Origin of the sequence: Streptomyces sp. NPDC085460, assembly GCF_044541975.1 — a bacterium.
GTDB lineage: Bacteria > Actinomycetota > Actinomycetes > Streptomycetales > Streptomycetaceae > Streptomyces.
In genome coordinates this window covers 417,368-531,502 of the sequence record NZ_JBITTO010000006.1, presented here as the reverse complement: position 1 = coordinate 531,502, position 114,135 = coordinate 417,368, and the positions used below count along the sequence as shown (strand labels likewise).

The following is a 114,135-nucleotide window of genomic DNA, read 5'->3' as shown; positions in this document are numbered from 1 at the left end:
CGGCTCCGCCCGTGGGCTCGTTGGTCAGGGGGCTGATGTTCGCGTCGCCCGGCTTGCCGATGCCACGGTTGATGTGGGCGTTGGGGCGGATGACGCCGTGACCGGCCTTCGTGCTGACCGTACCCGGCTTCCAGTCGGCGCCACGGCCCGCAGACTCGAACATGGCGCGGAGGACCTGGCTGCCGGTCCAGTCGGGGTGCACGGACCAGATGAGGGCGGCGGAGGCGGAGGCGAGGGCGGCGGAAAAACTGGTGCCGTCGCTCACGCAGTACTTGGTGAGGCTCTTGTCGCAGTATCCGGGAATCTGGCTGCCCGGTGCTGCGAGGTCGATGTAGTCACCATGCTGCGAGTAGTCGGCCACGACACCGCCCTGAGTGGTCGCCCCGACGGCGACCACCTCGGGGTAGCTGGCCGGGTACTGCTTCTTGTTGCCCTTGAGCGCGCCATTGCCCGACGCAGCGAAGATCAACTTGCCCTTCTTGTGGGCGTACTGGACCGATTCCAGTTCCTCTTCGCTGTAGTAGTCGCTGCCGAAGGCCACGTTGATGATCTTTGCGTCACTGTCAGCAGCAGCCTTGATCGCCTCCGACATGTCGAAGGCATTGACGGTCTGCTCGTTCTGCAGCTCGGTGTTGCTGACCCGATAAGGAATCACCTTGGCATCCGGTGCGAGCCCCCTGAGGCCGCCCTGCGCCCCGGAGCCGACGATGATCTCGGCAATGGTCGTCCCATGGCCGTCATAGTCGTCCGTCTCATCACCCTTCGCCTCGGCGGCGTCCCAGCCCTTGAGCACCTTGCCCTTGAGCGAGGGGGTGTCCGGATCGACGCCGGTGTCGATGACGGCGACCGTCATGCCCGCACCGGTCGACTTCTTCCAGATGTCCTCGGCGCCCATGGCGTCCAGGTACCACTGCTGCGACCGTGCGTCGGCAGCAACCGCCGTCGGAGCGACCCCGACGAGCGCCGTCGTCAGCACCACGGTCGCCGTGGTGCCGAGCAGCGCTCGGCGGAGCCTGCCGCCCTCGATCATTCCTGCCGTCATCCTGACTTCCGAGCCTTCCGCGTGGTTAGTCGATCACCGGCGGCACGGCGCCGCGCCGGCGGTTGTTCCAGGTCTCTTCGTCTTCCGTCAGGTAGTCGGGGCGCGCAGAGCCTTCACGCTCCTGCTCCTCACGGCCCGGACGCTGGGTGCCACGGCCCCCCACGCCGCGGGGTGTCCCGACCACTCCGTTGGAGCTGGGGGTGCCGCGTCCGGCCGGACGCGGCGTCGCCTTGGTGTTGTTGGCGCCGACCACGCCGGACTGGCTGGGGCGTGCCCCCGCCGTACGGCCGCCGGCCGCGCCCTCGCTGCCGACGACGGTGCCCCTCGGGATCCGCGATCCGGTGCTTCCGCCGGTGGCGCGCTGCTGCGTGCCGCCCATGATGGGGTTGGCCCTGCCGGTGGGAGTACGGCCGGTGGCAGGCTGTCCGGGACGCCCGGTCTGCGGCGTGGCGCGCCCCGTCTGACCTGACTGGGCGGTGGCCGGCGGACCGCCGGCACGTCCCATGGGACCGGTGTTGCGACCGGTCGCCGGGGAGTTCGTCGGCCCACCAGGACGGCCCACGGCCGGCGAGTTCGTCGGGCCGCTCTGGCGGCCCGTCATCGGGGAGGTCGGGGGGTTGCCCGTACGGCCCAGCGTCTGAGGGCCCTTCGGTCCCCCGGAGCGACCGACGGCCGGCTGGGACGTCGGTCCGACCGTACGGCTGGTGCCGGTCCGGCCGGTGGCCGGACGAGGTCCGCCCGGGTTCGCGGTGATCTTGGGCCCGCCGGTGCGCGGCGGGGTGCCGAGCGTCAGCGGCGGAGGCATCCCGGGCCCGGTCGGGGGCGGGGTGTTGGTGGGCGCGGTCGGGGTGGGCGGGGTGTTCGGGAGCGTCGGCGGCGGAAGCGTCTTGACCGTGTCGATCTGGACCCTCGTGTCGTCCGACGGCTTCTCCCGGATCGGGTCGGAGCCGTCGAGCTGGTCCCCGGTGCGGGGCATCGTCTGCGTGGTGCGGTCCTCGACGGTACTGATGTGTCCCGAAGACTCCCTCGACAGGCCGTCACGGGCAGAGCCCGAGCCAGACGTTCCGGATTCCCCGGTCCCGAAATAGTCCCTGGTCGGCCTCGGCACCGCCGCCTTGTACGCCTCCGGCGGCTTCGGCATCTCCTGGCCGCGCAGCGTGCTCTGCGACACCGCGTAGAACGACGCCAGGCGGTTCATCTGGTTGATGGCCTCCTGGCGGTCCTTCTCCGCCGCGACGGCCTTCTGGTAGTCCTCGTTCTTCTCGACCTTCTCGACCTCGGTGAAGTCCGTGGGCTTCTTCTGGACGAGGCGGTTGTCGCGCGGCGGCCGGGCGTTGCGGACCGAGGTCAGGCCGGTGCTGGCCACCTTCATCTGGGAGCCGACCGCGTTGGCGACCTTGCCGATGTCCCAGGCGTACGTCACGACCTCGGAGCCGTACCGCTGGAACTCGACGGCCGCCTCGCCCTTCCAGTCGACGCCGGCGACGAAACTGTTCAGCTCCTTGGCGGCGGCGTTGAGGGACTTGGTGGCGTTCTCCAGGGCTTCGCCGGCCTGCTCCAGGTCGGAGGGGTTGGCGCTTTCGAGGAGGTCGAGCATGTCGTTGAGCCGGGCGCCCTCGAAGGAGGTGGAGCCGAAGATGCTGCCCTTGGGGCCGAGGCCGAAGGGGAGGATCTCGTCGAGCTTCTCCAGGACGTTCGTCGTCGCGTAGACCGACTGGATGTCCGCGGTGTCCTTCGCCTGCTCCTGCTCCTGGGGCGTCAGCGCCGGCTGCTGGGGCGTGCTCGGGTTCGGGTTCTTCTCGTCACTCATCGGTCATCACCTCATGTCCTGCGCGACAGTGCCGGAGTCCTGGCTCGCCGCCCCGGGCTGGTCCGGCTGCTTGCTCTTCTCCTGCGCCTCGCGCTGGATCGCGTCGGCGCGCTCCTCGCTGAGGCGCGAGCGGATCTCGTGGAAGCGTCGCCGCTGCTCGTCCTCCACGTTGGCGTAGCCGACGTCGGCCGCGTGGACGCCGATCTGGAGGAGTTCGATCTGGCCGCTGAGGGACTTCGACAGGGCGACGAGCGAGGAGTGGACCCGCTCGTACTCCGTGAAGAAGCCGTCCGCCTCGGTGAAGGCCATGCCGGTGCCGAGCGAGTTGCGCGTCATGCGGTTCCGGCCCAGGTTGGCGGCGCCTCCGGCGCCGCCCTCCAGGTCCGAGATCACCCCGTCGACCTTGTCCCGGAACTTCTTCAGCTCGCCGACGCCGAGCTCAAGGTTACTTGCCACAGTCGCCCCCGCCCCCGTCACCCGTTACCTCGAACACGAGCCAATCCTCCCCGTTTGCTCCTGCTGTCCTGCATTGCGATCGTGGCGACTCGCCATCCACCGATCACGTGCGCACCACTTTAGTGATTGCGACTGACAGGCCCAAGTCTCTTGTTCGTCACGAGACTTCTACAGTTCGTTTGTCATGTTCGACGCTATCAGGCGTGTGCGTGTGCAATGATCACCGGCCCGCCGCCGCGACCGTTCGCCGCCGCTTGCGGTGGTCGCGCAGCGCGACCGCCGTGCCGGCGATCGCCGCGACCAGGACGCCGCCGCTGACGACCACGTAGGTGGCCAGGCGGGCGGCGCGCTGTTCGGGGGTCTCGCCGAGGTGGAGGGCGGCCGGGGTCGGGGCCTCGGCGCGGGTGACGCCCTCGTGGGCGACGGGCTTCTCGATGGGCTTGTCGTCCTCGGTCAGGGCCTTGACCGGGTCGACCACGCCCCAGCCGACGAGGCGGTCGTGGCCGGCGACGGAGCGTTCGGCGGTCTGCTGGATCTGGGCGACGATCTGCTCCTGGGTCCAGTCCATGTGCTCGCTCTTGATCAGCGCGGCGAGGCCGGCGACGTACGGCGCGGAGAAGCTGGTGCCGTTGTCGGCGCAGTGGCCGCCGAGGGGGACCGTGGAGACCATGTCGACGCCGGGGGCGGCGATGCCGACGAAGTCGCCGGACTGGGAGAACGCGGCGCGTTCGTTGTTGCGGTCGGAGGCGGCGACGGCGAGGACGCCCTCGTAGGACGCCGGGTAGGTGGACTTCACGTTGCCGCCCAGGCCGTCGTTGCCCGCCGAGGCGACGACCACGATGTCCTGCTCCAGGGCCGCCCGGACGGCCTGTTCGAGCACCGGGGTGGGCTTGACCGCGTTCGCCGTGTCCTGCGAGATGTTGATCACGTGCGCCTTCTTGGCGATGGCGTGGCGGATCGCCGCGGCGAGGGTCGTCGTGGTGCCGTTGCCGTCGGCGTCGTTCTGCTGGATGGGGATGATCGTGGCGTCCGGGGCCAGGCCGACGAAGCCGGTGCCCTTGGCGGGGCGGGCGGCGATGATGCCGGCCACCTTGGTGCCGTGGCCGACGGTGTCGGTGGTGCCGTTCTCCTTGCCGCGCTTCAGCTTGTAGCCGTTGGCGTCCTTGGCGTCCTTCGGGATCAGGTTGATCCCGGCCTTGGCGTCGACGGCCTTGGCCAGCTGGGGGTTGCGGACGTCGACGCCGGTGTCGATGACGGCGACGCGGACGTTCTTGCCGGTGGACTGCGCCCAGAGCTCGTCGAGCTGGACGCGCTGAAGGGACCAGGGCCGGCCCTCGTACTTCTTGTTCGGGAAGTTGCACTGGCCGCCGTCGTCCGCCGCCGCCGTGGAGGCGGTGGAGAGCGGCAGGCCGAGGGTGCAGAGGACCGTCGTCGCGAGCACGGCCAGCGGGCGCCGGGTCCGGCGCGGGGGCGTCCTCATGAGCCCTGCGGCTGGCGGGCGCCGCCGGTGGAGAGGCGGGGGCCGGTGGGCAGGAAGGTGGACCACTCGGCGGGGATGGGCAGCGGCTCGATGCTCTTGTAGCCGAGGCGGTTCTGCGCCTGCTGCGCCTCCGCCTGCCGGGCCTGCTGCTCCTCCTCGGAGCCGGACCTGCCGATGCCGGAGTCGTCGGTGGCGAGGTCGCCGTTGGACTGCATCGCGTACCGCAGGCCGGTGTCGGTGACGAGGAAGAGGAAGCCGGTCGAGGTCGTGGAGCCCTTGAACTGGCGGAAGAGCTGGCCGGAGCCGGGGGTGACGTACGCGCTGCTGGAGCCGGTCGGCAGGGTCGCGGGGAAGTCCTCGCCCGCCCAGGTGCTCAGGGTGGTGGCGCCGTTGTCCTCGTTCACCGCGCGGAGCACGTTGCAGACGGTGTTGCGGTCGCCCTCGCCGGTGCCCGCCTCGTTGACGGGTACGGGGACGGCCTCGGGCCACTTCTTGTCCTGGCCGAAGGCCCCGCCCGGCTGGAAGGCGCCGCCGCTGACCTTGGTGGCCTGGCCGGCCTGGCCGAGGTCGACGAGCTGGCGGCTGTTGAGCAGCAGCTTCGCGGTGAAGTCGGTGACGGGTGCGACGCGGTCCTGGAGCACGACGTACATCTGCTTCCTGGTGCCGTCGGTCGCGGAGAGCACCATGCCGACCTTGCCGACCTCGGGCGGCAGGCCGCTCACGCCGGCCGTGGCGCCCGGCTGCCCGGGGATCCGGGGGAAGGAGATGGTGTCGCCCTTGTGGAGGGTGTTCAGCCACGCCTCGGAGACACGCTGGGCGGCGCGGCCCTGGCCGACGAGCTGGCGCAGCAGCAGTTCGTCCTTCTCGACCTGGTACGCGGTCCCCAGGGCGTCGACCACGTACCGGGTGCGGTCCGGGCCCTCGACGTACAGGAGCTCGCCGCCGGTCAGGCGCTCGGGGCCGTCGGTCTTGGCCTCCTCGCGGGCGGCGAGGACGAAGGCGGCCTTCTGGATCGCGCGGCCGCCCTCGCCGGGGCGCTCGCAGACGGCCCAGCGCTTGGCGGCGCCGGCCTGCTCGGGGACGGGGAGGCGGTCGGGGGCGTAGGGGATGCCGAGGGTCGCGCCGTGCGGGATCTTGCCGCTGTCGAGGACGGACTCCGCGACGGTGATGATCTTCTCCTTGTCGGGGTCGAGCAGGAGCTTCGCCGACGACATGTTGAGGACCGGGTGGAGCTGCACCTTGTCGCCGGTCTTGAGGACCACGTACCGGGTGGTCGACTTGTCGGCGATGATGACGGCCTGCCCGGGCTTGTCCCAGTCCTTGGGGGCGACGGGCTTGAACATGCCCCAGGCCCCGAAGACGGCGAGGATCACCACGCCGACGATGGCGCCCGGCACCACCGCGCGCAGCGGACGCGGCGCGCCCTCCTCGGAACCCGTCGAGTTCGGCTGCACGAACTGCGCGACCAATCTCCGCTTCGCGAAGGTGTAGGCGTTCAGTTCGTCCCGTCGTGATGCCATCTGATGTGTCGTCCCTCTCCCCGCCGGCCGACCAGGTTGCCACACTCGGCGGGTCCTTCCGCCGGCCCGCCGCCCCCTACTATGCCTGGCGGCACCCGTGTCTCACCGCTCAGGTAGGGTGATCGCCCGGTCAACGCCCAAGGGAATTCGGCTATTACGGACACGAGGGGGCAACGCGGCGATGGGTACGGCGACGCGTGCGCGCGACGGGCGGCGGACCAGCGGCCGGGCGCCGCAATCTTCCCGACGGCAACGCAGCAACGATCGCGCCGGGGCTCCCGCTCCGGGCGCTCCGCGGGCCGTCCCCGCGACGACGACGCTCCGGCCGCTCTCGCGCACCGGACGGATCGGCCCGGTGCAGCTCCGTCAGCTGGTGCTGGCCGAGTCGGCACTGGCCCTGGTGGCCGTCGGCTTCGTGCTGGGCGGCCTCTGGCTGGTCCCGACGTGCGTCGCCGCCGGTGTCCTCGTGCTCCTCGCGGTGATACGCCGCCGCGGCCAGGCCGTGCAGGACTGGATGGGCACCGCGCTCTCGCTGCGCTCCCGCCGGCGGGACACCGCGCCCTCCGCGCCCGACGCGGACCCGTCCCTCGCCCCGGTGACGGAGAGCGTGCGGGGCTTCGGCGCGCAGCCGTACGTCGACCGGAACCACCGCACCGTCGGCATGCTCGGCGACGGCTCCTTCCTGACCGCCGTGCTGCGCGTCGAGGCGAGCGGCTCGGCGCTGCGGCCGGTCTTCGGCGCCCGCGCCTTCCCGCTGACCCTGCTGGGTGACGCGCTGGAGGTTGACGACATCGTGGTGGAGTCGGTGCAGCTGGTGCAGCAGGTCCGCCCCGCTCCGGCGCCGCACCTCCCCCAGCAGTCGGTGGCCCGGCTCTCGTACACGCCGCTCCAGGAGCGGACCGGAGCGCCGGCGCTGCGGCTGACCTGGGTGGCGGTGAAGCTGGATCCGGAGCGCTGCCGGGAGGCGGTCGCGGCGCGCGGCGGCGGCCTGGAGGGCGCCCAGCGCTGTCTGGTGCGGATCGCCGACCACCTGGCGAGCAGGATCACCGGCGCCGGTTTCCAGGCGGTCGTCCTGGACCAGGAAGAAGTCAACTCGGCCATCGCGACGGCGGCCTGCACCAGCCCGCACGCGGCGGCGCGGGCGGGCCGGGCCGATGCCGCGCCGCAGCGGCGGACCGCCGAGACCTCCCGGGTCTGGCGCTGCGACGACCGCTGGCACACCACGTACGCGGTCGGGCGCTGGCCCGAGCTCGGCCGGGGCGCGGCGCCGCTGCCGCGGCTGGTCTCGCTGCTGACGTCGGTGCCCGCGTACGCGACGACGTTCAGTCTCACCGTCCGGCGCGGGACGCGTCAGGGCGCGATGGAGGTCGGCGGCCACGTCCGGGTCACCGGCGGCTCCGACAACGAACTGGTGCGGGTGCGCAGGACGCTGGAGCAGGCGGCGCGCACCGCGAAGGTCGGCCTGCTGCGGCTGGACCGCGAGCAGCTGCCGGGCGTGCTGGCGACGATGCCTCTGGGAGGTACCCGATGAGGGGACGCGGTGGAGCCGCGGTGAAGGGGCTGCGCGGGCTGATCGGCCCGCGGCACGCGGGGCACACCGTCCCGTCGGCCGAACTCGGCGCGCTCTCCCTCCCGGTGGGCGACGACGGCGTGGTCATCGGCGAGGACGCGGAGGGGCGTGCGCAGCTGGTGGGCTTCCACCGCTCGACGCCGTACGACGTCCTGCTGATCGGCGGCCTGTGGACGGCGCAGGTGCTGGCGCTGCGCGCCGCCGCCACCGGGTCCCGGGTCGTCGTGGAGACCGGCCGTCCGCACGCGTGGGTGGGACTCGCGCAGGCGGCGGGCGCGGGTCTGGAGTGCATCACCCTCCACGAGGTGGGCCGGGTCCCGCCGCTGGGCGCGACCGTCGGCAGCCCGGCCGTGGTGGTGCGGGACTGCGGCATGCGGCCGCCGCGCGGGCGGGTCGTCTCCTCGCCGTGGCAGTCGGTGCTGACCCTGCTGCCGTACCTCAGCCCGGTCGCCCCGCGCCTGATGCGCTCGGCGACGCTCGTCGGCGTCCAGCGGGTCTCGCCGCAGGAGGCCCAGCAGACCGGCCGGATCCTGGGCCTCACGCGGACCGAGGTGGACGCGCTGCCGACGCTCGCGGACGGCGTGACGCTGTGGTGCGCCGGCGGCGACCGGCACTGGGTCGTCACCCACGCGACCGACGCGGAGTCGGGCCTGCTCGGCACCGCCCGCCGGATGGACTGAGGGCCCGGGCCCGAGCCCCTGCCGGGTGCCGTCTCGCCCGAAGCGGCCCCTGCCGGGGGCCGGTTTCCCTAGTATTTCTCCTGGTGGCACGGGGCGGGCCCAACTGCCCGGCGCCACGGGACACATGGTCCGCCGACAGGCCGTGAGCGAAAGGAACTCCCATGGGGAGCGCGCAGGAGAAGGACGAGTTGTACGCCCTCGACATCTCGGGCGTCGAGTGGATCGGCGCCCCCGGCACGAGCCCGGACGAGGAGCGGGTCGAGATCGCGCATCTGCCGGGCGGTGCCGTCGCCATGCGTTCCTCGCTGGACCACGGCACCGTGCTGCGGTACACGGAGGCGGAGTGGACGGCGTTCGTGCTCGGCGCGCGGGACGGCGAGTTCGACCTGCGCTGAGTTCGGCCCTCTGAGGTTCGGTCTTCGCCGAGTTCGGCCCGCGCCGTTCGGTGTGGACCGGCGGTCGCGCGCCCTCAGCGGGGTGCGGGGCCGCCGGTCCGTCGCGTCACCCGTTCGGGCCACGGTCGGGGCGGGTGGGGCGGCGGGTGACATCCCGGACGCAGGCGAGCAAGGTCGCAGGGATTCCTCCGCGTTGCTCCTTCTTGTACGGATTCGCCCCACACGCTTCCTCACGCTCCGCCGCTCCCGCGTCACCCGGGCCGCGGTCCCGCCCCGGGGGAGGGACGCCGGGAGAGGACGGGCCTGCCGCGGTGACGTCGCCGACGTTTAGGGTGGGTGAGGGCGCGGCGGAGGATCCCTCGGAGGGTCCGCCGGGCCCGAGGGGAGAGAGCCGGCCCGATCGGCAGTGAACGGTGGCCCCGACGCACGACGGCACAAGGGTGCTCGACCACACCAGGAGGCAAAGTGAACGGCGATCGCGACGACATCCGCGGGGGCTGGAACGTGCCCGCCGACGAGTCCGACGCGGATCCCGCCGAGATGACGGGTGAGTTCACCATCGACTACACCCCGCCGGCCTGGTACACGCAGAGCGCGCAGGGCGGTCCGGGGGACGCCGGTGTCACTCCCCCGCCGCCGACGGGTGCGCCGGTCCCGGTGCCCGGGGTGCCGCCGAGCGGCTTCCAGCAGCCCGGCTGGTCGCCCGCCCCGCCGCCCGCGCAGGGCCAGACCGCCGGGCAGGCGCCCGGTGGGGCGCCCGGTGGGGTGCCCGGTCAGACCGCCGGCCAGATGCCCGGGCAGGTCCCGGGTCAGCAGCCCCCCGCTCCCGGGCCGTACGGAGGGTACGGCCCCGGGGCCGGCGCTCCCGGTACGCCCGCCGCGCCGCCGGCCTACCCGGCGCCCGCGCCCGCTCCCGTACCGGCTCCCGCCCCGGTCCCCGCTCCCGCTCCCGCCGCTCCCTTCGGCGGCGGCGAGGTGGAGAGCGGCGCCACCATGCGCTTCAACCCCGCCCAGCTGCGCCAGGACGCCTCCGCGCAGCCGGCTCCCGCGCCGGCGGACGGCCCCCTGCCGGGCTCCCCCGAGGCCGCGGGCCTGGCCCGCGCCGACGTCCCCCCGACCCCCGCCCCGGACCAGCCGGGCCCGGAGCCGGTGGCGCCCGAGGCGGCCGTCCCCGACCCCCGTACGGACTCCGACGCTCCGGCCCCGGAGGTGGCGACGGCGACGGACGCCGGCCCCGTGAACGACACCGACGGGAACGACGCCGACAGGCCGGACACGGTCGAGGCCGGCACGGACGCCGACGCGGACACCGGCACCGAGTTCGCCGCCGAGGCCGTCTCCGAGGCCGACGGCGACACCGGCAGCGCTGCCGACAGCGGCGACGACGTCGACAACACCGTCGACGCCCACGCCGAGCCCGTCGCACAGGACGAGACCGTCGCACAGGACGAACCCGTCGCGCAGAACGAGGCCCCCGCCGACGCCGTCCCCGCCGCGCTTCCCCCCGCCGCCCCGCTGCCCGCCGAGGGCGCCCCCGCGGACGCGAGCGCCGGTGCCGGTGCCGGTGCCCCGGCGGGCTTCCCCGGAGCGCCGGGAGCGCCCGTCGCCGGCGGCGCGCTGCCGCCGCTGCCGCCGAACTTCCCGCCCGCCTCCCCCGACGCCCCGCAGGCCGGGCAGTCCCCCCAGGCCCCGCAGCCCGCGCCGCAGTGGCCCGGGCAGCCGGTGGCCGGCGCTCCCGGCGGCGCACCGCCGCAGGGCGGATACGGGTACCCGCAGGGTCCGGGCGCGCCCGGTCTGCCTCCGCAGGCTCCCGCTCCCGTGCCGGCGCCCGGTGCGCCCGCCGGGTACGGCTACCCTCAGCCGCCCGCCGCCGCCCAGGCCGGGTACGGCTACCCGCACCCCGGCCAGCAGCCGCCGCAGACTCCGCAGGCTCCGGAGCAGACGCCCGGCGCGCCCGCCGGGTACGGCCTCCCGCCGCAGGCGCAGGGAGGGTACGGCTACCCGCAGGCCCCCGGCGCGCCCGGCGAGGCGCCGCCGCAGGGCCCGGAGGGGTACGGCTACCCGCCGGGCGCCGTCGACCCGCGCACCGGGGCGGCCTGGCCGCAGTCGGTCACGCACGACCAGCGCGAGCGTTCGGTGCCGGGCGCCCCGCTCGGCTACACGGCGGCCGTCGAGCTCTCCTCCGACCGGCTGCTGCGCAACAACAAGCAGAAGGCGAAGTCCAGCCGGAACCCGGGCGCGGCCTCGCGGTTCAAGCTGGGCGGCAAGAAGGAGGAGCAGGAGCGGCAGCGCAAGCTGGAGCTGATCCGCACGCCCGTGCTCTCCTGCTACCGGATCGCGGTCATCTCCCTCAAGGGCGGTGTCGGCAAGACCACGACGACCACCGCGCTGGGCGCGACCCTGGCCACCGAGCGGCAGGACAAGATCCTGGCGATCGACGCCAACCCGGACGCCGGCACGCTCGGCCGCCGGGTGCGGCGCGAGACCGGGGCGACCATCCGCGACCTGGTGCAGGCGATCCCGTACCTCAACTCGTACATGGACATCCGCCGGTTCACCTCGCAGGCGCCGTCCGGCCTGGAGATCATCGCCAACGACGTGGACCCTGCCGTCTCGACGACCTTCAACGACGAGGACTACCGGCGGGCCATCGACGTGCTCGGCAAGCAGTACCCGGTGATCCTCACCGACTCGGGCACGGGTCTGCTGTACAGCGCCATGCGCGGGGTGCTCGACCTGGCCGACCAGCTGATCATCATCTCCACGCCGTCCGTGGACGGCGCCTCCAGCGCCTCGACGACGCTGGACTGGCTGTCGGCGCACGGGTACGCGGATCTGGTGCAGCGCTCGATCACGGTGATCTCCGGCGTCCGCGAGACCGGCAAGATGATCAAGGTCGAGGACATCGTGCAGCACTTCCGCACCCGCTGCCGGGGCGTGATCGTGGTGCCGTTCGACGAGCACCTGGCGGCCGGTGCCGAGGTCGACCTCGACATGATGCGGCCCAAGACCCGGGAGGCGTACTTCGACCTCTCGGCGATGGTGGCCGAGGACTTCGCGCGGGCGCAGCAGGCGCAGGGCCTGTGGACCGGCGACGGCCAGGGCGGCCTGCCGCCGCACATGGCCCCGCCGATGCCGGGCCAGTACGCCCCGGGCCAGCCGATGCCCGGCCAGCCCATGCCCGGCCAGCCCGTCCCGGGTCAGCCGATGCCGGGTCAGCCGTACGCCACCGCCCCCGGGGAGCCGATGCCGGGTCAGGCCGGGTATCCCGGCCAGCCCGGTCAGCCCGCCCCCGGGCAGCCGTACGGCGCTCCGCCCGCGCCCGGCCAGCCGTACGGCGCGCAGCCGGCGCCGGGGCCGTACGCCCCCGCTCCGCCGGCTCCGGGCCAGCCCTACCCGCCGCAGGGTCAGGCGCAGCCGTACGCCCAGCCGGGTCAGCCGTACCCGGGCGGGCCCGCTCAGCCGTACGCCGCCGCGCCCGGGGACGCGATGCCGGGTCAGCCGTACGCCGCAGCGCCCGGGGAGCCGATGCCGGGTCAAGCCGGGTATCCCGGACAGCCGTACGGGCAGCAGCCCTATCCGCCGGCGGCGGCTTCCGGCCAGCCGGGGCAGCCGGGGCAGCCCGCGCAGCCGTACGGACAGCCGCCCGTCGCGGAGCAGCCGTTCGGGCAGCCGCTGCCTCCGCAGGCCCCGCCGCAGGCACCCCCGCAGGCGCCGCCAGCCCCTCAGCAGTAGGGCGTCACAGGAGTAGACCAATGAGGCTCCGTACCGGTTCACCGGTACGGAGCCTTCTTGCGTTCCCGCAGCCCACACGGGGTTTGAGTCATCGTTGACGACGGCAGACCACCGCTGATACATCTTCGCTTCACTTGACGTCAGCCCAAGATCCACGACTCCACGACAGATCCCCCGACGCGAGGTCACGTCCCATGGTCATGGTCACGAAGGTTCCCTCCCGCCCACTCCCCCGCCGGTCCGGCCGGCCCCGCGGGACCGCCCGGCTGCTGCTCGCCGCCGGTCTCGCCGCCACCTCGCTCGCGGCCCTCCCCGCCACCACCGCCGCCGCCGAGGACGAGAAGTCCGGCGGTACGACGCTCACGGTGGCCGTCTCGCAGAGCATCGACTCGCTGAGCCCGTTCCTGGCCCAGAAGCTCACCTCGACCAGCATCCACCGGCTGGCGTACGAGTACCTGACCAACTACGACCCGAAGGACGCGAGGACCGTCCCGGCCTTCGCGACGGAATGGTCCTCCTCGGCGGACAAGCTGACGTGGACGTACAAGATCCGCGAGAACTCCACCTGGTCCGACGGGAAGCCCGCCACCGCCGAGGACGCGGCCTGGACCTTCAACAAGATGATGACCGACCCGAACGCGGCCACCGCCAACGGCAGCTTCACGGCCAACTTCGCCCAGGTCACCGCGCCCGACGCGACCACGCTCGTCATCCGGCTCAAGAAGCCGCAGGCGACGATGACCGCGCTGGACGTGCCGATCGTGCCGAAGCACGTGTGGGAGAAGGTCGGCGACTTCTCGAAGTTCAACAACGACCAGCAGTTCCCGATCGTCGGGAACGGCCCCTTCGTCATCACCGACTTCAAGGTCGACCAGTACATCAAGCTGAAGCCGAACAAGACGTTCTGGCGGGGCGCCCCCAAGTTCGACGAGCTGGTCTTCAAGTACTACAAGGACGGCGACGCGGCCGTCGCCGCCCTCCAGAAGGGCGAGGTGTCCTTCGTCCCCAACCTGACGCCCGCCCAGGCGGCGGCGCTGAAGACCCAGCAGAACGTCAAGGTCAACGACGCTCCGGGCCGCCGTTTCTACGCGCTCGCCACCAACCCGGGAGCCCGCGCGCAGGACGGAAAGACCTTCGGCAACGGCCACCCGGCCCTCCTCGACCCGGCCGTCCGCAGGGCACTCTTCCTCTCCGTCGACCGCGCGACCCTCGTCGACAAGGTCTTCCAGGGGCACGCCGTCGAGGGCGAGGGGTACATCCCGCCCCGCTTCGGCTCGTACTTCTGGAAGCCGGAGGGCACGCAGAAGCGGGGCTACGACCCGGCCGCCGCCGCGAAGGCCCTCGACGACGCCGGGTACAGGAAGAACGGCGACGGGAAGCGGCTCGGCAAGGACGGCAAGCCGCTGAACTTCCGGATCCTCTGCCACGCCACCGACCCCAACGACAAGGCGGTCGGCAAGTACCTCCAGGAGTGGTGGGGCGCGCTCGGCATCGGTCTGACCGTCGCATGCCTGGACAGCGTCTCCGACCCGTGGGTCAAGGGCGACTACGACCTCGCCTTCGACGGCTGGTCGGTCAACCCCGACCCGGACTACGTCCTCTCCATCCACACCTGCGGCACCCTCCCGGCCACCCCGAAGGACACCGGCGCCACCGACAACTTCATCTGCGACAAGGAGTTCGACACGCTCTACGCGCAGCAGGCGGTGGAGTACGACACCGCCAAGCGGGCGGACCTGGTGAAGCGGATGCAGTCCCGGCTGTACGACACGGGGTACATGAACATCATGGCCTATCCCAACGCCCTGGAGGCGTACCGCACCGACCAGATCGCCTCGATCACCACCATGCCCGAGGCCGCCGGCAACCTGTGGGGGCAGGACGGCTACTGGAGCTGGTGGTCGGCCGTGCCGGCGGCCTCGGCCTCCGGCGGCGAGGGCTCCGGCTCCTCGGCGAACATCTGGCTGGTCCTCGGCCCGGCGGCGCTCGTCCTCGTCGCCGTGGGCGTCTGGACCGCCCGCCGCCGGCGCGCCACCGCCGACGACCGCGAGTAGCGATGACGACGGCAAGCACCCCCGCCGGCGTGGCGCGGGCCGAGGAGGCCCGCGCCACGGACGGCGCGTCCCGCACCGGCGTCGCCTCCGGCTATCTCCGCCACGCGGCGGGGAAGCTGGGCGGCGCGCTCGTCTCCCTCTTCGCCGTGCTGGTCACCAGCTTCTTCCTCTTCCGGATCATCCCCGGTGACCCGGTGAAGGCGATGACCCACGGCATCCCCACCTCGGCCGAACAACTCGCCACCCTCCGCCGCCAGTTCGGTCTCGATCTGCCGCTGTGGCAGCAGTTCGCCGACTACTGCGCCAAGGCGCTCGGCGGCGACCTCGGCACCTCCTTCCAGTTCCGCGCCCCGGTCGGCGAGCTGATCGCGGCGAAGCTGCCCGCGACACTGCTGCTCACCGGCGTCGCCGTGGTGCTCTACTCGGCCCTCGGGCTCTGGCTCGGCACCCGCTCGGCGTGGCGGCACGGCCGCCTCGGCGACCGGGTGAACACCGGGATCGCGCTCACCCTGTGGTCGGTGCCCTCGTTCTGGCTCGGCCTGCTGCTGATCATCGTCTTCTCGGTGGGCATGGGCCCGATCCCGGGACTCTTCCCCACCGGCGGCATGGAGTCGGGCACGGGCGAGACCGGCTTCGCGTACGTCCTCGACGTCGCCCACCACCTCGTGCTGCCGGTGGTGACCCTGGTCGCGGTCGGCTACGCGCAGACGCTCCTGGTGATGCGGTCCTCGCTCCTCGACGAGATGGGCAACGACTACCTGACCACCGCCCGGGCCAAGGGCCTCAAGGACGACGACGTGCGGCGCCGGCACGCGGTGCCGAACGCGCTGCTCCCGACCGTGACCATGGTCTTCATCAACCTGGGCCATGTGGCGGCCGGTTCGATCCTGGTGGAGACGGTCTTCTCCTGGCCGGGCCTCGGCGGCCTCTTCTACCAGGCGCTCAGCGTGCCCGATCTCCCGCTCGTCCAGGGCCTGTTCGTCGTCTTCGCCGGAGCGATGATCCTGATGAACCTCCTCGCCGACCTGCTCTATCCGCTGCTCGACCCCCGGGTGGGCCGATGACCTCTCTCGCATGGGAGCGCCGCAAGGGCTCCGCGGCGCGCTTCTGGAAGGCGTACCGGACCCACCGGGCGGGTCTGTACGGGCTCGCGGGGCTCGCCCTGATCGCGCTGCTCGCGCTCACCGCGCCGCTGGTCGTCGGCGCCGACGTGCAGTCGGTGACGAACGCGCCCGGTACGGCCCTGGAGTCGCCGAGCGCGGAGTTCCCGCTCGGGACGGACCAGTTCGGGCGGTCGCTGCTCGGGCTGCTGATCTGGGGCGCCCGGATCTCGCTGCTCGTGGGGCTGCTCGCGGCGGCCCTCTCGGTCGCGATCGGCACGCTCGTCGGGATCCTCGCCGGCCACTACGGCGGCTGGCTCTCCACCGTCGTCATGCGGATCACCGACTGGTTCCTGGTGATGCCGGCGCTGGTCCTGGCGATCGTGCTGGCGACCGTGATGTCCCGGTCGATGTGGACGGTGGTGCTCGCCATCGGCGTCACCTCCTGGCCGACGACCGCGCGGCTCGTACGGGCGCAGACGATCGCCGTCGAGTCCCGCCCGTACATCGAGCGGGCCACCGCGCTCGGCGGCGGCCACCGCCACGTCATGGCCCGGCACGTGCTCCCCAACGTGATGCCGCTGGTGCTCGCGCAGACCACGCTCGGCATCTCGACCGCGATCCTCACCGAGGCCACCCTCGCCTTCCTGGGCCTCGGCGACCCGACGGTGGTGTCGTGGGGCGGGATGCTCCAGGACGCCCGCGAGGCCGGCGCGGTCTCCTCCGGGCACTGGTGGTACCTGGCCCCGCCCGGCATCGCGATCGCGCTGGTCGCGCTCGCCTTCACGCTCTGCGGCCGGGCCGTCGAGTCCGTGCTCAACCCGAGGCTGGGGGTGGGGCGTTGAGCCTCCTGGAGATCAGGGACCTCAGGGTCACGTACGGATCGGGGGCGAGCGCCGTGCCCGCCGTGCGCGGGGTGGACCTCACCCTGGAGGCCGGGTCGAAGCTGGGCGTGGCCGGCGAGTCCGGCTGCGGGAAGTCGACGCTGGCGCTCGCCCTGCTGCGGCTGCTGCCCGCGACCGCCCGCCTGGAGGGGCAGATCCTCCTCGACGGGGAGGACGTCCTCGCCATGAAGTGGGGGCGGCTGCGGGCGGTCCGCTGGGCGGGCGCCTCGATCGTCTTCCAGGGCGCGATGCACTCGCTGAACGCGGTGCGCAGGATCGGCGACCAGATCGCCGAGCCGCTCCTGGTGCACCGGCGGGCCACCCCGGCGCAGGCCCGCAAGCGGGTCGCCGGCCTCCTCGAACAGGTCGGGCTGCCGGCCGCCCGGGCCGCCGGCTATCCGCACGAGCTCTCCGGCGGCCAGCGGCAGCGCGTGATGATCGCCATGGCGCTCGCCTGCGAGCCCCGGCTGATCGTCGCCGACGAGCCGACCACCGCCCTCGACGTGATGATCCAGGCGCAGATCCTGCGCCTGATCGAACGGCTGGTCGCCGAGGAGTCCATCGGCCTGATGATGATCAGCCACGACCTGGCGGTGCTCGCCGACACCTGCGACCGGCTCGCCGTCATGTACGCGGGCCGGATCGTCGAGGAGGGCCCGGCCCGCGAGGTGTACGCGTCGGCCGCCCACCCCTACGGGCGGGCGCTGTCCTCGGCCTTCCCCCGGATCGGGGACCCGGCCTCGCGGCGGGCGCCCCGCGGCCTCCCCGGCGACCCGCCGGACCCGGCGGCGCTGCCGCCCGGCTGCGCCTTCCACCCGCGCTGCCCGGTGGCGGTCGCGGAGTGCTCCGAGGACGACCAGGAACTACGGACCGCGGGCGACGGGCGGCGGGCCGCCTGCGTCCATGTGGGGAGTGATCGCGGATGACCTTGCTCACGGCCGGCGGGGTGCACGTCACCTTCCCGGGACGGCGGGGCGCTCCGCCCGCCCGTGCCGTCGACGGGGTGGACCTGGAGATCGGCGCGGGCGAGATCGTGGCCCTGGTCGGCGAGTCCGGCTGCGGCAAGACGACGCTGGCCCGCACGCTCCTCGGCCTGGTGAAGCCCGGGGCCGGCACGGTCTCCTTCGCCGGGGAACCCCTCGCGTACACCTCCCGGGCGCTCAAGGCGTACCGCCGGCGCGCCCAGCTCGTCCTCCAGGACCCGAGCGGCTCCCTCAACCCCCGGCACACCGTGTACGAGGCGGTCGCCGAGGGGCTGCGGATCCACGGCGTCCACCGGAGCGGGGCGGACGAGCGGGCGGCGGTCGCCCAGGCGCTGTCGCGGGCCGGACTGCGCCCGCCGGAGCGCTTCTTCCTGCGCTACCCGCACGAGCTGTCCGGCGGGCAGCGGCAGCGGGTGGTGATCGCGGGGGCGCTCGTCCTGGAGCCCGAACTCATCGTCGCGGACGAGCCGGTGGCCTCCCTGGACGCGTCGGTACGCGGCGAGATCCTGGCGCTGCTGCTCCGGCTCCGCGACGAACTCGGGCTCTCCGCCCTGGTGGTGACGCACGACCTGGGCCTCGCCTGGAACATCGCGGACCGGGTCGCGGTGATGTACCTGGGCCGGGTGGTGGAGACCGGCCCGGTCGAGTCGGTGCTGACGGCGCCCCGGCATCCGTACACCCGCGCGCTGCTCTCGGTGCTCCCGGAGTCGCAGGAACCGCCGGTGGTGCTGACCGGCGAGCCGCCGGACCCGGCCCGGATCCCCGGCGGCTGCCGCTTCCACGCCCGCTGCCACGTCCTGGCCTCCGGCGAGGCGGCCCCCTTCGCCGAGCGCTGCCGCACGGAGTCCCTGCCGGTGCTCCGCGCGGGCGTCGGGGAGCGGGGGGTGGCCTGCCACTGGGCGGCGGCACGGGAGGAGTGAGCTCCCCCCCCCGGGGGGTGAGCTCCCCGGGGAGGGTCAGGCCCCCGCGGCGTCGTACTCGGCCGTCAGGGCCCGGCACTTCTCGACGTCGGCGGCCATCGCCACCAGCAGGTCGTCGAGGGTGTCGAACTTGAGCATGCCGCGCACATAGGCGAGGAAGTCGACGGTGACGTGGAGTCCGTACAGGTCGAGGCCCTCGCGGTCGATCGCGTACGCCTCCACCGTCCGCTCCGTGCCGTCGAACTGCGGGTTGGTGCCGACGGAGATCGCCGCCGGCATCCGCTCGCCGTCCGCGGTCAGCCAGCCGGCGTAGACGCCGTCGGCGGGGATCGCGGTGTGCGGCAGGGTCTCCACGTTGGCCGTGGGGAAGCCCAGCTCGCGGCCGCGCTGCGCGCCGCGCACCACGATGCCCTCGACGCGGTGCGGCCGGCCGAGGATCTCGGCGGCGCCGGTCATGTCGCCCTCGGCGACGAGCCGTCGGGTGAGGGTGGAGGAGAAGGGCTGGCCGCCGCCGGCGGCGCCGCTCACGTAGAGGTCGATCACCTCGACCTCGTAGTCGTAGGTGGCGCCCAGCTCGGTGAGGAAGCCGACGTTCCCCGCGGCCCGGTGGCCGAAGCGGAAGTTGGGGCCCTCGATGACGGCCCGCGCGTGCAGCTTGTCGACGAGCACCTTGACGATGAAGTCGGCCGGCGACAGCTGCGAGAACTCGGCGGTGAACGGCAGCACGAGCACCGCGTCCACGCCGAGTTCGGCCATCAGCTCGGCGCGCCGGTGGTGCGGGGCGAGCAGCGGCGGGTGGCTGCCGGGGCGCACCACCTCGGAGGGGTGCGGGTCGAAGGTCACCACGACGGCGGGGACGCCGAGCTCGCGGGCGCGCTCGACGGCCCGCCCGATGATCAGCTGGTGTCCGCGGTGCACACCGTCGTAGGAGCCGATGGTGACGACGCTGCGCCCCCAGTCCTGGGGGATGTCCTCCAAGCCACGCCAGCGCTGCACTGTGACCGCTCCTCGTCCGCCTGTTCGCCCTGTACGCCCATTACGCAGGTCTAAGACTGCCATGCCCGGGCCCGACGGTTCGCATCGGCATGGGGAGTGCCTGATGTTCGCCGCGCGGGCGGGGCCTGTGCCAGCAGCGCGGCGAAGGCGGGGTGGTCGGCGGCGAGCGCGGCGAGCAGCCGGTCGCGGTGGACCGCGCCGGCCGGGTCGCGGGCGTAGAGGGAGCTGGTACGGGCCAGCAGGGCGCGGTTGCGCGGGAGCGAGCGGCGGGCGGCGCCCTCGGCCGCGGCGGTAAGCAGCGCGTCCGGCACCGTGCGTTCGCCCGGCTCGGTCGCGTAGGTCTCGTGGTCGATGAGGACGTCGAGGAGCTCGGCGCGCAGATGGCGGGAGGCGCCGGTGCCGGGGGCGGCGAGGACGGGCGCGAGGGCGCGCCGGACGGCGGCGGGCCGGCCGTGGATCAAGCCCACGACCAGCGGGAAGAGCACGGCCCGCGCGGTCGGCCCCTCCTCGAACCGCAGGTCCACGTAGGCGGCGGCGTGCCGGGCGCCCCCGGGGTGGTGGGTGACGTACGCGCGGACGAGGGCGGCGATCCGACGGGTGAGGGCGGGCGTGTCGACGGCGGCGAGGGCGCGCAGCACGGCCCCGGCGTCCTGGCCGGCGCCGAGCCGGTCGCGGAGGGCGTCGAGGACGGCGTCGGGGTGGTCGGGCAGCGCCGGGACGAGCGCGTCGGCGGGCACCCGGGGGTCGGCCAGGGCGCGGGCCAGATACGGGTCCCGGGTGTGCGGATCGCGGACGAGGATGCCCAGCGCCGCCGCGTGCAGCGGCCGGTCGCCGGGCCGGGCGAGCAGCGCGCGGGCCGCGTACCGCAGCAGTTCGCGGTCCTCGCCCTCCTGGCCGCGTGCGGCGAGAAGGGTGCCGTACGCGGCGGCGGCGAGCCGTCGCTCGGGCCGGAGGTCGTCGTGGGCCCACCGGTCGACGGCGCGGCACAGCGCGGACGGCTCGTCGTCGACGAGCGCCCCGAGCAGCCCCTCGGCGAGCGGGTGCGCGGTGCCGGCGAGCGCCTCGCACAGGTCGTCCACGGCGCGCGCCCGGTGGGTGTGGAGCAGTTCCTGGGCGACGGCGGCGACGGTGGTGTACGGGCGTGCGGGCAGGGGGCGCTCGTCGGTGAACCAGCGGCAGAGCAGGGGCTGCGTCGCGCGGGGTTCCGCGGCGAGGAGTCCGCCGACGGCGTCGAGGTAGCCGGGGTCGCCGGTGACCAGCCGTCGCAGCAGGTCGAGCCGGTCCTCCTCCCCGACGGCCGCGTCCCGCCACCAGTCCGGGCCGAAGGCCGCGCCGAGCCCGCCGGCCGCGTCGGGGCCTTCGCCGATCCGGTCGGCGAGCCGGCGCAGCACGGGCAGGTACGGGCGGGGGTCGCCGACGCCGGCGAGGGCGCGGGTCAGCAGGGCGCTCCCCCACCAGACGGCGTCGTCGGGCGTCTGCGGGCCGGCGTCCGCGAGGAAGTCGACGAGCCCGGTCAGCCGGGGTGCCAGGGCGGCGGGGCCGCCCTCCCGGTGGGCGAGCAGCAGCGCCTGCGCCACCGTCCCGACCCGGTGCCGGGGCACGGCGAGCGGCGCGCTGCCGGGCTCGGCCTCGCGGTCCCCGGGGTCCGCCGCTGCGGGGTCGGGGTCCGCCGCTGCGGGGTCGGGGGGCCGGTGGGCGTGCACGAGGGTGTGGAGGGCGGTGTCGAGGTCCAGGTGGGCGGCCTGGAGCCAGTCGGCGAGCTCCTCGTGGGCGAAGCGGTAGCCGGCTCCGGCGGGGGCGAGGAGACCCTCGGTGAGGACCGCGGGGGCCCAGCCGTCGCGCCACGGGAAGAGCTCCTCGAAGGAGGCCCGGTCGAGGAGGCCGTGGCCGGGGCCGAGGCAGCGCCGGGCGGCCTCGTGGACCTGGCCGGTGACGCGGGCGGCGAGCCGGCGGACGGCGGAGCCGCCGGGCAGCGGGCGGGTGTCGGCGGCGATCCGCACCGCGATCCGCAGGCACACCAGGTCCAGGTGGGCGGTGAAGATCTCGGCCCGCCCGGGGCGCCCGGGCACGTCTCCGGGGAGCGCGGCCCGCACCTCGGCGAGCAGCCGCAGGGCGAGCGGGTGCCGGGCGTCGGCCTCGGCGAGGTCGTCGTCCCCGAGCCCGTACCCCTGGCGTACGGCCCTGGCCTCGGCCTCGGTGAGGTCGCCGAGCGGCAGGACGGCGGGCGCGCCGCTCCACAGGGCGGCGGTCTCCCCGGCGTACTCGGGGCGGCAGGCGAGGACGAGCCGGGCTCCGTGCTCGCGCAGCCAGCGCTCGGTGGCCGCGGTCCAGTCGGCGGGCCGCCCGCCGAGCCTCGGGGGCAGCTCCTCGGGCCCGTCGAGGACGACGAGGAGCGGCCGCCGGGCCTCCCGGGCGAGCCGGGCGGCCCGTTCCGCGGTGACGGCGTCGCCGGCGGCCCCCGAGGCGGCGGCGATCCGCGCCGCCCGGTGCAGGACCCGCCCGACGGCGTCCGCGACCGAGGCGTCCTCCTCCTCCAGATCGGCGCCCCGCAGGCGTACGGTCGGGGCGGCGCCGCGCGCCCGCTCCTCGCAGACGGCGCCGAGCAGGGTCGTCCGCCCGCTGCCGGGCTCGCCGACGACCGCGAGGACCGGTCCCGCGGGCACCCGGGCGGCGGCGAAGCCGGTCAGGGTGGCGAGGGCGGCCGGGCGGGCGACCGGGGGCGGCCAGGGGGACGGGTCGCGGTCCGGCAGCGCCGTCGGGGCGGTGAGTTCGAGGACGGCGGCGAGGTTGAGGTCGGGGCCGTACGCGGGGACGGTCGCCGCGTTGCGGCGGAGCAGGTCGCCGAGGGGGCCGTCCGGGCGGAGGGGCACGGCGTGCCCGGCGGCGCGCGGGTCGCCCTGGAGGGCGGTGCCGACGACGCCGAGGACGGTGCCGGTGACGCAGTCGAGGACGGGTCCGCCCGCGGCCGGGCCGCCGAGCCGGAGCGCCTCGGCGCCCTCGGTGCCGATGGCGAGTTCGAGGGCGTCGGAGAGGACGTGGAAGCGGTCGGTGGCGGTGTACGTGACGGCGGCGGGGCCGAGGACGCGGGCCTCGCGCCAGCCGTGCGCCGCGATCCGGACGTAGGTGCCGGGTTCGACGGCCGGACGGGTGGCGAGCGGCAGCGGGCGCACGCCGAGGCCCTCGGTGCGGATCAGGGCGAGCCCCCGCTCGGGGAGGGGGGTGACGGCGTCGGCCTCGGCGAGCCAGGTGCGCTCGCCGGGTGCGTGCACGACGACGCGGGTGAGCCCGTCGACGGCCTCGTGGCTGGTGACGAGGGTGCCCTCGTGGTCGGCGAGGAATCCGGTGCCGCGCGGCCGGCCCGCCAGATCGCAGATGCGCACCAGCCCCACCGGCTCCGCCAGGTCCCCGCGTCCCATGGTGTGGAGGGTAGGTCGAGGCGCCCGCCGGTCGGCGCGGATCGGCGAACGCGCCCCCTCGCACTCCCCGGGTTCGCTCCGAGCGCTTCCCCGATGGGGTGAAGAAACACGGAAGGGCGGGCGCGCCGCGCGCACCCGCCCTCCTGATCCGGCCGGTTCAGCCGAAGACGGCCAGGCTCTTCGCCTTGCCGCGCTGGTCCTCGACCAGCGCGAGCAGCTTCCCGCCGGGCCCGAAGACCGCGACCGGTCCCTTGGGGTACGCCGGCATCTCCAGCCGGACCCCGTTGAGCAGCAGCCGGGCCCGCTTCTCGTCGACGTCCCAGCGCGGGAACGCCGCCGCGGCGGCGTCGGCGACCGGCATCACGGTCAGCTCCTCCTGGAGCTGGTCGAGCGTGCGGGCGCTGTCCAGCTTGTACGGGCCGACCCGGGTGCGCCGCAGCGCGGTGAGGTGGCCGCCGACGCCGAGCCCGGCGCCGAGGTCCCGGGCCAGCGCCCGGATGTACGTACCGGAGGAGCAGACCACCGAGACGACCAGGTCGACGACGGGCGTGCCGTCCTCGGCGGTCGCCTCGCGCACGTCGTACACCCGGAAGGAGGAGACGGTCACCGGTCGGGCCGGGATCTCGAACTCCTCGCCGCCGCGCACGCGCGCGTAGGACCGCTTGCCGTCGATCTTGATCGCGGAGACCTTCGACGGCACCTGCATGATGGCGCCGGTCAGCTCCGCGACCCCGGCGTCGATCTGCTCGCGGGTGACCTTCGACGCGTCGACCGACGCCGTGATCTCGCCCTCGGCGTCGTCCGTGATCGTGGTCTGGCCCAGGCGGATGGTGCCCAGGTACTCCTTCTCGGTCAGCGCGAGGTGACCGAGAAGCTTGGTGGCCCGCTCCACGCCGAGGACGAGGACGCCCGTGGCCATGGGGTCGAGCGTGCCGGCGTGGCCGACGCGGCGGGTCCTGGCGATCCCGCGCATCTTGGCCACGACGTCGTGCGAAGTGAAGCCCGACGGCTTGTCCACGATGACCAGGCCGTCGGGCGTCGGGGTTGCGTTGCTCATTCGGCGGCTTCGTCCTCGCCCGGCTTCTTGTACGGGTCGGCTTCGCCCGCGAAGGCGGCGCCCGAGGACGCCTCCCGCACCTGGGCGTCGGAGGCCCGCGCCTTGTCGAGGAGGTCCTCGATGGTCCGGGCGTTCTCCGGGAGGGCGTCGGCCACGAAGGCCAGGGTGGGGGTGAACTTGGTCCCCGCCGCCCGGCCGACGGCCGAGCGGAGGATGCCCTTGGCGCTCTCCAGGCCCGCCGCGGCGCTCGCCCGGTCCTCGTCGTCGCCGTAGACCGTGTAGAAGACCGTGGCCTCCCGCAGGTCACCGGTGACGCGGGTGTCCGTGATGGTCACGTGCGTACCCAGGCGCGGGTCCTTGATGCCGCGCTGCAGCTTCTCGGCGACCACCTCCCGGATGAGGTCCGCCAGCTTCTTCGCCCGCGCGTTGTCGGCCACTGGTCCGTCTCCTTCTTTGCCTTGCTCATTCAGTCTTCATCAGTGTGGAGCCTTCGGCGCACCGAGAGCAGCTCCACCTCCGGCCGCGCGGCGACCAGCCGCTCGCAGCGGTCCAGGACGCCGTTCAGGTGCCCCAGGTCGCCCGAGACCATGGCGACGCCGATCTCGGCCCGCCGGTGGAGGTTCTGGCCGCTCACCTCCGCCACGCTCACCGAGAACTTCCGCTGGAGCTCGGCGACGATCGGCTTCACGAGGGAGCGTTTCTCCTTGAGCGAATGGACGTCGCCGAGGAGCAGGTCGAAGGACAGAGTCCCCACATACATGTATGTCCGGATGTCCCGCCGGTTCGGGGTCAGTGGCCCCGCCGGCCAATTGGGCGGGGACACCGAAACCGTACACGGAACGGCCGGGGCCGATCGACGGAATATCCTCCGCCGACCGGCCCCGGCACTTCACCGCGTGTTACGCGCGCGGCTTCTCGCGCATCTCGTACGTCGCGATGACGTCGTCGATCTTGATGTCGTTGAAGTTTCCGAGGTTGATACCACCCTCGAAGCCCTCGCGGATCTCGGTGACGTCGTCCTTGAAGCGGCGCAGACCCTCGATGTTGAGGTTCTCGGCGATGACCTTGCCGTCGCGGATGAGGCGCGCCTTGGTGTTGCGCTTGACCTCGCCGGAGCGGATGAGGACACCGGCGATGTTGCCGAGCTTGGAGGAGCGGAAGACCTCGCGGATCTCCGCGGTGCCGAGCTCGACCTCCTCGTACTCCGGCTTGAGCAGACCCTTGAGGGCCGCCTCGATCTCCTCGATCGCCTGGTAGATGACCGAGTAGTACCGGACGTCCACGCCCTCGCGCTCGGCCATCTGCTGCGCACGCCCGGCGGCGCGCACGTTGAAGCCGATCACGATGGCGTCGGAGCCCATCGCCAGGTCGATGTCCGACTCGGTGACGGCACCCACGCCGCGGTGCAGGACGCGGATGTCGACCTCCTCGCCGACGTCCAGCTGGAGCAGGGAGGACTCGAGGGCCTCGACGGAACCAGAGGCGTCACCCTTGATGATCAGGTTCAGCTGCTGGATCTCGCCGGCCTTGAGCACCTTGTCCAGGTCCTCGAGCGAGACACGGCGGACGCGCTTGGCGAAGGCCGCGTTGCGCTCGCGGGCGGCACGCTTCTCGGCGATCTGGCGGGCGGTGCGGTCCTCGTCGACGACGAGGAAGTTGTCACCGGCACCCGGGACGTTGGTGAGACCCAGGACGAGGACGGGGGTCGACGGGGTCGCCTCCTCCACGTTGTTGCCCTTGTCGTCGAGCATGGCCCGGACACGGCCGTACGCGTCGCCGGCGACGATGGTGTCGCCGATGCGCAGCGTTCCGCGCTGGACCAGGACCGTCGAGACCGCACCGCGACCGCGGTCGAGGTGGGACTCGATCGCGATGCCCTGCGCGTCCTGGTCCGGGTTGGCCCGGAGGTCGAGCGAGGCGTCGGCGGTGAGGACGACGGCCTCCAGCAGGGAGTCGATGTGCAGACCCTGCTTGGCGGAGATGTCGACGAACATCGTGTCGCCGCCGTACTCCTCGGCCACGAGACCGAACTCGGTCAGCTGACCGCGGACCTTGACCGGGTCGGCACCCTCGACGTCGATCTTGTTGACCGCGACGACGATCGGGACGCCGGCGGCCTTGGCGTGGTTGAGCGCCTCGATCGTCTGCGGCATGACGCCGTCGTTGGCCGCGACCACGAGGATCGCGATGTCGGTCGACTTCGCACCACGGGCACGCATGGCGGTGAACGCCTCGTGACCCGGGGTGTCGATGAAGGTGATGCGACGCTCTTCGCCGTTGACCTCGGTACCGACCTGGTAGGCACCGATGTGCTGGGTGATGCCACCGGCCTCGCCCGCGACCACGTTGGTCTTGCGGATCGCGTCGAGAAGGCGGGTCTTACCGTGGTCGACGTGACCCATGACGGTCACGACCGGCGGACGGGAGACCAGGGCCTCTTCGCCGCCCTCGTCCTCGCCGAACTCGATGTCGAAGGACTCGAGCAGCTCGCGGTCCTCCTCCTCCGGGCTGACGACCTGGACGACGTAGTTCATCTCCTCGGCCAGCATGACGAGCGTGTCGTCGGAGACGGACTGCGTGGCGGTGACCATCTCGCCGAGGTTCATCATGACCGCGACGAGCGACGCCGGGTTGGCGCCGATCTTCTCCGCGAAGTCGGTGAGGGACGCACCGCGCGACAGGCGAATGGTCTCGCCGTTGCCGCGAGGCAGCATCACGCCGCCCACGGACGGGGCCTGCATGGCCTCGTACTCCTGGCGCCTCTGCCGCTTCGACTTGCGACCGCGACGCGCGGGACCGCCGGGACGACCGAAGGCGCCCTGCGTGCCACCACGGCCACCCGGGCCGCCGGGACGGCCGCCGAAGCCGCCGGGACGACCGCCGAAGCCGCCGCCACCGCCGCCGGGACCACCCGGACGACCGCCGCCGCCACCACCGGGACCGCCGGGACGGCCGGCGAAGCCGCCGCCACCGCCGCCGGGACCGGCCGGACGACCGGCGAAGCCGGGACGACCGCCGCCGCCGCCGGGACCGCCCGGACGACCGCCGGGGCCACCGGGGCCACGACCGCCGGGGCCGGGACGCGGGCCGGCAGCGGGACGCTGCGGCATCATGCCCGGGTTCGGACGGTTACCGCCGGGCGCGCCGCCCGGACGGGGAGCCTGCGGACGCGGCATGCCACCGGGAGTGGGACGCGCGCCGCCCTGACCCTGCGGACGCGGGGCGCCGCCGGGGCCGCCCTGCGGGCGCGGGGCGCCCGGAACGGCACCGGGGCCGCCGGGACGCGGGGCACCGCCGCCGGGACGGGGCGCCTGCGGGCGCGCCATGCCGGTGGAGCCGCCGGACGTGAAGGGGTTGTTGCCCGGACGCGGGCCGGCCGGACGCGGGGCGCCCGGACGCGGGGCCTGCTGGCCGGGACGGGGGGCCTGCTGACCCGGGCGCGGCGCGGCCTGACCCGGACGGCCACCGGCCGGACGCGGGCCGGGGGCGGCACCACCGGGACGCTGACCACCGGCGGCGGGAGCCGCCGGAGGCGCCGTGAACTCCGGGTTGGTCGGAGCCGGGGCGGCGGGGGCCGGCTTGGGAGCCGGGGCCGCGGGCTTCGGACCCGGGGTCGGACGCGGGCCGGGGGCGGCCGGCGTCACGGGCTTCTCGGCCGCCGCGGGCTTGGGCGCCGGGGTGGGCGCTCCAGGCTTCGGGGCGGCGGGACGGGCGGTCTGCGCCGGGGACGGCGCCGGGCCACCCGGCTTGGGGGCGGGCGCCGCCTTGCGGGGCGCGCCGGGCTTGGCAGCGGTCTTGCCGGCGGAACCGCCGGGACCCTGCAAAGCGTCAGTCAACTTGCGCACGACCGGCGCCTCGATCGTCGAGGACGCCGAACGGACGAATTCACCGAGTTCCTGGAGCTTGGCCATGACGACCTTGCTCTCCACACCGAACTCCTTGGCGAGTTCGTATACCCGGACCTTAGCCACTTCGCTCCTTTATAGGTCCGGTTACCGCCGGACCGTCGCTACTTCATGGGCGTACTCATCGCGTACTCATCGAGTGCTCATCGCAATCTCGACCTACTTCCGACTCGCGAGGTACCTGACCGCACGGTGTTCCGTGCCGTACTTCCTGTTCACTGCGGTGCCGCCTGCGCGGCCTGCTCGATGTGTTCCCGCAGAGCCGCCGTGTCGAGCGGACCCGGGACCTTGAAGGTCCTCGGGAACGCCCGGCGGCGGATCGCCAGGTCGAGACAGTGCAAGGCGGGGTGCACGTACGCACCCCGGCCGGGCAGCGTACCGCGATGATCGGGGACGCACTCGTCCTTATTCACCACGATCCGCAGCAGATCGCTCTTGGCCGCTCGCTCCCGGCATCCCACACAGGTTCGCTCAGGGCACGCGCGGGCATGCGTCCGGCCAGACACGATTAAGTCTACCTCCCCGTACCGACCTCACCCGTTTGGGGCAAAAATCGAACAGCTGTTGGCCAAAAACGGTCTCCGACGTGCGGCGGAGCCGCTCAGCCCTCCTCGGCCGGGGCCTCGGTGTCCGGCCGGATGTCGATGCGCCAGCCGGTGAGGCGCGCGGCCAGACGGGCGTTCTGCCCCTCCTTGCCGATGGCCAGCGAGAGCTGGTAGTCGGGGACCGTCACCCGGGCGGACCGGGCGGCGGCGTCGACGACCTCGACCTTGGAGACCCGGGCCGGGGAGAGGGCGTTCGCCACCATCTCCGCCGGGTCGTCCGACCAGTCGACGATGTCGATCTTCTCGCCGAGCAGCTCCGCCATCACGTTCCGGACGCGGCTGCCCATGGGGCCGATGCAGGCGCCCTTGGCGTTCAGGCCCGAACGGGTGGATCGGACCGCGATCTTGGTGCGGTGACCGGCCTCACGGGCGATCGCCGAGATCTCGACCGAACCGTCGGCGATCTCCGGCACCTCCAGGGCGAAGAGCTTCTTCACCAGATTGGGGTGGGTGCGCGAGAGGGTGACGGACGGGCCGCGGACACCCTTGGCGACGCGGACGACGTACGTGCGCAGCCGCAGGCCGTGCGTGTAGTCCTCGCCGGGCACCTGCTCCTGCACCGGAAGGATGGCCTCCAGCTTGTCGTCCAGCTTGACGAGGACGTTCTTGGGGTCCTTGCCCTGCTGCACCACGCCGGCGACGACATCGCCCTCGCGGCGGGCGTACTCGCCGAAGGTCACGTCGTTCTCGGCGTCGCGCAGCCGCTGCTGGATGACCTGGCGGGCGGTGCTCGCCGCGATGCGGCCGAAGTCCGACGGGGTGTCGTCGAACTCCTTGGGCTCCTGCCCCTCCTCCAGGTCGGCCGGGTCCTCCTCGGCCCACACCGTCACGTGACCGGTGTGCCGGTCCAGCTCCACGCGCGCGTGGCGGCGGGCGGACGGGGTGCGGTGGTACGCGATGAGGAGGGCCGACTCGATCGCCTCGACCAGCATCTCGAAGGAGATTTCCTTCTCCTGTGCCAAGCCCTTCAGGAGCTTCACGTCGATGTCCACGGCTACGCCTCCTCTTCCTTCTTGTCCTTGCGGTTGAACTCGATCTCGACACGCGCCTTGGCGATCTCGGCGAACTCCACGCGGCGGGCGGTGGCCTTGCGGCCCTTCACGCCCGGGACCTCGGTGTCGAGGCCGTCCTCGTCCACGGCCAGGATGCGGGTGACCAGGTCCCCGCCCTCGGTGAGCTGGAGCTTCACGAGGCGGCCGGTGGCCCGGACGTAGTGGCGGTGCTCGGAGAGCGGACGGTCGGCACCCGGGGAGCTGACCTCCAGGACGTACTCGCCGTCGCCCATGGCGTCGGTCTCGTCCAGCTTCGCGGAGATCGCGCGGCTCAGCTCGGCACAGGTGTCCAGCTCGACACCCTCGTCCGAGTCGACGACGATCCTCAGCAGTCCGCGGCGGCCGGCCCGGGACACCTCGATCTCCTCCAGATCCAGGTTCTCCGCGTGGACGAGCGGCTCAATGAGTCCGCGCAGCCTGTCGCTCTGGGTGGTGCTCATCCGGGTGACTCCTCGGCCGCGTGTGCTGTTGTGGGTACGTCGCTCGTCGCTGCTTGTCGCTGCGTGTCGGATCAAGGGTATCCGGTCCCGGAGGGTGTTGCCGTCCACCGCGGGGGCCCCGCGGGTACGCTCGCCTGCGGTGATCTTCGACGGGCGGCCGGGAGGGGTCCGGAATGCTGAGGGAGAGAGCGTGACGACGACAGGCAGACGCGCCGTGCTCGTGGCGGGGGCCTCGGCCGCCGCGGCGGCCCTGACGGGCTGCACCTCCGACGCCGGGGGACCGCGCCGCCCCAGCGCCGCGGAGCGGGCGGCGGCCCGCGAGGCCGAACGGGTGGCCCGCGCCGAGGCGGCCCTCCGCCGCCGCGCGGTGAGCGCCTCACGAACCCTGCTGGAACGTTACGACGCCACCCTCGCCGCCCATCCCGCGCTCCACGCGCGCGTGGCCCCCCTGCGTACCTCCGCCGCGGCCCACGCGAAGGCCCTCGGCGAGGGCGGACCCGCTCCGTCGGCCACCCCGACGCCGTCCGCCACCGCCACCGCTCCCGGCGCGGGCGCGGGCGCCTCCACGGCCACCGCCACCCCCCGGCCGGTGCCGGCCTCCCCGGAGGCCGCGCTGCGGGAGCTGGCCGCCGCCGCGCGGACCGCCTCCGACGCGCACACCGCCGAGCTGCTCGCGGCCCCGCCCGAGTACGCCCGGCTGCTCGCCTCCGTGGCCGCCGCCGGCGCCGCCCACGCCTACCTCCTCACCGAAGGAGCCCGCGCATGAGCGCCCTCCCCGCCGCCCAGGCCGCCCTCGCCGCCGAGCACGCGGCGGTCTACGGCTACGGGGTCGTCGGCGGCCGGGTCGCCGACGACCGGCGGGCCGAGGCGACCGCCGCCTACGAGGCCCACCGGGCCCGCCGGGACGCGCTGCGCCGCACCGTCCGCGACCTCGGCGGTACGCCGGCCGCCGCGGCCGCCGCGTACGAGCTGCCGTTCCGGGTGGCCGATCCGGCCGGCGCGGTGCGGCTCGCGGCCGTCCTGGAGGACCGGGTCGCCGGGGTCTACTCCGACCTGGTGCGGGCCGCCGAGGGGTCGCTGCGGCGGGAGGCGGCGGCGGCGCTGCGGGAGGCGGCGGTCCGCGCGGTGCGGTGGCGCGGCAGCGACGTAACCTTTCCTGGGCTCGCCGAGCGGGTGTGAGTCCGGCCCCCACCAGCCCTGATCACCCCGCCCCAGCAGAAGGAACAAGGCACGCATGGGTTTCGAAGCACCCCGGCGACTGGTGACGGCGCTCCACGAGAGGTACGGCGAGGCGGCCGCCGCCGACTGGCTCGGACGGCTCCCCGGTCTGGCCGAGCGGGTGCCCGGGCAGGCCGGTCTGACCGTCGAGCGGGTGGTGGCCCCCGGTGGACGCGACAGCCTGGTCCTGCTCGTCCGCGACGCCGGCGGCGAACCCGCCGCGCTGAAGATCGCGCCGCCGTTCACGCGTCCGGACCGGGAGCGGGCGGCCCTCGCGCACTGGAACGGCTGGGGCGCGGTACGGCTCCTCGCGGAGGCGCCCGAGGACTCCCTCGTCCTCGAACGGCTGCACCCGGAGGTGTCGCTCCGCTCGCTGCCGGAGGCCAAGGCGCTCCTGGAGGCGGCCGGGACCGTACGGAAGCTGTGGGTGGACCTGCCGGCCGGGCACGGCTTCGAGACCGTGGCGGAGCGCACCGCCCGCCAGGCGTCCGCCATGGAGCACCACCGCGCCGACGCCACCGCCGGGGAGCTGGCCGCCTCGGCGCTCGCCGTCCGCGAGGAGCTCCTCGCGGGGTCCGCCGAGGAGCTGCTGCTGCACGGCGACTTCCGGCAGGGCAAGGTGCTCGGCGGCGACCGCGCTCCCTGGCTGGCGGTCGGGCCCGATCCGGTGGTCGGCGAGCGCGCCTACGACCTCGCCCGGCTGGTCCGGGAACGGGTCGAGGACCTGGTCGCCTCCTCCGCCGGCGCGCCGGCGGCCCGGCGGCGGGTCAACAAGCTGGCCGACTCGCTCGACGTCGACCGGGAGCGGCTGCGCGGCTGGACGCTCTTCCGGACCGTCGAGTCCGGCACGCGGGCGCTGACCGGCGGGCGGCGGCAGGAGGCCGAGTGGCTGCTGGAGTTCGCGAGCTGGCTGTGAGTCCCCGGGCCCTCTGAGGGGAATACCCTTTTTGTATCCCTTCCTCAGGGGGCCGTGATGATCGAGGACATCCTCTTGGCCGTGGCCGGTGCGGGTGTGGCGGCGGTGGCGTACGTCGGCGCGGCGGCGCGCGTGGTGAAGCAGTACGAGCGGGGCGTCGTCTTCCGCTTCGGCCGGCTGCGGGGCGAGGTGCGGCCACCCGGGTTCACGATGATCGTTCCCGCGGTCGACCGGCTCCACAAGGTGAACATGCAGATCGTCACCATGCCGGTGCCCGCGCAGGAGGGCATCACCCGGGACAACGTGACGGTACGGGTCGACGCCGTCGTCTACTTCAAGGTGGTGGACGCGGCGGAGGCGCTGGTGCGGGTCGAGGACTACAAGTTCGCGGTCTCGCAGATGGCGCAGACCTCGCTGCGGTCGATCATCGGCAAGAGCGACCTCGACGACCTGCTGTCCAACCGCGAGAAGCTCAACCAGGGGCTTGAGCTGATGCTCGACTCCCCCGCGATCGGGTGGGGCGTGCAGATCGACCGGGTCGAGATCAAGGACGTCTCCCTGCCGGAGACCATGAAGCGGTCGATGGCGCGGCAGGCGGAGGCGGACCGGGAGCGGCGGGCCCGTCTGATCAACGCGGACGCGGAGCTGCAGGCGTCGAAGAAGCTGGCGGAGGCGGCACACCAGCTGGAGGACGCGCCGGCGGCGCTGCAGCTGCGCCTGTTGCAGACGGTGATGGCCGTCGCGGCGGAGAAGAACTCGACGCTGGTGCTGCCGATTCCGGTGGAGCTGCTGCGGTTCCTGGAGCGCGCCACGCCGGAGGCGCCGCCGTCTGTGGCCGCGCCGCCTCCGCTCCCGCCGATCGAGGACCTGACGGGCCCCTCGGTCGACCCGACGCCGTGACGTGCGGGGCAGCCACGCGGTGCCGCACCCCTCCCGTGTGGGCCGCGTCCCGCTGGACGGCGCGCTGTGTCGCACCCCCGTGTGGGCAGGCGTCCCGCTAGGGGCGGGACGGGTGGGCACACGGGACGGCGCCCCTTGCCGGGCCTAGGCTTCCGCGCCTGAACCCGCACCTGCTGTACGACGCCGTACCGGTGCGGGTCCAGGCTCGGAAGCGGAGGCACCCGCGAACGGTGCCGTTCCGTTGTGCCCACCCGTTCCGCCCTAGCGGAACGTATGCCCACAACGAAACGGCGGCGCGGCACGCCTGCGCCACAACGAAACGGCGGGCGCGGCGGGCGCGGGCGCAGCTCGCAGCGGAGCGGCGGCGCGTGGGTCAGGACGTCAGGGCTGTCAGGGCTTCCTCGATGGTGAGCTCCTGGCGGTCGCCCGTGCGGCGGTCCTTCAGTTCCAGGACGCCCTCCGCCGCGCGACGGCCGGCGACAAGGATCTTCGGGACGCCGATCAGCTCCGAGTCGGTGAACTTGACGCCCGGCGAGACGCCCGCGCGGTCGTCGACCAGCACGCGCAGACCCGCCGCCGAGAGCTTGTCGGAGACCTCCAGGGCCAGCTCGGTCTGGAGGGCCTTGCCGGCGGCGACGACGTGGACGTCGGCGGGGGCGACCTCGGCCGGCCAGCACAGGCCCTTGTCGTCGGCGGTCTGCTCGGCGAGCGCGGCGACGGCGCGCGAGACGCCGATGCCGTAGGAGCCCATGGTGACGCGGACCGGCTTGCCGTTCTGGCCGAGGACGTCAAGCTTCAGCGCGTCCGCGTACTTGCGGCCGAGCTGGAAGATGTGGCCGATCTCGATCGCGCGGTCCAGCTTGAGGCCGGTGCCGCACGCGGGGCACGGGTCGCCCTCCTGGACGACGACGACGTCGACGTACTCCTCGACCTCGAAGTCCCGCCCCGCGACGACGTTCTTCGCGTGCATGCCCTCCTCGTTGGCGCCGGTGATCCACGCCGTGCCGGGGGCGATCCGCGGGTCGGCGATGTAGCGGACCTTCTCCAGGCCCTGCGGGCCGACGTAGCCGCGGACGAGGTCGGCGCGGCCGGCGAAGTCGGTCTCGGTGACGAGCTCGACGGCGGCCGGGGCGAAGTGCGCCTCGACCTTGTCCATGTCGACCTCGCGGTCGCCGGGGACGCCGACGGCGACGATCTCGCCGTCGACCTTGACCAGCAGGTTCTTGAGGGTGGCGGAGGCGGGGACGCCGAGGTGGGCGGCGAGCGTCTCGATGGTGGGGGTGTCGGGGGTCGGGACGGCCTCCAGGGCCGGGAGCGCCGAGCCGTCGACGGCCTTGACCGCCTGGTACACCGCCTCCGTGTTGGCGGCGAAGTCGCAGTTCGGGCAGTCGGCGAAGGTGTCCTCTCCGGCGTCGGCCGGGGCGAGGAACTCCTCGGACTTGGAGCCGCCCATGGCGCCGGCGGTGGCGGCGCAGATGCGGTAGTCGAGGCCGAGGCGCTCGAAGATCCGCTGGTACGCCTGGCGGTGCACGGCGTACGACCGGGCCAGGCCCTCGTCCTCGGTGTCGAAGGAGTACGAGTCCTTCATCAGGAACTCGCGGCCGCGCAGGATGCCGGCCCGGGGGCGGGCCTCGTCGCGGAACTTGGTCTGGATCTGGTACAGGATGACCGGCAGGTCCTTGTAGGACGAGCACTGGTCCTTCACCAGCAGGGTGAAGATCTCCTCGTGGGTGGGGCCGAGGAGGTAGTCGCCGCCCTTGCGGTCCTGGAGGCGGAAGAGCTCGGCGCCGTACTCGCTCCAGCGGTTGGTGGCCTCGTACGGCTCGCGGGGCAGCAGCGCGGGGAGGGTGACCTCCTGGGCGCCGACGGCGTCCATCTCCTCGCGGACGATCCGCTCGACGTTGGAGAGGACCTTCTTGCCCAGCGGCAGCCAGCTCCAGATGCCGGCGGCGGTCCGGCGGACGTAGCCGGCGCGGACGAGGAGCTTGTGGGAGAGGACCTCGGCGTCGGCCGGGTCGTCGCGCAGCGTCTTCGCCATCAACTGGGACATGCGCTGGACCGGTGCGTTGGCCATGGTTCTCGTACTCCTGCCGGGACTGACGTTGATGGCTAGGAGGTTAGCCGGGCCGTACCGTCCGCGAGAAATCAGTTCCGGCGCGGGAGCGGCAGCGGCGCGCCCATCACGGCGTAGGGGCGGGCGGCACTCGGGAAGTGGACCTGGCGGGCGAGGTCGGTGTAGCCGAGGGAGCGGTAGAGGCCGCGGGCCGGGGAGTCGGTGTCGATGGCGGAGAGGATCGAGCGCTTCTCGTCCGCGGTGTCGGTGATGGTGGTGATCAGTCCGCGGCCGAGGCCCCGGCCCTGGAAGGCGGGGTGGACGTGGAGCTCGGTGATGACGAAGGAGGCGTCGAGCCAGTCGGCGGTGCCGGTGGCCCGCAGGTACGGCTCCACGACGGTGGACCACCAGTGCGAGCGGTCGTTGGGCATCCCGTACACGAAGCCGGCCAGCCGCCCGTCGGGGGTGGTGGCCCCGAAGGCGCGGGCGCCGGGGCTCATCAGGTGGCGCAGCACGATGTGGCGGCGTACGGCGACCTCCTCGGCGTCGAGGCCGAAGGCGACCGCCTGCACGGCGAGGGCCTCGTCCACCCGGGCGGCGAGGTTGACGGGTCCGATCACGGCGGGTACGTCGTCCATGCGGCGCACCCTACAAGTGCCCGCCGGTTCAGAACAGGACGCTCATGAAGGCGCCGGTCTCGCGGAAGCCGACGCGGCGGTACGCGGCGCGGGCGGGGGTGTTGTAGTCGTTGACGTAGAGGCTGACGACGGGGGCGATGTCGGCGAGGGCGTACTGGAGGACGGCGGCCATGCCGGTCTCGGAGAGGCCCTTGCCCCGGTGCTCGGGGGCGACCCAGACGCCCTGGATCTGGCACGCCTGGCGGGTGGCGGCGCCGATCTCGGCCTTGAAGACGACCTTGCCGTCCTCGATGCGGGCGAAGGAGCGGCCGGCGGCGACGAGTTCGGCGACGCGGGCCTGGTAGAGGAGGCCGCCGTCGCCGGCCATCGGGGAGACGCCGACCTCCTCGGTGAACATGGCGACGCAGGCGGGCATGATCACGTCCATCTCGTCCTTGCGGACGCGGCGGACGAGCGGGTCGGGGGTGACGGTCGCGGAGGGTTCCTCGGTGACCATGAGGGGCTGGCGGGCGCGGACGTCGCGGGCGGGGCCCCAGGCGGGTTCGAGGAGGCGCCAGAGTTCGCCGGTGGGTCCGGCGGGGCCGACGATCGAGGAGCAGCGGCGGCCGATCCTGCGGGCCCGGTCGGCGAAGGCGCGGACGGCCTCGGGGGTGGCGCAGATCGGGACCAGGTTGGCGCCGGAGTAGCAGAGCGAGGCGAGCCGGCCCTCGGTGTACCAGCCCCACATCTCGCCGCCCAGGCGCCAGGGGTCGAGCCCGGCGATGCGGACGCGGGCGGTGACGAAGGCGTTCTCGACCGGGGCGCTCTCCAGGACGGCGAGTGCGGCGCCGAGGTCGGCGGGTTCGAGGACCCGGGTGGTGGTCTGTGTCAACACGAGGGGGCCTCACCGTGCGGGTTCTGCTGGTCCTGGCACCTTACCTCCAGGATCTGGGAAGGGCTCCCGCTCATGGCGAAACCCCGCCGTCCCCTGGGGGCGGCGGGGTTTCGGGGCGCGTGCCTCAGCCGGCGACGGCGACGGTCGGCTCGCCGCCGGCGATGCCGTCCTTCTCCATCTGCTCGGCGATCTTGAGGGCTTCCTCGATGAGGGTCTCGACGATCTTCGACTCGGGGACGGTCTTGATGACCTCGCCCTTGACGAAGATCTGGCCCTTGCCGTTGCCGGAGGCGACGCCGAGGTCGGCCTCGCGGGCCTCGCCGGGGCCGTTGACGACGCAGCCCATGACGGCGACGCGGAGCGGGACGGTCATGCCGTCGAGGCCGGCGGTGACCTCCTCGGCGAGCTTGTAGACGTCGACCTGGGCGCGGCCGCAGGAGGGGCAGGAGACGATCTCCAGGCGGCGCTGGCGCAGGTTGAGCGACTCCAGGATCTGGATGCCGACCTTGATCTCCTCGGCCGGCGGGGCGGAGAGGGAGACGCGGATGGTGTCGCCGATGCCCTGGGAGAGGAGCGCGCCGAAGGCGACCGCGGACTTGATGGTGCCCTGGAAGGCGGGGCCGGCCTCGGTGACGCCGAGGTGCAGCGGGTAGTCGCACTGGGCGGCGAGCTGGCGGTACGCCTCGACCATGACGACCGGGTCGTTGTGCTTGACCGAGATCTTGATGTCGCGGAAGCCGTGCTCCTCGAAGAGGGACGCCTCCCAGAGGGCGGACTCGACGAGCGCCTCGGGGGTGGCCTTGCCGTACTTCTTGAGCAGGCGGGCGTCGAGGGAGCCGGCGTTGACGCCGATGCGGATCGGGACGCGCGCGTCGCCGGCCGCCTTGGCGATCTCCTTGACCTTGTCGTCGAACTGCTTGATGTTGCCGGGGTTGACGCGGACCGCGGCGCAGCCGGCGTCGATGGCGGCGAAGACGTACTTCGGCTGGAAGTGGATGTCGGCGATCACCGGGATCTGCGACTTCCGGGCGATGGTGGAGAGCGCGTCGGCGTCGTCCTGGGTGGGGCAGGCCACCCGGACGATCTGGCAGCCGGAGGCGGTCAGCTCGGCGATCTGCTGGAGGGTGGCGCCGATGTCGGAGGTGCGCGTCGTCGTCATCGACTGCACCGAGACGGGTGCGTCACCGCCGACGGCCACGCTGCCGACCTGGATCTGCCGGCTCTTGCGGCGTTCGGCGAGCCGGGTCGGGACGGTGGGCATACCGAGAGAAATCGCGGTCATCTGTAGTGCAACCTCAAAGGTCGTGCGTCGGCGGGCTCAGGCTTCCGAGGTTACCGCCCCGGGGGCGGGGGGCCGGACACGGCGGTGCACGGCCCCCCTGGGAGCTACGTCAGCTTCACCGGGTTGACGATGTCGGCGGCGAGGACGAGCAGCGTGAAACAGACGAAGACGCCGGCGACCACGTAGGCGGCGGGCATCAGCTTGGCCACGTCGAACGGGCCGGGGTCGGGGCGCCGGAAGAGCCGGGCCGTGTGGCGGCGGACGGACTCCCACAGGGCGCCCGCGATGTGGCCGCCGTCGAGCGGCAGCAGCGGGAGCATGTTGAAGAGGAACAGGGAGACGTTGAAGTACACCAGCAGGTTCATGAACATGACCAGGATGCGCTCCGGCGGGAGGTCCAGGTTCATGAGTTCGCCGGTGATGCGGGCGGCGCCGACGACGCCGACGGGCGAGTCCTCGGCGCGCTCTCCGTCGCCGAAGGTGGCGTCCCAGAGGCCGGGGATCTTGCCGGGGAGGGCGACGACGGACTGGAGGCCGTTCTCCATGAGCTCGCCCATCCGGTCGGTGGTCTCGCCGAAGCCGAGCGGCGCGACCTCCGTCTTGGAGGCGAAGCCGAGGTAGCCGGCCTCCTCGTAGGCGAGCGGGCGGGCGACCTGGCCGTTCTCGTCCTTCTTCAGGACCTGGTTGGCGACGAGTGTCGGGTGCAGGTCGAGGCGCTGCCCGGAGCGCTCGACGGTGACGGTGGCCGGGCCGATGGTCTTGCGGATGTGGTCGGAGAGGGTGTCCCAGTCGGAGACGGGGACACCGTTGAAGGCGACGATCCGGTCGCCCTCGCGCAGCCCCGCCGCGAACGCCGGGGAGACGGGGTCGCCGGCGGCGCAGGCGTCCCGGTTGTCGCTCTGCTCGATGACGCACTTCTGCACGCCGGCGACCTGGGTGGTCTGGCCCTCGATGCCGAGGGTCATCAGGGAGCCGTAGAAGAGGCCCAGGGCGAGGACCAGGTTCATGAAGGGGCCGGCGAACATGACGATCACGCGCTTCCACGGCTTGCGCGTATAGAAGAGCCGGGTCTCGTCGCCGGGCTTGAGCTCCTCGTACGACGCCTCGCGGGCGTCCTCGATCATGGAGCGCCAGGGCGAGGTGGAGCGGGCCTCGATCTTGCCGTCGGCGCCGGGCGGGAACATGCCGATCATGCGGATGTAGCCGCCGGCCGGGATGGCCTTGATGCCGTACTCGGTCTCGCCGCGCTTCTTCGACCAGATGGTGGGGCCGAAGCCGACCATGTACTGCGGCACTCGGATGCCGAAGAGCTTGGCCGTGGAGAGGTGGCCCAGCTCGTGCCAGGCGATGGAGACGAGCAGCCCGAGGGCGAACAGGACGACTCCGAGGATCGTCAGGAGCACTTCCGTCATGCGCGCGCCTCCGCGGTTGCCTTCGCTGCGAGCTCTCGGGCCCGGGCCCGCGCCCAGGTCTCCGCTTCCAGGACGTCCGGCACCGTCAGGGAGGTTCCCCCGGTGGGCCGACCGTGTTCGGTGACGACCGCCGTGACGGTGTCCATGATGCCGTTGAAGGGGAGCCGGCCGGCGAGGAACGCCTCGACGCACTCCTCGTTGGCGGCGTTGAAGACGGCGGGGGCGGTGCCGCCGAGCTCGCCGACGTGCCGGGCGAGGTTCACCGACGGGAACGCCTCGTCGTCCAGCGGGAAGAACTCCCAGGTGGAGGCCGTGGACCAGTCGAAGGCGGGGGCCGCGTCGGGGACCCGCTCGGGCCAGCCGATGCCGATGGCGATGGGGCCGCGCATGTCCGGCGGGGTGGCCTGGGCGAGCGTGGAGCCGTCCGTGAACTCGACCATCGAGTGGACGTACGACTGGGGGTGGACGACGACCTCGATGCGGTCGAAGGGGATGTCGTAGAGGAGGTGCGCCTCGATGACCTCCAGGCCCTTGTTGACCAGGGTCGCGCTGTTGACCGTGATGACCGGGCCCATCGCCCAGGTCGGGTGGGCGAGCGCGTCCTCGCGGGTCACGTGCTCCAGCTCGGCGCGGGTGCGGCCGCGGAAGGGGCCGCCGGAGGCGGTGACGACCAGCTTGCGGACGTCGGCGCGGGTGCCGGCGGCGAGCGCCTGGAAGAGGGCCGCGTGCTCGGAGTCGACCGGGATGATCTGGCCGGGCTTGGCGAGCGCCTTGACCAGGGGGCCGCCGACGATCAGCGACTCCTTGTTGGCGAGGGCGAGCGTCCGGCCGGCCTCCAGGGCGGCGAGGGTCGGCGCGAGGCCGATGGAGCCGGTGATGCCGTTGAGCACCGTGTGGCACGGGGAGGCGGCGAGCTGGGTGGCGGCGTCGGGGCCGGCCAGGAGCTCGGGCAGCGGCTCGGAGCCGTACAGCCCCTTCAGGGCCGTGCGCAGCTCCTCCACGGTCTCCTCGCGCGCGACGGCGACCTGGGCGACCCGGAGCCGGTGGGCCTGCTCGGCGAGCAGCCCGATCCGGCTGCCGGAGGCGGCCAGGGCGGTGACCCGGAAGCGGTCGGGGTGGCGCAGCACCAGGTCGATGGCCTGGGTGCCGATGGATCCCGTCGAGCCGAGGACGACGACGTCCCGGCGTCCTTCGGTGGTGTCGAAGGCGATGTGCGGGTCGGCGAGAGGAGAGGGGCGGTCGCTCATGCCCCCCATTCTTGCCCCAAACGCTGTGCGCTCTTCACGGGGTCCGGGCGAACGCGCCGAACTCGTGGTGGAAGTCCGGGAAGGTCTTCCTCACGCAGCCGGGGTCGTCGAAGGTGATGCCGGGGGTCCTGAGGGCGGTGACCGCGAAGGACATGACGATCCGGTGGTCGCCGTGGGTGGCGATCTCGACGGGTCCGGCGGGGGTGCCGGGCTGGATCTCGATCCAGTCCGGGCCGGTGGTGACGGTGATGCCGAGGCGGCGGAGGTTCTCGGCGCAGGCGTCGAGCCGGTCGCACTCCTTGACCCGGGTGTTGGCGACGTCCTCGATGCGGACCGGCCCGTCGGCGAAGGGGGCGATCGCGGCGAGGGTCGGCATGGTGTCGGAGATGTCGCGCATGTTGACGGTGAGTCCGCGCAGGGTGCCGGTGGAGCGGACGGTGGTGGCGTCGGCCGTGACCTCGACCTCGGCGCCCATCCGGCGCAGTACGTCGACGAAGGCGAGGTCGCCCTGGAGGGCGCCGGTGCCGAGGCCGGGGACGGTGACCTCGCGGCCGGGCTGGAGGGCGGCCGCGGCGAAGAAGTAGCTGGCGGTGGAGGCGTCGGGCTCGATCGGGTAGCGCGCCGCCTCGTAGCCGGTGGGGGCGACCCGGTAGGTGCGGCCGTCACGGGCGACCTCGGCGCCGAAGGAGCGCATCATCGCGAGGGTGATCTCGACGTACGGCTCCGAGACCAGGTCGGTGACGGTGATGTCGAGGCCCTCGGCGGTGAGCGGGCCGAGCATCAGCAGGGCCGTCAGGTACTGGGAGGACTGCCCGGCGTCGAGGGTGAGCGCGCCGCCCTTGACGCCGGCGGCGTGCACGGCGAGCGGGTGGTGCCCGTCGCGCTCGCCGTGGCGCAGGTCCACGCCCAGCTCGCGCAGGGCGGTGGAGAGCGGGCCGAGGGGCCGGCGGCGCATCTGGGCGGAGGCGTCGAAGCGGAAGGTGCCGTGGCCGGCGGCGGCGAGGGTGGGCAGGAAGCGGGCGGTGGTGGCGCCGTCGCGGCAGTACACGTCGGCGTCGGCGGTCCCCGGTCCGGCGGGGCGGCCCTCGATGTGCCAGGCGCCGGGCTCCCGCCGGACGGCGTAGCCGAGGGCGCCGAGCCCTTCGGCGAAGCCCTCGGTGTCGTCGGAGACGAGCGGGCGCAGGAGGGTGGTGGTGCCCTCCGCGGCGGCGGCGAGGAAGAGCGCGCGGGCGGTGACGGACTTGGAGCCGGGGATGTCGATGACGGTCACACCGCCCATCCTGCCGCGCCGGCCGGACCGCCCGTCGCCGCGTTCCGCTCCGTGGACGGGCGGGGGCGTACGGGCGAGGGCGGGGTTTACGGAACGGACACGGCCGGAGGCGTACGGGCGAGGGCGCGGCCCGAGACGTACGAAAGGCGGCCCGAGCCCCCGCACAGTGGGCTCGGACCGCCTGGTCTCGTGGTGCGGCGCGTCCTACAGGGCGAGGCCCGTCAGGACGAGCACGCGCTCGTAGGTGTAGTCGTCCATGGCGTACGCGACGCCCTCGCGGCCGACGCCGGAGCGCTTGGCGCCGCCGTACGGCATCTGGTCGGCGCGGTACGAGGGGACGTCGCCGACGATCACGCCGCCGACCTCCAGCGCGCGGTGGGCGCGGAAGGCGGTCTGCAGGTCGTGGGTGAACACGCCGGCCTGGAGGCCGAAGTCGGAGTCGTTGACCGCGGCGAACGCCTCGGCCTCGCCGTCGACCTTCGCGACGGTGAGGACCGGGCCGAAGACCTCGGCGCGGGCCAGGGTGACGTCGGCCGGGAGGTCGGTGAGGACGGTCGGGGCGTAGGTGGCGCCCTCGCGCTTGCCGCCGGCGAGGAGCTTCGCGCCGGCCGCGACGGCCTCGTCGACCCAGGACTCGACGCGCCGGGCGGCGGCCTCGTCGACGAGCGGGCCGACGTCGGTGGCGTCGTCCGCCGGGTCGCCGGTGACCTGGGCCTCGACGGCCGCGACGATCTTCGGGAGCAGGCGGTCGTAGACGGTGGCGTCGGCGATCACGCGCTGCACGGAGATGCAGGACTGGCCGCCCTGGTAGTTGGAGAAGGTCGCGATGCGACTCGCGGCCCAGTCCAGGTCGGCCTCGGAGGACCAGTCCGGGAGGACGACGGCGGCGGCGTTGCCGCCCAGCTCCAGGGTGCAGTGCTTGTGCGGCACGGACTCGGCGATGGCGTAGCCGACCTTGTCCGAGCCGGTGAAGGAGATGACCGGGAGGCGCTCGTCCTGGACGAGGGCCGGCATGCGGTCGTTCGGCACGGTGAGGATCGACCAGGAGCCGGCGGGCAGGTCGGTCTCGGCCAGGATCTCGCCCAGGATGAGGGAGGAGATCGGGGTGGACGGGGCCGGCTTGAGGATGATCGGGGCGCCGACGGCGATGGCCGGGGCGACCTTGTGGGCGCTGAGGTTCAGCGGGAAGTTGAAGGGCGCGATGCCGAGGACGACGCCCTTGGGGATCCGGCGGGTGAGGGCGAGGCGGCCCGCGCCGCCGGCCTCGGTGTCCAGGCGCTGGGCCTCGCCGGCGTTCCAGCGGCGGGCCTCCTCGGCGGCGAAACGGAAGACGGAGACGGCACGGCCGACCTCGCCGCGGGCCCACTTGATGGGCTTGCCGTTCTCGGCGGAGATGACCTGGGCGATCTCCTCGGTGCGCTCGGCGAGCCGCTTCGACACGTGGTCGAGGGCGGCGGCGCGGACGTGCGCCGGGGTGGCGGCGAACTCGTCGACGACCGCGTGGGCGGCCGCGACGGCCTCCTCGACCTGGGCCTCGGTGGGCACGGCGACCTTGCCGACCAGACGTCCGTCGTACGAGTTCGTGACGTCGAAGGTGGTGTCGCCGGTGGCCTCGCGGCCGGCGACCCAGAAGGCGTGGGTGGTCGTCATTGCGTGTCCCGGCCCTTTCCGTTTCGGGGTGTGAGCGGTTGCTCTCCAGACACGTTAGGGCCGGGACCGGCGCGTGGCGTTTGTCCGTGATGGAGTGATGGGCGCGGCGGTCTGTCCGCTTCGGCCGAAGAGGCGGCGCGGTGCGGTGCCGGTCAGCGCTCCTCGTACGCGGTGAAGGGGCGGTAGCCGCCGGTCCTGGCGGGGATCAGACGTCCCTCGTACGCGAAGAGGTCCCGGATCTCGTCGCGGGAGGCGGCGACCGAGTCCGGGAAGGTCCGCATGTCGCGCTCCTCGCCGGTGTCGGCGTCCAGGACCAGCAGCCCGTCCTCGCCCCTGCTCGCGTACAGGTCGACCAGCGCGGTGACCCTCCCGTCGGCGACGCGCAGCCCGAGGACGTCCTCCAGGTCACCGAGGTCGGCGTGCCACAGGCGCCGTCCGCTGCGGAGGTCGAAGGCCGTGATCGTCTCGTGGTCGTACGCCTCGATCGCGTACAGCCGCCCGTACGCGATCTGCGCCTGGGCCGGCGCGGCGGTGGAGACGCGGCCGACGCCGTCGGCGCCGGGGGCGATACGGCCCTGGCGGCTCCCGTCGTCGCCGAAGGAGAGGACCGTCGGGTAGCCGCTCATGTCGAGGCCGTCCACGCTCACCACGGCGGGCTCGGCGGAGAGCAGGACGGGCATGTGGGTGACCCGCTCGACCGCCCGGCGCTCGTCGAGCTCGGTGGTCCAGCGGTGCGTACCGTCGGCCGGGTCGAAGGCGGCGAGCCGGACGTCGTCGCCCCCGCAGACGACGAGCGCGAGGACCTGGCGCTTCCCGGCGGCGACACCGTGCGGGAAGCAGCCCTTCGGCACGGCGGCCGACCAGCGGGGCTTGCCGGTGCGCAGGTCGAGGGCGCGCACGGCGCGGTCGGGGCGGACGAAGCCGGGCTGCCCGTCGGCCCAGTCCTGGCCCCAGTACGCGTACTCGTCACGGACGACGGCGAGCCCGCCGCCGACGGCGACGACGTCCTTCTCGTCCCGGATCTCGCCGTCGTCCGGGGTCCGGGCGGCTCGCCACAGCGCGCGCCCGTCCGCGAGGTCGAGGGCGACGACGGTCGCGCACCCCTCCCTCTCCCCGGCCGGCTCCGCGCCGGGGACGCCGCGTGCGCCCTGGGCGATCAGGGCGACGCCGTCCTCCGCGGTGCGGCTGACCGAGCAGATCGCTTCGCCCGCGGCCGGCGCGTAGCGCCAGCGCCGCGCGCCGGAGCGGGCGTCGAAGCCGGTGACGCCGTCGGAGCGGCTGCTGACGACGGTGTCGCCGGCGGCCCAGGCGCCGTTGCCGGAGTCCGAGCCGACGGTCTCACGCTCGGTGGTCCACACCTCGCGCAGGGAGTCGCCGGGGAGGTAACCCTCGCCGGACAGGACGCCGGCGGTGATCGCGCCGACGCCGGCGAGGAGGGCGAGGACGACGCCGCCGACGACGGTGCACCGGACGAGGCGCGAGCCGGTTGTCCGCGTCGTGCCTCCCCCCGCGCTCCCGCGCGTGGTGCCGCCCGTAGCGCTGCCGCGCGTGGCGCCCCCCGTACCTCTGCCGCTCTTCGCGCCCCCCGTCGCCCCTCTGCCGCTCTTCGTTCCCCCTGTCGTCCCTCTGCCGCTCTTCGCGCCCCCCGCCCCTCCGCCGGTCTTCGTCCCCGTCGCCGTCACCCTGACCCCACCCCTGTCGTCATGCTCACGACCCGCTGTTACGAGGGATCAGGGTAGGCCCGGGGCGGTCCTCGGCGGTCACCCCCTCCGCTCGGTGGTGACGATCAGGCAGACGGCCGCCACGACGATGCCGCCGCCGAGGAGGATCGGCCAGGTCAGGGCCTCGTCGAGGATCAGCGCGCCGAGGAGGACGGCGACGACCGGGTTGACGTACGCGTACGTGGCGGCGAGCGAGATCGGGGCGGACTGGAGGAGCCAGGCGTAGGCGGTGAAGGCGATCAGCGAGCCGAAGACGACCAGGTAGGCGAGGGCGGCCCAGGAACTGCCGGAGACGGCTCCCGGGTCGAAGCCGTGGTGCTCGCCGCGGAGCAGGCCGACGACGATGCCGCCGACGCCGCCGGCCAGCATCTCGTACACGCTCGCGGTGAACGGGTTGGCGGGCAGGGGCAGGCGGGCGGAGGAGACCGTGCCGAGGGACCAGAGCAGGGCGGCGAGGAGGACGGCGAGGACGCCGCCGATGCCGACGTCGCCGCTGAGCCCGGGGAGGGTGAGGACGGCGAGTCCTGCCACGCCGAGCAGGACGCCGCCGTACGCGCCGGGCCCGGGGCGCTCGCCCGCGGCGCGGCGCAGCAGCACGACCCAGACGGGGACGGCGGCGATCAGGAGGGCGGCGAGGCCGGAGGGGATGTCGGTCTCGGCGAGGTTGACGAGGCCGTTGCCGCCGAGGATCAGGAGCAGGCCGACGAGCGCGGCGGAGCCGAGCCGGCGCCGGTCCACCTTGAGGGCCGCGGGGCCGTGGCGCCAGGCCACGATCGCGGCGAGGAGGAGCCCGGCGACGATGAAGCGGGAGCCCGAGGCGAGGAAGGGCGGGACGGTCTCGACGACGACCCGGATGCCGAGGTAGGTGGAGCCCCAGACGACGTACACGATGGCGAGGGCGGCCCAGACGGCACCGCCGAGGCGCCGCCGCCCGGGCGGACCGGGCTTCTCGGGGAGGGCGGCCGGGGAGACAGAGGTGGAGGGGGCGGGGGCGGGGGCGGAGAGGGCGGCGGGATCGTGACCGGGATCGGCGGCAGGGCTTGTCATGAGCAGGAGATTAGGGATTCCGCCCGCGTCCGGCCAGGAATTCTGCCCGCCACCGGGCAGGATCGGCCGTTATTTCTCTCCCTCGCCCGTGGTCTTGAGCGCCAGCCACAGCTCCATGCGGACGTCCGGGTCGTCGAGCGAGCGGCCGAGGATCTCCTCGACGCGCCGCATGCGGTACCGCAGGGTGTGCCGGTGGACGCCCAGGTCGGCCGCGGCGGCGTCCCACTGGCCGTGCCGGGAGAGCCAGGCGCGCAGCGAGGCGACCAGGTCGCCGCGGCCGGTCGCGTCGTGCTCGCGCAGCGCCCGGAGCATGCCGTCGGCGAAGGCCCGTACGGCGTCGTCGGCGAGGAGCGGCAGGACGGAGCCGGCCGCCAGGTCCTCGTGCTCGACGAGGGCGCGGCCGCGGCGGCGGGCCACCGAGAGGGCCTGCTCGGCCTGTTTGTACGCGACGGCGGCGGTGACCGGTCCCGCGGCGGCGGAGAGCCCGACGACCACCCCGGTCTCCTCGGCCTCGCGCTCCGCGTACCCGGCGCAGGCGGCGACGACCGCGCCGCCGTCGCCGGCGAGGACGACGAGCCGGCCGTCGCCCTCGGGGACGGTGAGCACGGCCTCGCCTGCGCGGGCGGCGGCGGCCTCCAGGGCCTCGGCGAGGACCGGCAGCGGGGGTTCGGCGGGGGCCTGCTCCCCGCCGGCGGGTTCGGCGACGAGCAGCCGGAAGGGGGCGTCGAGAAGGCCGCCGTACACGTCTCCGGCGACGGTACGGGCGTGCTCGGGCTGCCCGGCGAGCATCATGCGCAGCACGGCGGCGCCCAGCCGGTGCTCGGCGGCCTGGAGGGAGCGGGAGCGCTCGGTGGTGAGGGTGAGCAGGGCGATCGCCGAGTGGACGGCGTACCGCTCGGCGGTGCCGAGGGGCGCGCCGGTGCCGACGGCGAGGGCGCCGCGGACCCGGCGGCCGGTGCCGAGGGACTGGAGCTCGACGCGGTCGTCGGTGCCGCCGACGACGGCGCTGGCGGGGGCGGGCCGTTCGCGCAGCCGCTCGACGTCCGGGGTGAGGCGGGCGGCGCGGCGGGCGGCCCAGTCGGGCGCGACGGCGACGACGGTGCCGGCGGCGTCGTAGAGCGCGGCCCAGCCGTCGACGTGGGCGGCGAGCCGGGCGACGACGGCGTCGGGCCCTTCGGCGAGCGCGGCCCGGGTCAGCTCGCGCTGCGCCTCGAAACCGGCGGTCACGGCGCGGTACTGGTCGGCGGCGATGGCGGCGGAGACGGCCTTGCTGATGGCGAGGAAGGGGGTCCTGCGCGGCACCTCCAGGAGGGGCAGGTGCTCGGCGCGGGCGGCTTCGAGGAGGGCGCCGGGGATCTCGTCGTAGTTCACCCCGACGGCGAAGCCGAGCCCGACGACCCCCGCCCCGAGCAGCCGCCGCACGTACCGGCGCATCGCCTCGCCGTCCTCGGCGTCGAGCGTCAGGGCGGTGGTCAGCAGCAGCTCCCCGCCCTCCATGTACGGCACGGGATCGGCCAGCTCACTGACGTGCGCCCACCTGACGGGCGTGCCGAGCCGGTCCTCCCCGGCCCGGACGACGAGCCGGAGGGACGAGTGCTGAACGAGCGAGGCGAGGGTGGGCGGCATCGGAAACCGGCGGACCTTTGAGCGGACCGAACACGGAAGAACCGCACCCGGCGACGGGACACCGCTGGGGAGGGCGGCGCACCCGATTGTGCCAGGGCCGCCGGGGGGCCGCTCTCAGCTGCGCAGGTCGACCAGGAGCGGCGGGGTGTGTTCGCCCCGCACATGGGTGAGGGAGAGGACCGCGTGGCCGGGCGGCACGCCGTGCGCCAGGTCGGATGCGGACCACCGCTCCCGCTCGACCTCGCGGACGGTCACCGCGTCGGTGGTGACGGCCCTGCCCGTGACGAGCTTGCGCACGGCGTGCGCCACCCGGGTGAGCGGCTCGTCGGAGCGGACGGTCCGGCTGGTGACGTCCCGGGTCTCCACCCACTCGGTGCCCCAGGTCTCCGCGAACCGCTTGCCGTCCCACGTGGTGACGCCGGCGAGGGCGAAGCGGCAGCCGACGGCGCCGAACAGCGCGGTGCGCAGGTGCTCGGGGACGTCCTCGACGGTACGGAGCCCGAGGACGACGCCGGCGTGGGCGGAGCGCAGCCGCTGGAGGCCCCGCACCGTGTGCGCGGTGAGCGTGTGCGCGGCGTCGTCGAGCACGAGGCAGGCGAAGCGGGAGCGGTCGGTCCGTCCGACGGTCCGTCCGAGGAACTGGGCGAACACCAGGCGGGTGAGGAGCCGGGAGGCTTCGGCGTGGCCGGTCTCCGGGAGGTCGATCCGGACCCGCACGGGGTGGTCCAGGGCACGCATGGTGAAGGGCGCGGTCGCCCCGGAGGTGTCGAAGAAGCCGGCGAACGCGGGGCGGTCGAGGAGGGCGATCCGGTCGGCGAGGAGGGTGGCCGGGTCTCCGTCGGCACCCTGCTGCCGTGCGCGGGCGTCGAGTTCGCGGACGAGGGAGGCGTGGCCGGCCTCTTCGAGGGACGTGCGCAGGGCCTGGAGGAGCGCGGGGGCGCCGTCGAGGAGTTCCCGGAGCTCGGGGACCGAGGGGAAGCGGTCGTGGACGGCGTGGAAGGGGCCGAGGAGCTGGGCGAGCGTGGTGGTGGCGCGCCGCGTGTCGGTGGTGTCGGTGGCCAGGACGTCGGCCAGCAGCGCGGCCGCCCGGTCCGGGTCCGAGGTGCCGCCGTAGAGGTCGAGGTCGTGCGGGGAGGCCGGGTCGCCGACCCGGATGACGACGTCGTACGACTCGTCCGGGCCGAGGGGCGCGGCGTCGGAGCCGACCACGACGACCGCGGCCTGTCCCGCGAGCGCCTGGAGGCAGAGGGACTCGACGAGGGGCCGCACGAGGCGGGTCGTCTTGCCGCTGCCGGAGGGGCCGACGACGAGCATGCCGGTGCCGAGCACGTCGGGGTCGACGGCGAGGCCGGTGGTGCGGCGCGCGTACGGGTTGCGGGCGGTGTCCGTGACGGTGCCGAGGCGCACCTGCCGGAGGGCGAGGTCGTGTGTGGCCGCCCGGCCGGCGAGGGAGCGGGCGCCGGAGGGGTGGAGGAAGGCCGCCGCACCACGGGCGTGGACCTCGCGGAGGAAGGCGGCCCGCCGGTCGGGGGCGTGGCCGGCGCGGTCCCAGGCGGTCCTGATCCGGGCGTAGTCGATGTCGTTCATGGCGCCGGAGGCGGCCTCGGCGGCGAGTCGGTCGGCCGCTTCGGTGAGCCCGGCGGCCCTCAGGTCGGGCCAGGCGGCGAGGTCGGCAGCGGGCGCGGGTGCCGCGGGGGCCGCGGCGGCACCCTGCTGCGCGGTGGTGCGGCGCAGGGCGAGCCAGGCGAAGGGGAGGGCGGTGGCGATGGTGAGCAGCAGGGTGGCCGTGTCCTCCATCTCCTGGTTGGCGAAGACCGCGTCGGGGGTCGTCAGCTCGTACGGCAGCATCGAGAGGACGAGCGGGCGCAGCGGCAGCCAGTCGCCGCGGACGAGGGCGATGGTGAGGAGGCCCGCGGCCGTGGCGAGGGCGATCTGGGCCCGGCGGCCGTAGGCCCGGGCGAGCCGGTTCCAGGCGTACGGCCAGCGGCCGAAGCGGCCGATCCCGCCGAAGACGGCGACGAAGAGGACGAAGCGGTAGACGGCCAGGGCGACGGGGCCTCCCGTGCCGGGCACGGGCGCGCCTCCGAGCGGGCGCCACCAGTCGCCGGGCGTGAAGAGCCGGATCGGCACGCTCCAGTAGGGGATGTAGCCGTTGCGGAGCAGCGACCAGAGCAGGACGGCGACGAGGAAGGAGATCGTCGCCCCGGCGAGTACGGTCCGCAGCGGTGTCTCGTCCGGAGCCTGATCGGGGCGGGGAACGTGGCCGTACCGCCAGACGCCGGGCGCGGCCTCGGGGCGGGGCGTCCGCAGCCAGTCGACGAGGCCGGTCCCGCCGCGGGCGGCGGAGGGCGCGCCGGCCGGCCTCGGCGGCGCGGTCGCGGGCATGGGCGGTACACCGGGGGGCGGCCCGGCCGGGCGGGGGATCTCGGCGTGCGGATGCCCGTCGTGCGTGCTCCGCGAGCCGTGTGTGCCCTCGAACTCCATGTCCCCTGCCCCCTGGCCCTTCGACTCCGCGGCGCTGTCGTCCGGGCCCAATCTAGAGCCTCGGTCACGGATCGTGCCCCGGATCAGGGCGATGGCACGGAGTCGGCCCGGACGAGCGCGCGTATGGCCGATACGGACAAGGACACGCCGGGACCACTCCCATCCGTAGCATGCGCGCGGCACGCGGCCCCGCCTAGCCTGCGGAGGAAACCCGCAAGAGCGTCCAGAACACCCCAGGAGCCCCGCATGAACGCTGTCCCGCAGGAGCGGCGCGTCGTCACCGCCATTCCCGGTCCGAAGTCGCAGGAGCTTCAGGCTCGCCGGCTGGACACCGTCGCGGGGGGCGTGGGCTCCACGCTGCCCGTGTTCACGAAGCGCGCGGGCGGCGGCATCATCGAGGACGTCGACGGCAACCTGCTGATCGACTTCGGCTCCGGCATCGCCGTGACCTCCGTGGGCGCCTCCGCCGAGGCCGTGGTGCGCCGCGCCACCGCGCAGCTCCAGGACTTCACCCACACCTGTTTCATGGTGACGCCGTACGAGGGCTACGTGGAGGTCTGCGAGGCGCTGGCCGAGCTGACCCCGGGCGACCACGCCAAGAAGTCCGCGCTGTTCAACTCGGGCGCCGAGGCGGTCGAGAACGCCGTCAAGATCGCCCGTTCGTACACCAAGCGCCAGGCCGTCGTCGTCTTCGACCACGGCTACCACGGCCGCACCAACCTCACCATGGGCATGACGGCGAAGAACATGCCGTACAAGCAGGGCTTCGGCCCGTTCGCGCCCGAGGTCTACCGCGTGCCGGTCGCCTACGGCTACCGCTGGCCCACCGGCGCCGAGAACGCCGGCCCCGAGGCCGCCGCCCAGGCGATCGACAACATCACCAAGCAGATCGGCGCCGAGAACGTCGCCGCGATCGTCATCGAGCCGGTCCTCGGCGAGGGCGGCTTCATCGAGCCGGCCAAGGGCTTCCTGCCGGCGATCGTGAAGTTCGCCAACGACAACGGCATCGTCTTCGTCGCGGACGAGATCCAGGCCGGCTTCTGCCGTACCGGCCAGTGGTTCGCCTGCGAGGACGAGGGCATCGTCCCGGACCTCATCACCACCGCCAAGGGCATCGCGGGCGGTCTGCCGCTCGCCGCCGTCACCGGCCGCGCCGAGATCATGGACTCCGTCCACGGCGGCGGCCTCGGCGGCACCTACGGCGGCAACCCGGTGGCCTGCGCCGGTGCGCTCGGCGCCATCGAGACGATGAAGGAGCTGGACCTCAACGGGAAGGCCAAGCGCATCGAGGAGGTCATGAAGGGCCGCCTCACCGCGATGCAGGAGAAGTTCCCGGTCATCGGTGACATCCGCGGCCGCGGCGCCATGATCGCCATCGAGCTGGTGAAGGACCCGGCGACGAAGGAGCCGGCCGCCGACGCCGCCGCCGCGCTCGCCAAGTTCTGCCACAACGAGGGCGTGCTCGTCCTCACCTGCGGCACCTACGGCAACGTGCTGCGCTTCCTCCCGCCGCTGGTCATCGGCGAGGACCTCCTCAACGAGGGCCTGGACGTCATCGAGGCGGCGCTCGCCGCCCTCTGAGCCGGGATCCCGTACACGGTGTGAAGACTCTGTGGGGGGCCGATGGCGGGACGCGTTTCCCGCTGTCGGTCCCCCTCCTCGTGCCGTACGGTCTTCCCCAGATGAGAGAAACACCCGGGGCGGAGCATCCCCAGCCCCGCCCGGACCGTGCCGAAGCGCACACCACCGGAGCCTCGTGCTCCGGGACTCCTCACCGATCGGATGGCCGCCCGCCCCACACCCCCCGGGGCGCGCGGCAGCCCGATCCCCTCGGCCGCCCCGGAACCACCCCCCCTGTTCCAGGGCGGCCGACTCTCTTCTCGGCGCTCGTCGCCCTCGCCGTCGTGACCTGGCAGGTGCTCGTCCACGGCCCCTTGACCAGGCTCGACGAGCGGGTGTCCGCGGCCGTGGTGGACTCCGTCCCCCGGCGCCTGAGCGAACTCGCCTCCGACCTCGGCAATCTGACGGTCGCACTCCCCGTACTCGCCGCCGCGATGGCGTACGCGGTGTGGCACGGCCGCCGCGCCGACGCCCTGTACGCCGGCCTCGCGATGGCCGCCGTACCGCTCCTCGTCATCCCGCTGAAGGAGTGGACGGCCCGCCCCGGCCCCCTCGAACCCTGGGCCGAGGGCTACTATCCCTCCGGCCACACGGCCACCGCGATGGTGGCCTACGTCGGCGCCGCCTTCCTGGTCTCACGCCGGCTCGTCCCCGCCGCCGCCGCGCTGACGGCGGTGACGGGGACGGGCCTGGTGCTCCGCGGCTTCCACTGGCCCCTCGACGTGCTCGCCTCGGTCGCCCTCTGCCTCCCCCTGCTGCGCTGGCCGGTCCTCGCGGAGCGGTACCGTCGGGACGGGCGGGGCGCGAGGGACGGCACCAGGGGAGGGCACTCATGGCGGACGCGGAACGACGGTACGCCGTCACGGTCGACGGACGGTCGTACGAGCTGATCCCGTCGACCGGGAAGGTCATCCTCCCGGCGCGCGGAGCGAAGATCCACCACGATCCCGGGTGCCGGCACCTGACGGACGCCCACGCGCTCGAACACCGTCCCGACCCGGACGGGCTGACCTGGCGGCGCCTCCTGGACGCGGAGGACCCGGCCTCCTTCGCCGCCTCGGCCGGACTGCTCAACGGCCGGTCCCGGCCCGTCACCGGCGTCTGCTCCTGCGCGCTGCGGCCGGTCGCCGACAGCCACGCGGAGACCCTGCCGTACTGGCCGGTCGACGAGGCGCTGCGGGTCTTCGACCGGGAGCGGTACCGGGCGGACGTCGAGGCGGCGGACCGGCGGGCCGAGGAGATCCGGGCGGCCTTCCCCTGGGAGGAGTGGCCGACGCTGACGCTGGACCGGTACGCGCTCGGCCAGCCCGACGTGCCCGGGCACCAGGCGTACAGCTATGTGCTGGAGTTCGGCAGCAAGGCGCTCGGCAGCATCACCGGCGGCACCGCCAAGAAGCACTTCCTCTACCGCCAGAACAACGGCGCCTGGTGGTTCGACAAGCGGTACGCGGATCTCGACCGGGCCTGGGAGCAGGTCCGGGCCGGGCTCGTCGCCGCCGTGACCGCCGCCCGCGAGGGCCGGGTCCGGGACATCGACGAGCTCGCCGCGGTCCGCTCCGGGATCATGGTCGTCGCGAAGACGCTGCGGATCTACGCCCCCGACGCGGTCCTTCCGGTCTACTCGGACAGCTTCACCCAGCACTACCTGGACCGGCTCGCGCCCGGAAGCTCCGCGAAGCTCCAGCCCTTCGCCCGCAAGGAGCTGCTGAAGTCGCTGGTGGACGAGGACCCGCGGTTCGCGGGCTGGCCGCCGCAGCTGGTCTGGTACTTCCTCGACTGGTGGGCCCCGGCCCGCCGCACCGCGCCCCGAACGGTACGGATCGGCGTCTCGGAGCCGGGGGAACGCTGGGCGGAGTTCGTCCGGGCCGGGCTCGTCCCCGTCCGGGCGGACCGGGTCGGCGACCTCCACCGGTACGCCGACGAGGACGAGTTCACCGCCGCCTACCGGGAGGCGTACGCGGAGACCGGCGGGGAGGCGCGGGAGGACGGCGGACTGTCCGGCTCCCGGCGCGCGGCCCTCGCCGCCGAGCTGTGGAGCCTGCTCGATCTGCGGCCCGGCGACCGGGTGGTCGCGACCCGGGGCCGGAGCGAGGTGCTGGGCGTCGGCCGGGTCACCGGCGACGGCTATGTGTGGCTGGAACTGGACGAGCCGGACCTGCCGTCGGGGCACGCGGTGGCGGTGCGCTGGGACGAGGGGTATCCGGGCACCCTGGACGAGCCGGTGGCCGACTGGGGGGCCGGGCTCGTGTCGGACGTGCCCCCCGCGCTGTGGAAGGCGGTCCGGGCGCTGCCGGCGTCCGGCGGCGCGCCCGCCGAGGAGGAGACCGCCGGGATCGAGGCCGTCGAGATCCCGCCGCTCGACGACGGACTCCAGCGGATCGACGACGCGCTCGAACGGCGGGGCCAGGCCGTGCTGTTCGGGCCTCCCGGAACCGGGAAGACGTACCAGGCGCTGCGGTACGCCGTGCGGCGGCTGGGCGAGCTGTCCGAGGACCTCGCGGGCGTGGACCCGCTCGCCGAGCCGGGGAGCGAGGAGTTCGGCGCGACCATCGAGGCGCTGCGGGCGTCGGGACGGCTGACCATGGTCACCTTCCATCCCAGTTACGGCTACGAGGACTTCGTCGAGGGACTGCGGCCCGTGCGGGGCGGCGCCGGCTTCACCCTGGAGCCGGTCGACGGCGTCCTCAAGCGGGTCTGCGCGGCCGCGGCCGCCGACCCCGGCCGGCTGTACCTGCTGGTCGTGGACGAGCTGAACCGGGGCAACCTCCCGCGCATCCTGGGCGAGTCGATCACCGTCCTGGAGAAGGACAAGCGCGGTCTTCCGGTCACGCTGCCGCTCTCCGGCGAGGCCCTCCGCGTCCCGCCGAACGTACGGCTCCTCGGCACCATGAACACCGCCGACCGCTCGGTCCGGATGCTCGACTCGGCCATCCGCCGCCGCTTCGCCTTCATCGAACTCCTCCCGGACTCCCGCCCCTTGCGCGACCGCCGGGTGGACCAGCTGCACCTGGCGGACTTCCTCGACGAACTCAACCGGCGCATCCGCGTCCGGCTCGACCGGGAGAAGCAGATCGGGCACGCGTTCTTCCTGCCCGAGGGCGTCCCCGTCTCGACCGCCGCCGAGTTCGCCGCGATCGTGCGGGGCGAGATCCTGCCGCTGCTCCAGGAGTACGCCTACGACGACTACGGCCTCCTCGCCGCCTTCCTCGGCGACGCCCTCGTCGACGCCGTGGGCCACACCCTGCGGGAGGTCTCCGACGAGGCACTCGTCACCCATCTGTACGAGGAGCTCCAGGTCGGTTCCGGTGCCGAGTGACCGGGCGGCCCGCCTCGGACTCGTCGAGTACGGGACCCGCGTCTTCGACGGGGTCCGGCTGACGGAGACCGACCGGCGGCTGCTCGCCGACGGGTCCCTGGACGGCCGCCTGAGGGTACGCGAGCTGCGGGGCGACCGGCTGGAGGTGGCGGCCGGGCCGTACGTGGGAACGGTGCGCCTCGAAGGGGCCGAGATCCAGGTGCTCCCCAAGTACCTGGGCGGCGACCTCGACGTGCTGCGCATGGTCGACCACGCCTGGGGCGGCGTGCGGGAGGCGCTGCCCACCGCCCAGGACTTTCCCGGCGGCCGGCCGAACCTGAGGGACCTGGTCTGTCTCATGGTCGTCGAGCACGGCGAGCGGCTGCTGCGGCACGGGGTGCGGCGCGACTACCTGACGGTGGAGGACGACCTGCGGGTGGTCCGCGGCCGGCTGCTGCCCGACCGCCAGCTGCTCCACCACCACGGCCGGCTGGACCGGCTGGCCTGCCGCTTCGAGGAGCACGACGCGGACGTCCTCGACAACAGGATCTGCGCCGAGGCGCTGGCCGTCGCCGCCAGGACCGCCCGTCCGCCCGGGATCCGCGCCCGGGCCCGCCGGGCGGCTGGGCTCTTCGCCCAGCACGCCCCGACCCCGCCGGGCGACGTCCGCACGGCCCTCGCGGCGGTGACGTACCACCGGAACAACGAGCACTACCGGCCGGCGCACCGGTGGGCGGGGCTGCTCCTGACGGGTGGCGGTCTGGACGGTCTGTTCGCCTCGGGCCCGCTGGCCTCCCGCGCCTTCCTCATCGACATGAACCGGCTCTTCGAGGCGTTCGTGACCCGGCTGCTCGAAGAGGGCGCGGCCGGTGCCGGCCTGCGGGTGGAGCGCCAGACCGCCCGCTCGGAGGTGCTGTTCGACGAGCGGGCCGGGCGGAGCTACGGGACGGTGCGGCCGGACGTGCTGATCTCGGGCGACCGGGGAGGGGCGCCCTTCCGGCTGCCGGTGGACGTCAAGTACAAGCTCTACGCGGAGAAGAAGCTCTCCCCCGAGGACCTGTACCAGGCGTCGCTGTACGCCCTGACGCTCGGCCGCCGGGAGGACGGGCGGCCGCCCGTCTGCGCCCTGGTGCACCCGGGCGCGGGCGCGTCCGGCGGACACCGGGTCGCGGTGCGCGGCCTGGACGGGGCGGTGACGAGCCGGGTCCGGTCGGTCCCGCTGGATCTGGGCGCGGTGCTCGCCGAACTGCGCGGGCCGGAACCCCGGTCGGTCCCGGCCCGGCTGTTCGGCGAGCTCGTGCGGTGACGGTGGCGGGTGCCGCCGTCAGTTCCAGGTGTACGCGTCGAAGTTCCGGCTGAACTCCCACTGGTTGAAGCGGTCCCAGTTGATGGACCAGGTCATCAGGCCGCGCAGGGACGACCAGGTGCCGTGGGTCTGGTAGGTGCCGCAGTTGGTCTTCTTGGTGAGGCAGTCGAGGGCCTTGTTCACCTCGGCCGGTGTGGTGTGGCCGTTGCCCGCCTGGGTGGAGGCGGGGAGGCCGATGGCGACCTGGTCGGGGCGCAGGCCCGGGAAGAAGCGCTCGGCGTTGCCGGCGACCGGGAAGCCGGTGAGCAGCATGTCGGTCATGGCGATGTGGAAGTCGGCGCCGCCCATGGAGTGGTACTGGTTGTCCAGGCCCATGATCGGGCCGGAGTTGTAGTCCTGGACGTGCAGCAGGGTGAGGTCGTCGCGCAGGGCGTGGATGACCGGCAGGTAGGCGCCGGCGCGCGGGTCCTGGCCGCCCCAGGGGCCGGAGCCGTAGAACTGGTAGCCGAGCTGGACGAAGAAGGTCTCCGGGGCCATCGTGAGGACGAACTTCGCGCCGTACTTGGCCTTGAGGGTCTTGATCGCCTGGATCAGGTTGACGATGACCGGGCTGGTGGGGTTCCGGAAGTCGGTGTCGCCGTTCTGGAGCGAGAGCGAGTGGCCCTCGAAGTCGATGTCGAGGCCGTCGAGGCCGTACTCGTCGATGATCTTCGAGACGGAGGTGACGAAGGCGTCGCGGGCGGCGGTGGTGGCGAGCTGGACCTGGCCGTTCTGGCCGCCGATGGAGATGAGGACCTTCTTGCCCGCGGCCTGCTTGGCCTTGATGGCGGCCTTGAAGTCCGCGGCGGACTCGACGTTCGGGCACTCGGTCGCCGGGCAGAGGCTGAAGCGGATGTCGCCCGAGGTCACCGAGGTGGGTTCGCCGAAGGCGAGGTTGATGACGTCCCAGGAGTCCGGCACGTCGGCCATGCGGGTGTAGCCGGAGCCGTTGGCGAAGCTGCTGTGGAGGTAGCCGACGAGGGCGCGGGCGGGCAGTTCGCCGCCTCCCCCGCCGCCGCCGGAGGTCGTGGTGGCGCTGACGGCCGTGGACTTCGCGGACTCGCCGGCACTGTTGGCCGCGGAGACCTGGAAGGAGTACGGGGTGTTGGCGGTGAGTCCGGTGGCGGTGTACGAGGTGCCGGTGACCGTGGCGACGAGGGTGCCGCCGCGGTAGACCTTGTACGAGGTGGCGCCCGCGACCGCCGTCCAGGTGAGCGGCACCGTGGTGGAGGTCGGGCTGCCGGCGGCGAGGCCCGTGGGCGTGGCGGGGATCGTGACCGGGTCGCCGCCGGGGCCGAAGAGGGAGAGGTCGTCGGCCTGGTAGGCGGGGGTGCCGTACCAGCCGTGGGTGTAGACCGTGACCGAGGTGGTGTTCGCTCCCGTGGTGAAGGTCTTGCTGAGCTTCTGCCAGTCCGGGGCCGACTGGGTCCAGGCGTATCCGTCGGCGGTGCCGGTGCCGGTGACGCCGAGGTAGACGTAGCTGCCGCGGACCCAGCCGCTGAGCGTGTAGGCCGAGTTGGGCCGCACGGTGAGGGTCTGGGAGCACTTGGCGTTGTCGCTGCCGGCCGGGGTCGCCTGGAGCGCCTTCGTCCCGCCGTGCACGGGCGTGGTGATGACGGCGCCGCTGCCGGCCGTACAGCTCCAGCCGTCCAGGCCGGCCTCGAAGCCGCCGTTGCGGGCGAGTTCGGAGTCCGCGGCCTGGGCGGCGGGGGCGAGCGCGGCGAGCCCGCCGAGGGCGAGGGCGCCCGCGAGGAGCAGGCTGAGAGGTCTGGTGCGGTCCACGACTGCCTCCGGGGGTGGGGGATCGGAGTGGAGCGCGCCACAGCATGGTCCAGACCAATCGAGTGGTCAAGACCTCTGGACGGAGCGGGACTTCGAGAGGGGCGCGCACGGGGGCCGCCTCAGGAGGCGCTCCCCCCGTGCGACTGCGTCCGGGCCAGCTCCCCCGCCGCCTCGTGCATGGCGAGTTCGAGGAGTGAGGCGTCCGTGAGCGTGCCCCGCCCGTCCGGGGCCACCAGCCAGCGCACTCCCCCGGTCACCCGCCCCGGGTACGGGACGACGATCCAGGTGCCGGGCCCGGCGCCGCGGACGCCGGTGCCGAGCCAGCGGGCGGCGGTGCCGGGCGGGACGAAGAAGCCGATCCGGGCGTCGCCGAAGTCGGCGAGGACGGGTCCCGGCCGGTCGACCAGGCGGGTCAGGACGTCGAGGGCGGGGTGGCCGAGCTCGCCCGGCAGGATCAGCACGTCCCAGCGCCGGCCGGCGGGCAGCAGGGCGACCCCGTGCGGGTTGCGCTCCCACTCCCAGCGGCAGGCGTCGGGATCCGGCGCGACCGCGGCCAGCCATTCCACCGCTGCCCTGACTCCGGAGGCCCCCGTAGCTGTCATCGTGCGTACTCCTCTCCGTGGGGACGCGCGGAGGTGCGCGTCCACACGGAGAGAGCGCGATGGTTCCCCGCTCTTACGCGGGTTTTCCTACCCATCGGTTGTGATCTGAATCACATCACCGGGGTGAGGGAGGGGTCAGCTGTCGAAGCCGAGGCCCAGCTTGTCCATCGCCTTCAGCCACAGGTTCCGCCGTCCGCCGTTGGCGTCGGCGCGGGCCAGCGACCACTTGGTGATCCCGATGCCGGCCCAGGCGATCGGCTCCGGCGGGAAGGGGAGCGGCTTGGAGCGGACCATCGCCAGCTCGGTGCGCTCGGTGCGCTCCCCGCCGAGGAGGTCGAGCATCACGTCGGCACCGAAGCGGGTGGCGCCCACGCCGAGGCCGGTGTAGCCCTGCGCGTACGCCACCTTGCCCTGGTGCGCGGTGCCGAAGAAGGCGGAGAAGCGCGAGCAGGTGTCGATCGCGCCGCCCCAGGCGTGGCTGAAGCGGAGCCCCTCCAGCTGCGGGAAGCAGGTGAAGAAGTGCTCGGCCAGCTTGAGGTACGTCTCCGGGCGGTGGTCCATCTCCGCCTGCACCTTGCCGCCGAAGCGGTAGATGGCGTCGTAGCCGCCCCAGAGGATGCGGTGGTCGGCCGTGACGCGGAAGTAGTGGAACTGGTTGGCGGAGTCGCCGAGGCCCTGCCGGTTCTTCCAGCCGATCGAGGCCAGCTGCTCCTCGGTGAGCGGCTCGGTGACCAGCGCGTAGTCGTAGACCGGGACGGTGTACGGGCGCAGCCGCTTGACCAGCGACGGGAAGACGTTGGTGCCGAGGGCGACCCGGCGGGCGGCGACCCGGCCGTACGGGGTGCGGACGGCCATGCCGGCGCCGGCCGCCACCAGGTCGAGGCCCGGGGTGTTCTCGAAGATCCGCACGCCGAGGTCGAGGCAGGCCCGCTTGAGGCCCCAGGCGAGCTTCGCCGGGTGGAGCATGGCGACGCCGTCGCGGTCCCACAGGCCGCCGCGGAAGGTCGGCGAGTTCACCTCGGCCCGGACGGCGTCCTGGTCGAGGAGGGTGAGGCCGTCGGCGAGGCCGAGCCGCTCGGCCTCCTCGTACCACTCGTGGAGCTCGTCGACCTGGTACGCCTCGGTGGCGACGTCGATCTCGCCGGTGCGCTCGAACTCGCAGTCCAGTCCGTAGCGGGTGACGGCCTCCTCGATGGCGTCGAGGTTGGCCGCGCCGAGCCGTTCCAGCTTCGGCAGCTCGCCCGGCCAGCGGGCCAGGCCGTTGCCGAAGCCGTGGGTGAGGGAGGCGGCGCAGAAGCCGCCGTTGCGGCCCGAGGCGGCCCAGCCCACCTCGCGGCCCTCGATGAGCACGACGTCCTGGGAGGGGTCGCGCTCCTTGGCGAGGAGCGCGGTCCACAGTCCGCTGTAGCCGCCGCCGACGACGAGGAGGTCGCACTTCTCGGTGCCGGTGAGGGCGGGCAGGGCGCCGGGCTTGCCGGGGTCTTCCAGCCAGAAGGGGACGGGCTGGGCGTCGGAGAGAGATTGTGCAGCGAGACGCATGGCGACTGGGGCCATGGTTTCCAACTCCTTCGGTGCCTGAGAGCTTCCTACACTCAGGCTGTTGCTGTCTTCTTGCGCCGGTTCGTAATGATTTGCCCGGCCACGACGATCAGTACCGCGAGGACGAACATCGCGGTGCCGATCACGTTGATCTGAACGGGGGTACCGCGCTGTGCCGAGCCCCAGACGAACATGGGGAAGGTCACGGTGGAGCCCGCGTTGAAGTTGGTGATGATGAAGTCGTCGAACGAGAGTGCGAAGGCGAGCAGGCCGCCGGCGGCGATGCCGGGCGCGGCGATCGGCAGGGTGACCCGCAGGAAGGTCTGCGCGGGCCCGGCGTAGAGGTCGCGCGCGGCCTCCTCCAGGCGCGGGTCCATGGACATGACCCGGGCCTTGACCGCCGTCACGACGAACGACAGACAGAACATGATGTGGGCGATGAGGACCGTCCAGAAGCCCAGTTCGATGCCCATGTTGAGGAAGAGCGTGAGCAGCGAGGCGGCCATGACGACCTCGGGCATCGCCATCGGCAGGAAGATCAGCGAGTTGATCGCGCCGCGCGCCCGGAAGCGGTAGCGGACCAGGGCGAAGGCGATCATCGTGCCGAGGACGAGGGCGCCGACGGTGGCCCAGGCGGCGAGCTGGAGGGAGAGCGTCAGCGACTCGCACATGTCGGCGACGCCGCAGGGGTCCTTCCAGGCGTCCAGGGAGAACTGCTGCCAGGAGTAGTTGAAGCGCCCGTTCGGCTTGTTGAACGAGAACACCATGACCACGACGTTCGGCAGGATCATGTACGCGAGCGTCAGCAGGCCGGCGATGACGACCAGGTTCTTGCGGAGCCAGCTCATCAGACGAGGTCCTCCGTTCCCGCCTTGCGGATGTAGACGGTGACCATGAGGAGCACGATCGCCATGAGGATGAAGGACAGGGCGGCGGCCGTCGGATAGTCGAGGACGCGGAGGAACTGCGACTGGATGACGTTGCCGATCATCTTGGTGTCGGTGGAGCCGAGCAGTTCGGCGTTGACGTAGTCGCCGCTCGCCGGGATGAAGGTGAGCAGGGTGCCGGAGACGACGCCGGGCATCGACAGCGGGAAGGTCACCTTGCGGAAGGTCGTGGCCGGGGAGGCGTACAGGTCCTGGGCGGCCTCGTGCAGCCGGCCGTCGATCCGCTCCAGCGAGGTGTAGAGCGGCAGGATCATGAACGGCAGGAAGTTGTACGTGAGGCCGCAGACGACCGCCATCGGGGTGGCGAGCACCCGCTCGCCCTCGGTGAAGCCGAGCCAGCTGGTCACGTCGAGGACGTGCAATGCGTTGAGGACGTCCACGACGAGGCTGTCGTCGGCGAGGATCGTCTTCCACGCCAGCGTCCGGATGAGGAAGCTGGTGAAGAAGGGCGCGATGACGAGGACGAGCAGCAGGTTGCGCCAGCGGCCGGCCTTGAAGGCGATGAGGTACGCGAGCGGGTAGCCGAGCAGCAGGCAGAGCGCGGTCGCGGTGCCCGCGTACAGCAGCGAGCGCAGCAGCTGCGGCCAGTACTCGGCGAAGGCGTCGACGTACGTCTGGAAGTGCCAGGTGACCTGGAAGCCCTCTTCGAGGGAGCCGGTCTGCACCGAGGTGGACGCCTGGTAGACGAGCGGCAGGGCGAAGAAGACGAGCAGCCAGAGGATGCCGGGGAGCAGCAGCCAGTAGGGGACGAGCCGCTTGCGGGTGGGGGGCTTGCGCAGAACCGGTTCCTCGACCGGTCCCGGCGCCTCCTTGGTCAGGGTGGTGCTCACGAGGCGTCCTCCACCGTCTCCACGCCCGCGTCGATGTCCTGATCGGCGTCGAGGCCGAAGGTGTGGGCGGGGTTCCAGTGCAGGACGACCTCGGCGCCGGGAAGGAGTCCCGCGCGCCGGTCGACGTTCTGCTCGTACACCTGGAGCTCGGCACCGGCCGGCGAGTTCACCACGTACTGGGTGGAGACGCCGATGAAGGAGGAGTCGACGATCCGGCCGGTGACCCGGTTGCGGCCGTCGGCGATCGAGCCCGCGTCGTCGGCGTGCACCAGCGAGATCTTCTCGGGGCGGACGCCGACGAGGAGCCTGCCGCCCCGGCGGGCGGCGTCGGTACAGCGGTCGCCGGGGACCGTGAGCTTGCCGCCGCCGGCGGTGACGACGACGTCCGCGTTCCCGGCGCCCGTCTCGACGACCTCGGCCTCGATCAGGTTGGAGGTGCCGAGGAAGTTGGCGACGAAGGTGGTGCGCGGGTTCTCGTACAGGTCGGCGGGGGCGCCGAGCTGCTCGACCCGGCCGCCGTTCATGACCGCGACCTGGTCGGCCATGGTCATGGCCTCCTCCTGGTCGTGGGTGACGTGCACGAAGGTGATGCCGACCTCGGTCTGGATCCGCTTGAGCTCCAGCTGCATCTGGCGGCGCAGCTTGAGGTCGAGGGCGCCGAGCGGCTCGTCGAGGAGGAGCACCTGCGGGTGGTTGATGAGGGCGCGGGCGACGGCGACGCGCTGCTGCTGGCCGCCGGAGAGCTGGTGCGGCTTGTGCTTGGCCTTGTCGCCGAGCTGGACGAGCTCCAGCATGTCGTCGACCTGCTTCTTCACCGACTTGATGCCGCGCCGGCGCAGACCGAAGGCGATGTTCTCGGAGATGTCCATGTGCGGGAAGAGCGCGTAGGACTGGAAGACGGTGTTGACCGGCCGCTTGTAGGGCGGGAGGTCGGTGACGTCCCGGTCGCCGAGGAAGATCGTGCCGGTGGAGGGGTCCTCCAGACCGGCGATCATGCGCAGGGTGGTGGTCTTGCCGCAGCCGGAGGCGCCGAGCAGGGCGAAGAAGGAGCCCTGCGGGACGGTGAGGTCGAGCGGGTGGACGGCGGTGAAGGAGCCGTAGGTCTTGCTGATCCCGGTGAGTCGGACGTCGCCGCCGGTGGTCTTGTCAGTCATGGGTTAGCGGTCCCGGATCTTCGTGGCTTCGTGGCCTGGTGACGGTGGACGACGGCTCAGGCGCCGATGAGCTTGGCGAACTTCTCCTCGTACGCCGACTCTTCCTCGCTGGTCAGCGAGCGGAAGGCGCGGGACTTCCTGGCCATGGCCTTGTCCGGGAGGATCAGCGTGTTGGCCGCGAGCTCGGGGTCGATCTTGGCCAGTTCGTCCTTCACCCCGTCGACGGGGCAGACGTAGTTGATGTACGCGGCGAGCTGGGCAGCCACCGGGAGCTCGTAGTAGTAGTCGATGAGCTTCTCGGCGTTGGCCTTGTGCCGGGCCTTGGCGGGGACGAGCAGGTTGTCGGTGGACGTGATGTACCCGGCGTTCGGGATCGTGTACTGGATGTCCGGGTTGTCGGCCTGGAGCTGGATGATGTCGCCGGCCCAGGCCAGACAGGCGGCGATGTCGCCCTTGTCCAGGTCGGAGGTGTAGTCGTTGCCGGTGAAGCGGCGGATCTGCTTCTTGTCGACGGCCTTCTGGAGGCGGCCGATCGCCTCGTCGAAGTCGGCGTCGGTGAACTTCCCCGGGTCCTTGCCCAGGTCGAGCAGGGTCATGCCGACGGTGTCGCGCATCTCGGTGAGGAAGCCGACCCGGCCCTTGAGCGCGGGGTCGTCGAGGAGCTGGCTGACCGAGTCGACCTTCTTCCCGCCGGTCGCCTTGGTGTTGTAGGCGATGACGGTGGAGATGCCGGTCCAGGGGTACGAGTAGGAGCGGCCCGGGTCCCAGTCGGGGCGGCGGAACTGCGCGGAGAGGTTCGCGTAGGCGTTGGGGAGGTTCGCCGGGTCGAGCTTCTGCGCCCAGCCGAGCCGGATGATGCGGGCGGCGAGCCAGTCGGTGACGCAGATCAGGTCGCGGCCGGTGTCCTGGCCGGCCGCGAGCTGCGGCTTGACCTTGCCGAAGAACTCGACGTTGTCGTTGATGTCCTCGGTGTACTTGACCTTGATCCCGGTGCGCTTCGCGAACGCCTCCAGGGTGGGGCGGGACTTCTCGTCCTCGCTGACGTCCATGTACTCGGTCCAGTTGGAGAAGCTGAGGGTCTTCTCCTGGGCCGAGTGGTCGGTGGACGCGGGGCCCTGGTCCTCCCGCTTGGCCGGCGGGATGCCGCAGGCGGTCAGGGCGGCGAGGCCGCCGACCGTGAGCGCGCCCACGCCGCCGGCCCGCAGCAGCGACCGGCGGCCGATGGCGCCCCGGCCGCTGGTCATGCTGCGCCGGATCGCCGCCAGCTGGGCTGCGGACAGGCGGTCGGGCTCGTACTGCTCCATGCGCTGTGCCCTTTCGGGATGGTGACGCCGCTGGTCGGGCGGCGGATCGGCTATCGGTCCCCGAAGATCGTGCGGTGCCAGTCCTTGGCCGCCACCGCGGTGTTGTCGAACATCACATGCTTGACCTGCGTGTACTCCTCGAAGGAGTAGGCCGACATGTCCTTTCCGTAGCCGGACGCCTTGTATCCGCCGTGCGGCATCTCGCTGATGATCGGGATGTGGTCGTTGACCCAGACGCAGCCGGCCTTGATCTCGCGGGTGGCCCTGTTCGCCCGGTAGACGTCACGGCTCCAGGCGGAGGCGGCGAGGCCGTACGGGGTGTCGTTGGCGAGCCGGATGCCCTCGTCGTCGCCGTCGAAGGGCAGGGCCACCAGGACCGGTCCGAAGATCTCCGACTGCACGACCTCGCTGTCCTGCGCGGCGCCGGTGATCAGGGTGGGCCGATAGTATGCGCCGTTCTTGAGCTCGCCACCAGGGGCTTCGCCTCCGGTGACGACGGTCGCGTAGCCGCGGGCCCGCTCGACGAAGCCGGCCACCCGGTCCCGCTGGACGTGCGAGACCAGCGGGCCGAGGTCGGTGGCGGGGTCGAAGGGGTCGCCGAGCCGGACGGTCTCCATGAGCTCCGCGACCCGGGCGACGAAGGCGTCGAAGAGGGGGCGCTGGACGTAGGCGCGGGTGGCGGCGGTGCAGTCCTGGCCGGTGTTGATGAGGGAGGCGGCGACGGCGCCGTGGGCGGCGGCCTCCAGGTCGGCGTCGTCGAAGACGACGAAGGGGGCCTTGCCGCCGAGCTCCAGGTGGAGCCGCTTCACGGTGGCGGTGGCGACCTCGGCGACCCGCTTGCCGACCGGGGTGGAGCCGGTGAAGGAGGTCATGGCGACGTCGGGGTGGCCGACCAGGTGCTCGCCGGCCTCGCGGCCGGAGCCGTTGACGATGTTGATGACGCCGTCGGGGATGCCGGCCTCGGTCGCCGCCTGGGCGAACATCAGGGAGGTGAGCGGGGTCAGCTCGGCGGGCTTCAGGACGATGGTGTTGCCGGCGGCGATCGCCGGGAGGATCTTCCAGGCGGCCATCTGGAGGGGGTAGTTCCAGGGGGCGATGGAGCCGACCACGCCGATCGGCTCGCGCCGGACGTACGAGGTGTGGTCGCCGGAGTACTCGCCGGCCGACTGGCCCTGGAGGTGGCGGGCGGCGCCGGCGAAGAAGGCGGTGTTGTCGACGGTGCCGGGCACGTCGAACTCGGTGGTGAGCCGGATCGGCTTGCCGCACTGGAGCGACTCGACGCGGGCGAAGTCCTCGGCCTGCTCGGCGAGGACCGCCGCGAAGCGGTGCAGGGCGTCGGAGCGCTCGCCGGGGGTGGCGCCCGCCCAGCCCGGGAAGGCGGCCTTGGCGGCGGCCACGGCCGCGTCGACGTCCGCGGTGGAGGCGAGTGCGTAGGTGTAGACGCTCTCGCCGGTCGCCGGGTCGACGACGCTGTGGGTCCGTCCCGAGGTTCCCGGGCGGAGTCGTCCGCCGATGTACTGCGCGCCGTCCGCGAAGCGGTCCGTCACCTGGAAGCGGTTGCCCATGACGCTCTCCGTTGTCCCAGCTCGAATTGAGTGCCGATCCTGACAGAGGGATACAGCTCGAACAAGTGATTCCGTTGTTGCCTTTTGGTTACCCGACGGAATCGGTCGACCAAGTGTCGAGGTCCCGGGAAAATCTTCGTACGGAGTGTCTGTCGCGGATGTCAGACTCGCGTGCATGATGACCGTCGAATCGCTGACACAGCAGGTCAGCAGGGGTGACAGGGTGAAGTGGCTGCACTTCTGGGGCCACCGCGCGGCCCCGGACGGACGGCTCACCCAGAGCTGTCTGAGCCAGTGGTGGCCGTCACCCTTCGAGGTCTCCGGCGTGCGGTACGCGACGGCGGAGCACTGGATGATGGCGGCGAAGGCCCGCCTCTTCGGCGACGCCGAGGCGGAGCGGGCCGCGCTCGCCGCCGCCACCCCGGCCGAGGCCAAGAACGCGGGGCGGCTGGTCCGCGGCTTCGACGAGACCGTGTGGGCGCGGGAGCGCTCCGGGATCGTGGTGGCCGGCAGCGTCCACAAGTTCGCCTCGGACGAGGGGCTGCGGAGCTATCTGCTGGGGACCGGCACCCGGGTCCTCGTGGAGGCGAGCCCGCTGGACCGCGTCTGGGGCATCGGCCTCGCCGCCGGCGACCCCGGCGCCCACGACCCGGCCCGCTGGCGCGGCCTCAACCTGCTGGGCTTCGCCCTGATGGAGGCCCGGGAGCGGCTGCGTACGGAGTCCCAGGGCCTGTCCGGCCGACCCTAGCGGCGGGCGTCGACGACGAGGGCGGCCGAGGTCCGCTCCCCGCCCTCGCTCTCCCGGTACTCCTCGGTCACCATCACGGCCCACACGATGAAGGCGAGGAACGCCGTCCCGAGGACGAGGGAGACGGTGCCGAGGACGATGCCCGCGGTGGCGGCCCCGCCGTTGCTCGCCTCGCCCCGGTTGGCGCGCTTGCGGCCGAGGATGCCGAAGATCAGGGCGAGGACGCCCAGCACGATCGCCGGGACGCCCCAGAGCCAGAAGAGGCAGGTGCCGATGATGCCGAGCACCATGCCCGCCGTGCCCAGACCGTTGCTCTGGCCCGGCAGCGGCCCGTAGGGCGTCGGGCCGGCCGGCGGATAGCCGTACGCGCCGGTCGGGGCGCCCGCCGCCGGGTAGCCGTAGGCGGGTCCTGCGGGCGGGTGGCCGTACCCCGGCGCGGCCGGGCCCGGCGGGTAGCCGTACCCGGGCGCGGACGCCGGCGTCCCGTACGCGGCGGGGCCGCCGGGGGCGACGGGAGGCGGCGGCAGCTCTCCGCCGGCCGCGTCCCCGGTGGGTATCGAGGTGATCGTCGGCTGGTCGTGCACCGGCACCCGCTTGCCCGGGTCCACCGGGGTCGCGGCGCGGTCCGGCGCGGCCCACGGGTCGTTCGTGCCCCGGCCCTGCGGGCGCGGCTCGGCGTGGTCGGACATACGGGGCTCCCTCCGTGGTCCCGTCATGCTACGGCGTCCCCCGCGGCGCTCACCGCCCGGCCTACGATGACCCGATGACCGATCTCCACCCCTTCATCGCGGGCCTGCCCAAGGCCGAGCTGCACGTCCACCACGTGGGCTCCGCCTCTCCCCGGATCGTCTCCGAGCTGGCCGCACGGCATCCGGACTCCAAGGTCCCCACGGACCCGGAGGCGCTGGCCGACTACTTCACCTTCACCGACTTCGCGCACTTCATCGACGTGTACCTGTCCGTCGTGGACCTCGTGCGCACCCCGGAGGACGTCCGGCTGCTGACCTTCGAGGTCGCCCGGGACATGGCCCGGCAGAACATCCGCTACGCCGAGCTGACCATCACCCCGTACTCCTCCACCCGCCGCGGCATCGACGAGCGGGCGTTCATGGCGGCGATCGAGGACGCCCGCAAGGCGGCCGAGGCCGAGTTCGGCACGGTGCTCCGCTGGTGCTTCGACATCCCCGGCGAGGCCGGCCTGGAGTCCGCGGAGGAGACCGCGCGGCTCGCCGTCACCGACGGCATCCGCCCCGAGGGCCTGGTCTCCTTCGGTCTCGGCGGACCGGAGATCGGGGTGCCGCGCCCGCAGTTCAAGCCGTACTTCGACCGGGCACGGGCGGCCGGGCTCCACTCGGTGCCGCACGCCGGCGAGACCACGGGCCCCGAGACGGTGTGGGACGCGATCCGCGACCTGGGCGCCGAGCGGATCGGGCACGGCACGAGCTCCGTGCGGGACCCCGAGCTGCTCGCGTACCTGGCGGAGCACCGGATCGCCCTGGAGGTCTGCCCGACCTCCAACATCGCGACCCGGGCGGTGGCGACGCTCGACGAGCACCCGATCCGGGCCATGGTGGACGCCGGTGTCCTGGTGACGGTGAACAGCGACGACCCGCCGATGTTCGGCACCGACCTGAACACCGAGTACGCCGTCGCCGCCCGGCTCCTGGAGCTGGACGAGCGCGGGCTGGCCGCCCTCGCGAAGAACGCGGTGGAGGCGTCCTTCCTCGACCCGGCCGGCAAGGACCGGCTGGCCGCCGAGATCGACACGTACACGGAGAACTGGCTGGCGCGCTGAACCCCGGCGAAGAATGGGGGCCATGCGATCTGTCACTGTCGTAGGCCATCGCGGCGACCCGTACCGCGCCCGTGAGAACACCCTCGCCTCGATCGGCTCCGCCTTCGCGGCGGGCGCGGACGCGGTCGAGGTCGACGTCCGGCTCACCCAGGACGAGGTGCCCGTCCTCCTGCACGACGACACCCTGAAGCGGCTGTGGCGCCACGACCGGCCGCTCTCCTCGCTCACCCACGCGCGGCTGCGCGAGCTGACCGGGGGCGGGGTGCCGACGCTCAGGGACGCGCTCCTGACGGCCGGGGCGCACCGGCTGATGCTCGACCTGCCCGGCGGCAACGAGGCGTCGGTCCGCAGGATCGTCGGCGCCGTCCGCGAGGCCGGTGCCGGCGAGCGCGTCTACTACTGCGCGGGCGCGGTCGCGATGCTCCAGGTGCGGGCGGCCGACCCGCACGCGGAGATCGCCCTCACCTGGACCTCGCTGGCGCCGCCGCGCCCCGCGCTGCTCGACGCGGTCCGCCCGAAGTGGCTCAACTACCGCTTCGGCCTTGTCAGTAGGGAACTCGCCGAGCGGGTGCACCGGGACGGTCTGCTCGTCTCGGCCTGGACGCCGGACACCCGCAGGACCATGCGTAGGCTGATCGCCAACGGGGTCGACTCGATCACCACCAACCGCGTCGACGTCCTCGCCTCCGTCCTGCGAAAGGTTCCCTGATGAACGACCGGATCCGCACCGACATCGCCCACAACGCCCGGGTGTGGAACTACTGGCTGGGCGGCAAGGACAACTATCCGGTGGACCGCGCCGTCGGCGACCAGGTCACCGCCTTCCACCCGAGCATCGGCGAAGTCGCCCGCGCCGACCGGGCGTTCCTCGGCCGCGTGGTGACCGGACTGGCCACGGACGGCATCCGTCAGTTCCTCGACGTCGGCACGGGCCTGCCGACCGCCGACAACACCCACGAGGTGGCGCAGCGGGTCGCGCCGGACGCCAGGATCGTCTACGTCGACAACGACCCGATCGTCCTCACCCACGCCCGGGCGCTGCTGACCAGCTCCCCCGAGGGCGTCACGGCGTACGTGGACGCCGACGCGCACGACCCGGAGAAGATCGTGGCGGCGGCCGGCGAGGTCCTGGACCTGACGCGCCCGGTGGCGGTGCTGATGCTCGGCATCCTCAACTTCGTCCTGGACACGGACGAGGCGCGGTCGATCGTGCGGACGCTGATGGCCGCGGTGCCCTCGGGCAGCCATCTCGTCCTCACCCACCCGACGTACGACGCGGAGCTGGGCGGCGAGGGCAACCGGGAGGCGATGGCGTTCTGGAACGAGAACGCCACCCCGCCCATCACCGCCCGCACCCGCGAGGAGTTCACCTCCTTCTTCGACGGCCTGGAGCTGCTCGCCCCGGGCGTCGTCTCGTGCGCCCGGTGGGGGGCGCCGGAGGCTCCCGCGGTCGCGCAGTTCGGCGCGGTGGGCCGCAAGCCGTAATGCGGATACGGGGGACGGGGCAGGCCCGCGAGTGGGGTGCGGCGCATCCGCGGGCCGTGGACGCGGGGCTCGCGCTGCTGGTGCAGGCGGCGGTGACGATGCCCTTCGTGGTGCCGCGTCCGCCGGAGCTGGAGCCGGCGACCTGGGAGGCGTACGGGCTGACGACGCTGACCGTGCTGCCGCTGGTGTGGCGGCGGCGGGCGCCGATGGCGGTGCTGCTCGCGGTGATCGCCGCGAGCGCGCTGTACCGGCTGGCGGTGGAGGGCCCGGGACAGCCGCTGCCGTACCAGGGGCTGGTGTGCGTGCACACGGTCGCGGCGCTCGGGACGGCCCGGCAGCGGGCGGTGGCGGCCGCGCTGCTGGTGGTCGCGGTGCCGGTGTCGGTGTGGCTCAACACCCGGTCGGCCCGCGAACTCACCTTCTCGCTCTTCGTGTTCGGCGCGGCCTATGTCTTCGGCCGGCTGACGGACGCCCGGCAGCGGGCGCAGGTGGTGGAGGCGGAGCGGGCGGCCGCCCGGGAACGGGCCCGGATCGCCCGGGAGATGCACGACATCCTGTCGCACGCGGTGAGCCTGATGATCGTGCAGGCGGAGGCCGGCCCGGTGGCGGTGCGCAGGGCTCCGGAGCGGGCGGAGGCGGCCTTCGAGGCGATCTCCGCGACCGGCCGGGACGCGATGGACCAACTGCGGCGGATGCTGGGCGTGCTGCGGGAGGAGGACCCGGGCGGCGGCCGGTCGCCCCAGCCGGACCTGGCGGAACTGCCCGCGCTCCTGGACCGGGTGCGGGCCGGCGGCCTCGCCGTGCGGTACGAGACCTCCGGCGAGGTGGCGGGGCTGCCCGCGCCGCTCGCGGCGACCGCGTACCGGATCGCGCAGGAGGCCCTGACCAACACCGTGCGGCACGCCCGGGCGCGTACCGCCACCGTCCGGATCGACCGCTCGGCCACGCACCTCACGGTCCTGGTGACCGACGACGGGCGCGGCCCCCGGCCGGCGGTGCGGTCCGCGGGCCACGGACTGGCGGGGATACGGGAGCGGGCGGCGGCGCACGGCGGCACGGCGACCGCGGCCGCAGGCCCGGGCGGCACCGGATTCGAGGTGCGGGCGGAGCTGCCCGTACCCTCCCCGGCGGAGGTGGGACCGTGACGATCCGTGTGGTGGTGGCCGACGACCAGGAGCTGGTGCGCAGTGGTTTCGCGCTGATCCTCGACGTCCAGGACGACATCGAGGTGGTCGCGGAGGCCGCCGACGGGGCGGCGGCGGTGGAGGCGGTGCGCCGGTACCGGCCGGACGTGGCGCTGCTCGACATCCGGATGCCCCGGATGGACGGGATCGAGGCGTGCCGGGCGATCAGCGCGGAGAGCGCCTGCCGGACGGTGATCCTGACGACCTTCGACTCGGACGCGTATGTGTACGAGGCGCTGCACGCGGGCGCGAGCGGCTTCCTCCTGAAGGACGTGCGCCGGGACGACCTGGTGCACGCGGTGCGGGTGGTGGCGGCGGGCGACTCGCTGCTCGCGCCGTCGGTGGCGCGGCGCCTGGTGGAGCAGTACACGGCGGGCGGTCCGCGCCGGGCGGCGGCGCCGGATCCGCGGCTCGACGTGCTGACGGGCCGGGAGCGGGAGACGCTGCTGCTGCTCGCGCGGGGCCGGTCGAACGCGGAGATCGCGGCGGAGCTGGTGGTGAGCGAGCACACGGTGAAGACCCATGTGGGCAACGTGCTGGCGAAGCTGGGGCTGCGGGACCGGATCCAGGCGGTGATCTGCGCCTACGAGACGGGGCTGGTGGCGCCGGGTCCTCCCCCGGCGGGGGGAGCTCCGGGTGCCGGCCCCTCCCCCGCGCGGGCGAGGGAGTGACGGAGGGGGACCGCCGGTGCGGGCGATCCGCGGATCGCCGCCGGTCAGCAGGATGGAACCATCGAGAACGACGGTTCACATCACGGGAGTTCGACCATGAGGAAGCCCACCCGCACCCTGCTCGCCGCCGCCCTGGTCCTGGGCGTCGCGGCGGGTCCCGCCGCCCTGTCCCCCGCTGTCGCGGCGCCCGCTCCGGCGGCGGCCGCGTCCGCACCCGCGTCCCCTGACCTGTCGGCGGTGCTCGCGGGGCTGCCGCGCGCCGACGCGACGGCGGCCCTGGTCCGGGTGGGCGGCACCGAGGGGGTCTGGCGGGGCAGCGCGGGCGTCCGCGACCTGGAGTCGGGGGCGCCGGCCGATCCGGCGGGCCGGTTCCGGGCGGGTTCGGTGACGAAGGTGTTCACGGCGGCGACGGTGCTCCAGCTGGCCGCCGAGGGCCGGATCGACCTGGACCGGACGGCCCGCTCGTACCTGCCGGAGCTGATCCCCGGCCGGTACGCGACGGTGACCGTCCGGCAGTTGCTGAACCACACGCACGGCATCCCGGCGCCGGACTTCCCCGGGACGACGGTGGAGGAGTGGTACGAGCACCGCTTCGACGTGCACGAGCCGGAGGAGCTGGTCCGCTCGGCGACCGCGAAGCCCCGCGAGTTCCGACCGGGCACCCGCCAGCACTACCTGAACATCGGCTACACGATCGCGGGTCTGGTCGTGGAGCGGGTGACCGGGGACGCGTTCGAGGAGCAGGTCGGGAAGCGGATCCTTCGCCCGCTCGGTCTGCGGGACACCTATCTGCCGGGCCGGGAGGCCGGGATCCGGGGGCCGTACAACCACGGCTACCAGCTGATGCGGCGGGAGGACGGGACGACCGGCCTGAGGGACGTGTCGGTGTGGCGGGCGACGGACGGGTGGGCGGCCGGCGATCTGATCTCGACCACGGCGGACCTGGAGCGCTTCACGCGGGCGCTGTTCGGGGGCCGGGTGGTCCGGGGGCCGCTGCTGGAGGAGATGTTCACCGTCCCCGGGGTCACCGACTTCCGGTCGGGCGAGCCGGCCGCGTACTCGGCCGGCCTGTCGGTGAAGCGGCTGGGCGGGCGTGAGGTGTGGGGCAAGACGGGTGGCCGCTGGGGCTACAACGCGGCCATCGCCTCGACCCGGCACGGGGAGCGGACGCTGGTCTACAGCGTCAACTCCACCGATGCCAAGGGGCAGTCCATGAACCGCACGGCCCTGGAGCTCATGCTGGCGACGTACGGGCAGCCGTCGGAGTGACGGCGCCGTCCGCCGCTTCGAGCCGCTTGATCATGCGGCGGACGTGGATCAGCGGGAGGATGCCGAAGACCCCGAAGGACATGTCGATGACCGACCACCAGAAGGGGATGTCCCGGATCGGGCCGCAGATGAGGGCGAGGGGGATGATGCCGACGCAGGCGATCATGCCGAACTCGACGACCCAGATGTTGCGGACGGGGTCCCGGTACACGCCGTAGAAGGCGACGGCGATGACGAGGTGGGCGAAGGCGAGCCAGTCGGTGCCGTAGAGCAGGTACGGGGCGTCGGCGCCGGCGGCCTCGAGCCCGCCGGCCACCTTGTGGATCCACTCGGCGAGGCCCGGGAGGGCCTGGGCGACCGGCGCGGCCCAGCCGGTCAGCGAGGAGTCGAGCCAGCGGAGTTCGGTGACGAGCGGGAAGGCGGTGAGCCCGCTCAGGACGAGACAGACGACGAAGAAGATCAGCCAGGCGCGGATGCGCGCGAGTAGGGCTCTGGGCCCGTTCGTGTCGCTCATGGGCCCAGCGTACGCCCCCTCTTGAACGTGTTCAGAAACGGGGGGGTCTCAGAGGCCGACGATCCCGTTCCACCGCTTGGCCATCGCGCGGCGCTCCGTGGAGCCGATGTCGCGGGCGATGGCGAGCCGGCCGCGCATCTCCTCGTCGGGGAAGATCAGCGGGTCCTCGGCGAGGGCGGCCAGCTCCTCGTCGCCGGAGTCGGCGAGGACGGCCTGGGCGGCCGGGACCGGGCAGACGTAGTTGACCCAGGCGGCGAGTTCGGCGGCGACCTCGGGCTCGTAGTAGTAGTCGACCAGCTTCTCGGCGTTGGCCTTGTGCGCGGCAAGGTTGGGGATCATCAGCGACTCGGCCCACAGCTCGCCGCCCTCCTCGGGGACGACGAACTCGATGTCGGGGTTGTCGGCCTGGAGCTGGATGACGTCGCCGGAGTACGCCTGGCAGGCGAGGACGTCGCCGGCGGCGAGGTCCTTGATGTAGTCGTTGCCGGTGAAGCGGCGGATGTGCCTCTTCCTGACCAGTTCCTCGATCCGGTCGCAGACCCGGTGGAAGTCGGCCTCGGTCCAGCGGGTGACGTCCACGCCGTCCCCCTGCATGAGCAGGGAGATGGACTCGTCGAGGCCGGAGAGGAGGGTGACCTTGCCGCGCAGGTCGGCGTCCCACAGTTCGCGGGTGGAGCGGAGCTCCCGGCCGAGCTTGCGCCGGTTGTAGGCGATGCCGGTGATGCCGGACTGCCAGGGCACGGAGTGGAGCCGGCCGGGGTCGAAGGCGGGGCGCAGCAGTTGCGGGTCGAGCCGGGCGGCGACGTGCGGCTGGGCGGCGCGGTCCATCGCCTGGACCCAGCCGAGGCGGACGAAGCGGGCGGCCATCCAGTCGCTGACGACGATGAGGTCGCGGTCGGTTGCCTGGCCGTTCATCAGGGCCGGGCCGACCTTGCCGAAGAACTCGTCGTTGTCGTTGATCTCCTCGGTGTAGTGGACGGAGATCCCGGTCCGCTTCCGGAAGGCGTCGAGGGTGGGCCGCTTCTGCGGATCGTCGTCGTCGGTGTCGATGTAGAGCGGCCAGTTGGCGAAGGTGACGGTCCGCTCGCGGCCGGACAGGTCGCGGCCGGCCCGGCGGTCCTCGGCGACGTAGGCGGGCTTGACGCCGCAGGCGGCGAGGAGGCCGGTGGCGCCGGCGGCGCCGAGGCCCCGCAGGAGGGACCGGCGCGGCATGGGTTTCCTGGCTGTCGCTCTCACCCGCGAAGCATCCCGTCCGGCTCCTCGGCCCCGCAATGGACGCTCCGTCGAGCGGCACGCCACGGCCCCGACACCTTGTCGATCATCCGATCGACGGTGCCGGGGCCGTGGCGTGCGGGCTACCGGGCGGTTCAGCCCAGCGAGGTCATCACGTGCTTGATGCGCGTGTAGTCCTCGAAGCCGTAGGCGGAGAGGTCCTTGCCGTAGCCGGACTTCTTGAAGCCGCCGTGCGGCATCTCGGCGACCAGCGGGATGTGGGTGTTGATCCACACGCAGCCGAAGTCGAGGGACCGGGACATGCGCATGGCGCGCTGGTGGTCCTTGGTCCAGACGGAGGAGGCGAGGGCGTACTCGACGCCGTTGGCGAACTCCAGGGCCTGGGCCTCGTCGGCGAAGGACTGGACGGTGATGACCGGGCCGAAGACCTCGTTCTGGACGATCTCGTCGTCCTGCTTGAGGCCGGAGACGACGGTCGGGGCGTAGAAGTAGCCCTTGTCGCCGACGCGGTGGCCACCGGCCTCGACCTTGGCGTGGGCCGGGAGGCGGTCGATGAAGCCGGTGACCTGCTTCAGCTGGTTGGCGTTGTTGAGCGGGCCGTAGAGCACGTCCTCGTCGTCCGGCTGACCGGTCTTCGTCTCGCTCGCGGCCTTGGCGAGGGCGGCGACGAACTCGTCGTGGATGGACTCGTGGACGAGCACGCGGGTGGCGGCCGTGCAGTCCTGGCCGGCGTTGAAGAAGCCGGCGACGGAGATGTCCTCGACGGCCTTGTCGATGTCGGTGTCCTCGAAGACCACGACGGGGGCCTTGCCGCCCAGCTCCAGGTGGACGCGCTTGACGTCCTTGGACGCCGACTCGGCGACCTGCATGCCGGCCCGGACGGAGCCGGTGATGGAGGCCATCGCCGGGGTCGGGTGCTCGACCATCGCGCGGCCCGTCTCGCGGTCGCCGCAGATGACGTTGAAGACGCCCTTGGGGACGATCGAGCCGATGATCTCGGCGATCAGGACGGTGGACGCCGGGGTGGTGTCCGAGGGCTTGAGGACGACCGTGTTGCCCGCGGCGAGGGCCGGGGCGAACTTCCACACGGCCATCATCATCGGGTAGTTCCACGGCGCGACCTGGGCGCAGACGCCGACCGGCTCGCGGCGGATGATGGAGGTCATGCCCTCCATGTACTCGCCGGCCGAGCGGCCTTCGAGGAGACGGGCGGCGCCCGCGAAGAAGCGGATCTGGTCCACCATCGGCGGCACCTCCTCGCTCGCGACGAGGGCGGTCGGCTTGCCGGTGTTCAGGACCTCGGCGGCGATGAGCTCGTCCGCGCGCTCCTCGAAGGCGTCGGCGATCTTGAGGAGCACCTTCTGGCGCTCGGACGGCGTGGTGTCGCGCCAGGCGGGGAAGGCGGCCGCGGCGGCCTCCATGGCGGCGTCGACGTCGGCCTGGCCGGAGAGCGGGGAGGTCGCGTACACCTCGCCGGTGGCCGGGTTGATCACCTCGATGGTGCGGCCGTCGGCCGCGTCGCGGAACTCCCCGTCGATGTAGTTGCGCAGCCGGCGCAGCTCGGTGGTCACTTGCCACCCCTCCTGTCACGTTCTGTCGTCGCACGGCGTTGTGCGGTGTCCCGATGGGTGAGACACCTCAGCCTACTTGCTCGGCTGACGCTTTCAACAGCCCTGGAGCCCTCCGACTTCGGATTCAGTGCCGAAAGAAGCTCCGAACAACGAATTACATCGCTCCGGGGTTGCGCGACGGTGCATCTCGGTGCACAGTGAAGTCGTGGCCAGTCGAAGCACAGACTCCAGAACCGGAACCGGTTCGTCCCCGACGATCGATGCCGTCTCCCTGGCGATCATCGAGCAGCTCCAGGAGGACGGCCGCCGCCCCTACGCCGCCATCGGCAAGGCCGTCGGCCTCTCCGAAGCGGCCGTGCGGCAGCGCGTCCAGAAGCTCCTCGACCAGGGCGTCATGCAGATCGTCGCCGTCACCGACCCGCTCACCGTGGGCCTGCGGCGACAGGCGATGGTCGGCATCCACGTCGAGGGTGACCTGGATCCGGTCGCGGAAGCGCTGACGGACATGCCCGAGTGCGAGTACGTGGTGATGACCGCGGGCTCGTTCGACCTGATGGTGGAGATCGTCTGCGAGGACGACGACCACCTTCTGGAAGTGATCAACAAGCGGATCCGCACGCTCCCCGGCGTGCGCTCCACCGAGAGCTTCGTTTACCTGAAGCTCAAGAAGCAGACCTACATGTGGGGAACCCGATAACCGTGAGCCAGGACCGCAGCGACCTCTCAAAGTCCGCCTACGACCACCTGTGGATGCACTTCACCCGCATGTCGTCGTACGAGAACAGCCCCGTCCCCACCATCGTCCGCGGTGAGGGCACCTACATCTTCGACGACAAGGGCAAGCGCTACCTCGACGGTCTCGCGGGCCTCTTCGTGGTCAACGCCGGTCACGGCCGCCAGGAGCTGGCCGAGGTCGCGTACAAGCAGGCCCAGGAGCTCGCCTTCTTCCCGGTGTGGTCCTACGCCCACCCGAAGGCCGTCGAGCTGGCCGAGCGCCTCGCGGACTACGCCCCGGGCGACCTCAACAAGGTCTTCTTCACCACCGGTGGCGGCGAGGCCGTCGAGACCGCGTGGAAGCTCGCCAAGCAGTACTTCAAGCTCCAGGGCAAGCACACCAAGTACAAGGTCATCTCGCGCGCGGTCGCCTACCACGGCACCCCGCAGGGCGCCCTGTCCATCACCGGCCTGCCCGCCCTGAAGGCCCCCTTCGAGCCGCTGGTCCCCGGCGCGCACAAGGTGCCGAACACCAACATCTACCGCGCCCCGATCCACGGCGACGACCCCGAGGCGTTCGGCCGCTGGGCCGCCGACCAGATCGAGCAGCAGATCCTCTTCGAGGGCCCCGACACCGTCGCCGCCGTCTTCCTGGAGCCCGTGCAGAACGCCGGCGGCTGCTTCCCGCCGCCGCCCGGCTACTTCCAGCGCGTCCGCGAGATCTGCGACCAGTACGACGTGCTCCTCGTCTCCGACGAGACCATCTGCGCCTTCGGCCGCCTCGGCACGATGTTCGCCTGTGACAAGTTCGGCTACGTGCCCGACATGATCACCTGCGCCAAGGGCATGACCTCGGGCTACTCCCCGATCGGCGCCTGCATCGTCTCGGACCGCATCGCGGAGCCGTTCTACAAGGGCGACAACACCTTCCTGCACGGCTACACCTTCGGTGGCCACCCGGTGTCCTCGGCGGTCGCCATCGCCAACCTGGACATCTTCGACAAGGAGGGCCTCAACCAGCACGTCCTGGACAACGAGGGCGCCTTCTTCTCGACGCTGCAGAAGCTGCACGACCTGCCGATCGTCGGCGACGTCCGCGGCAACGGCTACTTCTACGGCATCGAGCTCGTCAAGGACAAGGTCACCAAGGAGTCCTTCACGGACGAGGAGACCGAGCGCGTCCTCTACGGCTTCCTCTCCAAGGCGCTCTTCGACAACGGCCTGTACTGCCGTGCCGACGACCGCGGCGACCCGGTCATCCAGCTGGCCCCGCCGCTCATCGCCGACCAGGGCACCTTCGACGAGATCGAGGGCATCCTGCGCAGCGTGCTGACCGAGGCGTGGACCAAGCTCTGAGCCCCCGGGAACCCTCCCCCGAGGTTCCCTTCCTCACGCCGCCCTCACGGCGTGACCCATGCGGCCCGGGCATGCCGCCATCCGAGTGGATGGCGGCGGCCCGGGCCGCGTGCTGTCCGTACAAACGGATCCGAATACTTACGGTGCCCAGTGACCGACAGGCCCGACCCTCGTTCCCCCGGACGGGGGAACGCAAGAATCGGATCCGACATCGAGGTGTACGCGATGGCCCCACCGGACAACGACGTGCTCTGGGCGCGTTCCCTGCACTGCTCCCTGAACGGCACGGAGGCCCTCAGCGGCGTCTCCGTCGGCGTCCGCGAGGGCGAGATCCTCGCCGTCACCGGACCCCGCGGCAGCGGCAAGACCACCCTGCTGCGCTGCCTCTCCGGCGAACTCCTCGCCCAGAAGGGCGAGGTCTGGTTCAACAGCTCCCCCGTCCACACCCTCCCCCCGGCCCACCGCGAACGGCTCCGCCGCGAACGCTTCGGCTGGATCGGCCCCGACGACGGCCTCGTCCCCGAACTCACCGCCTGGGAGAACACCGCCCTCCCCCTGCTGCTCCGCGGCGTCCCCCACAAGGCCGCGAAGACCGCCGCCGGCGAATGGCTCGACCGCCTCGACATCGGCGACCGCGCCCGCACCCGCCCGCACGGCCTGACCCGCTCCCAGCGCCAGCGCACCGCCATCGCCCGCGCGCTCGCCGCGGGCCCGGCCGTCCTCTTCGCCGACGAACCCACCGCCGCCCTGCACCGGGCCGACGGCGCGCAGGTGCTCCGCACCCTCACCGCCGCCGCCCGCTCCCACGGCATCACCGTCCTCCTCGCCACCCACGACGGCGAGGTCGCGGCACTCGCCGACCGCACGGTCACCCTCCTCGACGGACGCCGGGCCGGCAGCGTGCCGCCCGCCACGGGGGCGGAGGGCGTGGCGGCGTGCTCGCTCTCCGTCTAGTCCGCGGCTCCCACCCGCTCGTCCAGCTGCGGCGGCTCCTCGTCGCCACGGCCGCCGCCGGCGTGGGCTTCCTCCTGCTGTGCACCCTCGGCTACGCCGTCGGCCACCCCGAGCACTCCTCCGCCTCGGTCCTGCGGCTGCTCTGGTGCGCGCTGCCGATCGCCGCCACCGTCCAGTTCGCCGTCGCCGTCGCCCGCACCGACCCGGCCACCCGGCCCCGCCCCGGCCTCTCCTCGATCGGCCTCGGCCCGGCCCGGCTCACCGCCATCGCCGCCACCTCCACCGCGGTCGCCTGCACCCTCGGCTCCATGATCGCCCTCCTCGTCTACCTGCACCTGCGCGGCGACATCACCGGCCTCCCCTTCGACGGCGCCGCCGCCGGACTCCTCGCCGCCGAACAACCCCTCCCGCTCGCCGCCGCCCTCACCCTCCTCGCGATCGTGCCCGTCGCCGGAGCCACCGCCGCCGGCCTCGCGCTGCGCCCCCGCACCGGCACTCCCGCCCCCGAGGGCGCCGCCCGCCCGATCCCCGCCGGCCTCCCCTGGGGCGTGGCGCTCATCGCCGTCGGCCTCGCCGTCGAGACGTACGCGGGCCGCGGCGGCGGCGACGGCGTCGCCCTGCCCGGCCGCTTCGACGGCTCCCCCGCCGGCGTCCTCGCCGGCTGGATCCTCACCGCCGCCGGCCTCGCGCTCGCGGGACCCGGCCTCACCCACCTGAGCGGCCGGCTCCTCCAGGCCGCCCGGCCCGGAGCCGTACGCCTCCTCGCCGGACGCGTCCTCATGTCCGAGGCCGACCGCATCGGCCGCCCCCTCGGCGTGGTCTGCGCGGTCCTCTCCGGCACCCTCGCCGCCACCACCGTCTACGCGGCCTCCGACGGCGGCACCGCCTTCGGACCGCTCACCGGCCTCGGCGCCGGCGTCGTCATGACCTGCACCACCGCGACCCTCCTCACCGCCGCCCTGGAGTCCCGCCAGGGCCGGGCCCACACCACGGAGGCGCTGGCCAGGATCGGCGCCCCGCCGACCGTGCTCCGCACCGCCGCCCTGCTGCGCGCCGCCGCGCTGCTGGCCGTCTTCCTCCCCCTGACCTGGCTGATCGGGGAACTCGCCGCCCTCCCGCTGACCGCCTGAGCCCTGGCCCGGCCCCGAGCCGCCCCAGACCCAGACCCGGCCCCGGGCCCGGCCGCCGGAACAGCGGGAGGCCGCGTCGCCACGGGCCGCCTATCGTGGGCCCATGGCGACGCCCCCACCGCCGCCGCGCCCGCAGGGACGCGGCCGCGAGATCCACACCCTGGACGAGTTCGACGCGTCGCTCGCCCTGCCCGGCGGCCTCGCCGGCCTGCGGATCCAGTCCGTCGACCTCACCCACCGCACCTTCGCCCTCCTCGCCACCCCCACCGCCGCCACCGTCTTCCTCGGCTGCCCGATGGAACCCGAGGCGGCGGTCAAGGTCAGGGCCGACGGCGCCCTCGTCTTCCCGCCCGTCCCCGGCCTCCCCTTCGACCCGTACCGCAACCGGCTCTACACCCCGGACGAGCTGTACGAAGGCGTCGGCGGCGACGACGGCTACCCGGCCACCCCCGACGCGCTCTCCTACGCCTGGTTCCGCGCCACCCGCGCCGACGGCGACGTCTTCTCCTCCATGCTCCGCTCGATCCACGACGACGCCGTCGGCGACGCCCTCGACGAACACCTCGCCGGCCGGCCCGTCGCCGGCGTCATGGGCGGCCACGCCATGGGCCGGGGCACCGAGGCGTACGCGGGCGCCGCCCGCCTCGGCCGCTCCCTCGCCCGCGCCGGCTACACCGTCGCCACCGGCGGCGGCCCCGGCGCGATGGAGGCGGCCAACCTCGGCGCGTACACCGCCCCCTTCGCCGACCCGGCCCTCACCGAGGCCCTCGCCCACCTCGCGAAGGCCCCCTCCTTCACCCCCTCGGTGACCGACTGGGCCCGCGCCGCCTTCCGCGTACGGGCCCTGCTGCCCGGCGGCGGCGACTCGATCTCCATCCCCACCTGGTTCTACGGCCACGAACCGTCCAACGCCTTCGCCGGCCACATCGCCAAGTACTTCGCCAACGCGCTCCGCGAAGAAGGACTCCTGGCCCGCTCCACCGCCGGCGTCGTCTTCCTCCCCGGCGCCGCCGGCACCGTCCAGGAGATCTTCGGCAACGCCACCCCCAACTACTACGGCTCCCTCGGCGCCCCCACGCCCATGGTCCTCGTCGACCGCGCCCACTGGACCGGCCGCCTCCCCGCCTGGCCCCTCCTGGAACGCCTCGCGGAGAACCGCCCGATGGCCGCCCGGATCGCCCTCGTCGACTCCGTCGACGACGCCCCCGCCGCCCTCGCGCGCCTCGCCGCCGCGTAGCCCACCCCGTCCGCCACGCCCCCCGCCCGCTACGCCCCGACCCCGCCGTCCCCGTCCCCGTCCCCGTCCTCGTCCAGCACGACGACCTCATCCGCCCGGAACCCCACCGCCACCTCCGCGCCCACCTCCGGCACCTCCCGCAGCGGGAACTCCGCCTCCAGCGGCGGCCCGTCCGCAGGCCGCAGCACCACCGCCACGTGATGCCCCCGGAACGTACGCGACTCCACCCGGCACACCAGCCCCCCGCCGGCCGGCCGGACCCCCGCCGGACGCACCAGCAGCGTCCGCTCCCCCTGCGGCGAACCCTCCGGGACCGGCACCCGGCCCCACACCGTCTCCGCCACCCCACCCGACACCGTCGCCGGCACCAGGTTCTCGAACCCCAGGAAACGCGCCACGAACTCCGACGCCGGCCGCTCCCACACCTCCACCGGCGACCCCGACTGCGCGATCCGCCCCTCCCGCATCACGACCACCCGGTCCGCCAGCGCGAACGCCTCCCCCTGGTCGTGCGTCACCGCCAGCACCGTCGTCCCCAGCTGCCCGAACAACGACCGCAGCTCCACCACCAGCCGCTCCCGCAGCCCCCGGTCCAACTGCCCCAGCGGCTCGTCCAGCATCAGCAGCCGGGGCCGCGGCGCCAGCGCCCGCGCCAGCGCCACCCGCTGCTGCTCACCGCCCGACAGCGCCGCGACCGAGCGGCCCCCGGCGCCCGGCAGCCCGACGAGCTCCAGCAGCTCCGCCACCCGCCCGGCCCGCTCCTCCTTCGCCACCCCCCGCATCCGGAGCCCGAAGCCCACGTTCCCCGCCACGTCCCGCTGCGGGAACAGCTGGTGGTCCTGGAACATCAGCCCCACCCCCCGCCGGTGCACCGGCACCCCCGCCTGGTCGGCACCGCCCAGCAGCACCCGCCCCGCGTCCAGCGCCTGAAGCCCCGCGACCGCGCGCAGCAGCGTCGACTTCCCCGACCCGCTCGGCCCCAGCACGCACACGATCTCGTGCTCGACGACCTCCAGGTCCACCGCGTCGAGAACCGCCCGCGCCCCGAACCGAACCGTCGCACCCTCAAGGACCAGCATCAGAACTCCCCGGTGGTCCGGTCGGTCCGCAACCGCTCAAGCAGCAACAGGGACACCGCGCACACCACCATCAGAATCGTCGACAGGGCCATCGCCTGCCCGTAGTTGAGCTCCCCCGGCCGGCCGAGCAGCCGCGCCACCGCCACCGGCAGCGTCGGATTGTCCGGGCGCGCGATGAAGACCGTCGCACCGAACTCCCCCAGCGACACCGCGAACGCGAACCCGGCCGCGATCAGCAGCGCGCGCCGCACCAGCGGCAGGTCCACCTCCCGCCACGCCCGCCACGGCGACGCCCCCAGCACCGCCGCCGCCTCCCGCAACCGCTGGTCCACCGCCCGCAGCACCGGCAGCATCGTCCGCACGACGAACGGCACCCCGACCAGCGCCTGCGCCAGCGGCACCAGGATCCAGCTCGCCCGCAGATCGAACGGCGGCTCGTCCAGCGTGATCAGGAACCCGAAACCCACCGTCACCGCCGACACCCCCAGCGGCAGCATCAGCAGCGCGTCGAAGCCCCGCACGAGGCGCCCCGCGCGCCGGGTGAGCGCCGCCGCCGCCAGCCCGCCGACCACCACCGCGATCGCCGTCGCCGCGACCGCGTACCGCAGCGAGTTCCCCACCGCCTCCAGCGGCGGCACCAGGAACGTCCCCGACTCGTCCAGCGAACCCAGCGCCCGGTAGTAGCGCAGCCCGTACCCCTCCGGCGTGGCGAAGGACCGCTCCACCAGCACCCCCAGCGGCAGCAGGATCAGCACCGCCACCGACACCAGCACCCCGCCGAGCAGCGCCCACTGGCCGAAGCCCCGCGGCCGGCGCGCGGTCAGCTCCGGCGGGACCAGCCGCAGCGCCGTCTCCCGCCGCCGCACCGTCCGCGCGTGCACCGCGAGGATCGCCCCGACCGCCACGAACTGCACCAGCGTCAGCACGGCCGCCGTCCGCAGGTCCAGCAGCCGGGCCGTCTGCCGGTAGATCTCCGCCTCCAGCGTCGTGTACGCGTCCCCGCCGAGGATCTGCACGACACCGAACGAGGTGAAGGTGAAGAGGAAGACCATCAGCGCCGCCGCCGACACCGCGGGCACCAGCGCCGGCAGCGTCACCGACCGCCACGCCGTCCACCGCGACGCGCCGAGCACCCGCGCCGCCTCCTCCTGCCGCGGATCCAGCTGCGCCCACAGCCCGCCGACCGTCCGGACGACGACCGCGTAGTTGAAGAACACGTGCGCGAGGAGGATCGCCCACACCGTCGTGTCGAGCCGCAGCCCGAACAGCGCGTCGGTGAACCCGCCCCGCCCCACCAGAGCCAGGAACGCCGTCCCGACCAGCACCGTGGGCAGCACGAACGGCACCGTGACGACCGCCCGCAGCACACCCTTCCCGGGAAAGTCGAAACGGGCGAAGACATACGCCCCCGGCAGCGCCACCAGCAGCGTCAGACCGGTGGAGGCGGCCGCCTGCCACACCGTGAAGCCGAGCACGCCGAGGATGTCCGAACGGCCGAGCGTCGCCCCGATCGCGCCGAGGTCCCAGACCCCGCCGGGCCGCAGCCCGCGCTCGACGATCGACACGACCGGCCAGGCGAAGAAGACCGCGAAGAACGCGACGGGCAGGACCATCAGCCCCAGCCGCGCCGCGCTCCCCCGGCGGCCGGACCTCACTTGAGGAGCGACGACCACTGCTGGATCCACGCCTCACGCCGCTCGGCGATCTTCTCCGGCGCCATCGTCTGCGGCTTCTCCACGACCACGCCGTGCTGCGTGAACAGCTCCGGCAGCGTCGCGTCCTCCGCCACCGGGTTCACGAACATCTGCAGCGGCATGTCGTCCTGGAACTTCTTCGAGATCAGGAAGTCGATCAGCGCCTTCCCGCCCTCGGGGTTCTTCGCCCCGTGCAGCAGCCCCGCGAACTCGATCTGCCGGAAGCAGGTGCCGGTGGACACCCCGGTCGGGGCCTCCTTCGGCTGCGGCTCCGCGTACAGCACCTCGACCGGCGGGCTGGAGGCGTACGACACGACCAGCGGACGGTCGCCCTTGGCCTCCTTGCCGCCGGCCGAACCGGAGAACTCCTGGTTGTAGGCGAGCTCCCAGCTGTCGACGGTCTTCACGCCGTTCGCCTTCAGCTTCTTCCAGTAGTCCTGCCAGCCCTCGTCGCCGTACCGCGCGACCGTGCCGAGGAGGAAGCCGAGGCCCGGGGAGGACCGCTCGGGGTTCTCCACCACCAGCATGTCCTTGTACTCCGGCTTCGCCAGGTCGTCGAAGGACACCGGCGGCGCGAGCTTCTTGTCCGCGAAGAACTTCTTGTCGTAGTTGACGCAGATGTCACCGGTGTCGATCGGCGTGACCCGGTTCTCCTTGTCGAGCTTGAACGTGCCCGGGACCCGGTCCGCCCCCTTCGCCTCGTACGGCTCGAAGATGCCGTTGTCGAGGGCGCGGGAGAGCAGCGTGTTGTCGACGCCGAAGAAGACGTCGCCCTGCGGGGAGCCCTTGGTGAGGATCTCCTTGTTGACGGCCTCGCCCGCGTCGCCGGCCTTCAGCACCTTCACGGTGAAGCCGGTCCGCTTCGTGAACTCGGCCAGCACCTCCTTGGAGGCGTTGAAGGAGTCGTGGCTCACGAGGGTCACGGTCTTCGGCGCCGGCTCCCCGGACTTGCCCGCGGCCTCGCGGGCGTCCTCGGTGGAGCAGGCGGCGAGGCCGGTGACGCCGAGCGCCGCGACCAGCGCGACGGCGGCTGCCTTCTTGGTGTGCATCGGTTGTCCTCCTGGGTGGGACCAGGAAGAGACGCGGCCCTGCCCGCGGCCGCCGGAACGGACGCGGGCAGGGCGCAACAGCTCGAGTTACGACCGAACTTCCTACCCAGAATGACCTGGGCAAGGTTCAGAGGGTCTGCGGTCTACGGTTACCGCACTCTCAGCGCTGTGGCGCTCCCCTGTCGGAATATGCAGATGTGTTCGAGCACAGAGTACAAGGTCAGCGCTCGGAGGCCGCCAGCTGCCCACAGGCACCGTCGATCTCCTGGCCCCGGGTGTCACGCACGGTCACCGGCACACCGTGGCGGGCGATCGCGTCGACGAACGCCTTCTCGTCCTCCGGCCGCGACGCGGTCCACTTCGACCCCGGCGTCGGGTTCAGCGGGATCAGGTTGACGTGCACCCGCTTGCCCTTGAGCAGCTTGCCGAGCAGGTCACCCCGCCACGCCTGGTCGTTGATGTCCCGGATGAGGGCGTACTCGATGGAGATCCGGCGCCCGGACTTCTCGGCGTACTCCCAGGCCGCGTCCAGCACCTCCCGCACCTTCCAGCGCGTGTTCACCGGCACCAGCGTGTCCCGCAGCTCGTCGTCCGGCGCGTGCAGCGACACCGCGAGCCGGCACTTGAAGCCCTCGTCGGCGAAGCGCAGCATCGCCGGCACCAGACCCACCGTGGACACGGTGATCCCGCGCTGCGACAGCCCCAGACCGTCCGGCTCGGGGTCGGTCAGCCGGCGGATGGCGCCGACGACCCGCTTGTAGTTGGCGAGCGGCTCGCCCATCCCCATGAACACGATGTTCGACAGCCGCGCCGGACCGCCCGGCACCTCTCCGTCGCGCAGCGCCCGCATGCCGTCGACGATCTGGTGCACGATCTCGGCCGTCGACAGGTTCCGGTCGAGCCCCGCCTGCCCGGTCGCGCAGAACGGGCAGTTCATGCCGCAGCCCGCCTGCGACGAGATGCACATCGTCACCCGGTCCGGGTAGCGCATCAGCACCGACTCGACCAGCGTGCCGTCGTGCAGCCGCCACAGCGTCTTACGGGTGGTGTCGTCGTCGCACGAGATGTGCCGCACCACCGACATCAGGTCCGGCAGCAGCTCCCCCGCCAGCTTCTCCCGCGAGGCGGCCGGGATGTCGGTCCACGCCGCCGGGTCGTGCGCGTACCGGGAGAAGTAGTGGGTCGACAGCTGCTTGGCGCGGAACGGCTTCTCGCCGATCGCGGCGACGGCCTCCTTCCGCTCGGCGGGCGAAAGGTCGGCGAGGTGCCGCGGCGGCTTCTTGGCACCGCGCGGGGCGACGAAAGTGAGTTCTCCGGGGGCCGGACGAGCCACGGCGGCGTCTCTCCTCAAACAGGCACGAGGTCGGACGTCCCGCGACGGCGGGGAGCGCGGCACGGCGGTGCCGGAGCGACCTCACTGGACCGTCCCCGCGGCGGCGAGGACGACGAAAGGGCCCGAGGCACACGCCCCGAGCCCTTCCAGAGTACCCGCTGTCCGTCAACCCGCTCCGACGGCGATCCCCTGCGGGTGACCGCTCACCCCGTGCCGACGAACAGCGCGAGCAGCAGCCACACCACCGGCGCCGTCGGCAGCAGCGAGTCGAGCCGGTCCATGATGCCGCCGTGACCGGGGAGCAGCGTCCCCATGTCCTTGATGCCCAGGTCCCGCTTGATCATCGACTCGCCGAGGTCGCCGAGCGTCGCGCTCGCCGCCACCGCCAGACCGAGGATCAGCCCCTGCCACCAGGTGCCGCCGTCGATCAGGAACTGCATGCACAGCGCGCCGGCCGCCATCGCGAAGGCCACCGCGCCGAACAGGCCCTCGCGGGTCTTGCCGGGGCTGATCCGCGGCGCCAGCTTGTGCCTGCCGAACCGCCAGCCGACCGCGTACGCCCCGGTGTCGCTGACCACCGTGAGCAGCAGGAAGGTCAGCACCCGCCACGGACCGTCGTCCGCGGTCAGCAGCAGCGCCACGAACGTCGCCAGGAACGGCACGTAGAACGCGGCGAAGACCCCCGCCGTGACGTCCTTCAGATACCCCTCGGGGGGTTCCGTCATCCGCCAGACGAGCACCGCGAGCGCCGTCAGGGCCATCGCGACCCAGGCGCCCTCGGGGCCCCGCACGTACCCGGCGACGACCATCGCCGCGCCGCCGACCGCGAGCGGCACCAGCGGCGCCTTGATCGCCTTGCGCTCCTGGAGCCGCGAGGTCAGCTCCCACAGACCGACGACCACGGCCACCGCTATGACGCCGACGAACGCCGGCGGCCAGATGAACAGCGACACGATGATCACGGCCCCGAGAGCGACGCCGACCCCTATGGCCGCGCCCAGGTCCCGGCCCGCGCTCTTCTTCTGCCGCGGCGCGGGCGCCGCGGACGGCTCAGGAGGCGGGACGGGGCTGGGCATGGGCTCCTGCGGGTGCTCGTGCGGGTGCTCGTGCGGAGTCTCGTCACGGAACAGGGGACCGCCCGTGTGAGCGGCCCCCCGACCGTGTCCGTCGTCCTGGAATCCGCCGGCGGGTACGTCGGGCACGATGGGCATGGGGCGAGTCTGCGCTGCCCGGTGCCGATCGTGGGCGGGACCCGCCGGGGCAGGCCCCTGGTCGGGTCCGCCGAGACCTGAACCGGCCGCCGGCGCCCCCCAGGATGAGTCGTTCATCAGACCTCGAGGAGCTCGGCTTCCTTGTGCTTCAGCAGCTCGTCGACCTGCGCCACGTACTTCGCGGTGGTGTCGTCGAGCTCCTTCTCCGCGCGGCGGCCCTCGTCCTCGCCGACCTCGCCGTCCTTGACGAGCTTGTCGATGCTCTCCTTGGCCTTGCGGCGCACGGAGCGGATCGAGATCTTGGAGTCCTCGGCCTTGGTCTTGGCGACCTTGATGTAGTCCCGGCGGCGCTCCTCGGTCAGCTCGGGGAAGACCACACGGATGATGTTGCCGTCGTTGCTCGGGTTGACGCCGAGGTCCGAGTCGCGGATCGCCTGCTCGATGTTGCGCAGCGCGCTCTTGTCGAACGGGGTCACCACGGCCATGCGCGGCTCCGGCACCGAGAACGAGGCCAGCTGGTTGATGGGGGTGATGGCGCCGTAGTAGTCGGCCACGATCTTGTTGAACATCGCCGGGTGCGCACGGCCGGTGCGGATCGCGGCGAAGTCCTCCTTGGCGACCACGACGGCCTTCTCCATCTTCTCCTCGGCCTCGAGGAGGGTCTCTTCGATCACCACTTGCTCCTGCGTGTCGTCGCGTTGTGTCCTGCACGGTGTACGACCGGCAGGGCTGTCGTCCAGCCCCGTACGGGGCTGTTCCCGGTTGGAGACGGGCTCAGGCCCGGGTGCCCTGGTCGCTCACGAGCGTGCCGATCTTCTCACCCGTGACGGCGCGCGCGATATTGCCCTCGGTGAGCAGTTCGAAGACGAGGATCGGGAGCTTGTTGTCACGGCACAGCGTGATGGCGGTGGCGTCGGCGACCTTGAGGTCGCGGGTGATGACCTCGCTGTACTCCAGCGCGTCGAACCTGACCGCGGCCGGGTTGGTCCTCGGGTCGGAGTCGTAGACGCCGTCCACGCCGTTCTTGCCCATGAGGAGGGCCTCGGCGTCGATCTCCAGGGCGCGCTGGGCGGCGGTGGTGTCCGTGGAGAAGTACGGCATGCCCATGCCGGCGCCGAAGATGACCACGCGGCCCTTCTCCAGGTGGCGCACGGCGCGCAGCGGGATGTACGGCTCGGCGACCTGGCCCATGGTGATGGCGGTCTGGACGCGCGAGTCGATGCCCTCCTTCTCCAGGAAGTCCTGGAGGGCGAGGCAGTTCATCACCGTGCCGAGCATGCCCATGTAGTCGGAGCGGGCCCGGTCCATGCCGCGCTGCTGGAGCTCGGCCCCGCGGAAGAAGTTGCCGCCGCCGATCACGATCGCGATCTGGGCGCCGTCTCGGACGACGGCCGCGATCTCACGCGCGATGGCGTGCACGACGTCGGGGTCGACACCGAGACCGGTACCGCCGGAGAACGCCTCCCCGGACAGCTTCAGCATGTAGCGGCCGAGCTTCTTGCCGCTGTTGTCGTCGCCCTGTACGGCGCCCTGATTCATGGAGATCTCCTCGTGCACATACGAAGAAGGCCATTGCCTTGGGTCCTCGTGGGTTTCCCGTACGGCAATGGCCTCCTCGTCACATCTGCGGTCGTCCCGCGCGGGGCGGGACGACTGTCTCAGACCCTACCCGGGTCCGGTGTCCGTCGCGTGGGCGAAGGACTCAGATGCCGACCTTGATGCGGGTGAAGCGCTTCAGGGTGACACCGGCCTCGTCCAGGATCTGCTGGACGGACTTCTTGTTGTCCAGCGCGTACGGCTGGCCGAGCAGCGTGGCGTCCTTGAAGAAGCCGTTCACGCGACCCTCGACGATCTTGGCGATCGCGGCCTCGGGCTTGCCCTCGGCGCGGGTGGTCTCCTCGGCGATGCGACGCTCGGACTCGACGACGTCGGCCGGAACGTCCTCACGGGTGAGGTACTTCGGCGCGAACGCGGCGATGTGCTGCGCGACACCCTTGGCGACCTCGGCGTTCTCCTTGTCGAGCTCGACGAGGACACCGATCTGCGGCGGGAGGTCGGGCATGGTGCGGTGCATGTACGCGGAGACGTAGCCGTCGGCGTAGGCCGCGAAGCGGTCGAGGACGATCTTCTCGCCGAGGTTGGCGTTGGCCTCGTCCACGAAGGCCTGCACGGTCTTGCCGGCCTCGATCTCGGAGGCGAGCAGAGCCTCGATGTCGGCCGGCTTGGTGGCGGCGACGTGGGTGGCGAGCGCGTTGGCGACGGCGAGGAACTTGTCACCCTTGGCGACGAAGTCCGTCTCGCACTTCAGCTCGACGAGGACGCCGGAGGTGTTGTCGTCGGCGATGAGGGAGACCACGGCGCCGTTCTCGGCGGAGCGGCCCTCGCGCTTGGCGACGCCCTTCTGGCCCTTGATGCGCAGGGCCTCGACGGCCTTGTCGACGTCGCCGTCGGCCTCTTCGAGGGCCTTCTTGCAGTCCATCATGCCGGCGCCGGTGAGCTCACGGAGCTTCTTGACGTCAGCGGCGGTGTAGTTCGCCATGAGTCTGTTTCTCTCTCGAAGTCAGAAAGATCTACGAAGATCTACGGCGGGACGGCGGGGGCTTCATGGGCCCCCGCCGTCACCTCCGTGGTGTTCCGGAGTGCGGAAAGGTCAGGCCTGCTCGGCCGGAGCCTCGGCCTCGGCGGCCGGAGCCTCGACCTCGGCCTCGGCGGCCTTCTCGGTCTCGGCGGGGGCCTCGGCCTCGGCGGCGGACTCGTCGGCCTTCTTCTCGCCCTCGAGCAGGTCGCGCTCCCACTCGGCGAGCGGCTCGCCGGCGGCCTTCTCGCCCGGCTTCGAGTCACCGGTCGCGGCACCGGAACGGGCGATGAGGCCCTCGGCGACGGCGTCGGCGATCACGCGGGTGAGCAGGGTGACGGAGCGGATCGCGTCGTCGTTGCCCGGGATCTTGTAGTCGACCTCGTCGGGGTCACAGTTGGTGTCGAGGATCGCGACGACCGGGATGTTGAGCTTGCGAGCCTCGCCGACGGCGATGTGCTCCTTCTTGGTGTCGACGATCCAGACGGCGCTCGGCACCTTCTGCATCTCGCGGATACCACCGAGGGTCTTCTCCAGCTTGGCCTTCTCGCGCGAGAGGACCAGGAGCTCCTTCTTGGTGAGACCCGAGGCCGCGACGTCCTCGAAGTCGATCTGCTCAAGCTCCTTGAGGCGCTGCAGACGCTTGTAGACGGTCGAGAAGTTGGTGAGCATGCCACCGAGCCAACGCTGGTTGACGTACGGCATGCCGACACGCGTCGCCTGCTCGGCGATGGCCTCCTGGGCCTGCTTCTTCGTACCGACGAACATGACGGAGCCACCGTGGGCCACCGTCTCCTTGACGAACTCGTAGGCGCGGTCGATGTACGACAGCGACTGGAGCAGGTCGATGATGTAGATGCCGTTGCGCTCGGTGAAGATGAAGCGCTTCATCTTCGGGTTCCAGCGACGGGTCTGGTGACCGAAGTGGACGCCGCTCTCCAGCAGCTCCCGCATCGTGACGACGGCCATGGCCGTATCTCCTTGGGTTTCTCGGTTGTGTTCCTGACGCCCCGGCGCGCCGTGCCACGAAGGACCGAAAGGCGCTGCCACCCCGCTCTGCGAGAGGAGTGGCGGGGCGTGCGAAGTCGACCCGGTGACCCGGGTCGCCATAGGAAGTGTACGGGACCCCGAGCGCGCCGGGTGACGGCACTGTCCACAGGCCGCCCCTTGTCCACAGAAACCAGCCGCCCCCGTCACCCACCGTACGCACCGGGCACGCTCACCCCATGCACACGACGACACTCCTCCTCGCCCTCACCCTGTGGTGGCCCCTCGGCCCACCCGCCCCCGACATCCTCCGCCCCTGGCAACCCCCCGCCGGCCCCTACGCCGCCGGCCACCGAGGCATCGACCTGGCCGCCCCCGAAGGCACCACCGTCCACGCCCCCGCCACCGGAACCGTCACCTTCGCCGGCCCCGTAGGCGGCCGAGGCACCCTCACCCTCACCCTCCCGGGCACCGGCACACCCCCGCTCCGCACCACCTTCACCCCCGTCACCCCCCTCGCCCGCACCGGCGACCACATCCGCGCGGGAGACCCCCTCGCCACCGTCGCCCCCGGCACCCACTGCCCCCGCACCTGCCTCCACTGGGGCCTCCTCCGAGGCGACCAGTACCTCGACCCCCTGACCCTCTTGAGGAGGAGCCCGTCCCGACTCCTGCCACTACTGCGCTGAACGTATGACGGGGGGGGGGGGGGGGGGGGGGGGGGGGAGGGGGGCGGGGGGGGAGGGGGTGGGGGGAGGGGCCCCCTGTGTGGGCGGAAAGGAGGGGGTGGTCAGGTTGTGGGGGCGCCCGTGACGCCGTGGAGGGCCATGGTGACGGCGGCTTCGGCGATGCGGTCGGGGTCTTCGGCGGCGCCGAGCTCGATGCGGCGGACGGCGGCGTCGACGACGCCCTGGAGGAGCATGGCGCCGAGGCGGGGTTCGGTCATGCCGAGGTCGGCGAGGGCGGCGACGACCATGGCGACGAGCCCGCCGTGGGCGGCGCGGATCTTCTCGCGGGCGCCGTCGTCGAGTTCGCCGGCGGAGATGGCGACGACGGCGCGGTGGCGGCGGTCGCCGACGAGCTCCAGCTGCTTGCGGACGTAGGCGGCGACCTTGGCCTCGGGGGTGTCGGCGCCGGCCATGGCGAGCTCGACCTCGGCGGCCCAGACGGGGAAGTCGACCGCGCACAGTTCCTCGACGACGGCGGCGCGGGAGCGGAAGTACTCGTAGACCGACGAGCGCGCCAGTCCGGTGCGCTCGGCGAGTGCGGGGAAGGTCAGCGCCTCCGTCCCGCCGTCGGACAGCAGGGATCGCGCGGCGTCCAGCAGGGCGCCGCGTTGCATGGTCCGGTGCTCGGCCACGGAGGCCGCTCGAATCCTGGGCACGGCTCCACTGTACGACCGGTCGGGCGGGGTCAGCGCCCCACGTCGGCAAGCTTGGCGCGAAGCTGGAGGACGGACTTGGTGTGGATCTGGCTGACGCGGCTCTCGGTGACGCCGAGGACGTGGCCGATCTCGGCGAGGGTCAGGCCCTCGTAGTAGTAGAGCGTGACCACGGTCTTCTCCCGTTCGGGGAGGGTGTTGATGGCGCGGGCGAGGAGCCGGCGCAGTTCGCGGTCCTCGGCGACCTCGACGGGGTTGTCGGCGGCCGTGTCCTCCAGGGTGTCCATGAGGGACAGGCGGTCGCCCTCGCCGCCGACGTGGAGGAGCTCTTCGAGGGCGACGACGTTGGCGAGGGACAGCTGGCTGAAGACGGCGTGGAGCTCCTCCAGCTGGATGCCGAGCTCGGCGGCGACCTCGCTCTCGCTGGGGGTGCGGCGGAGCTGGGCTTCCAGGGTGGCGTAGGCGCGCTCGACGTTGCGGGCCTTCTGGCGCACGGAGCGGGGGATCCAGTCGAGGGCGCGGAGTTCGTCGATCATGGCGCCGCGGATGCGGGTGATCGCGTAGGTCTCGAACTTGATGGCGCGCTCGACGTCGAACTTCTCGATGGCGTCGATGAGGCCGAACACCCCGGACGAGACGAAGTCCGCCTGTTCGACGTTGGACGGCAGGCCGACGCTGACGCGTCCCGCGACGTACTTGACGAGGGGCGAGTAGTGGAGGATCAGCTGTTCCCGCAGCCGCTCGTCACCGGTGGCCTTGTACGAGCGCCACAGCTCTTCGAGGGAGGTCGGCGCGGGTGGCCGCACGGTGCCCCGGGCTGCTGGGGGCACCGCAGCGCGGTCAGACCCGGAGGTGTGCTGGGGCATGCGTTGCCTTGAGCCGTTCTGCTGTCGTGTGCGTCGGTCCGGTTGTCCTGTGGGGAATCCTGGTGAGCGTAGCGTGAGTGCGGTGTCGCGGTGAGCGAACGGGAGCGGATCGCGCCGGTCCGGGTGGACGTGGTCGGCCACATCTTCGATCCGGGGCCGTGGCGCGCGTCGGCCCCGCGGGTGTGGCCGAGGGAACTCGGTTGCTCATCGGCCTCACTTTTTCACCCGTATGCGCCGGGTCAAGGACCGCCTCGCCGCGCGTTCGACACCGGCTTGCCGCTGTTCGTCAACCTCCATCCGTCGCCGTCCCGCTCGGCGTGACCGAGGGCGTGGAGTTCGTACAGCCGGGCGAGTGCGTCGTCGGGGGTGGTGCCGGCGCGGCGGGCGATCTCGGTGGTGGGGGCGGGTGGGTGGGTGGGGAGGGCTTCGAGGACCTGGGCGGTGGCGGGGTGGAGGAGGTCGCGGGGAAGGACGGGGCCGCGTCGGGCCGGGGCGAGGTCGCCGATGGCGCCGACGAGTTCGACGATCTCGTCGGCGTCGGTGACGAGCGTGGCGCCGCCGCGGAGGAGTTCGTGGACGCCGGCGGAGAGGGCGCTGGTGACGGGGCCGGGTACGCCCATGGTGTGGCGGCCGAGGCGGGTGGCGGCGCGGGCGGTGACGAGGGAGCCGCTGCGGTACTGGGCCTCGACGACGACGGTGCCGCGGGTGAGGGCGGCGATGACGCGGTTGCGGAGGACGAACCGGCTGGGGGTGGGGTGGCTGCCGGGTGGGAGTTCGCCGATGAGGACGCCTTGGTGGGCGATGCGGTCGAGGAGTCCGTGGTGGCCTCGGGGGTAGGGGGTGTCGACGCCGCTGGCGAGGACGGCGGCGGTGGCGCCGCCCGCGGCGAGGGCGCCGCGGTGGGCGGCGCCGTCGATGCCGTACGCGGCGCCGGAGACGACGACCCAGCCGTGGCGGCTGAGGCCGGTGGCGAGGTGCGCGGCGATGTGGGCGCCGTACGGGGTGCAGGCGCGGGCTCCGACGAGGGCGACGGACCGGAGGGCCCAGGTGCGGAGGGTGGCGGGGCCTCGGGTCCAGAGGCCGATGGGCCGGGTGTCGCCGAGGTCGTCGAGTTGGGTGGGCCAGTCGGGTTCGCCGGGGATGAGGAAGCGGCCGCCGAGGCGGGTGATGTGGTCGAGGTCGGCTTCGGGTGTGGTGGTGCGGGCGCGGTGGCGCCAGCCGGCGAGGCGGCGGGTGCCGACGCCGGCGAGTGGGGGTTCGCGGGGATCGCGGAGGAGGGCGAGGAGGGCGGTGGCGCCGTGGGTGCGCAGGGCGTGGCCGGCTTGTTCGTCGCCGGGTTCGATGATGCGGGTGAGGGCGGCGCGGGCGATTCGTTCGGTGTCGGAGGGCGGGAGCGAGGTGACGGGTCCGTCCGGGGCGGGTCCGCCCGCTGCGGGGCTCGGCGGGGTGGCAGGGGGCGGGGTGGTCGGGTCGGTGGGGTGGTGGGTCATGGGCGGTCTCCGGTGGCGAGGGGGATGCCTCGGGTGATGCCGGTGCGGAGTTCGAGGGCGTGGGCGATGTCGTCGTGGCCGGGGCGGTCGTGTCCGGCGAGGTCGGCGATGGTCCACGCGACGCGGAGGACGCGGTCGAGGCCGCGGGCGGTCAGGAGTCCGCGTTCGATGTCGCGTTCGGCGTGGGCGAGGGCGCCCGGGGCGGCGAGGTATCGGGTACGGAGTTCGTGGCCGGGGATCTCGCTGTTGAGGGTCCAGGGGGTGCCGGTGAGGCGGGTGGTGGCGCGGGCGCGGGCTTCGCGGACGCGGTCGGCGACGGTGGCGGTGGTTTCGCCCCGGCCGCCTTGGCCGAGGAGGTCGGCGCGGGTGACGGGTTCGGCTTCGACGCGGAGGTCGACGCGGTCGAGGAGGGGGCCGGAGAGGCGGGCCTGGTAGCGGCGGACGGCGGAGGGCGGGCATTCGCAGCCGGTGCCGTGGAGGGTGTGGCGGCCGCAGGGGCAGGGGTTGGCGGCGAGGGCGAGGAGGAAGCGGGCGGGGAGTCGGACGACGCCCGCGGTGCGGGCGATGACGACGTGTCCGGATTCGAGGGGCTGGCGAAGGGCGTCGAGGGATTTCGTGGAGAATTCGGGTGCTTCGTCCAGGAAGAGGACGCCTCGGTGGGCGAGGGAGACGGCTCCGGGTCGGGGGATGCCGTTTCCGCCGCCGACGAGGGACTGCATGGTGGCGGAGTGGTGGGGTGCGCAGTAGGGGGCGCGGCGGACGAGGGGTTCGCCGGGCGGGAGGATGCCGGCGACGGAGTGGACGGCGGTGACTTCGAGGGATTCCTGGCGGTTGAGGGGCGGGAGGATGCCGGGGAGGCGTTCGGCGAGCATGGTCTTCCCTGCGCCGGGTGGTCCGCTGAGGAGGAGGTGGTGGCCGCCGGCGGCGGCGACCTCCAGGGCTCGGCGGGCGGTGTGCTGGCCGGCGACGTCGGCGAGGTCGGGGCCTTCGCCGGGGTCGGGGGCGAGTCCGGTGCCGATGCCGGCGCCGGGGACGAGGAGTCCGGCGAGCATGGCGTCGGGGCGGCCTGGTTCGGCGGGATCTTCGTCGGGGACGGGTTCGTCGGTGAGGACAGCGATGAGCTGGCGGAGGGTGCGGACGCCGAGGACGGAGACGCCGGGGACGAGGGATGCCTCGCCGGCGGTCTGTTCGGGGACGACGACCTGGTGGTAGCCGGCGTCGGCGGCGGCGAGGACGGCGGGGAGGATGCCGCGGACGGGGCGGACGCGTCCGTCGAGGCCGAGTTCGCCGATGAGGACGAGGTCGGCGATGGAGCGGGGGTCGATGCGTTCGGCGGCGGCGAGCACGGCGGCCGCTACGGCGAGATCGAAGCCGCTGCCGGACTTCGGGACGGACGCGGGACTGAGTCCGACGGTGAGTTTCTTCTGGGGCCATTCGGCGCCGGAGTTGACGACGGAGGCGCGGACGCGGTCGCGGCTCTCGCTGAGGCTCTTGTCGGGGAGGCCGACGAGGGTGAAGGCGGCGACGCCTGGTTCGAGGTCGGCCTGGACCTCGACGACGACGCCTTCGACGCCGACGAGGGCGACGGAGCAGGTGCGGGCGAATCCCATCAGGCCACCCCTCGGGCGTGGGTGAGGACGGGGGCGCCTCGGCGGGGCAGGACGATGCCGACGAGGTCGATGCGGACGCCGCCGACGGGTGGCGGGGTGCCGGTGTGATCGAGCCAGCAGCCGGCGAGGTAGGTGAGCCGGGCCGCTTTGTCGGGGGTGACGGCGGCCATGGGGTGTTCGAAGTCGCCGATGCGGCGGGTCTTGACCTCGCAGATGACGAGGGTGTCGCCGTCGCGGGCGACGATGTCGATCTCTCCGGCGCGGCCGTAGCGCCAGTTGCGGGCGAGGATGTGCAGGCCGGTTTCGGTGAGCCGGCGGGCTGCCAGCTCTTCTCCGTACCGTCCGAGTGCTTGGGTCGCGTTCATGGGGACCACCTCCGTCACTGACTGTGACGGAAGGGGTCCCGGGCGTGTGCGGGGCTGTGGACGGCGGGGTGGTCGCGGAGTACCGCGTCACTCACATGGGTGAGTGGGGGTGGGGGTCAGCTGCCGGGCAGTTCGAGGTCGCTCTTGTTGAGCTCCTCGATGTTGACGTCCTTGAAGGTGAGGACGCGGACCTGCTTGACGAACCTGGCCGGCCGGTACATGTCCCAGACCCAGGCGTCGGCCATGCTGACCTCGAAGAAGACCTCGCCCTGGACCGAGTGCACCTGCATCTCGTAGTCGTTGGTGAGGTAGAAGCGCCGCTCGGTCTCGATCACGTATTTGAACAGCCCGACGACATCGCGGTACTCCCGGTAGAGCTTCAGCTCCATCTCGGTCTCGTACTTCTCGAGGTCCTCGGCGCTCATGGCATGTTCCCCTTCAGCCGTGCGTCCCCCTATTGTGCGCCAGTCGCGGGCGCCCCTTGGACGATTTCCGGGGCGAGTACGACGGGCGTGCGCGGGGGTCCCTCGTCGAGCAGCGTGCGCAGCAGCTCGGCGAGCCTGATGGGGTACACGGTCTCATGGGCCACCGACAGTTCGGCGGAAGTCCACCATCTGAGCCCGGAGAGACTGCGGGTCTCGAGTTCGGTGAGGGCCTGGGGGCCGGGTACGGGGCCGGTGTCGTCGCGGGTGCGGGCGAGGTAGTACCACTCGTCCTGGTGCCACTGGCGGCCGGCGAAGGGGAAGGAGCAGTGGCGCTGCCAGAGGACGGGTCCGAGTTCGACGTCGGTGAGGCCGGTCTCCTCGGCGAGTTCTCGGAGGGCGGCCTGTTCTCGGGTCTCGTCGCCTTCGAGTCCGCCGCCGGGGGTGAACCACCAGGTGTCGGTGGGGTCGTCCGGTTCGTGGCCGTGCATGAGGAGGATGCGGTCGTGGGGGTCGAGCAGGATGACCCGGGCGACCTGCCGCACCTCCGCGCCGGCCTCACCGCCGGGAGCGGAGCCCGTGGGCCGGCCGCCGGGAGCGGAGCCCGTAGGCCCACCTCCAGGGGCGGTGCTCGTAGGCCCACCGCCGGGAGCGGAGCTCGTACCGACGTCCGTCATGCCTTCACCTTCTCCCTCGCGGGCGTGTTCCGCGCTCGGAGGCGTCGGCTCAGGGGGCCGTGGGCGGCTCCGGCGAGGATGAGGGCTGCGCCGGCGGCGATGGCGGTGAGGAGGGGCGTGAGGGGGCCGGGGGTGGAGATTCCGCCGGGGAGGGCGGCGAAGGCGGCGGGGCGTTCGATGGATCCGCCGGAGAGGGGCCAGGCGACGGCGTCGACGCGGGCGACGACGGTGGAGCGGGGCACCGAGCCTTGGGCGGCGTCTTCCAGATGGGTGCGGGAGTCGAGGGAGCTGGCGCGGTCGTCGCCGAGGAGGAACAGGCTGTCCTCGGGGACGGTGGCGGTGAAGTCCTGGGCGGAGGCGCGGACGGTGCCGTCGGGTCCGGGTCGCAGATACGGTTCTTCGACGGGGGTGCCGTTGACGGTGAGGTGCCCGTCGGTGCCGCAGCAGGCGACGGTGTCGCCGCCGACGGCGACGACCCGCTTGACCATGGTGGAGCCGCCCCACAGCGGGTCCTCGAAGACGACGACGTCGCCGCGCCGGACGTCGTCGCCGTCGATGCGCTGGGCGAGGAGCTTGGAGCCCGGCTCGAAGGTGGGGGCCATGGAGCCGGTGGGCACGGTGTAGGGGCGGTAGAGCAGGGCTCCGGCGGCGAAGCCGCCGAGGAAGAGCAGACAGCCGACGGCCACGGCAAGACCCGACAGCACGCTGCCGAGCCGGCCGTGGCCGTCTCGCTTCTTGGTGGTCCCGCTCATGTGCACCCCAGAGGTCCGTGGTCCGTGGACGATCTGGGACGGCACCCTACCCGCGGGAAGCTACTCGGCGGTATGCCGTGCGGCCCGCTTCCTGCGCCGGCGGAGCACCAGCGGGAGCGCTCCGGCGAGGCCGAGGGCCGCCGCGGCCGGGGTCGTCGCCGCCGCCGGGACGGCCGCCGCGACCGGGTTGAGGCCGGGCTGGTCGAAGACGGCGGGGACGGGCAGCGTCGCCCAGCGGGTGACGGGCCAGGCGACGACCACGGCACGGCCGACGACCTGGTCGTTGGCGATGGTGCCGCCGCCGGGGAGCTCCTGGTGGAAGCGGGAGTCGAGCGAGTTCTGCCGGTTGTCGCCCATGACCCAGATGCGGTCCTGGGGGACCTTGATCGGGCCGAAGGAGTCCTGGCAGGGCATGGAGCCGGGGTAGAGGTAGGCGGACTCGTCGAGCTCCTTGCCGTTGAGGACGACCTTGCCGCCCTCCTTGCAGGAGACGGTGTCGCCGCCGACGGCGATGACCCGCTTGATGAGGTCCTTCTCCTCGGCGGACGGCATGAGGCCGATGAAGCTGAGGAACTTCTGGACCGCGTTGGGCTTGGGCGTCTCCGCGGTCTCCAGCCAGCCGCCCGGGTCGTGGAAGACGACGACCTCGCCGCGCTCGGGCTCGGAGCCGAACCAGGGGGTCAGCTTGTCGACGAGGACCCGGTCACCCTTCTTCAGGGTGTTCATCATCGATTCCGAGGGAATCGAGAACGCCTGCACCAGGAAGGTCTTGATCAGCAGCGCGAGGATCAGCGCGATGCCGATGAGGAGCGGCAGTTCCTTCCAGAAGGAACGCTGCTTCTTCGGCCTGGCGCCGTCGTTCCCGTCGGTCCGGTCCGGCTCGTCGCCGGAGGACGGCGTACCGTCGCCGCTGGTGTTCTCTTCCGTCACGTTCTCACCTCTGGCCCCGTCGGCCCTGTCCTCGGGCCCGTCGTGTCCGGAACGTGCGCCGACGGCCACTTCCCCCACATCCACTCCTCACTCGGTGCAACCGCCCGTCCCGGAACAGGGACAGGCCCGCCACTCCCATAACGAGCAGGAGTTCCGCAGGGGTCGGCGGCCATGGCATTCCGTTCACGTTCCGCGAGGACACACTATGCGACATACCGAGCGTGGTCCCGACTGTCGCACGCGCGTCCGGCACGGCGGCGAAGGTGTCGCGCTCCTCCAGGCCGCGCCAGTGGCCGAACGGCCAGGCGATCACCACCGCGCGGCCCACGATCTGGTCCTCGGCGATGGTGCCCCGGCCCGGCTCGTCCAGGTGGTAGCGGGAGTCGGCGGAGTCGGAGCGGTGGTCGCCGAGGACGAAGACCCGGCCTTCGGGGACCTTCACGTCGAAGGGGATCGTGGACGGCTTGTCGCCGGGATTGAGGTACGGCTCGTCCAGCGGTACGCCGTTGACGGTGATCCGTCCGTCCTCGCCGCAGCAGCGGACGGTGTCGCCGCCGACGGCGATCACCCGCTTGATGAGGTCCCGGTCGTCGGCGGAGGGCATCAGGCCGATGAAGGTCAAAGCCTGCTTGACCTGCTTGATCCCGATGGGGTCCTCGGCGGCGGGGGCGGCGTCCTGGTGGAGCCAGTTCCCGGGGTCCTTGAAGACGACGACGTCACCGCGCTGCGGCTCGGAGCCGAACCACGGGGTGAGCTTGTCGACGAGTACGCGGTCGTGGATCCGGATCGTCTGCTCCATGGAGCCGGAGGGGATGACGAACGCCTGGACGAGGAAGGTCTTGAGGACGAGCGCGATCAGCACCGCGACGCCGACGAGGATCGGGATCTCGCGGAGCGCGGAGCGCTGCCGGCGCCGTCTGACCCGGCGGGCGAGCCGGCGCCGTTCCGCGCGGCCTGGAGGGGGTGCCGGAGCCGCGTCCGGTCCGGCGCCCGCACGGATACCGCGGCTACCCATGTCCGCTCCCCCGCGGCCCGACACCGTGCCCGCCGGTGGGCGGGGCCGGTACGGAGTCGTACGCGTCGGTCTCGGTCACGGTGGTCCAGCGGCCGAAGGGCCAGGCGATCCAGTCGGCGCGGCCGACGACCTTGTCGACGGGGACCATGCCGCCGCCGGGGCTGCCGAGATGGTCGCGGGAGTCGCTGGACTGGCTGCGGTGGTCGCCCATCACCCAGAGGGTGCCCGGGGGCACGACGATGTCGAAGGGGACATCGGAGGGCCGGTCGCCGGGGGTGAGGTACGGCTCCTGGACGCGGGTGCCGTTGACGGTGATCCGGCCGTCCCCGTCGCAGCAGACGACTCGGTCGCCGCCGACGCCGACGACCCGCTTCACGAAGTCGGTCTCGTCGGGGGCGGCGAGCCCGAGGGCGGCCGCCGCGTCGTGCAGCAGGCCGGTGACCGGGTTGCCGGCCGGCTCTTCCTGGACAAAGGATCCGGTTCCGTCGAAGACGACGACGTCACCGCGGCGCGGCTCGCTGCCGAAACGGTACGCCAGTTTGTTGACCAGGATCCGGTCCCCCACCTGGAGGGTGGGCTCCATGGAGCCGCTGGGGATCAGGAAGGGCTGGGCGACGAAGTGGCTGAGGAGCAGCAGGAAGACCACGCAGGCGGCGCCGGTGAGGCCCGTCCTGCGCCAGGAGGGACCGCGCCCCGCGCCGTCGCGGTCGCCGTCCGCCTCGCGGTCGCCGTCCGCGTCGCGGTCGCGGTCTTCGTCCCTGCCGCGGTCGCGGTCTTCGTCCCCGCCGCCGTCGTCGCTGCCGGCGGCGCGGCCGTCCGGGGTGCCGGGCTCGCCGGCCGGGGCCCCGGAAACGCGCACGGAGCGCGACCCGTCGTCCGCGGCTGGATCCGCTTGGGGATCCGCCGGGGAAGAGGGGTCGCGCTCCGTGTGCTGTGCTTCGGTGTCCATCGGGGGGTGAGCCTATCCGGCCCGCCTGTACGAGGAGCGTGAAGCGTCGCGCGAGCGGTGAGCCGGAGCTCAGTTGTCGCGCTTCTCCTTGATCTTGGCAGCCTTGCCGCGCAGCTCACGCAGGTAGTAGAGCTTGGCGCGACGGACGTCACCGCGGGTCACGAGCTCGATCTTCTCGAAGATCGGGCTGTTCACCGGGAAGGTGCGCTCGACGCCGACGGAGAACGAGACCTTGCGGACGGTGAAGGTCTCGGAGACGCCGGAGCCCTGGCGGCGGATGACGACGCCCTTGAACTGCTGGATACGGGAGCGGTTGCCCTCGATGACGCGCACGTGGACGTTCACGGTGTCGCCGGGACGGAAGGCGGGCAGGTCGGAGCGGAGGGAAGCCGCGTTCACCTGGTCGAGCAGGGAAGCCATGGAGGTCTCTTTCCTCGCCGATGCCACAGGTCATCAGCGGTGATGTACGAATCGATGAGATCGCCGTCCGGTCGATGGCGGGCGGCTCCCCCTGTGGCAGGGGCGCGCGCCGGACGGACGGCAGTCGCCTATTCTTCCACGCCCTCGACCCTGCGCCAAAATCGGCCGCCGGGCTCCGGGGCCCAGCCGAGGATCGAGAGGGTCTCGCGGTCCTTCTTGTCGAAGGCGGCGGGATCGCAGCGCTCGATGAGGTCGGGCCGGTTGGCGGCGGTGCGGCGGAACGCCTCGTCGCGGCGCCAGCGGGCGATCTTGCCGTGGTGGCCGCTGACCAGCACCTCGGGGATGGTGTGGCCGCGCCACTCCGGGGGCTTGGTGTAGACGGGGCCTTCGAGGAGGTTGGCCATGGCGCCGGGGGCGAAGGAGTCGTCGCGGTGCGACTCGGCGTTGCCGAGGACGCCGGGGAGGAGGCGGGCGACGGCCTCGGTGATCACCAGGACGGCGGCCTCTCCGCCGGCCAGCACGTAGTCGCCGATGGATACCTCGTAGACCGGCATGCGGGTGGCGTACTCGTCCATGACCCGGCGGTCGATGCCCTCGTAGCGGGCGGGGGTGAAGATCAGCCAGGGGCGCTCGGAGAGCTCGACGGCGAGTTCCTGGGTGAAGGGCCGGCCGCTGGGGGTGGGGACGACGAGGACGGGGCCGTGGGCACCGGTCTCGTAGCCGTCGGCGAGGGTCTGGTCGAGGGCGTCGCCCCAGGGCTCGGTCTTCATGACCATGCCGGGGCCGCCACCGTAGGGGGTGTCGTCGACGGTGTTGTGGCGGTCGTACGTCCACTGCCGCAGGTCGTGGACGTGGACATCGAGCTGTCCACGCGCGCGTGCCTTGCCGACGAGGGAGACGTTCAGCGGTTCGAGGTACTCGGGGAAGATCGTGACGACGTCGAGCCTCATGCCTTGCCGCCCTCTGCGGCGTCCTCTGCGGCGTCGCCTTCCTCGGCGTCGTCCTCTGCCGCGTGGCCCTCTTCGGCGTCGCGGGCGGAGGCGATCTCGGCGCGGTCGTCGATGAGGCCGGGCGGCGGGTCGATGACGGCCTTCTGGTTCTCCAGGTCGATCTCGGTGACGATCTGCTCCACGAAGGGGATCATCAGCTCCGTGCCGTCCGGGCGCTCCACGATGAGGAGGTCCTGGGAGGGCAGGTGGGAGATCTCGGTGATGACGCCGACCTCGGTGCCGTCGGCGAGGACCACGTCGAGGTCGACGAGCTGGTGGTCGTAGTACTCGTCCTCCTCCTCGGGCAGTTCCTCGGGGTCGATCTCGGCGATGAGGAGGGTGTTGCGGAGCGCCTCGGCGGCGTTGCGGTCACGGACGCCCTCGAAGCGCAGCAGCAGCCGGCCGCTGTGCACCTTGCCGGACTCGATGGTCAGCGGGCCGGCGGAGGCCGGATCGGTGAGCAGGACGGCGCCGGGACCGAGCCGCAGCTCGGGCTCGTCGGTACGCACCTCCACGGTGACGTCGCCCTTGATCCCGTGGGCGCGGCCGATCCGCGCGACTACCAACTGCACTGGTGAACTCTTCCTGTCGTACGGCAACGGGCCGGGGTGGGCGGCTGCCCTCCCCGGCCCGTGCCGGTGTCAAACTTTCAGCGGACCTGGTCCACGTCGACGAGGTCGACGCGGATGCCACGGCCGCCGATGGCGCCCACGACGGTACGCAGCGCACGCGCGGTGCGGCCGTTGCGGCCGATCACCTTGCCGAGGTCGTCGGGGTGGACCCGGACCTCCAGCACGCGGCCGCGGCGCAGGTTGCGCGAGGCGACCTGCACGTCGTCGGGGTTGTCGACGATGCCCTTCACGAGGTGCTCGAGAGCCTCCTCGAGCATGATCAGGCCTCGGTGGTGGACTCGGCCTCGGCCTCGTCCGCCTTCGCCTTCTTGGCCTTCGGGGTGATGGCCTCGCCCTTGTCGTCAGCGCCCTCGAGGGCCTTGGCGAACTCGTCGAAGGAAGCGCGCTTCTCTTCCTTCGTCACCGGGGAGAGCAGAGCCTTCTCCGGGGCGGGGAGGCCCTTGTGCTTCTGCCAGTCGCCGGTGAGCTTCAGGATGGCGAGGACGGGCTCGGTCGGCTGGGCGCCGACGGAGAGCCAGTACTGCGCACGCTCGGAGTCGACCTCGATACGCGACGGGTTGTACGTCGGGTGGTAGAGGCCGATCTCCTCGATCGCGCGGCCGTCACGGCGGGTGCGCGAGTCGGCGACGACGATGCGGTAGTGCGGCTGGCGAATCTTGCCGAGGCGCTTGAGCTTGATCTTGACTGCCACTGGAGTGGTGTCTCCTGGTCTTGACGTGGTTGGGCACTTGAGATGCCACGTGGGGTTGCGGTACTCGGGTGCCCGATGGACGCGTCAGCCGGAGGAGAGAGGGGTCCTGTGCGACTGTCGAGTACAGCTGACCATTGTGCCACACGCCGCCAGGTCAGCCGGCGGCGCCCACCGTCTCCGGGATCCGGAAGGGCTTGCCGCAGCCGCCGCAGACGATCGGGGCCTGGGCGAGCACCGAGGGCACCACGCGCACGTTGCGCCCGCAGTCGCAGACGGCCTTGACCCGGACGCCGCCGCCCGAGGAGCCGTGCCGGGCGGCCGGTCCCCGGAAGGAGCGCTTGGTGTCGGCGGCCGTGGCGACGGTGTGGGCCTTGAGGGCGCGCTGGAGCCGCTCGATGGTGGACCGGTAGCGGCGCTTCGCCTCGGGATTGAGCGTGACCAGGGAGAAGCCGCTGCTGGCGTGCGGCTCCTCGGGATGGTCGAGGCCCATCTCCTCGGCGATCGCGAGGAATCTGCGGTTGTGGTAGCGGCCGGCCCGGGAGGTGTCGCGGACACCCCGGGCTGCGGCGATGCCATGGACTGCCTCGTGGAGCAGTCGCTCGAAGGAGAGCTCGGCGCCGCAGGCGGACGAGGACTCTCCGATCAGGGACTCGGGCGCGGCGAGGTCCGGCAGCTCGGGGTGGTACCGCTGAATGTCGGCCCACGCCTGCGCCAGCTCTGCGGCGAGAACAGGTGGTGTCGTGCTCACGTCGGGTACAACGAGCCGGGTCCCGTCCGGGTTCCATTCCGGGGCAACTCAAATATTTTGCACGTACCCGTCAGTCGGTACCCAGGCGTCCACAGCTGGTGCACAGGGCGCATACGCCCCGGCGCGCGGTCGTGTCACGCGCGCCGGAGCGGTGTGGGAGGGGACACTACCGGGCCGGTGCCCGAGTTCGGGCACCGCCCCCCTCCCCCGAGGCCGGCCTCCACCCGGCCCTGGCCCGAACTCGTCCGGAGTCGTCCGGTGCGAGCACTGGACGCCGGACGCGAAGCGCAGTTCCCTGACTACGGGGGGCTGTCGTCCGGCACGGAATGGGGCCTGATCCATGACACCTACGCTCGTCCCGCACCACCCCGCGCGTGACTGGGCCGAGATCCAGGAGCGGATGCTCGTCCCGCTCTACGAGGCGGCCTACGAACGTCTCGGCGTGGGCCCGGGGACCCGCCTGCTCGGCCTGGACTGCGGCACCGGCCTCGCCCTGCTGATGGCGGCGGCGCGGGGCGCGTCGGCCTCCGGGGCGGAGCGGGACCGGGCCCGCGCGGAGCTGGCCAGGGCCCGGCTCCCCGAGGGCCTGACGGTCACCGCCGAGGTGCCCGGGGACGGCCCGTACGACGTGATCACCGCCTTCCACGCGGCCGACCGCACCGCCTACGGTCCCGCCGACCTCACCCGGACGGCCCAACCGGGCGCGGCGGTCGTGCTGGCGGGCTGGGGGCCCCCCGAGCGCTGCGCGACGGAGCCGCTGCTCCGCCTCGCGGACCGGCTCGCCGACCGGCGCCCCTCCCCCCGTACGGACCTGGGCGCCCTCGCCCTCCGCGCCGGGCTGCGGCCCGTCGGCTCGGGGCGGGTCGCCTGCCCCTTCGGGTACGCGGACGAGTCCAGCGCGGTGCGCGGCCTGCTGTCGACCGGCGCCTTCGACGCGGCGGTCCGGGCCGGCGACCCCGCGCAGGTCGAGAAGGAGATCGAGGAGGCACTGGCCCCGTACCGGCGCGCGGACGGCACGGTGTGGATGCCGAACGTCTTCCGGTACGTGGTCGCGCGCGTGCCGTAGGCCGCGTCGGGCGGATAGGGGATCCGGGATCCTGGAGATCGGATCCAGGATCCGATGTCGTGGATCCCGGACGTTGGATCCACGATCCGATGTCGTGGATCCCGGACATTGGATCCACGATCCAAAATGCTGGATGCGGTATCCCGGATGTCGGATCCCCTACCCGACATCCGGGATCCGGAGGTCAGGACAGCGGCGGCGGTTCCGGGTTCGGGCCGACGCCGGGTTCCGGGGCGTGGGGGTCGGGGCGGGCGATGCCGGCGGCTCGGTAGGCGGCGCCCTCCTCCAGGGTCTCGTTGGCGAGGAGGGCGGCGCTCAGGGCGTCGAGCTTGTCGCGGTGCTGATTCAGGAGGCGTACGGCGGCGTCGTAGCACTCGTCGACGATCCGGCGCATCTCGGCGTCGACGGTGTCGAGGGTGGCGGGGGCCGCGGAGAGCCCGTACGCCTGCTGGGCGTCACCGGGGATGGCGGTGAGCCGGCCGACGGTCTCGCTCATGCCCCAGCGGCCGACCATGCCCCGGGCGATGTTGGTGACCTGTTCGAGGTCGCTCTCGGCGCCGGTGGTGATGACGCCGAAGACGACCTGTTCGGCCGCCATGCCACCGAGGGCGCCGATGATCCGGCCGCGCAGGTACTCCTCGGTGTAGGCGTACTTGTCGGCGTCGGGGGTGGAGAGGGTGACGCCGAGGGCGCGGCCGCGCGGCACGATGGTGATCTTGCGGACGGGGTCGGCGCCGGGCTGGAGCATGCCGAGGAGGGCGTGTCCGCTCTCGTGGTACGCGGTGCGGCGGCGTTCCTCCTCGGGCATGACGAGGGGGCGTTCGGCGCCGAGCTGGACCTTCTCCAGGGCGTAGGAGAGGTCGGACTGGGTGACGGTCTTCTGTTCCCGCTTGACGGCGAGGAGCGCGGCCTCGTTGGCGAGGTTGGCGAGTTCGGCGCCGGTCATGCCGGGGGTGGTGCGGGCGACCTGTTCCAGGTCGACGTCCTTGGCGAGCGGGATCTGCCGGGTGTGGATCCTGAGGATGGCCTCGCGGCCGCCGCGGTCGGGCGGGTTGACGTGCACGATCCGGTCGAAGCGGCCGGGGCGGGTGAGAGCGGGGTCGAGGACGTCGGCGCGGTTGGTGGCGGCGAGGACGATGACGCCCTCGGAGCCGGTGAAGCCGTCCATCTCGGTGAGGATCTGGTTGAGGGTCTGCTCGCGCTCGTCGTGGCCGCCCATGCCGGAGCCGCCGCCGCGGGCGCGGCCGATGGTGTCGATCTCGTCGATGAAGATGATCGCGGGGGCGACCTTGCGGGCCTCGGCGAAGAGTTCGCGGACGCGGGAGGCGCCGACGCCGACGATCATCTCGATGAACTCGGAGGCGGAGGCGGAGAAGAACGGCACCCCGGCCTCGCCGGCGACGGCCCGCGCGAGGAGGGTCTTGCCGGTGCCGGGCGGGCCGGCGAGGAGGACGCCGCGGGGCATCTTGGCGCCCATGTCCCGGTACGCCTGCGGGTTCTTGAGGAAGTCGACGACGTCGTTGAGCTCGCCCTCCACCTCGTCGATGCCGGCGACGTCGGCGAAGGTGGTGCGCTTGCCGCCCTCCAGCTCGACCGGTTTCGGCGGCTGCTTGCGGCCGAGCATGCCGCCGGCGCCGCCCATGCCGGCGCTCATCCGGCGGGCGATGAACACCCAGAGGAGGACGAGGAGCAGCATCGGGGCGAGGGAGAGGAGGAGGTTGGCGAGGAAGGAGCGTTCCTGCACGACGGGCTCGGCGGTGACGGTGACCTTCTGCTGGGTGAGCTGCGCCCACAGGTCGTCGTCGGCGAAGGCGGGCCGCTGGGTCTGGAACTTGGTGTAGTCGCCCTTGCCGTCGGGCACCGGCTGCTTCTCCTTGAGCTGGCCCTGGATGGCGTCGCCCTTGGAGTAGATCTTGGTGACGTTCCCCGCGGTGACCTGCTTGCTGAACTCGGTGTACGAGATCGTCGGCCCGTCGCCCTCGTTGAAGAAGGAGAGCACGAGGTTGGCGATGAGGTAGACGGCGAGCGCGGTGAGGATGAGGCTGCCCCAGCCTCCGGGCATCTTCTTCTTCGGTGGCGGGGGCGGCGGCGCCCCTTCCGAGCGCCAGGGCTGGTCGGTCCGGTCGCGCGGGGGTACGGGGTTGGCCACGTCGCTCTCCTCGGGGCGGCAGTGGCCCCAGTATCGAAGATCACGACGAACGCGGCATTTCGGGTGGACCGGGGGGACGAAAAAGGGCCCGGGGCGGTTTCGTACCGCCGCGGACCCCTTCTCTCGGACGTCGCCGGATCCCTCCGGGCGTGGCCGGATTCCTCCAGGCGCCGCCGGAATCCTCCGGGCGCCGCCGGAATCCTCCGGGCGTCGCCGGAGCGTCAGCCCATGAACTTCTTGAACTCGTCCGGCAGCTCGAAGTCCTGCGGGCCCTGGCCGGCGCCCGGCAGCCCGAAGGCGCCGCCCTGCTGGGCCTGCTCCCGCTTCTCCTGAGCGGCCTGCTCCTCGGCCTTCCGCTTCATCGGGTTGCCGCTCTTGCGCTTGCCCTTGGCCTGCTTGACCTGCTTCTTCTGCCGGCCGGGGCCACCGCCCATGCCCGGGATGCCGGGCATACCGGGCAGGCCGCCGCCCTGGGCCATGCGGGACATCATCTTGCGGGCCTCGAAGAACCGCTCGACCAGGCCCTTGACGGCGCTGACCTCGACGCCGGAACCCTTGGCGATACGGGCGCGGCGGGAGCCGTTGATGAGGGTCGGGTCCTGGCGCTCGGCCGGGGTCATCGACTTGATGATGGCGGCGGTACGGTCCACGTCCCGCTCGTCGATGTTGGCGATCTGCTCCTTCATCTGCCCCATGCCGGGCAGCATGCCGAGCAGCTTGCTGATGGAGCCCATCTTGCGGACCTGCTCCATCTGGGCGAGGAAGTCGTCCAGGGTGAAGTCCTGGCCCTTCTTCGACGCGAGCTTCGAGGCCATCTTGGCGGCCTCTTCCTCGTCGAAGGTCTGCTGGGCCTTCTCGATGAGCGACAGCATGTCGCCCATGCCGAGGATGCGGGACGCCATGCGGTCCGGGTGGAACGCGTCGAAGTCGTCCAGCTTCTCGCCGTTGGAGGCGAACATGATCTGCTTGCCGGTGACGTGCGCGATGGAGAGCGCGGCACCACCGCGGGCGTCGCCGTCGAGCTTGGAGAGCACGACGCCGTCGAAGCCGACGCCGTCGCGGAACGCCTCGGCGGTGTTGACCGCGTCCTGACCGATCATGGCGTCGACGACGAAGAGGATCTCGTCGGGCGAGGTCGCGTCACGGATGTCCGCGGCCTGCTGCATCAGCTCCTGGTCGATGCCGAGGCGGCCGGCGGTGTCGACGATGACGACGTCGAAGACCTTGGAGCGGGCGTACTCGATCGAGTCCTTGGCGACCTGGACCGGGTCGCCGACGCCGTTGCCGGGCTGCGGGCCGTAGAAGGCGACGCCGGCGCGGTCGGCGACGACCGAGAGCTGGTTGACGGCGTTGGGGCGCTGGAGGTCACAGGCGACGAGCAGCGGCGAGTGGCCCTGCCCCTTCAGCCAGAGGCCGAGCTTTCCGGCGAGGGTGGTCTTACCGGCACCCTGGAGACCGGCGAGCATGATCACGGTCGGCGCGGTCTTGGCGAAGCGCAGGCGGCGGGTCTCGCCGCCGAGGATGCTGACCAGCTCGTCGTTGACGATCTTGACGAACTGCTGGCCGGGGTTCAGGGCCTTGGAGACCTCCACGCCGAGGGCGCGACCCTTGACTTCCTTGATGAACTGCCGGACGACCGGAAGCGCGACATCCGCCTCGAGGAGTGCGATACGGATCTCCCGCGCCGCGGCGTCGATGTCGGCCTCGCTGAGGCGGCCCTTGCCGCGGAGACTCTTGAAAGTGGCTGCAAGGCGATCGGAGAGGGTATCGAACACGGCGGTCGCGGATCCTCAGGTGTCGGGGGCGGATGGACTGCCCTCCAGGGTATCCGCCCCCTCCCACCGGTGCCCTCACCCGTCGTATCGGGGGTGAGGGCACCGGTATCCCCACCTGTGTGAGGAGCGGTGCTCGGTGAGGCGTCCTTTGCCTCGCAGGGAGGGACCATCCCCGCCTCGGCGGGGAGCACGCAGTGCTCAACGACACACGGCGCCCCAGGTCACCCCAGCGCCTCCTCCAGCGCCCTGGCCAGGTCGATCGCCTCCTCGTCCGGCAGGAGGGAGCCGTCCGGCCGGGTCACGTACAGGGTGTCCACGGCGTTGGCGCCGAGGGTCGAGACGTGGGCGCTGCGGACGCGTACCGCCGCTCCCTCCAGGGCCCGGCCGATCCGGTGGAGCAGGCCCGGGGCGTCCTGGGCGCGGACCTCCAGGACGGTGGCGAGGCGGGAGTCGGCGGGGGCGACGGTGACGCGGGGCGGCGGGGCCTGGACGCCTCGGCGGCGCGGGTAGGCGGCCTCGCGTTCGGCGAGCCGGGCGGGGATGTCGAGGGTTCCGTCGAGGGCGCGCAGCAGGTCGGCGCGGAGCCGGTGGCCCTGGGGCAGGGAGCCGTACTCGGCGGCGACGCGCCAGGCGAGGACGAGGACGGAGCCGGTGCCGGGTTCGGTGGGGAGGCCGGGGAGGTCCACGGCGCGCAGTTCGGCGGCGCGGACGGTGAGCCGGTGGAGGGCGAGGACGCCGGCGACGGCGGGTAGGACGCCGGGCTGGTCGGGGAGGGCGATGAGGAGTTCGACGCCGACGGGGGCGGGCTCGTCGGGGTCGAGGGGCTGTTCGTCGCGGGTGTGGAGGGCGAGGACGGGTTCGCCGGTGCGCAGCGCCTCGACGGCGAGGCGTTCCTGTTCGGCGCTGGGGGCGGCGGCCTCGGGGTCGGGCAGGGGCTCGCCGGCGAGGACGCCGGTGACGCGTTTGACGAGGTCGGCGACGAGGGAGGCGCGCCAGGCGGACCAGGCGGCGGGTCCGGTGGCGAGGGCGTCGGCCTCGGTGAGGGCGTGGAGGAGTTCGAGGGTGCCGACGGTGCCGACGGCGGCGGCGACGGCTTCGACGGTGGCCGGGTCGTCGAGGTCGCGGCGGGTGGCGGTGTCGACGAGGAGGAGGTGGTGGCGGACGACGGTGGCGATGGTGGCGGTGTCGGCGCGGTCGAAGCCGATGCGGGCGGCGAGGTCGCGGGCGATGGTCTCGCCGGCGACGGAGTGGTCGCCGGGCCAGCCCTTGCCGATGTCGTGGAGGAGGGCGGTGACGAGGAGGAGGTCGGGGCGGCCGACGCGGCGGGTGAGGGAGGCGGCGCGGACGGCGGTCTCGACGAGGTGCCGGTCGACGGTCCAGGTGTGGACGGGGTTGCGCTGGGGGCGGTGGCGGACGCGTTCCCAGTCGGGCAGGAGGCGGGTGACGAGCCCTTCGGCCTCCAGGGCCTCCCAGACGGGGACGGTGGGGGCGCCGGCGCCGAGGAGGGTGACGAGGGCTTCGCGGGCCTCGGCCGGCCAGGGGACGGGCAGCGCCTTGGCGGTGGCGGCGAGGTGGCGTACGGCGTGCGGGGAGAGCGGCAGGCCGTGCTGGGCGGCCGCGGCGGCGGCGCGGAGCGGGAGGACGGGGTCGCGTTCGGGGCGGGCGAGGGAGGTGCCGGCCGTGCGGGCGAAGCCGGGGGGCTGCGGGAGGGCGAGGACGACCTCGCCGTCCATCTCGACGATGCCCTCGGCGAGCGGGGTGCGTTCGGCGGGCTGTTTCCGGTCGCCGGAGCGTCCGCCGAGGAGGCCGCGGAGGCGGGGGCGGGCGGAGCGGGCCTTGAGGACGCGGCCGACCTCGCGCCAGGTGACGTCGGAGGCGTACGTGACGATGCCGGCGGCCTCGTACACCTCGCGGAGCAGGGTGTCGGCGTCGAGGAGGCCGAGCTGTTCGGCGACGGCGTCCTGTTCCTGGAGGGCGAGGCGGTCGGTGGCGCGGCCGGTGGCGAGGTGGAGGGCGTCGCGGGCGTCGAGGAGGCGGCGGCGGGCGGTGTCGAGGCCGTCGCGGGGGGCGTCGGCGAGCCAGGAGGCGGCGACGGCGCGCAGGGCCTGGGCGTCGCGGAGGCCGCCGCGGGCCTCCTTGAGGTCGGGTTCGAGGAGGAAGCGGAGCTCGCCGGCGCGGTCGGCGCGGTCGCGGCAGAGTTCGGCGAGTTCGGGGAGGCGGCGGGCGGCCTGGTTGCGCCAGTCGGCGAGGACGGTGGAGCGGAGGGCGGCGGCGAGGGCGGTGTCGCCGGCGAGCGGCCGGGCGTCGAGGAGTCCGAGCTGGACCTTGAGGTCCTCGGCGGCGGTGGCGCGGGCCTGGGCGGGGGTGCGGACGGAGTGGTCGAGGGCGATCCCGAGGTCCCAGACGGGGTACCAGAGGCGGTCGGCGACGGCGGCGACGGTCTCCTTGGGGGCGCTGCCGTCGTGGAGCAGAAGGAGGTCGAGGTCGCTGCGGGGGGAGAGTTCGGCGCGGCCGTAGCCGCCGACGGCGACGAGGGCGATTCCCTTGGGCGGTGCGGCGGCGAAGAGTCCGGCCAGCCAGTCGTCGGTGAGGCGGGAGAGGGCGCCGCGGCGCTCGGGCCCGGACGGCGCCTTCTCCTGGAGGAGCCGCAGCCGGTCCGCCGCGTAGCCTCCGGGTCCCTGCTCTTCGGTCGCGTCCTGCGGTTCGAGGGTGGTCACCGGCGGCTCCTTCGCTCTGCGGGGCGGCGGGGTGGGGCGGAGGGTACGGCTGCGGGGCGCCGGCCCCGGGGGTACGCCCCCGGGGCCACGGCGGCCGGGGTCGGACCGCGGTGTACGGCTCCGGGGGTCGGACCACGGAGGTACGGGGTCAGGGGCGCGGCCCGCGGAGGTACGGCTCAGGGGTGGGGGGTGCGGGCCGGGAGCCGCCCCCCCAGGGGGGCGGGACCCCCCAGCCCGACCCCCCCGGTGGCGCGCCCAAACCGCGGCCGGGGCCCGCGCGC

General features: G+C 72.9%; 98 protein-coding genes and 1 riboswitch (1 of these 99 running past the window's edge). Of the genes, 31 read left to right on the top strand and 67 right to left on the bottom strand.

From position 1 onward, the window contains the following. From ACIGHB_RS18745 to eccB, 5 genes are all read right to left on the bottom strand, one after another. Positions 1-1,030: the 5' portion of a S8 family serine peptidase gene (locus ACIGHB_RS18745; RefSeq protein WP_399914317.1), read on the bottom strand. It extends 278 nt beyond the left edge of the window; the window shows 1,030 of its 1,308 coding nt (coding positions 1-1,030); it begins with the start codon at positions 1,028-1,030; the stop codon falls past the left edge of the window. A gap of 37 nt (positions 1,031-1,067) precedes the next feature. Next, the gene (locus ACIGHB_RS18740; protein ID WP_399914315.1) at positions 1,068-2,852 is read right to left on the bottom strand and encodes a hypothetical protein; all 1,785 of its coding nucleotides are present in this window, start codon (positions 2,850-2,852) and stop codon (positions 1,068-1,070) included. Positions 2,853-2,858: 6 nt separating this feature from the next. Then, on the bottom strand, positions 2,859-3,308 hold the full coding sequence (locus tag ACIGHB_RS18735) for a hypothetical protein (RefSeq protein ID WP_399914313.1): 450 nt from the start codon (positions 3,306-3,308) through the stop codon (positions 2,859-2,861). A 220-nt stretch (positions 3,309-3,528) separates the two neighbouring features. Then, positions 3,529-4,788 (bottom strand): type VII secretion-associated serine protease mycosin, encoded by a 1,260-nt coding sequence (gene mycP / locus ACIGHB_RS18730; RefSeq protein ID WP_391077382.1) that lies wholly within the window; start codon positions 4,786-4,788, stop codon positions 3,529-3,531. Beyond that, positions 4,785-6,308 carry a type VII secretion protein EccB gene (eccB, locus tag ACIGHB_RS18725; protein ID WP_360312279.1) on the bottom strand — a complete coding sequence of 508 codons (1,524 nt, stop codon included), beginning with the start codon at positions 6,306-6,308 and terminating at the stop codon, positions 4,785-4,787. Before eccB ends, mycP begins: the two co-directional genes overlap by 4 nt. A gap of 181 nt (positions 6,309-6,489) precedes the next feature. On the opposite strand from eccB, the gene eccE reads away from it, so the two are divergent. The 9 genes from eccE (at position 6,490) to ACIGHB_RS18680 (ending at position 18,629) form a co-directional block, all read left to right on the top strand. Then, positions 6,490-7,839: a type VII secretion protein EccE gene (gene eccE / locus ACIGHB_RS18720; RefSeq protein ID WP_360312277.1), complete on the top strand. Its 1,350-nt coding sequence runs from the start codon at positions 6,490-6,492 to the stop codon at positions 7,837-7,839. Further along, the gene (locus ACIGHB_RS18715) at positions 7,836-8,558 is read left to right on the top strand and encodes a hypothetical protein (RefSeq protein ID WP_360312275.1); all 723 of its coding nucleotides are present in this window, start codon (positions 7,836-7,838) and stop codon (positions 8,556-8,558) included. The genes eccE and ACIGHB_RS18715 overlap by 4 nt, the downstream gene beginning before the upstream one ends. Before the next feature lie 161 nt (positions 8,559-8,719). Further along, entirely contained in the window at positions 8,720-8,953 is a 234-nt protein-coding gene (locus ACIGHB_RS18710; RefSeq protein ID WP_360312273.1) for a DUF397 domain-containing protein, read from the top strand. A gap of 465 nt (positions 8,954-9,418) precedes the next feature. Next, positions 9,419-12,688 carry an SCO5717 family growth-regulating ATPase gene (locus ACIGHB_RS18705; RefSeq protein WP_399914310.1) on the top strand — a complete coding sequence of 1,090 codons (3,270 nt, stop codon included), beginning with the start codon at positions 9,419-9,421 and terminating at the stop codon, positions 12,686-12,688. A gap of 200 nt (positions 12,689-12,888) precedes the next feature. Continuing rightward, positions 12,889-14,742: an ABC transporter substrate-binding protein gene (locus tag ACIGHB_RS18700; protein WP_399914351.1), complete on the top strand. Its 1,854-nt coding sequence runs from the start codon at positions 12,889-12,891 to the stop codon at positions 14,740-14,742. 2 nt (positions 14,743-14,744) lie between these two features. After that, a complete protein-coding gene (locus tag ACIGHB_RS18695) occupies positions 14,745-15,806 on the top strand; it encodes an ABC transporter permease (protein WP_388870938.1) in 1,062 nt (353 codons plus the stop codon). Next, positions 15,803-16,687 (top strand): ABC transporter permease, encoded by an 885-nt coding sequence (locus ACIGHB_RS18690; RefSeq protein ID WP_399914308.1) that lies wholly within the window; start codon positions 15,803-15,805, stop codon positions 16,685-16,687. The genes ACIGHB_RS18695 and ACIGHB_RS18690 overlap by 4 nt, the downstream gene beginning before the upstream one ends. Next, positions 16,684-17,652 (top strand): ABC transporter ATP-binding protein, encoded by a 969-nt coding sequence (locus tag ACIGHB_RS18685; RefSeq protein WP_399914306.1) that lies wholly within the window; start codon positions 16,684-16,686, stop codon positions 17,650-17,652. Before ACIGHB_RS18690 ends, ACIGHB_RS18685 begins: the two co-directional genes overlap by 4 nt. Continuing rightward, complete coding sequence (locus ACIGHB_RS18680) at positions 17,649-18,629, top strand: ABC transporter ATP-binding protein (protein WP_360312263.1); 981 nt, start codon at positions 17,649-17,651, stop codon at positions 18,627-18,629. The genes ACIGHB_RS18685 and ACIGHB_RS18680 overlap by 4 nt, the downstream gene beginning before the upstream one ends. Positions 18,630-18,665: 36 nt before the next feature. Here ACIGHB_RS18680 and ACIGHB_RS18675 read toward each other — a convergent pair whose 3' ends face one another. The 9 genes from ACIGHB_RS18675 to rimP all read right to left on the bottom strand — a co-directional run bounded on the left by ACIGHB_RS18675 (position 18,666) and on the right by rimP (position 30,100). Then, complete coding sequence (locus ACIGHB_RS18675; RefSeq protein WP_360312261.1) at positions 18,666-19,625, bottom strand: bifunctional riboflavin kinase/FAD synthetase; 960 nt, start codon at positions 19,623-19,625, stop codon at positions 18,666-18,668. Positions 19,626-19,675: 50 nt separating this feature from the next. After that, entirely contained in the window at positions 19,676-23,041 is a 3,366-nt protein-coding gene (locus tag ACIGHB_RS18670) for a trypsin-like peptidase domain-containing protein (RefSeq protein ID WP_399914303.1), read from the bottom strand. Between the two features lie 157 nt (positions 23,042-23,198). Next, positions 23,199-24,098 (bottom strand): tRNA pseudouridine(55) synthase TruB, encoded by a 900-nt coding sequence (gene truB / locus ACIGHB_RS18665; RefSeq protein ID WP_360312257.1) that lies wholly within the window; start codon positions 24,096-24,098, stop codon positions 23,199-23,201. Next, positions 24,095-24,535, bottom strand: a complete 441-nt coding sequence (gene rbfA, locus ACIGHB_RS18660; RefSeq protein WP_360312255.1) for a 30S ribosome-binding factor RbfA — start codon at positions 24,533-24,535, stop codon at positions 24,095-24,097. The genes truB and rbfA overlap by 4 nt, the downstream gene beginning before the upstream one ends. Positions 24,536-24,564: 29 nt before the next feature. After that, on the bottom strand, positions 24,565-24,858 hold the full coding sequence (locus ACIGHB_RS18655; protein ID WP_031008504.1) for a DUF503 domain-containing protein: 294 nt from the start codon (positions 24,856-24,858) through the stop codon (positions 24,565-24,567). 139 nt (positions 24,859-24,997) lie between these two features. Then, positions 24,998-28,069, bottom strand: a complete 3,072-nt coding sequence (gene infB / locus ACIGHB_RS18650) for a translation initiation factor IF-2 (protein ID WP_360312253.1) — start codon at positions 28,067-28,069, stop codon at positions 24,998-25,000. Positions 28,070-28,218: 149 nt separating this feature from the next. After that, complete coding sequence (locus ACIGHB_RS18645) at positions 28,219-28,509, bottom strand: YlxR family protein (RefSeq protein ID WP_360312251.1); 291 nt, start codon at positions 28,507-28,509, stop codon at positions 28,219-28,221. 95 nt (positions 28,510-28,604) lie between these two features. After that, on the bottom strand, positions 28,605-29,600 hold the full coding sequence (gene nusA / locus ACIGHB_RS18640; protein WP_360312249.1) for a transcription termination factor NusA: 996 nt from the start codon (positions 29,598-29,600) through the stop codon (positions 28,605-28,607). 2 nt (positions 29,601-29,602) lie between these two features. After that, positions 29,603-30,100: a ribosome maturation factor RimP gene (rimP, locus tag ACIGHB_RS18635; protein WP_360312247.1), complete on the bottom strand. Its 498-nt coding sequence runs from the start codon at positions 30,098-30,100 to the stop codon at positions 29,603-29,605. A 190-nt stretch (positions 30,101-30,290) separates the two neighbouring features. Between rimP and ACIGHB_RS18630 the strand changes: the two genes are divergently transcribed. The 4 genes from ACIGHB_RS18630 to ACIGHB_RS18615 are packed head-to-tail and all read left to right on the top strand — an operon-like array spanning position 30,291 to position 33,134. Then, complete coding sequence (locus ACIGHB_RS18630) at positions 30,291-30,866, top strand: hypothetical protein (protein ID WP_360312245.1); 576 nt, start codon at positions 30,291-30,293, stop codon at positions 30,864-30,866. Next, the gene (locus tag ACIGHB_RS18625) at positions 30,863-31,279 is read left to right on the top strand and encodes a ferritin-like domain-containing protein (RefSeq protein WP_399914299.1); all 417 of its coding nucleotides are present in this window, start codon (positions 30,863-30,865) and stop codon (positions 31,277-31,279) included. The genes ACIGHB_RS18630 and ACIGHB_RS18625 overlap by 4 nt, the downstream gene beginning before the upstream one ends. A gap of 55 nt (positions 31,280-31,334) precedes the next feature. After that, positions 31,335-32,234 carry an aminoglycoside phosphotransferase family protein gene (locus ACIGHB_RS18620; RefSeq protein WP_399914297.1) on the top strand — a complete coding sequence of 300 codons (900 nt, stop codon included), beginning with the start codon at positions 31,335-31,337 and terminating at the stop codon, positions 32,232-32,234. 57 nt (positions 32,235-32,291) lie between these two features. Beyond that, positions 32,292-33,134: a slipin family protein gene (locus tag ACIGHB_RS18615; protein WP_360312239.1), complete on the top strand. Its 843-nt coding sequence runs from the start codon at positions 32,292-32,294 to the stop codon at positions 33,132-33,134. A gap of 373 nt (positions 33,135-33,507) precedes the next feature. On the opposite strand, the gene ACIGHB_RS18610 is transcribed toward ACIGHB_RS18615, so the two are convergent. The 12 genes from ACIGHB_RS18610 to ACIGHB_RS18555 all read right to left on the bottom strand — a co-directional run bounded on the left by ACIGHB_RS18610 (position 33,508) and on the right by ACIGHB_RS18555 (position 50,438). After that, positions 33,508-35,208, bottom strand: coding sequence for a proline--tRNA ligase (locus ACIGHB_RS18610; RefSeq protein WP_399914294.1), 1,701 nt, complete (start codon positions 35,206-35,208; stop codon positions 33,508-33,510). 71 nt (positions 35,209-35,279) lie between these two features. Further along, positions 35,280-35,825 carry a GNAT family N-acetyltransferase gene (locus ACIGHB_RS18605; protein ID WP_360312235.1) on the bottom strand — a complete coding sequence of 182 codons (546 nt, stop codon included), beginning with the start codon at positions 35,823-35,825 and terminating at the stop codon, positions 35,280-35,282. Positions 35,826-35,853: 28 nt separating this feature from the next. Then, entirely contained in the window at positions 35,854-36,699 is an 846-nt protein-coding gene (locus ACIGHB_RS18600) for a GNAT family N-acetyltransferase (RefSeq protein ID WP_360312233.1), read from the bottom strand. Between the two features lie 124 nt (positions 36,700-36,823). After that, entirely contained in the window at positions 36,824-37,981 is a 1,158-nt protein-coding gene (ispG, locus tag ACIGHB_RS18595; protein ID WP_399914291.1) for a flavodoxin-dependent (E)-4-hydroxy-3-methylbut-2-enyl-diphosphate synthase, read from the bottom strand. 104 nt (positions 37,982-38,085) lie between these two features. Then, positions 38,086-39,393 carry a site-2 protease family protein gene (locus tag ACIGHB_RS18590; RefSeq protein WP_360312229.1) on the bottom strand — a complete coding sequence of 436 codons (1,308 nt, stop codon included), beginning with the start codon at positions 39,391-39,393 and terminating at the stop codon, positions 38,086-38,088. Further along, positions 39,390-40,640: a 1-deoxy-D-xylulose-5-phosphate reductoisomerase gene (gene dxr / locus ACIGHB_RS18585; RefSeq protein WP_399914290.1), complete on the bottom strand. Its 1,251-nt coding sequence runs from the start codon at positions 40,638-40,640 to the stop codon at positions 39,390-39,392. Before dxr ends, ACIGHB_RS18590 begins: the two co-directional genes overlap by 4 nt. 34 nt (positions 40,641-40,674) lie before the next feature. Next, positions 40,675-41,910 (bottom strand): 3-phosphoshikimate 1-carboxyvinyltransferase, encoded by a 1,236-nt coding sequence (aroA, locus tag ACIGHB_RS18580; RefSeq protein ID WP_399914289.1) that lies wholly within the window; start codon positions 41,908-41,910, stop codon positions 40,675-40,677. 204 nt (positions 41,911-42,114) lie between these two features. Continuing rightward, entirely contained in the window at positions 42,115-43,560 is a 1,446-nt protein-coding gene (locus ACIGHB_RS18575) for an aldehyde dehydrogenase family protein (protein WP_399914287.1), read from the bottom strand. 152 nt (positions 43,561-43,712) lie between these two features. Further along, a complete protein-coding gene (locus ACIGHB_RS18570) occupies positions 43,713-45,242 on the bottom strand; it encodes a PQQ-binding-like beta-propeller repeat protein (RefSeq protein ID WP_399914285.1) in 1,530 nt (509 codons plus the stop codon). Positions 45,243-45,320: 78 nt separating this feature from the next. Beyond that, complete coding sequence (locus ACIGHB_RS18565) at positions 45,321-46,328, bottom strand: EamA family transporter (protein ID WP_360312219.1); 1,008 nt, start codon at positions 46,326-46,328, stop codon at positions 45,321-45,323. A gap of 69 nt (positions 46,329-46,397) precedes the next feature. Next, the gene (locus ACIGHB_RS18560; protein WP_399914283.1) at positions 46,398-47,954 is read right to left on the bottom strand and encodes a PucR family transcriptional regulator; all 1,557 of its coding nucleotides are present in this window, start codon (positions 47,952-47,954) and stop codon (positions 46,398-46,400) included. A 114-nt stretch (positions 47,955-48,068) separates the two neighbouring features. Next, a complete protein-coding gene (locus ACIGHB_RS18555; RefSeq protein WP_399914281.1) occupies positions 48,069-50,438 on the bottom strand; it encodes an ATP/GTP-binding protein in 2,370 nt (789 codons plus the stop codon). A gap of 246 nt (positions 50,439-50,684) precedes the next feature. Between ACIGHB_RS18555 and gabT the strand changes: the two genes are divergently transcribed. From gabT to ACIGHB_RS18535, 4 genes are all read left to right on the top strand, one after another. Further along, the gene (gene gabT, locus ACIGHB_RS18550; protein WP_360312213.1) at positions 50,685-52,019 is read left to right on the top strand and encodes a 4-aminobutyrate--2-oxoglutarate transaminase; all 1,335 of its coding nucleotides are present in this window, start codon (positions 50,685-50,687) and stop codon (positions 52,017-52,019) included. 101 nt (positions 52,020-52,120) lie between these two features. Next, a complete protein-coding gene (locus ACIGHB_RS18545; protein WP_399914278.1) occupies positions 52,121-52,948 on the top strand; it encodes a phosphatase PAP2 family protein in 828 nt (275 codons plus the stop codon). Then, positions 52,891-55,374 carry an McrB family protein gene (locus ACIGHB_RS18540; protein ID WP_399914276.1) on the top strand — a complete coding sequence of 828 codons (2,484 nt, stop codon included), beginning with the start codon at positions 52,891-52,893 and terminating at the stop codon, positions 55,372-55,374. Before ACIGHB_RS18545 ends, ACIGHB_RS18540 begins: the two co-directional genes overlap by 58 nt. Further along, positions 55,364-56,659 (top strand): McrC family protein, encoded by a 1,296-nt coding sequence (locus ACIGHB_RS18535; protein WP_399914274.1) that lies wholly within the window; start codon positions 55,364-55,366, stop codon positions 56,657-56,659. The genes ACIGHB_RS18540 and ACIGHB_RS18535 overlap by 11 nt, the downstream gene beginning before the upstream one ends. 18 nt (positions 56,660-56,677) lie before the next feature. On the opposite strand, the gene ACIGHB_RS18530 is transcribed toward ACIGHB_RS18535, so the two are convergent. The 8 genes from ACIGHB_RS18530 to ACIGHB_RS18495 form a co-directional block, all read right to left on the bottom strand. Continuing rightward, a complete protein-coding gene (locus ACIGHB_RS18530; RefSeq protein ID WP_399914272.1) occupies positions 56,678-58,480 on the bottom strand; it encodes a chitinase in 1,803 nt (600 codons plus the stop codon). 119 nt (positions 58,481-58,599) lie between these two features. Then, the gene (locus ACIGHB_RS18525; RefSeq protein ID WP_360312207.1) at positions 58,600-59,082 is read right to left on the bottom strand and encodes a hypothetical protein; all 483 of its coding nucleotides are present in this window, start codon (positions 59,080-59,082) and stop codon (positions 58,600-58,602) included. A 135-nt stretch (positions 59,083-59,217) separates the two neighbouring features. Next, positions 59,218-60,636 carry an FAD-dependent oxidoreductase gene (locus tag ACIGHB_RS18520; protein WP_360312205.1) on the bottom strand — a complete coding sequence of 473 codons (1,419 nt, stop codon included), beginning with the start codon at positions 60,634-60,636 and terminating at the stop codon, positions 59,218-59,220. Between the two features lie 38 nt (positions 60,637-60,674). Next, a complete protein-coding gene (locus ACIGHB_RS18515; protein WP_360312203.1) occupies positions 60,675-61,469 on the bottom strand; it encodes an ABC transporter permease in 795 nt (264 codons plus the stop codon). Beyond that, positions 61,469-62,398 carry an ABC transporter permease gene (locus tag ACIGHB_RS18510; protein WP_360312201.1) on the bottom strand — a complete coding sequence of 310 codons (930 nt, stop codon included), beginning with the start codon at positions 62,396-62,398 and terminating at the stop codon, positions 61,469-61,471. Before ACIGHB_RS18510 ends, ACIGHB_RS18515 begins: the two co-directional genes overlap by 1 nt. After that, a complete protein-coding gene (locus ACIGHB_RS18505; protein ID WP_399914268.1) occupies positions 62,395-63,552 on the bottom strand; it encodes an ABC transporter ATP-binding protein in 1,158 nt (385 codons plus the stop codon). The genes ACIGHB_RS18510 and ACIGHB_RS18505 overlap by 4 nt, the downstream gene beginning before the upstream one ends. 56 nt (positions 63,553-63,608) lie before the next feature. Then, positions 63,609-64,856 carry a spermidine/putrescine ABC transporter substrate-binding protein gene (locus tag ACIGHB_RS18500; protein ID WP_360312198.1) on the bottom strand — a complete coding sequence of 416 codons (1,248 nt, stop codon included), beginning with the start codon at positions 64,854-64,856 and terminating at the stop codon, positions 63,609-63,611. Positions 64,857-64,906: 50 nt separating this feature from the next. Beyond that, complete coding sequence (locus ACIGHB_RS18495) at positions 64,907-66,421, bottom strand: gamma-aminobutyraldehyde dehydrogenase (RefSeq protein ID WP_360312196.1); 1,515 nt, start codon at positions 66,419-66,421, stop codon at positions 64,907-64,909. 175 nt (positions 66,422-66,596) lie between these two features. Here ACIGHB_RS18495 and ACIGHB_RS18490 point away from each other — a divergent pair, with 175 nt between their 5' ends. Continuing rightward, entirely contained in the window at positions 66,597-67,169 is a 573-nt protein-coding gene (locus tag ACIGHB_RS18490) for an NADAR family protein (protein ID WP_399914266.1), read from the top strand. Here ACIGHB_RS18490 and ACIGHB_RS18485 read toward each other — a convergent pair. Next, on the bottom strand, positions 67,166-67,858 hold the full coding sequence (locus tag ACIGHB_RS18485) for a DUF4190 domain-containing protein (protein ID WP_399914264.1): 693 nt from the start codon (positions 67,856-67,858) through the stop codon (positions 67,166-67,168). The two genes, ACIGHB_RS18490 and ACIGHB_RS18485, sit on opposite strands and share 4 nt — an antisense overlap. A 74-nt stretch (positions 67,859-67,932) precedes the next feature. Between ACIGHB_RS18485 and ACIGHB_RS18480 the strand changes: the two genes are divergently transcribed. The 6 genes from ACIGHB_RS18480 (at position 67,933) to ACIGHB_RS18455 (ending at position 73,573) form a co-directional block, all read left to right on the top strand. Next, on the top strand, positions 67,933-68,964 hold the full coding sequence (locus ACIGHB_RS18480) for an adenosine deaminase (RefSeq protein ID WP_360312190.1): 1,032 nt from the start codon (positions 67,933-67,935) through the stop codon (positions 68,962-68,964). A 22-nt stretch (positions 68,965-68,986) separates the two neighbouring features. Beyond that, complete coding sequence (locus ACIGHB_RS18475; RefSeq protein ID WP_360312188.1) at positions 68,987-69,673, top strand: glycerophosphodiester phosphodiesterase; 687 nt, start codon at positions 68,987-68,989, stop codon at positions 69,671-69,673. Continuing rightward, positions 69,673-70,449, top strand: coding sequence for an SAM-dependent methyltransferase (locus ACIGHB_RS18470; RefSeq protein ID WP_360312186.1), 777 nt, complete (start codon positions 69,673-69,675; stop codon positions 70,447-70,449). The genes ACIGHB_RS18475 and ACIGHB_RS18470 overlap by 1 nt, the downstream gene beginning before the upstream one ends. After that, a complete protein-coding gene (locus ACIGHB_RS18465) occupies positions 70,449-71,594 on the top strand; it encodes a sensor histidine kinase (protein ID WP_399914260.1) in 1,146 nt (381 codons plus the stop codon). The genes ACIGHB_RS18470 and ACIGHB_RS18465 overlap by 1 nt, the downstream gene beginning before the upstream one ends. Continuing rightward, a complete protein-coding gene (locus ACIGHB_RS18460) occupies positions 71,591-72,304 on the top strand; it encodes a response regulator transcription factor (protein ID WP_360312182.1) in 714 nt (237 codons plus the stop codon). Before ACIGHB_RS18465 ends, ACIGHB_RS18460 begins: the two co-directional genes overlap by 4 nt. Positions 72,305-72,400: 96 nt before the next feature. Further along, positions 72,401-73,573, top strand: a complete 1,173-nt coding sequence (locus tag ACIGHB_RS18455; RefSeq protein WP_399914256.1) for a serine hydrolase domain-containing protein — start codon at positions 72,401-72,403, stop codon at positions 73,571-73,573. Here ACIGHB_RS18455 and ACIGHB_RS18450 read toward each other — a convergent pair. The 3 genes from ACIGHB_RS18450 to ACIGHB_RS18440 all read right to left on the bottom strand — a co-directional run bounded on the left by ACIGHB_RS18450 (position 73,539) and on the right by ACIGHB_RS18440 (position 76,891). Further along, the gene (locus tag ACIGHB_RS18450) at positions 73,539-74,087 is read right to left on the bottom strand and encodes a hypothetical protein (protein ID WP_399914253.1); all 549 of its coding nucleotides are present in this window, start codon (positions 74,085-74,087) and stop codon (positions 73,539-73,541) included. The two genes, ACIGHB_RS18455 and ACIGHB_RS18450, sit on opposite strands and share 35 nt — an antisense overlap. A gap of 48 nt (positions 74,088-74,135) precedes the next feature. Continuing rightward, positions 74,136-75,299, bottom strand: a complete 1,164-nt coding sequence (locus ACIGHB_RS18445) for a spermidine/putrescine ABC transporter substrate-binding protein (RefSeq protein WP_399914250.1) — start codon at positions 75,297-75,299, stop codon at positions 74,136-74,138. Between the two features lie 155 nt (positions 75,300-75,454). After that, positions 75,455-76,891 (bottom strand): gamma-aminobutyraldehyde dehydrogenase, encoded by a 1,437-nt coding sequence (locus ACIGHB_RS18440; protein ID WP_360312174.1) that lies wholly within the window; start codon positions 76,889-76,891, stop codon positions 75,455-75,457. A 205-nt stretch (positions 76,892-77,096) separates the two neighbouring features. Between ACIGHB_RS18440 and ACIGHB_RS18435 the strand changes: the two genes are divergently transcribed. The 5 genes from ACIGHB_RS18435 (at position 77,097) to ACIGHB_RS18415 (ending at position 82,282) form a co-directional block, all read left to right on the top strand. Next, complete coding sequence (locus ACIGHB_RS18435) at positions 77,097-77,588, top strand: Lrp/AsnC family transcriptional regulator (protein ID WP_234338256.1); 492 nt, start codon at positions 77,097-77,099, stop codon at positions 77,586-77,588. Further along, a complete protein-coding gene (locus ACIGHB_RS18430) occupies positions 77,573-78,961 on the top strand; it encodes an aspartate aminotransferase family protein (protein WP_360312172.1) in 1,389 nt (462 codons plus the stop codon). Before ACIGHB_RS18435 ends, ACIGHB_RS18430 begins: the two co-directional genes overlap by 16 nt. Before the next feature lie 225 nt (positions 78,962-79,186). Continuing rightward, the gene (locus tag ACIGHB_RS18425) at positions 79,187-79,915 is read left to right on the top strand and encodes an ATP-binding cassette domain-containing protein (RefSeq protein WP_360312170.1); all 729 of its coding nucleotides are present in this window, start codon (positions 79,187-79,189) and stop codon (positions 79,913-79,915) included. Next, entirely contained in the window at positions 79,897-81,045 is a 1,149-nt protein-coding gene (locus ACIGHB_RS18420; RefSeq protein ID WP_360312168.1) for a hypothetical protein, read from the top strand. Before ACIGHB_RS18425 ends, ACIGHB_RS18420 begins: the two co-directional genes overlap by 19 nt. A gap of 103 nt (positions 81,046-81,148) precedes the next feature. After that, positions 81,149-82,282: a Rossmann fold nucleotide-binding protein gene (locus tag ACIGHB_RS18415; RefSeq protein WP_360314433.1), complete on the top strand. Its 1,134-nt coding sequence runs from the start codon at positions 81,149-81,151 to the stop codon at positions 82,280-82,282. A gap of 29 nt (positions 82,283-82,311) precedes the next feature. Here the strand turns inward: ACIGHB_RS18415 and ACIGHB_RS18410 are convergent, their stop codons facing one another. The 9 genes from ACIGHB_RS18410 to rpsB all read right to left on the bottom strand — a co-directional run bounded on the left by ACIGHB_RS18410 (position 82,312) and on the right by rpsB (position 92,192). After that, on the bottom strand, positions 82,312-83,361 hold the full coding sequence (locus ACIGHB_RS18410; protein WP_399914244.1) for an ABC transporter ATP-binding protein: 1,050 nt from the start codon (positions 83,359-83,361) through the stop codon (positions 82,312-82,314). Beyond that, on the bottom strand, positions 83,361-84,974 hold the full coding sequence (locus ACIGHB_RS18405; RefSeq protein ID WP_360314542.1) for an iron ABC transporter permease: 1,614 nt from the start codon (positions 84,972-84,974) through the stop codon (positions 83,361-83,363). The genes ACIGHB_RS18410 and ACIGHB_RS18405 overlap by 1 nt, the downstream gene beginning before the upstream one ends. Before the next feature lie 38 nt (positions 84,975-85,012). Next, positions 85,013-86,104 (bottom strand): thiamine ABC transporter substrate binding subunit, encoded by a 1,092-nt coding sequence (locus ACIGHB_RS18400; protein ID WP_399914241.1) that lies wholly within the window; start codon positions 86,102-86,104, stop codon positions 85,013-85,015. 81 nt (positions 86,105-86,185) lie between these two features. Then, positions 86,186-86,295: riboswitch (TPP riboswitch) on the bottom strand. Positions 86,296-86,324: 29 nt separating this feature from the next. Beyond that, positions 86,325-87,437 carry a 23S rRNA (adenine(2503)-C(2))-methyltransferase RlmN gene (gene rlmN, locus ACIGHB_RS18395; protein ID WP_360314439.1) on the bottom strand — a complete coding sequence of 371 codons (1,113 nt, stop codon included), beginning with the start codon at positions 87,435-87,437 and terminating at the stop codon, positions 86,325-86,327. Positions 87,438-87,640: 203 nt separating this feature from the next. Further along, the gene (locus ACIGHB_RS18390; RefSeq protein WP_399914237.1) at positions 87,641-88,765 is read right to left on the bottom strand and encodes a phosphatidate cytidylyltransferase; all 1,125 of its coding nucleotides are present in this window, start codon (positions 88,763-88,765) and stop codon (positions 87,641-87,643) included. Next, on the bottom strand, positions 88,765-89,322 hold the full coding sequence (gene frr / locus ACIGHB_RS18385; protein ID WP_360314443.1) for a ribosome recycling factor: 558 nt from the start codon (positions 89,320-89,322) through the stop codon (positions 88,765-88,767). Before frr ends, ACIGHB_RS18390 begins: the two co-directional genes overlap by 1 nt. A 100-nt stretch (positions 89,323-89,422) precedes the next feature. Next, complete coding sequence (gene pyrH, locus ACIGHB_RS18380) at positions 89,423-90,187, bottom strand: UMP kinase (RefSeq protein WP_360314445.1); 765 nt, start codon at positions 90,185-90,187, stop codon at positions 89,423-89,425. A 163-nt stretch (positions 90,188-90,350) separates the two neighbouring features. Then, positions 90,351-91,187 (bottom strand): translation elongation factor Ts, encoded by an 837-nt coding sequence (gene tsf / locus ACIGHB_RS18375; RefSeq protein WP_360314447.1) that lies wholly within the window; start codon positions 91,185-91,187, stop codon positions 90,351-90,353. Between the two features lie 111 nt (positions 91,188-91,298). Next, positions 91,299-92,192 carry a 30S ribosomal protein S2 gene (rpsB, locus tag ACIGHB_RS18370; RefSeq protein ID WP_399914233.1) on the bottom strand — a complete coding sequence of 298 codons (894 nt, stop codon included), beginning with the start codon at positions 92,190-92,192 and terminating at the stop codon, positions 91,299-91,301. A gap of 257 nt (positions 92,193-92,449) precedes the next feature. Between rpsB and ACIGHB_RS18365 the strand changes: the two genes are divergently transcribed. Continuing rightward, a complete protein-coding gene (locus ACIGHB_RS18365) occupies positions 92,450-92,899 on the top strand; it encodes a murein hydrolase activator EnvC family protein (RefSeq protein WP_399914229.1) in 450 nt (149 codons plus the stop codon). Between the two features lie 101 nt (positions 92,900-93,000). On the opposite strand, the gene ACIGHB_RS18360 is transcribed toward ACIGHB_RS18365, so the two are convergent. The 17 genes from ACIGHB_RS18360 to ACIGHB_RS18280 all read right to left on the bottom strand — a co-directional run bounded on the left by ACIGHB_RS18360 (position 93,001) and on the right by ACIGHB_RS18280 (position 106,147). Next, positions 93,001-93,570, bottom strand: a complete 570-nt coding sequence (locus ACIGHB_RS18360; RefSeq protein WP_399914349.1) for a TetR/AcrR family transcriptional regulator — start codon at positions 93,568-93,570, stop codon at positions 93,001-93,003. A 53-nt stretch (positions 93,571-93,623) separates the two neighbouring features. Next, the gene (gene whiG / locus ACIGHB_RS18355; RefSeq protein WP_360314453.1) at positions 93,624-94,457 is read right to left on the bottom strand and encodes an RNA polymerase sigma factor WhiG; all 834 of its coding nucleotides are present in this window, start codon (positions 94,455-94,457) and stop codon (positions 93,624-93,626) included. A gap of 239 nt (positions 94,458-94,696) precedes the next feature. Beyond that, complete coding sequence (gene dprA / locus ACIGHB_RS18350) at positions 94,697-95,947, bottom strand: DNA-processing protein DprA (protein ID WP_399914225.1); 1,251 nt, start codon at positions 95,945-95,947, stop codon at positions 94,697-94,699. Next, positions 95,944-97,557, bottom strand: coding sequence for a YifB family Mg chelatase-like AAA ATPase (locus tag ACIGHB_RS18345; protein ID WP_399914222.1), 1,614 nt, complete (start codon positions 97,555-97,557; stop codon positions 95,944-95,946). The genes dprA and ACIGHB_RS18345 overlap by 4 nt, the downstream gene beginning before the upstream one ends. Continuing rightward, positions 97,557-97,922: a YraN family protein gene (locus ACIGHB_RS18340; protein WP_399914219.1), complete on the bottom strand. Its 366-nt coding sequence runs from the start codon at positions 97,920-97,922 to the stop codon at positions 97,557-97,559. Before ACIGHB_RS18340 ends, ACIGHB_RS18345 begins: the two co-directional genes overlap by 1 nt. A gap of 116 nt (positions 97,923-98,038) precedes the next feature. After that, positions 98,039-98,347: a DUF2469 domain-containing protein gene (locus tag ACIGHB_RS18335; RefSeq protein WP_005311352.1), complete on the bottom strand. Its 309-nt coding sequence runs from the start codon at positions 98,345-98,347 to the stop codon at positions 98,039-98,041. A gap of 29 nt (positions 98,348-98,376) precedes the next feature. Continuing rightward, positions 98,377-99,021 (bottom strand): NUDIX hydrolase, encoded by a 645-nt coding sequence (locus ACIGHB_RS18330; protein ID WP_399914216.1) that lies wholly within the window; start codon positions 99,019-99,021, stop codon positions 98,377-98,379. Further along, positions 99,018-99,773 carry a signal peptidase I gene (gene lepB, locus ACIGHB_RS18325; RefSeq protein ID WP_399914213.1) on the bottom strand — a complete coding sequence of 252 codons (756 nt, stop codon included), beginning with the start codon at positions 99,771-99,773 and terminating at the stop codon, positions 99,018-99,020. Before lepB (ACIGHB_RS18325) ends, ACIGHB_RS18330 begins: the two co-directional genes overlap by 4 nt. A gap of 60 nt (positions 99,774-99,833) precedes the next feature. Next, positions 99,834-100,772 carry a signal peptidase I gene (gene lepB / locus ACIGHB_RS18320; RefSeq protein ID WP_399914210.1) on the bottom strand — a complete coding sequence of 313 codons (939 nt, stop codon included), beginning with the start codon at positions 100,770-100,772 and terminating at the stop codon, positions 99,834-99,836. Then, the gene (gene lepB / locus ACIGHB_RS18315; protein ID WP_399914207.1) at positions 100,708-101,718 is read right to left on the bottom strand and encodes a signal peptidase I; all 1,011 of its coding nucleotides are present in this window, start codon (positions 101,716-101,718) and stop codon (positions 100,708-100,710) included. The genes lepB (ACIGHB_RS18320) and lepB (ACIGHB_RS18315) overlap by 65 nt, the downstream gene beginning before the upstream one ends. After that, a complete protein-coding gene (lepB, locus tag ACIGHB_RS18310) occupies positions 101,711-102,667 on the bottom strand; it encodes a signal peptidase I (protein ID WP_399914204.1) in 957 nt (318 codons plus the stop codon). Before lepB (ACIGHB_RS18310) ends, lepB (ACIGHB_RS18315) begins: the two co-directional genes overlap by 8 nt. Before the next feature lie 69 nt (positions 102,668-102,736). After that, a complete protein-coding gene (gene rplS / locus ACIGHB_RS18305; RefSeq protein ID WP_030496989.1) occupies positions 102,737-103,087 on the bottom strand; it encodes a 50S ribosomal protein L19 in 351 nt (116 codons plus the stop codon). Positions 103,088-103,215: 128 nt separating this feature from the next. Further along, a complete protein-coding gene (gene trmD / locus ACIGHB_RS18300; RefSeq protein ID WP_360314472.1) occupies positions 103,216-104,037 on the bottom strand; it encodes a tRNA (guanosine(37)-N1)-methyltransferase TrmD in 822 nt (273 codons plus the stop codon). Further along, on the bottom strand, positions 104,034-104,648 hold the full coding sequence (gene rimM, locus ACIGHB_RS18295) for a ribosome maturation factor RimM (protein WP_399914199.1): 615 nt from the start codon (positions 104,646-104,648) through the stop codon (positions 104,034-104,036). The genes trmD and rimM overlap by 4 nt, the downstream gene beginning before the upstream one ends. A 77-nt stretch (positions 104,649-104,725) precedes the next feature. Continuing rightward, entirely contained in the window at positions 104,726-104,965 is a 240-nt protein-coding gene (locus tag ACIGHB_RS18290; RefSeq protein WP_005311361.1) for an RNA-binding protein, read from the bottom strand. A gap of 2 nt (positions 104,966-104,967) precedes the next feature. Beyond that, positions 104,968-105,399 carry a 30S ribosomal protein S16 gene (gene rpsP, locus ACIGHB_RS18285; protein WP_360314476.1) on the bottom strand — a complete coding sequence of 144 codons (432 nt, stop codon included), beginning with the start codon at positions 105,397-105,399 and terminating at the stop codon, positions 104,968-104,970. Between the two features lie 154 nt (positions 105,400-105,553). Further along, positions 105,554-106,147 (bottom strand): hypothetical protein, encoded by a 594-nt coding sequence (locus ACIGHB_RS18280; protein ID WP_360314478.1) that lies wholly within the window; start codon positions 106,145-106,147, stop codon positions 105,554-105,556. A gap of 340 nt (positions 106,148-106,487) precedes the next feature. Here ACIGHB_RS18280 and ACIGHB_RS18275 point away from each other — a divergent pair, with 340 nt between their 5' ends. After that, entirely contained in the window at positions 106,488-107,213 is a 726-nt protein-coding gene (locus ACIGHB_RS18275; RefSeq protein WP_360314480.1) for a methyltransferase type 11, read from the top strand. A gap of 184 nt (positions 107,214-107,397) precedes the next feature. Here ACIGHB_RS18275 and ftsH read toward each other — a convergent pair whose 3' ends face one another. The 3 genes from ftsH to ACIGHB_RS18260 form a co-directional block, all read right to left on the bottom strand. After that, complete coding sequence (gene ftsH, locus ACIGHB_RS18270; protein WP_399914194.1) at positions 107,398-109,362, bottom strand: ATP-dependent zinc metalloprotease FtsH; 1,965 nt, start codon at positions 109,360-109,362, stop codon at positions 107,398-107,400. 221 nt (positions 109,363-109,583) lie between these two features. Next, positions 109,584-111,137, bottom strand: coding sequence for a signal recognition particle protein (ffh, locus tag ACIGHB_RS18265; RefSeq protein WP_360314484.1), 1,554 nt, complete (start codon positions 111,135-111,137; stop codon positions 109,584-109,586). Positions 111,138-111,358: 221 nt separating this feature from the next. Then, entirely contained in the window at positions 111,359-113,854 is a 2,496-nt protein-coding gene (locus ACIGHB_RS18260) for a [protein-PII] uridylyltransferase (RefSeq protein WP_399914191.1), read from the bottom strand. Positions 113,855-114,135: the final 281 nt, after the last annotated feature.

Excerpts from the sequence above, each read along its gene's own strand:
- ACIGHB_RS18740 (WP_399914315.1), bottom strand. The coding sequence starts at position 2,852 with ATGAGTGACGAGAAGAACCCGAACCCGAGCACGCCCCAGCAGCCGGCG.
- mycP (WP_391077382.1), bottom strand. The coding sequence starts at position 4,788 with ATGAGGACGCCCCCGCGCCGGACCCGGCGCCCGCTGGCCGTGCTCGCG.
- eccB (WP_360312279.1), bottom strand. The coding sequence starts at position 6,308 with ATGGCATCACGACGGGACGAACTGAACGCCTACACCTTCGCGAAGCGG.
- eccE (WP_360312277.1), top strand. The coding sequence starts at position 6,490 with ATGGGTACGGCGACGCGTGCGCGCGACGGGCGGCGGACCAGCGGCCGG.
- ACIGHB_RS18715 (WP_360312275.1), top strand. The coding sequence starts at position 7,836 with ATGAGGGGACGCGGTGGAGCCGCGGTGAAGGGGCTGCGCGGGCTGATC.
- ACIGHB_RS18710 (WP_360312273.1), top strand. The coding sequence starts at position 8,720 with ATGGGGAGCGCGCAGGAGAAGGACGAGTTGTACGCCCTCGACATCTCG.
- ACIGHB_RS18700 (WP_399914351.1), top strand. The coding sequence starts at position 12,889 with ATGGTCACGAAGGTTCCCTCCCGCCCACTCCCCCGCCGGTCCGGCCGG.
- ACIGHB_RS18695 (WP_388870938.1), top strand. The coding sequence starts at position 14,745 with ATGACGACGGCAAGCACCCCCGCCGGCGTGGCGCGGGCCGAGGAGGCC.
- ACIGHB_RS18690 (WP_399914308.1), top strand. The coding sequence starts at position 15,803 with ATGACCTCTCTCGCATGGGAGCGCCGCAAGGGCTCCGCGGCGCGCTTC.
- ACIGHB_RS18680 (WP_360312263.1), top strand. The coding sequence starts at position 17,649 with ATGACCTTGCTCACGGCCGGCGGGGTGCACGTCACCTTCCCGGGACGG.
- ACIGHB_RS18670 (WP_399914303.1), bottom strand. The coding sequence starts at position 23,041 with ATGGGACGCGGGGACCTGGCGGAGCCGGTGGGGCTGGTGCGCATCTGC.
- truB (WP_360312257.1), bottom strand. The coding sequence starts at position 24,098 with ATGAGCAACGCAACCCCGACGCCCGACGGCCTGGTCATCGTGGACAAG.
- ACIGHB_RS18655 (WP_031008504.1), bottom strand. The coding sequence starts at position 24,858 with ATGTATGTGGGGACTCTGTCCTTCGACCTGCTCCTCGGCGACGTCCAT.
- rimP (WP_360312247.1), bottom strand. The coding sequence starts at position 30,100 with ATGAGCACCACCCAGAGCGACAGGCTGCGCGGACTCATTGAGCCGCTC.
- ACIGHB_RS18625 (WP_399914299.1), top strand. The coding sequence starts at position 30,863 with ATGAGCGCCCTCCCCGCCGCCCAGGCCGCCCTCGCCGCCGAGCACGCG.
- ACIGHB_RS18620 (WP_399914297.1), top strand. The coding sequence starts at position 31,335 with ATGGGTTTCGAAGCACCCCGGCGACTGGTGACGGCGCTCCACGAGAGG.
- ACIGHB_RS18615 (WP_360312239.1), top strand. The coding sequence starts at position 32,292 with ATGATCGAGGACATCCTCTTGGCCGTGGCCGGTGCGGGTGTGGCGGCG.
- ACIGHB_RS18610 (WP_399914294.1), bottom strand. The coding sequence starts at position 35,208 with ATGGCCAACGCACCGGTCCAGCGCATGTCCCAGTTGATGGCGAAGACG.
- ACIGHB_RS18605 (WP_360312235.1), bottom strand. The coding sequence starts at position 35,825 with ATGGACGACGTACCCGCCGTGATCGGACCCGTCAACCTCGCCGCCCGG.
- ispG (WP_399914291.1), bottom strand. The coding sequence starts at position 37,981 with ATGACCGCGATTTCTCTCGGTATGCCCACCGTCCCGACCCGGCTCGCC.
- ACIGHB_RS18590 (WP_360312229.1), bottom strand. The coding sequence starts at position 39,393 with ATGACGGAAGTGCTCCTGACGATCCTCGGAGTCGTCCTGTTCGCCCTC.
- dxr (WP_399914290.1), bottom strand. The coding sequence starts at position 40,640 with ATGAGCGACCGCCCCTCTCCTCTCGCCGACCCGCACATCGCCTTCGAC.
- ACIGHB_RS18575 (WP_399914287.1), bottom strand. The coding sequence starts at position 43,560 with ATGACGACCACCCACGCCTTCTGGGTCGCCGGCCGCGAGGCCACCGGC.
- ACIGHB_RS18565 (WP_360312219.1), bottom strand. The coding sequence starts at position 46,328 with ATGACAAGCCCTGCCGCCGATCCCGGTCACGATCCCGCCGCCCTCTCC.
- ACIGHB_RS18560 (WP_399914283.1), bottom strand. The coding sequence starts at position 47,954 with ATGCCGCCCACCCTCGCCTCGCTCGTTCAGCACTCGTCCCTCCGGCTC.
- ACIGHB_RS18555 (WP_399914281.1), bottom strand. The coding sequence starts at position 50,438 with ATGGAGTTCGAGGGCACACACGGCTCGCGGAGCACGCACGACGGGCAT.
- gabT (WP_360312213.1), top strand. The coding sequence starts at position 50,685 with ATGAACGCTGTCCCGCAGGAGCGGCGCGTCGTCACCGCCATTCCCGGT.
- ACIGHB_RS18545 (WP_399914278.1), top strand. The coding sequence starts at position 52,121 with ATGAGAGAAACACCCGGGGCGGAGCATCCCCAGCCCCGCCCGGACCGT.
- ACIGHB_RS18540 (WP_399914276.1), top strand. The coding sequence starts at position 52,891 with ATGGCGGACGCGGAACGACGGTACGCCGTCACGGTCGACGGACGGTCG.
- ACIGHB_RS18525 (WP_360312207.1), bottom strand. The coding sequence starts at position 59,082 with ATGACAGCTACGGGGGCCTCCGGAGTCAGGGCAGCGGTGGAATGGCTG.
- ACIGHB_RS18520 (WP_360312205.1), bottom strand. The coding sequence starts at position 60,636 with ATGGCCCCAGTCGCCATGCGTCTCGCTGCACAATCTCTCTCCGACGCC.
- ACIGHB_RS18515 (WP_360312203.1), bottom strand. The coding sequence starts at position 61,469 with ATGAGCTGGCTCCGCAAGAACCTGGTCGTCATCGCCGGCCTGCTGACG.
- ACIGHB_RS18505 (WP_399914268.1), bottom strand. The coding sequence starts at position 63,552 with ATGACTGACAAGACCACCGGCGGCGACGTCCGACTCACCGGGATCAGC.
- ACIGHB_RS18500 (WP_360312198.1), bottom strand. The coding sequence starts at position 64,856 with ATGGAGCAGTACGAGCCCGACCGCCTGTCCGCAGCCCAGCTGGCGGCG.
- ACIGHB_RS18495 (WP_360312196.1), bottom strand. The coding sequence starts at position 66,421 with ATGGGCAACCGCTTCCAGGTGACGGACCGCTTCGCGGACGGCGCGCAG.
- ACIGHB_RS18490 (WP_399914266.1), top strand. The coding sequence starts at position 66,597 with ATGATGACCGTCGAATCGCTGACACAGCAGGTCAGCAGGGGTGACAGG.
- ACIGHB_RS18485 (WP_399914264.1), bottom strand. The coding sequence starts at position 67,858 with ATGTCCGACCACGCCGAGCCGCGCCCGCAGGGCCGGGGCACGAACGAC.
- ACIGHB_RS18480 (WP_360312190.1), top strand. The coding sequence starts at position 67,933 with ATGACCGATCTCCACCCCTTCATCGCGGGCCTGCCCAAGGCCGAGCTG.
- ACIGHB_RS18475 (WP_360312188.1), top strand. The coding sequence starts at position 68,987 with ATGCGATCTGTCACTGTCGTAGGCCATCGCGGCGACCCGTACCGCGCC.
- ACIGHB_RS18470 (WP_360312186.1), top strand. The coding sequence starts at position 69,673 with ATGAACGACCGGATCCGCACCGACATCGCCCACAACGCCCGGGTGTGG.
- ACIGHB_RS18465 (WP_399914260.1), top strand. The coding sequence starts at position 70,449 with ATGCGGATACGGGGGACGGGGCAGGCCCGCGAGTGGGGTGCGGCGCAT.
- ACIGHB_RS18455 (WP_399914256.1), top strand. The coding sequence starts at position 72,401 with ATGAGGAAGCCCACCCGCACCCTGCTCGCCGCCGCCCTGGTCCTGGGC.
- ACIGHB_RS18450 (WP_399914253.1), bottom strand. The coding sequence starts at position 74,087 with ATGAGCGACACGAACGGGCCCAGAGCCCTACTCGCGCGCATCCGCGCC.
- ACIGHB_RS18445 (WP_399914250.1), bottom strand. The coding sequence starts at position 75,299 with ATGCCGCGCCGGTCCCTCCTGCGGGGCCTCGGCGCCGCCGGCGCCACC.
- ACIGHB_RS18425 (WP_360312170.1), top strand. The coding sequence starts at position 79,187 with ATGGCCCCACCGGACAACGACGTGCTCTGGGCGCGTTCCCTGCACTGC.
- ACIGHB_RS18415 (WP_360314433.1), top strand. The coding sequence starts at position 81,149 with ATGGCGACGCCCCCACCGCCGCCGCGCCCGCAGGGACGCGGCCGCGAG.
- ACIGHB_RS18410 (WP_399914244.1), bottom strand. The coding sequence starts at position 83,361 with ATGCTGGTCCTTGAGGGTGCGACGGTTCGGTTCGGGGCGCGGGCGGTT.
- ACIGHB_RS18405 (WP_360314542.1), bottom strand. The coding sequence starts at position 84,974 with ATGGTCCTGCCCGTCGCGTTCTTCGCGGTCTTCTTCGCCTGGCCGGTC.
- ACIGHB_RS18400 (WP_399914241.1), bottom strand. The coding sequence starts at position 86,104 with ATGCACACCAAGAAGGCAGCCGCCGTCGCGCTGGTCGCGGCGCTCGGC.
- ACIGHB_RS18390 (WP_399914237.1), bottom strand. The coding sequence starts at position 88,765 with ATGAACGACTCATCCTGGGGGGCGCCGGCGGCCGGTTCAGGTCTCGGC.
- pyrH (WP_360314445.1), bottom strand. The coding sequence starts at position 90,187 with ATGAATCAGGGCGCCGTACAGGGCGACGACAACAGCGGCAAGAAGCTC.
- tsf (WP_360314447.1), bottom strand. The coding sequence starts at position 91,187 with ATGGCGAACTACACCGCCGCTGACGTCAAGAAGCTCCGTGAGCTCACC.
- rpsB (WP_399914233.1), bottom strand. The coding sequence starts at position 92,192 with ATGGCCGTCGTCACGATGCGGGAGCTGCTGGAGAGCGGCGTCCACTTC.
- ACIGHB_RS18365 (WP_399914229.1), top strand. The coding sequence starts at position 92,450 with ATGCACACGACGACACTCCTCCTCGCCCTCACCCTGTGGTGGCCCCTC.
- whiG (WP_360314453.1), bottom strand. The coding sequence starts at position 94,457 with ATGCCCCAGCACACCTCCGGGTCTGACCGCGCTGCGGTGCCCCCAGCA.
- dprA (WP_399914225.1), bottom strand. The coding sequence starts at position 95,947 with ATGACCCACCACCCCACCGACCCGACCACCCCGCCCCCTGCCACCCCG.
- ACIGHB_RS18345 (WP_399914222.1), bottom strand. The coding sequence starts at position 97,557 with ATGGGATTCGCCCGCACCTGCTCCGTCGCCCTCGTCGGCGTCGAAGGC.
- ACIGHB_RS18340 (WP_399914219.1), bottom strand. The coding sequence starts at position 97,922 with ATGAACGCGACCCAAGCACTCGGACGGTACGGAGAAGAGCTGGCAGCC.
- ACIGHB_RS18335 (WP_005311352.1), bottom strand. The coding sequence starts at position 98,347 with ATGAGCGCCGAGGACCTCGAGAAGTACGAGACCGAGATGGAGCTGAAG.
- ACIGHB_RS18330 (WP_399914216.1), bottom strand. The coding sequence starts at position 99,021 with ATGACGGACGTCGGTACGAGCTCCGCTCCCGGCGGTGGGCCTACGAGC.
- lepB (WP_399914213.1), bottom strand. The coding sequence starts at position 99,773 with ATGAGCGGGACCACCAAGAAGCGAGACGGCCACGGCCGGCTCGGCAGC.
- lepB (WP_399914207.1), bottom strand. The coding sequence starts at position 101,718 with ATGGGTAGCCGCGGTATCCGTGCGGGCGCCGGACCGGACGCGGCTCCG.
- lepB (WP_399914204.1), bottom strand. The coding sequence starts at position 102,667 with ATGGACACCGAAGCACAGCACACGGAGCGCGACCCCTCTTCCCCGGCG.
- rplS (WP_030496989.1), bottom strand. The coding sequence starts at position 103,087 with ATGGCTTCCCTGCTCGACCAGGTGAACGCGGCTTCCCTCCGCTCCGAC.
- trmD (WP_360314472.1), bottom strand. The coding sequence starts at position 104,037 with ATGAGGCTCGACGTCGTCACGATCTTCCCCGAGTACCTCGAACCGCTG.
- ACIGHB_RS18290 (WP_005311361.1), bottom strand. The coding sequence starts at position 104,965 with ATGCTCGAGGAGGCTCTCGAGCACCTCGTGAAGGGCATCGTCGACAAC.
- ACIGHB_RS18275 (WP_360314480.1), top strand. The coding sequence starts at position 106,488 with ATGACACCTACGCTCGTCCCGCACCACCCCGCGCGTGACTGGGCCGAG.